The following is a 115,343-nucleotide window of genomic DNA, read 5'->3' as shown; positions in this document are numbered from 1 at the left end:
CCAGGTGGGGAATCTTGTCCCTCGACAGTGGCGGCGAGAACGGGAGACAGCAGTGACCTCACCTGTGGACGAGCGGCGGCCGGCGCAGCCGCTGCTGCTGCGCGGACAGAAGGCCCTGGTGACCGGTGCGAACTCGGGCATCGGGCGGGCCACCGCGATCGGCCTGGGCCGGGCGGGAGCCGACGTCGTCGTCAACTACGTCTTCGGCCGCGAGGCGGCGGAGGAGGTGGTGGAGGAGATCAGGTCCTTCGGGGTGAACGCCTACGCGCACGAGGCGGACGTCTCCGACGAGGGCCAGGTCACCGCGATGGTCGGGCGGATGGTCGAGGAGCTCGGCACGATCGACGTCATGGTGGCCAACGCCGGCCTCCAGCGCGACGCCGCGAGCACCGAGATGACCCTCGACCAGTGGAACAAGGTGCTGGAGGTCAACCTCACCGGACAGTTCCTGTGCGCCCGGGAGGCGGCCAAGGAGTTCGTCCGCCGGGGCGTCGTCGCCGAGGTGTCCCGCTCCGCCGGGAAGATCATCTGCATGAGCTCCGTCCACCAGATCATCCCCTGGGCGGGCCACGTGAACTACGCGGCCTCCAAGGGCGGGGTCCTGATGCTGATGCAGACCCTCGCCCAGGAGCTCGCCCCGCAGCACATCCGGGTCAACGCGGTGGCGCCGGGCGCGATCCGCACCCCCATCAACAAGTCGGCCTGGGACACCCCCGAGGCCGAGGCCGACCTGCTGCGGCTGATCCCCTACCGCCGGGTCGGCGACCCGGACGACATCGCCAACGCGGTGACCGTCCTGGCCTCCGACCTGATGGACTACGTGGTCGGCGCCACCCTCTACGTCGACGGCGGCATGACCCTCTTCCCCGGCTTCGCCACCGGAGGCTGACCCGACGGTGGACACCACGCTGCACGTCCTCGCGAGTACCCCGGCGCAGCTGCTCCCCGCCCGGGAGCTGATGGCGTTCACGCTCGCCTCCCACATCCTGCTGGTGCCGATGGGGGTGGCGCTGCCGTTCATCACCCTGGTGATGCACCACCGGGGGCTGCGCCGGGGGGACCCCGACGCGATGCTGCTCGCCCGCCGCTGGTCGGCCGTGATGGCCGTCCAGTTCGCCGTCGGGGTCGTCACCGGCACCGTGCTGTCGTTCGAGTTCGGCCTGCTGTGGCCGGGCATGATGGGCCGCTGGGGGGACGTGTTCGGCCTTGGCTTCGGGGTCGAGGCGTGGGCGTTCTTCCTGGAGGCGATCCTCATCGCGATCTACCTCTACGGCTGGCGCCGGCTGAAACCGTGGACCCACTTCTGGCTCGGTGTGCCGCTGCCGGCCGCGGCGCTCATGGGCGCGTTCGGCATCATCGCGGCCAACTCGTGGATGAACACCCCGCAGGGCTTCACCCTCGACTCCTCCGGCGCGCCGGTGAACGTCTCCGTCCGGCAGGCGATCTTCACGCCGATGTTCGGCCCGCAGTACTGGCACTTCGTGGTGGCGATGTTCCTGACGGCCGGCTACGTGGTGGCCGGCGTCTACGCGGTGGGGTGGCTGCGCGGCCGCCGGGACCGCTACCACCGGCTCGGCTTCACCGTGCCGTTCACGATCGCCGCGATCCTGACCCCCCTGCAGTTCTTCCTCGGCGACAACATCGCGCGCCAGATCTTCCACAAGCAGCCGATCAAGTTCGCCGCCGCCGAGCTGGTCTGGAACTCCGGGACGCACGTGCCGGAGTACCTGTTCGGACGCCTGCAGTCCGACGGGACGATCAAGGGGGGTCTCAAGATCCCCCAACTCGACTCCATCCTGGCCGGGTTCACCCCCGACACGGAGGTCCCCGGGCTCACCTCGGTGCCCGCCTCCGACCGGCCCACCGCCACCCAGGCCACCATCGTCCACTGGGCCTTCGACTTCATGGCGACCATCGGCAGCGTGCTGATCCTGCTCGCGCTCTGGTACGCGTGGTGCTGGCTGCGCCGCCGCGACCTGCCCCGGTCGCGCTGGTTCTTCCGGTGCGCCGCGGTCTCCGGCGTGGCCAGCCTGCTGACCGTCGAGGCCGGCTGGATCACCACCGAGGTGGGCCGCCAGCCCTGGATCGTGTACCAGAACATGCGGGTGTCCGATGCCGTCACCCCGACCGGCGCCGCCTCGCTCTGGACCATGTTCGGCGTCGTCGTGGTGGTCTACGTCCTCGTCTTCGGGAGCTTCCTCGCCGTGCTGCTGACGATGCGCACCCGCTGGCGGCGCGCCGACGCCGGCGCCGCGGCCGTACCCGGCGAGGGCCCGGAGACCGACACGCCGTACGGGCCGCGCCCGGAGCCCGCCGTCACCGGAGCGGGGCCACCCACGCCGCCGGCCGGTCCGGGGCCGGGAGAGCGACCGGGGCCGGGACGACCGCCGGGGAGCGCTGGATGATCGCCGATGTCGTCGCCTGGGTCCTGCTGCTGGCGATCGCCGCGTACGCCTGCGGCGGCGGCGTCGACTACGGCGCCGGGTTCTGGGACTTGGTGGCCGGCGGGGCCGACCGGGGCAAGCGGCCGCGCTGGCTGGTCGACCACGCCATGGCGCCGGTCTGGGAGGTCAACAACGTCTGGCTGATCTTCGTCCTGGTGCTCATGTGGACCGGATTCCCGGTCTTCTTCCAGACGGTGTTCAGCGCGCTCTGGCTCCCGCTGGCGCTCGCCGCCGTCGGCATGGTGCTGCGCGGCGCCGGGTTCGCGCTGCGCAAGCCCACCCGGCGGCTCGCCCAACGACGCCTCTACGGTGCGGTCTTCGCCGTGTCCTCGCTCCTCACCCCGTTCTTCCTGGGCGCGGCGATCGGCGGCGTCGCCTCCGGGCGGGTCGCCCCCGGTACCACCGCGTCGGCCGACGCCTGGGCCAACATCACCTCGGTGCTCGGCGGCCTGTTCGCCGTTGCCGCGGCCGCCTTCCTCGGCGCGGTGTTCCTCACCGTGGACGCCCGCCGCTTCGGGGCGGAGGACCTGGTCGGCTACTTCCGGCTGCGGTCCTGGGCCGGGGCCGGGGCGCTCGCCCTGCTCGGTGTGCTCGGCCTGTCGCTGACCGGCGACGACGCCTCGTACGTGCACCACGGGCTCACCCACGGCGCGGGCCTGGCGCTCGTCGTGACCGCCGCCGTCGCGGTGGCCGTGACCGGGTTCCTCGTCGCCGGCCCGGCCGCCGGGTACGCGCGCTACACCTCGGTGGCCGCCGTCGCCCTGTCGGTCGCCGCCTGGGGCGTCGCCCAGCGCCCGTACCTCGTCCCGACCTCGCTGACGGTCCAGCAGGCGGCGGGTGCCGCGGCGCCGCTCAAGTGGATGCTCCTCGTCGCCGCCGTGGCGCTCGTCCTGATCGGTCCGGCGCTCGTCGTGCTCTACCGCCTCGACACGCACGGCGTCCTGGAACCGCTGAGCGAGGAGGACGTCGAGAGGTGACCGCCGCGCGCCCGGCGGTCACCGGGCCCTGACCTCGTACCGGCCGGGCCGGCCGGTACCGGCGACCACCACGGGATCCCCGTACAGGAGACAGGCAGTGACGGCCGATCAAGTGTTGCTGGGCGTGGCGCTGATCCTGGTGCTGGCGGTCGGCTGCCAGCTCCTGGCGAGCCTGCTGCACCTGCCCGCGCTGCTCCTGCTGCTCCCGGCCGGGTTCACCGCCGGCGCCCTCACCGACGACGTCGACCCGCAGTTGCTGCTCGGGCCCGCGTTCTCGCCCATGGTCTCGCTGGCGGTGGCGGTGATCCTCTACGACGCGGGTCTCGAACTCGACCTGCGCCGCAGCCGTGGGCACGCCCGGCGCGTCGTGGTCCGGCTGATCTGCCTCGGCACCGTCCTCACCTGCCTGTCCGCCGCGCTGTTCGCCGTGCCGGTGCTGGACATGTCGCGGTCGGCGGCGATCATGCTGGGCGCCATCCTCGTGGTGTCGGGGCCGACGGTCGTCGGGCCGCTGCTCAACTTCGTCCGCCCGACGGAGCGGTTGCAGCGGATCCTGGTCTGGGAGGGCTCCCTGATCGACCCGGTCGGGGGCATCCTCGGCGCGGTCGTCTTCCACGCGGTCGTCGCCGCGGACCAGCACGACCCCGGCAGCCAGCTGGTGGCGTTCCTCGGCAGTACGGCCGTCGGCCTCGTGGGCGGTGTGCTGGGCGCCGGGCTGCTCTGGTTCCTGCTGCACCGCGTGCGGATGAGCGAAGTCCTCGCCACCACCTGCCAGCTCGCCGTCGTCGTCGGCGTGGCCGCGGTCTGCGACGCCTTCCGCGACGACACCGGTCTGATCGCCGCGGTGGTGACGGGGATGACGCTCGCCAACCTGCGCGGCCTCGACATGCCGGCCAGGCGGCCCTTCTTCGCGACCCTGGCCGCACTGATCATCGGCGTGCTCTTCGTCTCCATCTCGGCGACCGTCACCCCGGAGTCCCTGCGGCACGTGGTGCTGCCGGCGCTCGCCCTGGTCGGCCTGCTCGTCCTCGTGGTCAGGCCGGTGGTGGCCGCGCTGGCGACGGCCCGGACCGACCTGTCGCGCGGGGAGCGCGCGTTCATCGGCTGGATGGCACCGCGCGGGATCGTCGCCGCGGCGACGGCCTCGACGTTCTCCGCCACCCTCGTCGGCAAGGGGATCGGCGGCGCCGAGCGGATCCTGCCGGCCACCTTCGTGGTGATCGTCGCCACCGTCATGCTCTACGGCCTGAGCGCGTTCCCCGTCGCCGGGCGGCTCGGGGTGCTGCGGCCGGCCCGCTCGCGGCCGCTCCTGGTGGGCGGGGACCAGTGGGCGATCGACCTCGGGCGGGCGCTGCGCTCGGCCGGTCTCGACGTGCTGATGTGGGCGGGCGCCGAGGCCCAGCGCTCCCGCATCGAGGAGGCGGGCCTCGCCCTTGCACCCGGTGAGCTGCTGGCCGCGGCCACCGGCGCCGGCGCGGAGCTGGAAGGGATCACCGGGGTGCTGCTGCTCACCGAGGAGGACGACTTCAACGCCCTGGCGTCGATGACCCTCCAGGAGACCGTCGAGGGCGGCGTCCACCGTCTCGCGCCGTCGGTCGGCAGTCAGGGCGTGGTCGCGCCCTACGGCGGTGCCGACGCGCTCTTCGGCGCCGGGCTGACCCGGGTGGAACTGGCCCGGCGGTACGGCGAGGGCGCGCGGATCACCGTCCACCGGGTGGTGGGCGGGCTCCCGCCGGGGCACGAGCTGCTCTTCCTGGTGCGGCCGGACGGGCAGCTCGCACCGGTCACCGAGGCCGCGGTGCCCGAGCCGGGTGCCGGCGACCTCGCCGTGCTGCTCGGCCCCGTGCCGGGCGGCCGTGCGGAGGAGGCCGCCCGGTAGGCCGAGGGGTGTGCTGGGGGGTGGTCGGCGGGGTGGGGCGGGCCGGTGGGTGTCGTGGCCGGCCGGTGGCGGCTCAGCCCAGGCGCTCGGCGATGTGGTCACCGACCCGCAGGGCGTTGGCGATCGCCGTCAGCGACGGGTTCACCGCGCCGATGCTCGGGAAGAAGCTCGTGTCGACGACGTACAGGTTGTCCAGGTCGTGGGCCTTGCAGTGGACGTCGAGGGCCGAGGCCGCCGGGTCGGTGCCGAAGCGGACGGTCCCGGCCTGGTGGGCGGTGGCGCCGATCGGCATGCCCTTGTGCAGGTAGAGGCTGTGCGGGAGCAGGTGGTGCGGGTGCATGCCGAGGTGTCCCAGGAGACCCTGCAGCTTGTGCCGGAGGCGTTCGAGCCCCGCGATGTTGTTCTTCTCGTCCAGCGTCAGGTGGATGGCGCCGTCACCGTCGAGCGTGACGCGGTTCTCCGGTTGCGGGAGGTCCTCGCCGCAGAGCCAGAAGTCGACCGCGTGGTGGGCCAGAACCTCGAACGGCATGTCCGGCGAGGCCAGTCCGGCCCAGCGCGGCGCCTCGCCCTGGATCTGGTCGGCGTCGGACTTGCCGAGCATCTGGATGCCGCCGAGCGGGTACTCCCAGTCGTCGGAGCCGAGGTACCAGTCGTTCACCGCGAGGGTCTTCTGGAACTGGGTGTCGTTCGGCTCCTTCGAGACCGCCATCAGGGCCAGGTTGTTGTGCCGCATGTAGTGGCGCCCGACCGTGCCGGAGCTGTTGGCCAGGCCGTCGGGGTGCCGCTCGTTCGCCGAACGCAGGAGCAGCGCGGCCGAGTTGACGGCGCCGCAGGCCACCACGACGATGTCGCCGGTGAAACCGGCGGTCGAGCCGTCGTCGAGTTCGGCCACCACGCGGGTCACGCTGCGTCCGGTCGGATCGGTCTCCAGACTCCGCACGTCGGCGCCCGTCACCAGTTCGACGCCCGGGTACTCCAACGCCGGGTCGACGCAGATCACCTGGGCGTCCGCCTTGCCGCGGACGAGGCAGGGGAAGCCGTCGACCCGGTCGCAGCGGATGCAGACGCTGTCGTGGGTGGCCCGGCCGTGCTCGTCCTGGGTGAGGTTGACGCCGATCGGCAGGTGGAAGGGGTGCAGTCCGCGCTTCTCCAGGTCGTCGCTGAGCTGCTGGATCCTCGGCTCGTGCTCGACCGGGGGGTAGGCGTACTGGGCGCTGACCGGCCCTTCGCCGGGGTCCTCGCCGTGGCGTCCGTGCACGAGGTAGAGGTGCTCGGCCCGGGTGTAGTAGGGCTCCAGGTCGGCGTAGTCGATCGGCCAGGCGGGGGAGATGCCCCCGTGGTGGCGCAGTTCGCCGAAGTCCTCGGGGCGCAGCCGGAACAGCGCGGCGCCGTAGAACTTGGTGTTCCCGCCGACGTAGTAGTTGACCTCCGGGGGGAAGCTCTCGCCGTGTTTGTCGTACCAGAACTCCGGAGCGCGGTACTTGCCCCGGACGAAGACCGCCGTCGACTCCCAGTTGTCCCGCTCGCGTGGCAGGTAACCGCCGCGTTCCAGGAGCAGGATGCGCCGGCCCGTGGGTGCGAGGCGGTGGGCGAGCGTGCCGCCGCCCGCTCCGGTGCCGATGACGATGACGTCGTAGTGCGCGGTGTCGGCCATGAGCCGTGCCCTCTCCGGGAGTCGGGTGTCAGAGGATCGCGATGGGGTTGACGGGCGAGCCGGTGGCCGCGGGGAGCCGCAGCGGTGCGATCACGCAGAGGAAGGACCAGCGGTCCTCCTGCTCGCAGAGCGGCAGCACGCTCTCGAACTGGAGGTAGTCCAGGAGGTGGATCCCGAGGGCGTGGATCGCCAGCACGTGCACCGGGAAGTCGACCCCCTCGGCGAGGCTCGGGGCGGTGTCGCCGTTGCTGTCGCTGCCGAGCGCGGCCACCCGCCGCTCGGCCAGGAACGCCACCGCGGCGGGGTGCAGGCCGGCCCTTCGGCCGGCGGCGTCCCACGGGCCCGCCTCCAGGCGCCGGCGCCGGTGGCCGACCCGCAGCAGGAGGATGTCCCCGGGCCCGACCCGCACGTGCTGGGCGGTCTCGGCGGCGAGCAGGTCGTCGGTGGTGACGTGGTCGCCCGGTTCCAGCCAGGGCACCCCGCGCACCCGTGGGATGTCGAGCAGCACGCCCCGGCCGACGATCCCGTCGCGGGCCAGCTCGACCGGGAGGGCGGTGGCGCCGTCCGCGGTGACGGTGCCCGCCGGCACTCCGCCGTGCAGGGTGCCCTCGTAGACGACGTGGCACAGCGCGTCGAGGTGGCTGTCGGCGTCGCCGTGCACGTTCATGGCGAACCGGTCGGTGGCGAAGGCCAGGCCGGTGCTGCCCGCCGCAGCCCCGGGCGGGCTGGTCAGCCGGTGGCCGGCCGGGTGCGGGTTGTCCGGGCCCGGCCGGGTCTCGATCGGGGAGGCGAGGGTGACGGTGCGGCCCGAACGGACCTCGGCGGCGGCGGCGCGCACCGTCTCCGGCGTGATGGTGGCCAGGGCGCCCCGGCCGCCGGGATCGACGGCCCCGGCGCGCAGGCTCGCGTACAGGGCGCGGAACTCCTCCCGGCCGAGCGGCGCGGAGTACCCGGGGTCGGCGCCGGGGTCGGATGCGGAGGCGGGGTCGGCTCCTGGCCCGGTGGACATCAGGACTCCCGCTGCCCCGTCGCCGGGCTCACAGCGCCCGTCCGGTGTCCCGCTGCCGGTCCAGTGCCTCGTCCAGCGTGCTGGCGGCCATGATGAGCGACAGGTGTGTGAACGCCTGGGGGAAGTTGCCCAGTTGTTCGCCGCTGGGGCCCACCTCCTCGGCGAACAGCCCGACGTGGTTGGCGTAGGTGTGCATCTTCTCGAAGGTGTACCGGGCCTGGCGCAGCCGCCCGGCCCGGGCCAGCGCGTCGACGTAGAGGAAGGTGCAGAGGCTGAAGGTGCCCTCGGAGCCGCGCAGGCCGTCCGGCGAGGCGGCCGGGTCGTAGCGGTAGACCAGGCTGTCCGACACCAGGGTCCGGTCCATCGCGTCCAGGGTCGAGAGCCAGCTCGGGTCCCGCGCGGCCACGAAGCCCACCCGGGGCATCAGCAGGAGCGAGGCGTCCAGGACGGCACCACCGCCGTAGTGCTGGACGAACGCCCGGTCCTTCGTGCTCCAGCCCCGCTCCATCACCTGCTCCAGGATGGCGTCCCGCGCCTTCGTCCAGCGCTCGGTGTCGGCGGGCCGGCGGAAGTCCTCGGCCATCCGCAGCCCGCGGTCGAAGGCGGCCCAGCACATGATCCGGCTGTAGGTGAAGTCCTGGCGGCCGCCGCGGGTCTCCCAGATGCCCTCGTCGGGGCGGTCCCAGGTGTCGGCGAGCCAGTCCAGGGCGCGGGCGCAGGCCTTCCAGCCCTGGTAGTCGGCCTGCACGGCGATGTGCCGGGCCTGGGAGAGGCCGTAGAGCGCCTCGCCGTAGATGTCCAGCTGGAGTTGGTCGGCGGCCGCGTTGCCGACCCGCACCGGGTACGAGCCGCGGTACCCCTCGAAGTGTTCGAGGATCTCCTCCGTCAGGATCGGCTCCCCGTCGACCCGGTACATGATCTGGAGGGCCTCCTCCGCCCCGCGCTCCTGCTCGGCCAGCAGCCGGTTGCGGATCCAGTGGGTGAAGGCGGTCGCCTCCTCGGCGAATCCGAGGTCGAGCAGGGCGCGGACGGAGAGCGAGCCGTCGCGCACCCAGGTGTAGCGGTAGTCCCAGTTGCGTTCGCCGCCGACCTGCTCGGGCAGGCCCATGGTGGCCGCGGCGACCGGCGCGCCGGTGGGCGCGTAGGTGAGCAGCTTCAGGGTGATCGCGGACCGGTTGACCATGTCGGGCCAGCGGCCCCGGTAGCGGGACCTGTGCACCCAGCCCTGCCAGAAGTCGACGGCCTTCCAGAGCTCCTCCATCAGGGCGTCGGCGGTCGGCTGCGGCGGCGCCGGGCGGTCGGGGTCGCAGACGGTGAGGACGGCCGCCGCGAGGTCTCCCGCGTCGAGGGTGACGGTGCCGACGGCGTCCTGGCCGTCGCGCTCCAGGGGGAAGGTGGTCTGCAGGTGGGCGGTGGTGCCGGGGGCCCGGAAGACCGCCCCGTCGGCGGAGAGGTCCAGCTCGTGGCCGGCCCGGGCGTAGTCGAACCGCGGACGGCACTCCATGGTGAACCGCACCCGGCCGCGCACCGCGCGCACGCCCCGTACCAGGACGTGGCGGTCGGTGGCCGAGCCGGAGCGCTCCGGGATCATCCAGTCGAGCACCTCGCCGACGCCGTCGGGCGAGAGGAAGCGCGTCACCAGGACCGCCGTGTCCGGGTAGTACAGCTGCTTCCGGGAGCCCGCCGGGGTGTCGTCCGGCGAGAGGCGGAAGTAGCCGCCGTGGTCGTGGTCGAGCAGGGCGGCGAAGATGCTCGGCGAGTCGAACCGCGGGGCGGCGAACCAGTCGACTACCCCCTGGGCGGAGATCAGCGCGGCGGTCTGGAGGTCGCCCACGAGGCCGTGGTCGGCGATCGGCGGGTAGCGGTCCATGAGTGTCCAATCCCAGGAGATCCCCCCCTTCCACTATCCGACGCGCCGGGTGCGTGCGCCTCCCGTGCCCGGTCGGGGGCCTGCGGGACCGGGGTGTGCGGGATGTCCGGGGTGTCCGGCCCGACGGCGGTCGCCCGGGCCCGCCACGGTGGCCCGGATTGCCGGAGCCCGCGCGTCCGGCGCTACTGGAAGGGAGGCCCGCACGGCGCGCGCCCGGTCCTGCCCGCCGTGCTGCTGCGCGGTGCGGCGGTGCCGCGCCACGCCGGCGGTACGGAGCGGACGGCACGTCAGACCCCCTGGGAGTGCAGGATGGACATGATCCATGTCCGCGCGGTGAGCCCGCCGGACCTCACCGGCGCGGTCGTCGAGCTGCTCGCCGCCGACCCGTGCGTGCTCAACCTCGTCGTCCAGCCCGATGCGGCCCGCAACCCGGACGGGGACTCCATCGCCTGCGACGTCCTGACCGGCGACGCGAACGAACTGCTGCGGGCGCTGCGCGCGTTGCACGTCGACGGCCGGGGGTCGATCGTCGTGGAGTCGGTCGACATGGCCTTCTCGGCCCGGGCCGCGGCCCGCGGCGCCGCCGAGCTCGGCCCGCTCACGGGTGCGCCGGTGTGGGAGCAGGTGGAGGCGCGGATCCGGGCCGAGGGCAGGTACGCGCCGAGCTTCTACCTGTACCTGGTCGTCGCCGGGCTGATCGGCTCGGTCGGCATCGTCACCAACTCGCAGATCCTGATCGTCGCGGCAATGGTGGTCGGGCCCGAGTACGGGGCGATCGTCAGCATCGCGCTCGGCATCGACCGGCGGGACCGGCCCAGGATCCGGGCGGGCCTGGCGGCCCTCTCGGTCGGCTTCGCGCTGGCCATCACCGCCACGTTGCTCTTCAGTCTCCTGATCCGCGCCTTCGACCTGCAGTCGCGGGCGTTCGAGCTCGGGTTGCGACCCGTCTCCGACCTGATCGACAGCCCCGACTTCTTCTCGGTCGCGGTGGCCGTCCTGGCGGGCGTGGTCGGGATCGTCTCGCTCACCGAGGCGAGGACCAGCGCACTCCTGGGGGTGTTCATCTCGGTGACGACCATCCCCGCGGCGGCGGACGTCGGTGTCTCGGTCGCGTTCGGCAGTTGGAGCCAGGCCAGGGGATCGCTGATCCAGCTGCTGGTCAACATCGTCGTGCTGGTCGCGGTGGGCACGGCCGCGCTCCGCGGCCAGCGGGAGATCTGGCGCCGGGTGGCACTGCGCCGCGGGCGGGCCCGGCGGCGGTAGCCCCGGCCGTGCGGCGGGTGGGTGCCGGGCCGAGGTCGGGGGCCGAGGGGGCGGCGGGCCGGTGGATCGGTGAACTCCGGTTCCGTTGCAGCTTGGTAACGGCCGGTCAGTCGCCTGGTTGTGCCATTGCACATGTCACATCATGCATCTCATGAAAAGACTCATCGCCCTGCTCTCGGCAGCCGCGGCCGTCGCCGCGCTCGGCGGAGCGTCCACCGGCGCCGCGGCCGAGGCCGCTCCCCCCGAGGACACCGGGCAGGGGAAGCTCGTCTGGAGCTCCTGCGAGGACGCCACCACGCCCGCGCTCCAGTGCGCCCTGCTCGACGTGCCGGTGGACTACGCCGACCCGCACGGCCGCACGATCCGGATCAAGCTGAACCGGCTCCCCGCCACCGCGCCCAAGGAGAAGCAGCAGGGCCCGATCCTGCTCAACCCCGGGGGCCCGGGGGACTCCGGGCTCTGGATGCCCGCCTACATCTCCGGGCAGCTCCCGCAGGACGTCGCCGGCACCTACGACTGGATCGGCTTCGACCCGCGCGGGACCAACGGCAGCGAGCCCCATGTCGTCTGCGACGCGCACTACTTCGACGCCGAGCGGCCCGACTACCAGGTGAGCCGGGGGACGTCGAAGGCCTGGCTGGCGAAGGCGGCCGGGTACGCGGCCGACTGCGCCGCCGACTGGTCCTGGCTGCTGCCGCACATGACCACCGTCGACAACGCCCGCGACATGGACAGCATCCGGCGGGCGCTCGGCGCTCCGAAGATCAACTTCTACGGCGGCTCCTGGGGCACCTCACTGGGCTCCACGTACGGCCAGCTCTTCCCCTCGCGCGTCCGGCGGATGGTGCTGGACAGCATCGTCGGCCCGAGCATCAGCTGGTACGACCACAACATCCTCCAGGACAAGGAGCACCAGCGCCGCTTCGAGGCGTTCACGGTCTGGGCGGCCAAGGCCGACCCGGTCTACCACCTCGGCACCGACGCCGCCGCGGTGGAGAAGGCCTACTACCAGGTCGAGGCCGCGCTGCGGGCCGACCCGGTGGACGCCGCCCCGGCCCCCGGCCGGATCGGCCCGGCCGAGCTGGCCGACACCTTCTACGGCGGCGGGTACAACTTCCTGCGCTGGCCGCGGATGGCCACCGTGCTCTCGGCCTACCTCACCCAGCAGGACACCCGGCCGCTGAACATCGCCTACAACCGCTACGCGGCGCCCGGCGCCGACGACGGCGCCTTCCCGGCGTACAACGCGGCCCAGTGCACCGAGAACGCCTGGCCGCGGGACTGGGAGTTCTGGAAGAAGGACCAGGCCAAGGTCGACGCCGTCGCACCCTTCTACACCTATAACAACATGTGGTACAACGCCGCCTGCATGTTCTGGCCCTACCAGGGCAACCAGGCGGGCCGGACGAGGATCACGGGCAAGGGCCTGCCGCCCGTCCTGCTCTTCCAGGCCACCGAGGACGCCGCCACCCCGTACGAGGGCGGCCTCGCGATGCACGACGCACTGCCCGGCTCGAAGCTGGTCGTCCAGACCGGCGGCAGCTTCCACGAGATCCTCTTCCACGGGAACGCCTGCCTGGACGACACCTTCACCGCCTACCTCCGGGACGGCAGCCTGCCGAAGGGCAACGGCCGGATCGCCAGGACCTGCGCCCCCGAGCCGGACCCCGAGCCGGTCTACGTGACCCCGCCGCCGGCCGCCGCCGCCAAGACCGCCGCGGCCGCCACCCCGCTCGCGCCGACCGACCCCGAGGCCGTCCGCGGCGTCCTCCGGTAGCCGGCCGGCCCCGGCCCGACGGGACGCCGGCCCGCGGCCGGCCGCCGTCGGGCCGGGCGGCGCGGGGGCATCGCACACCGGCGGACCGCCGGCGCCGGCCGCCTGACAGCGCGCGGTGCGCGGTCTGCCAGCGGCGGGGCGGAGGCTGGGCCCGTCCAGGTCATCCACCGAACAGAGGACAGGCCCGTGCCCGATCAGTTGTCACCCCCTCGCATCTCTTCCCCGGCCCGTGCCGTGCGGACCCGCCGCCGGCGCGTGCTGCCCGCCGTGATCACGGCCTGCTGTCTGGCCACCGGGCCGGTCGCGGCCGCGGCACCGGCAGTCCGCCCCGCGGCGCCGGCCGCCCGGCCCGGACCGGAGGCCGGCACGGACGGCACGGACGGCACCGACGCGCAGCGGGCCCGGCTCACCCAGCTGGCGCGGGCCCTGGTGGCGGCCGGCGCACCCGGGGTGGTCGTCCGGGTGGACGACGGCCGCGGCCGGCCCGTCGAGATCGTCGAACAGGCCGCGTGGGCGGCGCGGGACCAGCGGCTCACCGCCGGTGACGAGTTCCGGATGGGCTCCAACACCAAGACCCTGATGGCCACGCTGGTGCTGCAACTGGCCGCCGAGGGCAGGCTCACCCTCGACGACCCGGTGGAGCGGTGGCTGCCCGGCCGGGTGCCGAACGGCGGGGCGATCACGCTGCGGATGCTGCTGAACCACACCAGCGGCCTGTTCGACTACACCCTGGACGGCGCGCTCCTGCCGTCCGTCCTCGGCCGGGAGCCGCGGCGGTGGACCGCACTGGACCTGCTCGCCGTCGGGGTGCGGCACGAGCCGCTGTTCGCCCCGGGCGCCCGCTGGTCGTACAGCAACACCGACTACGCCGCCGTCGGTGCCGTGCTCGAAGCCGTCACCGGGCAGAGCGCGGCCGACCTGGTCCGCGACCGGATCGCCCGCCCGCTGGGCCTGCGCCACACCTACCTCCCCACGGACGCGGCCTGGCGCGGCCGGCACGCCCTCGGCTACGAACCGGACGCCGCCCACATGCCGCCGGGCGTCCCGGCCGAGTACCGCGACGTCGCCGGACGCCGCCTCGACGGCCACGTCGACGTCTCCGGCAACGACCCGGGCTGGGGCGGGACCGCCGGGGCCGTGGTGTCCACCGCGCAGGACTGGGCCCGCTTCTACGCCGCGCTGCTGGGCGGCCGGCTGCTGCCCGCGACGCAGCTCGCCGAGCTGCGCACCACCGTCCCGATGGATCCGGAGCACCCGGTGGACGGGCCCGGCTCCGGGCTCGGCATCGAGACCGGGGCCACGCCCTGCGGCACGGTCTGGGCCCACGACGGGGGGATCACCGGCTACTCCAGCAGCAACATCACCGACGGCACCGGCAGCCGCACCGCCACCGTGCTCGTCCCGACGGAGCTGCGGTACGAGTTCGACGCCGACCCGGCGCTCGCCGAGGCGGACCGCGCCCTGCACCTCGCGGCGGTCTGCGCGATGTTCGGCAAGCCCGTCCCGGCGGCCGCACCCGCCGGGGCGGGCGGGGCTCAGGCCGGCTGACCTCCCCGGCCGGGCCCGGGCCCGGAGCCGGAGCCGGAGCCGGAGCCGGAGCCGGGCCCGGTGACGAGGGCGGCGACCAGGCTCCGGGCCCGGCCCCGCGGCATCGCCGCACCCTCGGCGTGCGCGGCGGCGAAACCGCTGCTGCCCAGCGCGGCGGTGGCCCGCCGGGTGGTCCCGTGCACGTCCTCGCCGCCGGGTTCCGCCGTGCCGCCGAGCGCGGCGGCCGCACCGAGCAGCCGGGCGGCGCCCTCCGGCCGGGCGCGGGCCAGCTCGATCTCGGCGGCCACCACCGCGAGCCCGGCCGCCACCGGGGTGTCCCAGCTCAGGACGAGGTGCACCGCCGGGTGGTCGAGCCGGCGCACCGCCTCCTCGGGGCGTCCGTCGGCCGCGTCCGCCCGGGCGAGCACCGCCCGCAGCAGGGCGGTCAGGTGCGCGGGGGGAGCAGGGGGAGCGGGGGACGCCGGGGGAGCGGGGGACGGTTGCTCGGCGGGTGGCCCGGCCAGACCGGCCCGTGCGTGCGCGCGGGCCGGTTCGGCCCGCCCGGCCTGCCACTCCAGGCGGGCCAGACCCAGGTGCACCAGCGCCCACAGCTCCGCCGACCCGGTCGGCTCCACCTGCTCGCGCAGGCGCTCCAACTGCCGCCGCCCACCCGTCACGTCCCCGGCCCGGGCATGGATCAGGGCGGCCTCCACGTCGTTCTCGACGCTGTACTCCCGCATGCCGAGCTCCTGGAAGTACCGGCCGGCCCGCTCGTTGAGCGCCAGTGCGGCGGCCGGGTCGCCGGCCCGCCGCCGGAGCGATCCGAGGGCGCTCAGCGTGCTCGCCAGGCCCCAACGCTCCCCGAGCTCCTCGAAGCCGGCCAGCGCGCGGGTGAGCAGGGCGGTCGCGCGGGGGGCGTCCCCCCTGTGCAGGGCGAGCCTGCCGCGGACCGTCAGCCCGAACGCCCGGCTCCAGGGGTCCCGTTGTCCGTCGTCCTCCGCGTCGGGATCGTCCTCGGCGTCGGGACGGTCCGGGCCGTCCGGGCCGTCCGGGCCGTTCGGAACGGTCGCCCGGTCCGGCGCTTCGGAGGCCGGTGCGGTGACGGCGGTGGCCAGCCGGGCCAGCTCCAGCAGGGGGTGGTGGCGCGGATCGACGCCCTGCGCCGCCCGCCCGATCCGGCCGAGCGCGGCCTCCGCCTCGTGCGGCGCACCGACCTCGGCGACGCCGAGCGCGTGGGCCACCCGCACCAGCGTGCGGGCCACCGGATCGGCCGGCCCGGGCACCTCCAGGATCCGGCCGAGCAGGTCCAGCGACTCCGGGGGGTTGCCGCGCAGGGACCAGAACCAGCCGAGCGCGGCACCGAACCGGACGGCGGTGCCGGCGTCCCCGGCCCCGATCGCCCGGCGGATCGCGGCGAGCAGGTTCTCCCGCTCGGCCGACAGCCGGGCCAGCCAGCGCAGTTGGTCGCGGGTGCGGAGCCGGGGCTCGGCGGCCTCGGCCAGGTCGAGGAGGAACGCGAGGTACCGGCCGCGGGCGGCGTCGGCCTCGGCGCGGCGGGCGAGCTGGTCCAGGCCGTACTCCCGGACGGTCTCCAGCATGCCGTAGCGCGGCTCACCCGGGTCGCCGGCCCGGACGGGGTGCAGCAGGGACTTCTCGGCCAGCGCCGCCAGCAGCTCCGGGACGTCGGCGGTCGGGTGGTCGTCGGCCCGGTCGTGGTGGGGCCGGTCGCGGTCCGTCCGCCGGCCGGGCCCGCGGAGGGCCTGCGCCGCGTCCTCCGTGAAGCTGCCGGGCACCACCGCGAGCCGCTCCAGGAGGGCCCGCTCGTCGGCGTCCAGCTGGTCCCAGCTCCAGGCCACCACGGCCCGCAGCGTCCGGTGGCGCGGCAGTGCCGTCCGGCTGCCCCCGGTGAGCAGCCGGAACCTGTCGTCCAGCCGGGCCGTCACCGCCTCGATCGGCAGGGTGCGCAGCCGGGCCGCGGCCAGTTCGATCGCGAGCGGCAGGCCGTCCAGGCGCCGGCAGATCTCCGTCACCGCGGCCACCGAGCGGGCGTCCACGGTGAATCCGGGCCGGACCGCCGCGGCCCGGTCCTCGAAGAGCCGGACGGCCGCGCAGGCGCGGGCCCGACCGGCCGGCGCACCCGGCGGGGGCAGTTCGAGGGGGAGGACGGGGTGCAGGGTCTCGCCGTCGATCCGCAGGGCCTCCCGGCCGGTGGCGAGGATCCGCAGCCGGGGGCAGCGGCCGAGCAGGGCGCCGGCCAGCTGCGCGGCGGCCTCCACCACGTGCTCGCAGTTGTCCAGGAGCAGTACCGTCTCGTCGTCCGCCAGCGCGTCGGCCAGGTGGTCCAGGACGTCGGCGGGCCGGGGGCCGCCGGCGGGGCCGCCGCTGGGATCGGGGTCGCGGGGCCGGGGCGGACGGTCCGTCGGGGCGGTCTGCCGGGGCGGACGGTCGGTGCGACCGCGCAGGACGTCGAGGACGGCCCGGGGCACGTCCTCGGCGACGACCGGGGCCAGCGCGACCAGCCAGACCCCGCCCGCGGGCGTGAGTTCCCGGCCGGCGGTGACGGCCAGCCGGGTCTTGCCGGAGCCGCCCGGCCCGACGAGGGTGACCAGCCGGGCCCGGTCGAGCAGTCCGACCACCCGGCGCACGTCCTCCTGGCGGCCGACGAAGCTGGTCAGCGGCGCGTCCAGGTTGCCGGGCAGCCGCGGGCGGTCGGGCCGTGGCCGGGCCGGCCCGCCGCGCAGTACGGCGAGATGGGCCGCCTGCACGTCCGGTCCGGGGTCGCTGCCGAAGGTCTCGGCCAGCCGGTCGCGGAGCTGCTGGTGGGCGGCCAGCGCCTCGGTGCCCCGGCCGGCCGCAGCCAGGGCGCGGATCAGGTGGGCGTGCAGCCGTTCGCGCAGCGGGTGGTCCGCCGTCAGGGACTCCAGCTCGGCAACGAGTTCGGGCCCGGCGCCCGGTGCGAGTCCGGGCCCGGCGCCCACGGCGAGGTCGGCCTCGATCCGGTCCTCCAGCGCGGCCAGCCGGGCCCGTTCGAGCCGTTCGGCCTCGGCGTCGGCGAACGGCGCCGCGCGCACGTCGGCCAGGGCGGGGCCCTGCCAGAGGCCCAGCGCCTCCCGCAGGGCGGCGGCGGCCTCGACGGGCCGGCTCCTGGCGAGCAACTGACGCCCTGATCTGGCGAGTTGCTCGAACCGGACGGTGTCCACCGCGTCCGGAGCGACGGCCAGCCGGTACCCGGCCGGGCCCGAGGTGAGCCGGGCCGGGTCGCCCAGGACGCGGCGCAGCCGGGAGACCAGTGACTGGAGAGCGTTCGCCGGGTCGGCCGGCGCCTCGGCCCAGAGCGCTTCGGCCAGGGCCTCCGGCCGGACGGCGCGCCCGGCGTCCAGCGCCAGCCGGGCCAGCAGCGCCCGCAGCCGGGGGCCGCCGACCGGGACCGGGCCGGCGCCGTTGTCCAGCACCAGAGGTCCGAGCAGGCCGACGCGCACCCGGCCACTATGGCAGGGCGGCCCGCTCGACCGTCAAGTCGGGTGCCTGGGGCCCGCGTCGGCCGCTTCGGGGCCGCCGGGGCCCGGCCCGGTCAGGGCGTGGCGATGACGAGGAGGGTGCGGGCCGGGGCGTCGCCGGAGAGCCGGCAGCGGTGCGGGACGTCGCCGCGGTGGTGGGCGCTCTGGCCGGCACGCAGGGTGAGCGGCTCCTCGCCGTCGATCTCCAGCACGACCTCGCCCTCCAGCACGTAGAGGAAGTCCTCGCCGGGGTGCTCGAACCGCCCCCGTTCGCCCTGGCCGGGCTCGAAGTGGTGCTCGTAGGCCTCCATCAGGCTGCTGCTGCCGCCCGGGATGAGCACCCGGGCGATCTGGCCGGCACCCTCGCTGACCCGGATCACCTGCGGGTCGCTCTCGTGGCTGACGGTGCCCGGCCGGGCGGGCGGGCGCAGGAAGGCACCGGGCGGGACGCCCAGGGCCTCGGCGATCCGGTAGATCGAGCTGAGGCTGGGCGTGCTGAGCCCGCGTTCGAGCTGGCTGAGGAAGGGCTGGGAGAGGCCGGAGCGGGCGGCGAGCTCGGCCATCGGCACACCGCGCTCCTTGCGGCGGCTGCGGACCAGCCGGCCGACGGCGAGCGCCTCGGGGGAGGGTTCGAGTCGGGACACGCTCGTGAACGTACCGCATCGTCGCGGGGCGGACGGGGGTGGAAGGAACGTTTCGCACGGCTGCAACACGCCGTTGATAAGTGTCGTCAATTATTGATGACACTTATATCGGCCCGGGTGGACGCCCGGCAGCCCCGAGGAGACGACCGCGTGCACCCCACCGAATCCCCGCCCCCCGCGGCCGTCCTGACCCGACTCCTGCCACCGCTCGCCGCCGCCGTGGCCGTCGTCGCCGGCTGGACCGCCCTCGCGGCCTCCGGCGCGGTGGCGCCCGGCCTGCTGCCCACCCCCGCCGCCACCTGGCGCGCCCTGGAGGAGAGCGTCCGCACCGGCACCCTCGGGGCCGACCTCGCCGCCAGCCTCGGCCGGGCCGGGCAGGGCTTCGCCCTCGGCGCCGCCCTGGGCTGCGGGCTCGGCTTCGCCACCGGCTACCTGCCCCGGCTGTCCGCCGCCGTCACCCCGCTGGTCTCCTTCCTCCGCCCGATCCCGGCCATCGCCCTGGTGCCGCTGGCCACGGCCTGGTTCGGCATCGGCGAGACGGCCAAGCGCCTGCTGATCGCCTACGCCGTCCTGCTCGCCGTCTGGCTCTACGTCCACGACGGCGTCTCCCGGGTGCCCGCGGCCCACCTGCGGGCGGCCCGCTCCCTCGGGGCGCCGCTGCACCGCCGGTTCGCCGAGGTGCTGCTGCCGGCGGCTGCGCCCGCCCTGCTGGCCGCGCTGCGGTACGGCGCCTCGGTGGCGCTGCTCGCCCTGGTCGCCGCCGAACTCGGCGGAGCACAGAACGGATTGGCCTACCGGCTCCAGGTGGACGGGCAGTTCCTGCGGACCGACCGGATGTTCGCCGGGCTGCTGGTGCTGGGGCTGCTCGGCGTGGCCGTCGACCTCGCCCTGGCCGCGCTCGGCCGCCGGATCGTCCACTGGAGCGCGTCATGAGCCAGGACATCCGGCTGGACGGCCTGGCCGTCGGCCACGGCCCGCGCCGCCGCAGCACCCCGGTCCTCGCCCCCACCGACCTCGACTTCACCGCCGGCTCCTTCACCGCGCTGCTCGGCCCGAGCGGCTGCGGCAAGTCGACCCTGCTCAACGCCGTCGCCGGCTTCGTCCGCCCCACCGCCGGCCGGGTGTTCGTCGGCGCCCGGCCGGTCACCGGCCCCGGGCCCGACCGGGGCATGGTCTTCCAGCACTACGCGCTCTTCCCCTGGCTCACCGCCCGGGGGAACGTCGAGTTCGCCCTCAAGCGGCTCGGCCTGCCGCGCGCGGAGCGCCGCCGGCGGGCGCTGGCCGCGCTCGCCGAGGTCGAGCTCGCCGACGGCGCCGAGAAGTACCCGGCCCAGCTCTCCGGCGGGATGCAGCAGCGCGTCGCGCTGGCCCGCGCGCTCGCCGCCGAGCCCGAAGTCCTGCTCATGGACGAGCCGTTCGGCGCCCTCGACGCGCTCACCAGGGCCCGGATGCAGGCCCTGCTCAGCCGGCTCCGGCAGGGCACCGGGGCCACCGTGCTCTTCGTCACCCACGACCTCGACGAGGCGCTCGCCCTCGCCGAGCGGGTCGTGGTGCTCGGCGGGAAGCCCGGCCGGGTGCTCGCCGACCACGCCGTCCCGGCCGGCCGGCCCGATCCGGCCCTGCGCGAACTGATCGCCCGTCGACTCGGCCACGGCTGAACCGGCCTGCCGTGGCCCGCCCTGCCACACGAACTGCTCCTCCACACGAACCGCTCTCCCACCACGAGGAACCCGCCCATGCCCAGACCCCGTGCAGCCGCCGTCCTGCTCCTGGCCGTCCTGCTCGCCGCCGCCACCGCCTGCTCCCGCCCCGGCTCCTCCGGTGGTTCCCCCGCCGCGGGGGACGGCCCGTCCGTCACCGTCGCCGGCAGCGACTACCTCGGCGGCGCGCCCGTCCACCTGGCGCAGGAGCGCGGGCTCTGGGCCGCCGAGCACGTCCGGGTGAAACCGGAAGCCTTCAGTACCGGCCGGGACGCGCTCAACGCCGTCCTCGGCGGCCAGGCGCAGCTCGGCGTCGTCGGCGACCTGCCCGCCGTCACCGCCGCCCTCACCGGCCGCGACCTGCGCATCGTCGCGGACCTCTCGCGGTTCTCCGACTGGCGGCTGCTCACCCGCGCCGACCACGGCATCACCGGCTTCGACCGGCTGCGCGGCCGCCGGATCGGCCTGCCCCAGGGCACCAACGTCGAGTACGCGGTGGCCCGGATGCTCGCCTCCGCCGGGCTCACCGCCGCCGACGTCCAGGTCGTCAACCTCGCACCCAACCAGATCCCCGCCGCCCTCGCCCGCGGTGACATCGACGCCGGTGCGACCTTCCCCAGCTTCTACGACGCCACCCGCACCGCGCTCGGCGACCGCTACGCCGAACTGCGCTTCACCGGCTACACCGCCCGGACCCTGTTGGTGGCCGGCCCGGCCGCGACCGACCCCGCCACCACCGCCGTCCTGCGCGCCCTGCTGCGGGCCCAGGCCGAGCTGACCGCCGACCCGGCGGCCGCCCGCCGCGCCGTGCTCGCGCAGTCCGACGGCGCGCTGCAGAGCGCCTACGTGGAGGCCTTCCAGCCCGCCTACGAGTACCGGCCGACGCTCTCCGCCGAGCTGCTCCAGCAGCTCCAGGACGAGGCCGGCTGGGCGAAGGCCGCCCAGGGCCTCCCCGGCCCGGCCGACCGGGCCGCGCTGCTGGCCCGGCTGCACCCCGGCCCGCTCGCCGCCGCCGACCCGGGCGCCGTCGCCGCCCTCTGAGCCCGCGGCCGGCCCTGCCGCTGCTGCACCGCCGCGCCGCCGTACCACCCCCACGAACCCACCCGCACGACACAGGAGTTCCCCGATCACCGTGACCGTCGACCAGAACACCCTCCGCCGGCGCGGCCTCGGCCTGCGCGCCCACGACCCCGCGCGCAGCTGGGGCGGCTACACCCTCTACACCCCGATCGCCGGCCCCGGTGACGTCCACCTGGTGGACATCGAGGGCCGCCCCGCCCACACCTGGCGGCTCCCGCACCCGCCCGGCCGGCACGCCCGGCTGCTCCCCGGCGGCAACCTCTTCTACCAGGGCAAGGACACCACGGGCCCGAGCCTCTTCCCGATCTGGGACGTCTACCACGGCGGCATCCTCCAGGAGATCGCCCCCGACGGCACGGTGCTGCGCGAGCTCCGCCACCCGTTCCACCACCACGACGCCTCGGTGCTGCGCAACGGCAACCTGCTGGTGCTCGGCGTCGAGCCGCTGACCGCCGCCGACGCCGCGCGGATCCGCGGCGGCATCCCCGGCTCCGAGGCCCCCGGCGGCGTCATCCACGGCGACGTCGTGTACGAGGTCACCTGGGACGGCGAGGTGGTGTGGCGCTGGGCCGCGATCGATCACCTGGACCCCGAACTGACCCCGCTCAACCCGCACTTCGCCCGCGAGCACTGGCCGATGGCCAACACCGTCAACGAACTGCGGGACGGCGGCGTCGTGGTGGGCTTCCGCAGCGCCTCGACCACCGTGGCCGTGAACCGGGCGGACGGCTCGATCCGCTGGCGGATCGGACCGGACGTCCTCGCCCAGCAGCACTACCCGCACGAACTCGCCGACGGGCACATCCTGGTGTTCGACAACGGCACCTACCGGGACACCACCTCGGTGCCGTACTCGCGGGTCGTCGAGATCGACCCGGCGGACGGCCGGACGGTCTGGACGTACGAGGACAACCCGCCGCAGAACTTCTACAGCCCCTACATGTCGAGCGCCCAGCGGCTGCCCAACGGGAACACCTTCGTCGCCGAGGGCTCGTTCGGCCGGCTCTTCGAGGTCACGCCCGAGGGCGACGTGGTGTGGGAGTTCGTCGTCCCCGAGTTCGGTGCGTTCGGCCGCGGGGTCGGCCTGGAATCCTCTCGGGGCGCCCAGAACGCCGTCTTCCGGGCCTACCGGTACGCCGCGGAGGAGATCCCCTGGCTCTGAGGGCGTCCGGCCGGGGCCGGACGGGCGCCCCGGCCCGGCCCGGCCGGGCATGCCGGGTACAGAGGCACCGGGTGCGGAGCTGCCTGGTACGGAGGCGTCCAGTGCAGCGGTGCTCGCTACGACGTCATATGACGTCGATCGACATATCTCGCAGGACGGCTTATGGTGTTGACGACGGACCGTCACCTGCGCCCGCTGCGGCGGGTGCAGTGATCTGACGAGTCGTCAGGCACGGGTGCGCGCAAGCGTGCAGGCCCGCGCCACGACCACCGAACCCCGTCCCGTGAGAGGACCGCTGTGCATCACCGCTCCCGCAGGCCCAGGGTGCTCGGCGCCGGCCTGGCCGCCGTGCTGAGCCTCGGCCTTGCCGCGCCGGTCGCCCTGGCCGCTCCGGCCGCCGAACCCGACCCCGTGCCCGGCCTGGTGGCCGGTCAGGACACCAGCGCCCCGCAACTGGTCACCGGCCTGGCCGAGCCGGCCCCCGGCAACCCCGCCGACGCCGCCCGGGCCCACCTCGCGGCCCACCAGGACCGGTACCGGATCGACCCCGGGCAGCTCACCGAACTCGCCGCCGAGCGCGGCGCCGACGGCCGGCACACCGTCAGGTTCCAGCAGCTTCACGGCGGCGTACCGGTGCTCGGCGCGCAGTACCTCGTCCACCTCACCGGCGACGGCCCCGGTCAGCGGGTGGAGTCGGCCGGCGGCAAGTACTTCACCGGCCTCACCGTGCCGACCACGCCCACCGTGCCCGCCGCCGTGCTGCGGGGCCTGGCGCTCGGCGAGATCGCGGACCAGCGGGCCCGGGCCGCGGCCACCGCCGAGGACCACGGCCCGGTGGTGCTGCCGGGCGGCGCCGGGCGGCTGGCCCAGCACTTCACCGTGCGCGCCGCCGACCCGGCGACGGGGGCCCCGCTGGTCCGCGAGGTCTACGTGGACGCGCTGGCCGGCGCCGTCGCCCTCGCCCTCGACGCCCGGGCGCCGTCCCCGGGCCCGGCCCGCACCCCGGCTGCCTCCCCGGCCCGCACCCCGGCGCCGGCCGGGGCGAGTGCCGCACCGGCTCCGGCTGCCCCCGGCGCGACCGTGGCCGCCGCGCCCGTCGGCGTGCCCGCCACCGGCACCGCCACCGACGCCCTCGGCCGCCCCGCCGTGGTCAACACCGCCCGCCTCGCGGACGGGACGTACCAGCTCACCGACCTCACCCGGGCCGCCACCGTCACCACCTACGACGCGGCCGGCCGGGACTCCTACGAGTTCGACGGCGGGATGCCCGCCGACATCGTGCCGGTCCGCTCCCCGGGCCCGGCCTTCCCGGCCACGACCGGCACCAGCGGCGCCACCGACGCGCACCTCAACGCCGGCATCGTGTACGACTTCTACCGCGACCGCCTCGGCCGGGAGGGGCTGGACGGCAAGGCCGGTCCGATCGTCTCCGTGGTCAACGTGACGGACGGCGGCCGGCCGTTCCCGAACGCGTTCTGGGACGGCAGCAAGATGGTCTACGGCGACAGCGGCCCCAAGTACCGGCCGTTCTCCGTCATGCTCGACGTGGCCGGGCACGAGATGACCCACGGTGTCGTCGCGAACACCGCCAAGCTGGTCTACCTCGACCAGTCCGGCGCGATGGACGAGGCGCTGGCCGACTACTTCGGCAACGCCATCGAGGTGACCGCCCGCGGGGTGGCGATGGACGACCCGCGAGCCGCGCTGCTGGGCGAGAGCAAGTGCCTCACCGGTACCCCGGAGGCCTGTGCCGACCGCCGGATGGACGATCACCGCACCACCGTGGACGACTACCTCGGCCTGGCGCACTCCTACGACAACGGCGGGGTGCACTACAACTCCACCATCTTCTCCGGCGCGCTCTGGGACCTCCGGCGCACCCTGGACCCGCTCACCGCCGACCGGCTGGTCTACCGCGCGCTCGCCGAGTACCTCACCCCGCTGGACGACTTCGTCGACGGCCGCAACGCCGTCCTCGCCGCCGGCCGCTCGATGAACCTCGGCCGGGCCGAACTCCGCGCGGTGGCCGCCGCGTTCGACGCCCACGGCATCCGCGCCGGCTGGCAGAACCGGATCGGGCTGGACAGCCGCCCGCTGCTGCGCGACGTCGCCGCCCCGCTCGCCCCGGTCGCCGCCGACGGGCACTGGGTGATGAGCAACACCGCCGGGTCCACCGCCAAGCCCGGGTCCGGGGCCAAGCCCGGGGCCGGCGGCACGGCCCTGTTCACCGGATCCACCGGCAGCGCCGGCACCCCGACCCGCCTCAGCCCGGAGGACGGGCGCCTGCACAGCTGGGCCGGCACCGACGGCCGGTCCGCCGCCTGGGTGGCCGTCGGCAACGACGCCCAGGGCGTGTGGGGGATGGAGGTGCTGACCCGCCCGCTCGCCGGCGGGCCGGTCCGCAGCGTGTACCGGACGTCGTCCGAGCAGATCGGCGAGGCCCACGTGACCGGCCAGGACGTCGTCTTCCGGGCGACGGCCTTCGCCACCGGCCGGACGACGATCCGGCTCTCCCACGACGGCGCCCCGCCCGTCGAGATCCCGCTGCCGGAGGGCCACAGCGCCACCGGCGTCACCGTCTCCGACGGCATGGTCGGCTGGTCCGAGGAGTGGCAGGCCGGGGGCGAGCGCGCCGGCGCCGCGACCGCCTACTCGATCGCCGCGGGCAAGGTCACCGCCCGGTACCCGGCCGGCGCCGTGGGCGCCACCGTCGAATCCGTCGTGCTCGCCGGCGGCCGGCTGATCTGGGTGGAGCAGCCCCGCGACGCCACGAGGGCCGCCTCGATCCGCGCGGGTGCACCGGACGGCTCCGGCGCGACCGACCTCGTGCCCGCCGGTTCGCCGTACGCGCCGCACGGCAGCACCGCCGTCACCGCCTCCGACCGGGCCGTCACCTACGAGGTCAACGGTCTCCGGCACGGTGGTGAGGTGTCCAATGCGAACCTGCCCAAGCTCTGGCAGCTGCCGATCACCGGCGGCACCCCCCAGCGGCTCTCCTGCAACCGCGGCGGCCAGTCCCAGGCCGCGGCCGACCGGGGCACCCGGGTGATCTGGCTCGACGCCAGCGCGGGCCGCACCGACCTGGTGATGCGGGACCGCCCGGCGGGCTCCTGCTGATCCACCGCGGGCCGGGTCCCGGGCGGCGCGTACGCGCCGCCCGGGACCCGGCCGTTCAGTGCTCCGACGACAGGTACCGGCGGCCCGCTATCTGCTCGAAGATCAGGTTGGTGCGGGTCTGCGCCACCGCGGGGTGGGTGGTGAGGTTGTCGACGACGAAATCGCGCAGCGCCTCGGGGCCGGCGACACCGACGTGCAGGAGGTAGTCGTCGGACCCGGCCATGTGGAAGACCGCCAGCACCCCGGGCAGGTCGGGCGCGGTGCTGCGGAAGCTCTCGTTCTGCTCGCGGGTGTGCGCCCTCAGCCGGACCGAGATCATCGCCTGGAGCGGGAGCCCGATCGCCGCCGGATCGACCTCCGCCCGGAACCCACGGATGACCCCGCGCTCCTGCAGCGCGCGGACCCGGGCCAGACAGGTCGAGGGGGCGATCCCGACCGCCTCGGCGAGGGCGTTGTTCGGGATCCGGGCGTTCTCCGCGAGCGCCCGGACGATCGCCCGGTCGACGGCGTCGATGGGCGTCCGGCGCGGCGGTGGATTGTTCGGCACGCGGCCCATGATCGCAGCCCGTTCCGATGAATCGCAAGATTCTACGGGCCCGGACCGAATTTCCTTCGAAGGGTCTTCCGTACGGCGGCAAGAAGTTCCAAGCTGACCGCGAGCGGCCAACGCCCTCCGCCGCTGTCCGGACGACCCACGGACCGGGCGACCAGCGAACCCGGAGTCCCGTGCCCATGAGCCCGACCGCCACGTTTGCCGCCGCGCCCGCCGTCGACCCGGGCCCGGAGCTGGACGGCCGCGAGTTCGCACTCCCCACGACCGGGCTGGACGACGCCGAACGCCTGCGCGCCCTGGACACCGTGGACGAGTACCTGACGCGCAAGCGCCGGCACCTCGTCGGCTACCAGGCCACCCAGGACATGCAGGGCTGCGCCCTGGACCTGGCCCGGTTCATGCCGAACAACATCAACAACCTCGGCGACCCGTTCCAGAGCGGCGGCTACAAGCCCAACACCAAGGTCGTCGAGCGTGCGGTGCTCGACTACTACGCGGCACTGTGGAACGCCGAGCGCCCGCACGACCCGGCCGACCCCGAGTCGTACTGGGGCTACATGCTCTCCATGGGCTCGACCGAGGGCAACATGTACGCACTGTGGAACGCCCGGGACTACCTGAGCGGCAAGGCCCTGATCCAGCCGCCCGCGGCCCCGTTCGACGCCCTGCGCTACGTGCAGGCCGCCCCCGACCGGAGCAACCCCAACGCCCACCGCCCGGTGGCCTTCTACTCCGAGGACACCCACTACTCCTTCGCCAAGGCCGTCCGCGTCCTGGGCGTCGAGACCTTCCACGCCGTCGGCCTGGAGAAGTACCCGGACGACTGCCCGATCGTCGACCCCGCCACCGGGCGCCGCGAGTGGCCCACCGAGGTGCCCTCCGCCCCCGGCCCCTCCGGCCGGTCCTGGGACGGCCCGGGCGAGATAGACGTCGACGCCCTCGTGGCGCTGGTCGAGTTCTTCGCCGCCAACGGCCACCCGGTCTTCGTCAACCTCAACCTCGGCAGCACCTTCAAGGGCGCCCACGACGACGTCCGGACGGTCTGCGAACGACTGCTGCCGGTCTTCGAGAAGTACGGCCTGATCCAGCGCGAGGTGGTCTACGGCACCGACCCGCAGTCCGGCGAGCCGCTGGTCGACCGGCGCCGCGGCTTCTGGATCCACGTGGACGGCGCGCTCGGCGCCGGCTACGCGCCGTTCCTGCGGATGGCCGCGCAGGACCCGGCGGCGTACGGCTGGACGCCGGAGGTGGCGCTGCCGGAGTACGACTTCGGCCTGCGCCTGCCCACGCGGGAGTACGGCGACCTCGACATGGTCTCCTCGATCGCGATGAGCGGGCACAAGTGGCCGGGCGCGCCGTGGCCGTGCGGCATCTACATGACGAAGGTCAAGTACCAGATCTCGCCGCCGTCCCAGCCCGACTACATCGGTGCACCGGACACCACCTTCGCGGGCTCCCGGAACGGCTTCTCCCCGCTCGTCCTCTGGGACCACCTCTCCCGGCACTCCTACCAGGACCAGGTCGACCGGATCCGCAGCGCCCAGGAGCTGGCCGGCTACCTGGAGCGGCGCCTGCGGGACATCGAGCAGGAGACCGGCGTCGAGCTGTGGCCGGCCCGCACCCCGGGCGCCGTCACCGTGCGGTTCCGCAAGCCCAGCGCCGACCTGGTGGCGAAGTGGTCGCTCTCCTCCCAGGACGTCCTGATGGTCCCGGGCGACGAAGCCACCCGCCGCAGCTACGTGCACGTCTTCGTGATGCCCTCGGTCGACCGGACCAAGCTGGACGCCCTGCTGGCGGAGCTCGCCCAGGACCCGGTGATCCTGGCGGGCGCGGCCCTGGCGGGGTGACGGTCCGGCGGCGTGACGGCGAAACCGGCGGCGGTGCGGGGAGATACCGGGTGCCGGGCAGGCGCCGGGCGGGTGCGAAATCCGCAGCCCGGAATACGAATTCCTGACGCGAGGTCATATCCCCGAAAGGGATCATGCCGACGGAATCCGTCGCCCCGCGCGGGCGGGGGCCGTTGACTGCTTTCCGCCGCCCCCACCGCTTCGGCGCGAGTTCCTCGCCCGTCGCTGACCGTCGGCCGCCCGTCGCGCGCCGTCGCCGTGCGGGCGCGGAGGCCGCCGGCCACCGCGTTCCCGCCGGTCGGCCACCGCCGCCCGGTCGCGGTACGAGCCGGTAGCGTCACCCCGGCCGCCGGGAAATAACAATTGCCCCCGGGGGCTGTCAGAAATTCCGGCCGGGGCCTAGGCTGCGGCGCGTGTCGATCCTCAGAAGGCTTCGCGCCTCCGGCCCGCGCCTGCTGCCGGAACTCGACGACGTCAAACTCGGTCGTGTGCGGCGACAATTGAATTCCCCCGGGATACCGGGCCAGGGCAGTATTCAGGCCGACCAGGTCGAACGGCTCCTCCAGGAGGCCGGGACGGACTGGGACCGCCGGTCGCACCGCCTCGGTGTGCTCGCCGAGGCGGCCGCGCCCTCCGGGCTCGCCCGCTCCTGGCGGCTGCGCCGCTCGGGCAGCGCCGACGCCCTCGTCTTCGAGGGCTGGGTCGAGCTGGTCCGCGGCCGGCACGCGGGGAAGATGGAGGACGCCCGGGCCGCCGCCGACCTCTGCTACGCCGCCGCCGACGCCCTCCCCGACGACCCCTCGCCCTGGGTGGTGCTGCTCGGCATCCTGCGCCTGATGCGCGCCGATTCGCGCGAACTGTTCGCCGTCTGGCACGAGATCACCGCGCGCGACCCCTGGCACCGCGAGGCCCATCTGCAGATGCTGCGCTACCTCTCCCCGGAGGAGTGCGGCTCGCGCAGCAGCCAGCTGGAGTTCGTGCACACCGTCCGGGCCGGGGTGCCGGCGACGGCCCCCGCCGTGGGTGTGGAACTGACCGCGCTGGTCGACGAGCACGCCCGCACCGTCGCCCGGGGCGGCGTCGAGGGGCTGCTCGCCCGCCGCCAGTGGGCGACCCACCGGGCCGCCGGGGCGCTGGACGCCGCGCTGGCCGGCTGGCCCCGCCCGGGCCACCTGCAGTACGCGGCCGCGCTGGCCGACCTCAACCTGCTCGGCTACGCCCTGGTCCAGGCCGGCCGGACGCGCGAGAGCACCGGCGTCTTCGAGTTGATCGGCGACACCGTCACGCCGTGGCCGTGGTCCCTCGAAGGTGACCCGCTCCGCCAGTTCGGGTACTGGCAGGCCAAGGCCCTGGGCTGACGGCCGGCGGGCCGCCGCCCGCCGGCCGTCGCTGCTGCTGCCGGCCGTCGCCCGCCCGCAGGCGGTTGCCGGGCGGCCCCCTCCCGGCGGGTTCGAGGGGGCGACGCCCCATCTGCTGAGTCGATCAGGCCGCGAGCAGTCCCATGCAGGCGCCCGGCCGGGGTTTCCCGGCCGGGCGCTTCTGCGTGCCCGGCCGCCGGGTTCGGCGGCCGGCGCCGTCGGGCCATCGGGGCGGCCGGGCCGGGCCGGTGCCCTCGCGAGAGCGGTGACGAAGCCGGAGCGTCCCCGGCCGCACCTCCGGCCGGGGTGCAGATCGGCCAGCCCGTGCGGCCCGTCCGCCCGCGGGGCCCGCGGCCGACCTCCCGGCCCGTGCCGCGACGGCTGCCGGGCGCCCGCCCGCCGGGGCTGTCCCGGCTGCCGTCGTCGCAGGTCAGCCGTGCAGAGGGGCGCCGTGAGTAACGAGGTGGCTGAAACTGCCATGACATATGACCTGTGACATTGTTCTCACCTTCATTCGGTGACAGGATCCACGCCACTCCCTCATCCGGCCTGACCCCACGTCAGGCCGCCCCCACTCGAAGAAGGACTCGGCGTGCACCTGCGCATACGACTCTCCACGCTCGCAGCCGGCGTCGTCGCCTGTTGCGCCACGGCCACCGCCGTGCTGCCGGCCCAGGCCTTCGCGGCACCCCCTGCCGCCACCGCCGGACCGGCCCCGACCGCGACCGCCCCGACCGCCGCCCCGACCGCCGCCGCCGCGAAGCCGGCGGGCCTGTCCGCCGCCGGTGCGACGACGCAGTCCGAGAACTTCGCTGCTCCCGCCGCCCCGCTGCCCCCGGCGCTGCTCAGCGAGACCCTGATGGGCGAGCCGGCCGCCACGGCCGTCGCGGCCGCCCCCGTCCGGCCCAACTCCCCGGCGGCACGGGCCCAGTCGGGCCCGGCCGCGGAAGCCGCCGCACAGAGCTGCACCCCGGCGGACTTCGCCGGCCACAGCGGTGCCGACCTGGTCGCGTTCCTCAAGAGCTCGACCACCGACTGCGTGAACGCGCTGTTCACCAGCGGCGGCGCCGACCCGGGTATCTTCAAGCAGTCGCGGATGCTGCCCGTCGCGGCCGCCTTCAAGGACCTGGCGGCCACGTACACCGGCGACAACTCGACCGGCATCCTGCAACTGGTGCTCTACCTGCGGGTGGGCTACTACATCCAGTCCTACTACCCCGACGCGGCCGGCCCGTACACCGGCGAGCTCACCACCGCCGTCAAGGCCGGCCTGGACGCGTTCTTCGCCGGCGCCCGCTGGCAGGACGTCTCCGAGGGCAACGGCAGCGTTCTCCTCGAAGTGCTGACGCTCACCGACAGCGCCAACATCCAGGGCAACTACCTGGGCGTCTACAAGCGGGTGCTGGACGACTACAACAACTCCTACAACGCCGTCCCGAAGATAGTCAGCGCGGTCAACTCCGTGCTGAGGTACCCGCTCTGGCGGGGCAATGGCAACCCGAACTTCGTCAACGCGGTCGCTGCCGACCCGGGCGTCGTCACCTCCCTCGCCAACTTCGCGATCAACCACAAGGACCTGCTCAGCGGGCCCAACGCCGTTCTCGACACCAACGCGGGCAACGACCTGGGCCGGATCGCCGGGAGCAGCCCCGCCGTCGAGGCCGCGGCCAAGCCGCTGGTCAAGCAGGTGCTGAACGCCGCTCCGCTCCTCACGGCCGACGCCTCGCTGTACGTGCACACGGCCTTCCAGGCCACCGTCTACGACAACAACCAGTGCTCGTACTACGACATATGCGACCTGCCCGCCAAGCTCACCGCGGTGGTCCTGCCGAACCAGCTGGTCTGCGACAACCGCACCATCCAGGCCCAGGCCCTGTCGGCCGCCGAACTGGCCGCCGTCTGCACCAGCCTGCGCAACGAGGACGCGTTCTTCCACAACGTGGTCAAGGACAACGGGCCGATCCCGAACCAGTACAACAAGACCGTCACCCAGGGGATCTTCGCCAACAAGACCGACTACACCACGTACTCGTGGGCGATCTTCGGCAACTCGACCGACAACGGCGGCCAGACCGTCATGGACCCGACCGACCCGAACAACCGCGCCGTGAACGTGATGTACCAGAAGTCCTGGAACAACACTGACCCCGCCCGGGTGTGGAACCTCAACCACGAGTACACCCACTACCTCGACGGCATCTACGACATGAAGGGCACCTTCACCGCCCAGACGTCCGTCCCGGACATCTGGTGGGTCGAGGGCCTCGCCGAGTACATGTCCTACAGCTACCGCGCCACCACCGACACCGACGCGATGGCCCAGGCCGCCCAGCACACCTACAAGCTCAGCACCATCTTCCAGAACACCTACGGCAATTCGGACTCGACCCGGGTCTACCCGTGGGGCTACCTGGCCGTCCGCTACATGCTGGAGAAGCACCCGGCCGACGTCCAGGCCATGCTGGCCCGCTTCCGGGCCGGCGACTACACCGGCGGCTACGCGGTCTACAACAACCTCGGCACCTCCTACGACGCCGACTTCGACGCCTGGCTGACCGCCTGCGCCGCCGGCGCCTGCTACGCCGCCGGCCCGACCGCCCTGTTCGACACGTCGGTGAACGGCGCGACCGTCAGCGTGACCGAGCGGTCCGTCCAGACCGGCCCCGGCCGGATCACTGCCTGGCACTGGACCTTCGGCGACGGCACCTCCTCGGACGAGCACAACCCGAGCCACACCTACGCGGCCGCCGGTTCGTACACCGTCGCCCTGACCACCACCGACAGCACCGGCAGGACCGCCACCACCCCGGCCTCGGTCACCGTGACCGCCGCGCCCGTCACCCTGCCGAACTGCACCGAGCCGCGCACCGACGCGATGGGCCGGAACTGCTCGCGGACCGGCCGCGCCGCGACCGCCGGCAACACCGACTTCCTGTACGTCTACCTGCCGGCCGGCACCACCACGCTGAAGGTCACCACTTCCGGCGGCACCGGCACCGCGAACCTGTACTACAACCCGGGCACCTGGGCCTCGCCGAGCGCCTTCACCGCCTCCTCCACCGGCACCGGCACCACCCAGTCCCTCACCGTCACCAACCCCACCGCCGGCTACCGCTACCTCAGCCTGTACGCCGTCACCGACTTCAGCGGCGTCACGGTCAGCACCCAGTTCTGACCCCCGACCGACCGGAGCACCCGCGGAGCCGTCACCGGCCCCGCGGGTGCGCGGCGTTGCAGCAGGGCCGCGCGCGCCCTCGCCCTCCTACAGCGGCACCGTCACGAACGTCCGACCGGACTCGTTCACCACCGACACGGAGGCGACGTCCTCCGGAGCGACCAGGGCGGAGCCGTCCAGCGTGGTGCCGGCCTCGGCACCGGCCGGCGAGACCAGCCAGCTGCCCGCGTCCGCCCTCGCCCCGTTCCTGCCGTTGACCACCAGGTGGCATCGCTGACCCGCCGGGATCCCGGTGACCGCCGCGCTCACCCGCACCCAGCCCGCCGCCGGGGTGACGGTCAGCGTCATCCGGGCACCGGTGGACGGCTCCGTCGCCGACAGTGTCCGCGTGCCGGCCGGCGGCGGCGCCACACTCGCCGCGGACGGCGCCGGGGCGACCGCGACCGGCGGCGGTGCCGACGCCGTGCTGCGGCCCAGCGAGACCCCCGCGGTCAGGACCGCCGCGGCCGCCACCGCCGCCGCGACGCCGATCCACGCCCGGCGCCGCCGGAGCTCGGTGCCCCGCTCGGCGCGGGCCTGTCGCAGCGACCGCTGCAACAGCAGGTCGCCGCCCTCGGGCGGCCCGTCCACCAGCAGCTCCGGCGGGACCTCGCCCAGGACGCGCTCCAGATCCCGCAACTCGGCCACCTCCTGGCGGCAGGGCGCGCAGCCGGTCAGGTGCCGCTCCACCGACTCCGCCTCCGCCGGCTCCAACACGCCCAGGACATGGGCGCCGAGCAGCCCCGCGCTCCGCTCGTGCTCCCCGTGCTCCCCGTGCAGCTCGTGCTGCCGGTCTTCCTCGTGCCGCTCGTGCTGCTCGGGTCGCTCGAACCGCTCCGTGCTCACACCGCCACCTCCTTCCACGTCCCCGCCCCGCCGGTGTACGACCGCTTCAGCGCCCGGAGCGCGTAGTGCGCCCGGGACTTGACCGTCCCCGCCGGCACGCCCAGCTGCACCGCGGCCTCGGCGACCGACAACCGCTGGAAGTAGATGGAGCGCAGCACCTCCCGGTGCTCGGGCGAGAGCTGGTCCAGCGCCTCCGTCATCGCCAGTGTCTCCACCACGCCGTCCGCGTGGTCGCGCTCCACCGGCACGGTGGCCATCTCCTCGGACACTTCGGCGACCTCCGCCGGGCGCGCGGCCCTGGCCCGGAACCGGTCGGTGATCAGGTTGCGTTCCACCGTCAGCAGCCAGGCGCGGACCGACCCCCGGGCCTCGGTCAGGGCCTCGGGGTTGCGCCAGGCGCGGATCAGGGTCTCCTGCACCACGTCCTCGGCCGCGGCCCGGTCGCCGGTGAGCCGCACGGCGTACGCGAGCAGCGCGCCGCCGTGCTGCTCGTAGAGCGTTCGGATCAGTGCCTCGTCGGCCGCGTCGCGCCGCGCGCCGGGTCGTGTCCTCGCCATCCGCCCATTCCTCCGTCGTCAGGTGCCAGGACCAGCACGTACGGGACGGCCGTCCGGTTCAACCGGATTCCCGACAGGTGCGGTCCTGGTTCAGACAGGCCACCACGGAGGCCATCTGTCCGTCGCTCATGAGGCCGACGAACACCCCGTGGTCGGTGAGCGGACTGTGCTGCTGCTCCGGGAACGCGTCCAGGGCGAAGGTCGTGCCCGGCGGTGGCCGGTAACCGACGGTCACCCGCAGCTGCGGGATCGGGAAGGTGTGCGGCGGGCAGACTCCCGAGGCGGTCGGGAACACCGTGTGGGCGCGGTGGTTGGGGCTGTCGGTGCGGCGCCCGTCCCAGCAGCTGGGGAAGTCGAGCGTCCGGGTGAGCAGGCTTCCGGCCGGGCAGAGCGGGTAGCGGGTGGTGGTCCGGCCGGGGAACCCGCTGCAGCCCCACCGCGCCCGGGCGTCCGCGCCGCCGTCGGTGGCCGCCGTCGGGTCACCCTCCAGCAGCCGCAGGAAGCGCGGCATCGGCACGACCTTGCTCCAGGGGTTTCCGCGGTACTCGACGGACACCGTCTCGGGGGTGAGGATCTCGCCGGTGTTACCGTGCCCGCCGTCCGCCGGTGCGTGCGGTCCGTGCGGTCCGGCCTCCGCGGTCCGGTCCGTGCGGCGCAGCACCGGCCAGTAGTAGCTGGAGCGGTCGCCGCCGGTGCAGGTCGTCCCGGCGGCGACCAGCGTCGCATCGGTGGACGAGGCGTCCGTGGACACGTTGCCGACGTAGTCGTGGACGTGGTGCGCGCCGCCGACGACCCCCGGCGAGATCACCACGTTGTCGGCGTTGCGGTGCCCCTCCCGGTTGCGTCCGCAGTCCTCGGCGTACGAGCCGGTGGAGGCATCCGGTCCGGCCGGCTCCGGTGCGGCCTCGGCGCTGACCGCGCTGATCGCGACGTAGTCGGCCGGGGGAGCGGGCGCCGGCCACAGGCGCACCGCCAGCAGCGACAGGCCCAGGGCAAGGCAGAGCAGGACGCCGACCGGGAGCGCGGCGCCCTCCAGCGGGTGGTGAGAGCGGCCCGGGTGCACCGCGACAGTCTCCCCGGTCGCCCGCGGCGCAGGCAAGGCGGCCCCGGCCGGTCACGCCTGCGCCGCCCTTCGGCCCGCGGTCAGTAGCCGCCCGAGTAGCCGCCGCTCGGCGACGCGCTCGCCGCCGGCGCCGTGCCGGGCGCCTGCCCGGCCGCCTGGGCCTTCCTGCCCTCGGGCGTGCTCGCGAACCAGGTGCCGCCGACGCCCTGCCCGTTGACCTGCCCCGCCGCACTGTCCCCGGCGAACCGGTACAGCGGCCAGCCGTTCAGCGTCAGCTGCTTGCTCCCGTCGGGCCTGGTCACGCTCCCGACCAGTGCGGAGCTGACGCCGGTGACGTCGACCTTGTCCTGCACGGTGACGGGCGGCCACTTCGCGGCACAGGCATCGGTGCAGGTGCTCGCGGACGGCTTGGCGGTGTCCTTGTCGAACCGGTACAGCGTCCGCCCGGAGGCGTCCGTCACGATCGCCCCGAGCGCCGCCGAGTCGGCCGCCACCAGCCGGACACCCGCCGCCGCCCCGGACGCCGGGGCCGCCGGGGTTGCCGGGGCCGCCGCCGAGGACCCCGACGCCGCGGGCGGAGCCGCGGCCGCCCCGGCCGGGCTGTCGTCACCGGGCCCGCAGGCCGTCACGGCGAGGGCGACGGCGGCGAGGCCGGCGACGGCGAGCAGACGACGGCTCCCGAAGTACTTGGACATGACGAACTCCTCCTGGTACCAGGTTGGTTGATGCTGACCGCGTCCCGTTGACGCTTGCACCCCCAACACGGATCCCGGCCCGGATCGGTTCAACGCCGGCGGAATTCTTTTTCGGCGGCCGCCCGGGGGCGCTCGCAGGAGTGCCCTCCGGCGCCGGTCGGGAAGGCCCGGGTCGGGTGGGGGCGAGCAGCACGTCCGCCCGGCAGCCCGGGGTGGGCTGCCGGGCGGACGCTGCCGGCTGGGGGCCGGGGTCGCCGGGTGTGTCAGACGCGGTCGGCGGCGATGAGGACGTACTGGAAGGAGCCGTCCTTGTAGGAGTTGATGAACGCCTCCTCGATGCCGGTGACGAGGGAGGAGGTGGCGCGCAGCTCCCAGTAGGGGAGCGTGTCGGGGGTGAGGTCGATGACGGCCTGGGGGACGAGGCGGTTGTCGGCCATGGCGCGCAGGTACTCGCGGCGGGAGTGGATGTTGCACTCGAAGTGCGCGTTGATCTGGGAGACCCACTTCGACGGCTGGCCGTAGGCCGGGTTCCAGCAGCCGGTGATGGTCACGTAGCGGCCACCCACGGAGAGGATCCGCGAGTGCTCGGCGAAGAGGTCGTGCAAGTCGACGTACATGCTGGACTCGTTGTTCCAGGAGCCCGCCACCTCGCCGGTGCCGAAGGGCATGTCGAGCATGTTGCAGACCTGGGCGCGGACGGAGCCGTCGATGCCCAGCTCGCGGGCGCGCCGGTTGCCGAACTCGGCCTGCTTGGCCGACAGGGTGACGCCCTCGACCCGGCAGCCGAAGCGCTGGTGGGCCATCACGCTGGAGCCGCCGCGGCCGCAGCCGGCGTCCACCAGGGTGGCGTCGCGCCGGATGTCACCCAGGTGGTCCAGGAGCACATCGGTCTGGGCGGACTCCAGGCGGTGCAGTTCGGTGATGATCTTCTTCTCGCGCTCGCTGTCACCGGGCTCGCCCAGCGCGGCGTGGTCGACGGCGCCGATGCCGTAGTGGTGGTGGTAGAGGCCGTCCACATCGCCGAGGCGCAGGTTGACGGGCCGGGCCTCGCCGTCCCAGTAGCGGGCGATGTCGTCCTGGTAGGGGGTTGCGGGCCCGGGGATCGGGGCGGTGGTGAGGGCGGTGGTGATGTCGGTCGTCGTCATTGGTCAGCTCCTTGGTTACCAGAAGTCGGGCAGGCTGTAGCGGTAGGTGTTGGTCCGGTGCCAGTGGTGGTTGCCGTCGACCCAGGCGGCCACGCCGCGCAGGAAGCGCAGCAGGGTGGGGGCGGGGAGTTCGGCGGCCAGCGTGGTGGCCTCGTCCTCGAAGGCGTGCATGAGGTCGTTGTGGACCTCGACCGCCTTGAGGTAGGCGTCGCGGTCGGCGAGGTCCTCGCGCTCGGCGATCACCACGGGCAGGTTCAGGTGCCGGCCGGGGCCGGCCAGCTCCTTGGTGTACGAGTACAGGTCGTTGACGATCGTCGTCGCGTTGGAGGCGAGCGCGATGACGCGCTGGACGGCGGGCAGCGCGTGCAGGTCGGCCGGCAGTTCGTAGCCGCCCACGGTGTCCGTGATGGTCGGGCAGGGGCGGAAGTTGTTGAACTGGCGCATCGCCAGGTACTCCCACACGTCCGGGACGTGGTCGGTCTCGGACCAGGAGGCCTCGGCGAGGTAGCCCAGGTGCAGGCGTGCCATGTCGTGGCGGAACCGGTCCACCTGGGACGGCGTGGCCGCGCGGACGAAGTAGTCCATGGCCGAGCGGTAGCCCCGCCGGGGGGCGTCCGCGTGCAGCGACTCGGCCCAGGCCGGGTGGTACTCCGGTGCGGTGTGCAGCGGGTCGAGCGCGGTGTGCGCCAGCAGCAGGCGCCCGCCGAGGCCGACGGGCGAGCCGCCGTGGTCCTCGCAGTAGCAGTCGTCGACCGCGTTCTCGGCCGTCATCAGCCGGGCGGCGATCATCAGGTGCTCGATGTCGGGGGCGTCGGGGTGGCAGGCGACCATGTAGCGGCCCACCGAGAAGCCGTCGAACTGGTCCTCCCACTCCGGCGGGTAGAGCTCGACCTCGTCCACCGCCCAGGCCTTGATCCGGTGGCCGACCTCCTCGGAGCGGACGGGGTCGGGTTCGGCGATCGGGTGGTGGTAGAGGCCGGGGATGGCGTCGCCGGGCTGTGGTGCCGTGTCGCTCCGGGCGGGCCGCAGGCCTGCCGTCCCCAGTCCGCTGGGGCCGCCGAGGATCCGCTCCAGGGTCCGGCGGCTCACGGCCGTGCCGCCGGGGTGTCCGTGCGGCGCTCCGTCGTGCGTGGTCCGGTCGTGCGTAGCTCCGTCGTGCCTGGTCCCGTTGTGCGTAGTCCCGTCGTGCGGTGCTCCGCTGTGGTGCCCACGGGCATGGGGAAGCCTCCCTCTGTGAAGGACCGGTAGTCATGACGGGCCGTCGCCTGGCCTGGCAGGGAGGGGAGTTCGGCGTCTGGCCCCCTTGTCGCCCGCTGATCAACGGTAGGCGGGGCGGTGCGACCGGGAGCGCTCCTGAGCGATCTCTGTACCCGATAGGGTGAACGTTCCGGGGAATCAGGTTTGAATCGCGGCAGGTGCGAAAACGCCCTGCCAGGGTGCCGTTCGGGTAGGAACGGCACTGTCCTGCAAGGGGGTTGAGGCAGGAACCCGGCTCCACGACGCGGCGGGAACGGCGGAAGACCGCTCGCCCGGAGGGGAACGGTCTTCCGCGGAGGGTGCGGGGGCGGGCCCCGCGGCGGTCAGGCCACCGAGGCGCCGGTCGGGACGACGACCCCGTACAGGTCGGCGATGGTGGCGAGCGCGGCGTGGTGGACCTGGGCGGCGGTCAGGTCGGCGCCCACCGATCGCAGCGGCCGGGTGGCGCAGGCGTCGGCGACCACGGTGGGCCGGTTGCCGCGCAGGAAGGCGCCCGCGGTGGTGAAGGTGACGCACATGTGCGTCATGAAGCCGGCGACGATGACGTCCTTGTGGCCGGCGGCGTCGACGTGCCGGTCGAGGTCGGTGTCGAGGAAGGCGTTCGGCGTCTGCTTGACGACCACCGGCTCGCCCTCCACCGGTGCCACCCGCGGGTGGATCCGGCCGATCTCGGCGCGGATGTCGTACGGGGTGCCCTCGCCGCCGTCGTTGACGACGTGGATGACCTTGCTGCCCGCGGTGCGGGCCCGGGCCAGGAGGGCGGCGGCGGAGTCGAGCGCGGTCTCCCAGCCCTCCAGCTCCATCACGCCGCCGACGTAGGTGTTCTGGTAGTCGATCAGGATCAGGGTCGCGTCGGCGAGTGACGCGGGCGTCTCGTCGAGACCGTTGAGCGCGCGCAGGGTCGTCGTAGCCATGGGGGTACCACCTTCGGTTCCGTGCTGGGGTTTCCGCGGTTTCGCCCGCGGTGGGCTGCCCTTGAAAGCTACGGCCGGCCGTGCGATGTCGGCAATGCCGTCTAACATGCAGATACCGACATCGGGGATGCGCCGACCGGGCCGGGCCGGGCCGGCTGGCTGGGTCGGGTCGGACTCAGATCGGGCCGAGACCCGGGGCCGGGCCCGGACTCGGGGCCGGAGAGAGTCAGGAGCTGCATGAGCACCGTCGAACGCTTCATCGTCGTCGTCCTCTTCGAGGGCGTCGACCTGCTCGACGTCACCGGGCCGCCGGAGGTGTTCTCGCTCGTCCAGCGCGAGACCGACGACGCGACGGGCTACCGCGTCGTCCTCGCCGCGGCCACGACGGACCCCGTCACCACCTCCGCGGGCGTGCGGATCCTCCCCGACCTCACCTTCGGCGAGGCGGCCGCGCGGCGCATCGACACCCTCCTGGTGCCGGGCGCGGTGGAGGTCGACAGCCGGCGCCGCGTGCACCCGCTGACCGACCCGGCCGTGGTCGCGTGGGTGCGGACGCTGGCCGGCAACGCCCGGAGGGTGGCCTCGGTCTGCGTCGGCGCGCACATCCTCGCCGCCGCCGGGCTGCTCGACGGCAGGCGCGCCACCACCCACTGGTCGACCGCGCAGCAACTCGCCGCCGACCACCCGGAGATCGAGGTCGACGCCGACCCGATCTTCATCCGCGAGGGCAACGTGTGGACGGGCGCGGGGATCAGCGCCTGCCTCGACCTGTCACTGGCCCTCGTCGCCGAGGACTTCGGCGAGACCGTCGCGCTGCGCGTCGCCCGCCAGCTCGTGATGTACCTGAAGCGGCCGAGCGGGCAGAGCCAGTTCAGCGTCCCGCTGGAGCCCGTCTCCACGACGCGGCGCATCGAGGAGCTGCGGCTCCACATCACGCGCAACCTGGCCGGTCCGCTCACCGTCGCGGACCTCGCTGCCCACGCCCACGTCGGGGAGCGGCAGCTCACGCGGATCTTCAAGGCGGAGCTCGGCATGACGCCGAGCGCCTACGTCGAGTCGGCCCGGGTCGAGCGGGCCCGCCACCAGCTGGAAGCCACCGACGCCACGCTCGACCGGATCGCGTCCGGCTGCGGGTTCGGCACGACGGACACCCTCGTCCGGGCGTTCCGCCGGACCCTCGACACAACGCCGACGGAGTACCGGCTCCGGTTCCGGACCGTCCCCGGCTGATGGCGCTGTCGGCCCGGCGCGACCCGGCCCGACCCGGGGCGTGGTCGTGGCGGGGGAGGGGCGGGTCAGGGCGGCAAGGGGCGGGGGAGGGGCGGGTCAGGCCGTCGGTCGGGGCGGGGCCGTGGTCTCGGGGAAGGCCTGGCCGAGCAGGGTGCGCAGGGTGGTGCGCTCGTCCCCGGTGAGCTGTCCGAGGGAGGTGAGGCCGGACATCAGCTCCGCCCGAATGCGTCCGACCGTCTCCTCGCCCTGTTCGGTGAGGACGATGTTCTTGATCCGGCGGTCGTCGGGGTCGGCTTCGCGCCGGACGAGCTCCTGGGTGGTCAGCCGGTCGACGATGCCGGTGACGTTGGAGGCGTCGCAGGCCAGCAGTTCGGCCAGGGCGCGCATGGGCCGCGGGCGGCCGAGCAGGCTGAGGGTCTTGCCCTGCATCAGGGTGAGGCCGTGCCCGGCGGCCACCGCGGCGAAGTGGCGGTAGTACGCCGCGGCGACCCGGGCGAGCTGGTCCATCAGCTCTTCGGGCGAGGGCGGCGGTACGGCCTGGGGTGTCTGCGGCATACATCCAGCATAGGGAGATTGCTTGACATCCTCAACCATTGAGGTCTACGGTCAAAATACTTGAAGACATAAACCATCTAGGTCATCAAGCCTCCGGAAGGACCGCGAGCCCCCTCATGACGCACACCCCGACCTCCGCCACCCCGGCCTCCGCCGCTCCCGCCCCGGCCACCGCCGTCGCGGACATCCCCGCGCTGGTCACCCGCCTGCGCACCGCCTTCGCCGGCGGCCGCACCAAGCCGCTCGACCGGCGGCTGGAGCAGCTGGCGGCCCTGCGCGCCCTGCTCACCGAGCAGGCCGAGGAGTTCCAGCGGGCGCTGGCCGCCGACCTCGGCAAGAGCGCGGCGGAGGCGTACCGCACCGAGATCGGGTTCACGCTCCACGAGCTCGACCACACCGTGGCGCACCTGGAGGAGTGGCTCCGGCCGAAGCCGGCCGCCGTGCCGGAGGTCTTCCGCCCGGCCGAGGCCCGGGTGGTCCGCGACCCGCTCGGCGTGGTGCTGATCATCGCGCCGTGGAACTACCCGCTGCAGCTCGCGCTGGCCCCGCTGGTCGGCGCCCTGGCGGCGGGCAACGTGGCGGTCGTCAAGCCGAGCGAGCTGGCCCCGGCGACCTCCGCGGCGATGGCCCGGCTGCTGCCGCGCTACCTCGACCCGGAGACGGTGACCGTGGTCGAGGGGGCCGTCCCCGAGACCACCGCCCTGCTGGAGCAGCGCTTCGACCACATCTTCTACACCGGCAACGGCACGGTCGGCCGGATCGTCATGGCGGCGGCCGCCCGGCACCTCACGCCGGTCACCCTGGAGCTCGGCGGCAAGAGCCCGGTCGTGGTCGAGCCCGGCGCCGACCTCGCGCTCACCGCCCGGCGGATCGCCCGCGGCAAGTTCCTCAACGCCGGCCAGACCTGCGTCGCCCCCGACTACGTCCTCGCCGTCGGTGGGACGGCCGCCGGGCTGGAGGAGCAGCTCGCCGCCGCCGTCCACGAGCTGTACGGCGACGACCCGGCCGCCAGCCCCGCCTACGGGCGGATCGTCAACGAGCGCCACTTCGACCGGCTCACCGCGCTGCTCGCGGACGGGCGGGTGGTCACCGGCGGCGGGCACGACCGCGCGGAGCGCTACCTCGCCCCGACCGTCCTCGCCGACGTCTCCCCGGACGCCCCGGTGATGACGGCGGAGATCTTCGGCCCCGTCCTGCCGATCGTCACCGTGCCCGACCTCGATGCGGCGATCGCCTTCATCAACGAGCGGGACAAGCCGCTCGCGCTGTACGCCTTCACCGAGTCGGAGGCGACCAAGCAGCGGCTGACCGAGGAGACCTCCTCCGGCGCGCTCACCTTCGGCCTGCCCGTCTCTCACCTGGCCATGCCCGAGCTGCCCTTCGGCGGCGTGGGGGAGAGCGGGATGGGCCGGTACCACGGCGAGTACTCCATCGACACGTTCAGCCATGCCAAGGCCGTGGTCGACAAGCCCCTCACCGACCGGCCGCTGGCATGACCGGTCCGGCACCGGCCGGGACCGCCCCCGCGCCGGCCGGGCCCCTGCCCGTCGACACCCTGCCCGTCGACACCCTGCCCGTCGACACCCTTTCCGACCCACCGATTCACCGCTCCGGGAGAAGGACGTCCGTGACCACCACCCTCGACCACGGCGGCGCCGTCGCCGCCGAGACCGCCCGCTTCGTCGCCGCCGTCCGGGATGCCGACCCGGCGACCGCCGTGCCCACCTGCCCGGGCTGGACGCTGACCGACCTGGTCCGCCACGCCGGCAGCGTGCAGCGCTGGTTCACCGTCCTGCTGCGGCAGCGGGTCCAGGAGCCGCCGCGCAGCCGTGAGGTCGACCTGCGGCTGCCGGACGGGCCGGACGGCTACCCCGACTGGCTGGCCGAGGCGGCGGCCGAGGCCGGTGCGGAGTTCGCCGCGGCCGACCTCGACGCGCCGATGTGGGCCTGGGGTGCGGATCAGCACGCGCGGTTCTGGGTGCGCCGGATGCTGTTCGAGACGCTGGTCCACCGGGTGGACGCGGAGCTCGCGCTCGGCCACCGCCCGGAGATCGACCCGGCCCTGGCGGCCGACGGGGTGGCCGAGTTCCTGGTCAACCTGCCCTTCGCCGCCCTCTTCGCCCCGAGGACCGCCGAGCTGCGGGCCGCGGGCCGGACCGTCCGGTTCACCCGCACCGACGGGGCCGGCGACTGGCTGGTCCGGCTCCGGCCGGACGGGTTCGGGCTCGTACCGCAGGGCGCCGACGCGGCCGCCGGGACCCCTGCCGACGCGACCGTCCGGGGCACCGCGGCGGACCTGTTGCTGCTCCTCTACGGCCGGCTGGACCGGTCCGACGACCGTTTCGACGTGCAGGGGGACGAGCAGCTGCTGGCCCACTGGTTCGCCCACTCGGCCTTCTGACGGTTTGCCAGGGCCCGGCGGTGCCGCCGTCGGGCCCTGGCCGTCCGTTCCGGGGGCACTCTTGAACCTCCTGTAGTTGAATGATAAATTAAAACCATGATCGGCGGGGCGAACCCCCGCGCTCACCCCGAGGAGGACCGATGGCCACCGATGTGACGGACAACCCGGAGAAGTCGCGGTACGACATCACCGACGACGGCAAGCCCGCCGGCTTCGCCGAGTACCACCGGTACGAGCGCGAGATCGCCTTCATCCACACCGAGATCGACCCGGAGTTCGCCGGCCGCGGCCTCGCCGGCACGCTCGCCCGCGCCGCCCTGGACGACGCCCGCGCGCAGGGCCTCGCCGTCCTCCCGTACTGCCCCTTCATCCGCGGCTGGCTGGGCAAGCACCCCGACTACGTCGACCTGGTGCCCGAGGCCCAGCGCGCCCGGTTCGGCCTGTGACCGCCGCCCCGGCGGAGCACCCGGCCGCCACGCCCGACGCCGCGTCCGCCACCGTCCCCGCCGCCTCGGCGCCCGCCGCCGACTTCGTCCGGTCCGCCGCCGCCGTCGCCACCAGCACGGGCGAGGACTACCGGATCGACATCCGCTCCGGCCGGCACCGGCTCGCCGCCGACGAACCCGAGTCGGCCGGCGGTGCCGACACCGCCACCACCCCGGTCGGCCTGCTCCTCTCCGCGCTCGGCTCGTGCACCGCGATCACCCTGCGGATGTACGCGCAGCGCAAGGGCTGGCCGCTGGAGACCGTCCGGGTCCACCTCGGCTACGAGAAGGGGCCGGAGAAGGCCGTCCGGATCACCCGGCGGATCGACCTGGTCGGCGACCTCGACGACGCCCAGCGCGCCCGGCTGCTGGACATCGCCGAGCGCACGCCCGTCACCCGCGCGGTCACCGCCGGAACGCCCGTCGTGCCCGCCCCCGCCCGCGCGGCCGGCACCCCCACCACCGCAGGAAGCACGGCACACCATGGCTGAGCCCGACCTCCGAGCCGTCACCCCCGACCTCCGCAGCGGCGCCCGACCCGGCGGCCCCGTCCACGAACTGCTGGCCCCGCGCGAGACCGCGCTCGGTGGCAGTACGGTGGTGCGGCGGTTGCTGCCGAATCTGGGGCGGCGGATGGTCGGGGCGTGGTGTTTCGTCGACCACTACGGTCCGGACGACATCGCGGGTGAGCCGGGGATGCAGGTGCCGCCGCACCCGCACATGGGCCTGCAGACGGTCAGCTGGCTGCACGAGGGCGAGGTGCTGCACCGCGACAGTCTGGGGAGCCTGCGGACGGTGCGCCCGCGCGAGCTGGGCCTGATGACCTCCGGCCGGGCGATCTCCCACTCCGAGGAGTCCCCCCGCGAGCACGCCCGCCTGCTGCACGGCGCCCAGCTCTGGGTCGCCCTCCCGGACGCCCACCGGCACACCGACCCGGCCTTCGAGCACCACGCCGAGCTGCCCGTCGTCACCGCCCCCGGCCTGCACGCCACCGTCATCCTGGGCACCCTCGACACCGCCACCTCGCCCGGCACCACCCACACCCCCCTGGTCGGCGCCGACCTCACCCTCACCCAGGGCGCCGACCTGCGCCTGCCCCTGGAACCCGGCTTCGAGTACGCCGTCCTCACCATGTCCGGGCGCACCGACGTCGACGGCGTCCCCCTCGACCCCGGCTCGATGCTCTACCTCGGCACCGACCGCCGCGAACTCCCCCTCCACGCCCGCACCGACAGCTCCCTGCTGCTGCTCGGCGGCGCCCCCTTCGAGGAACACCTCGTCATGTGGTGGAACTTCATCGGCCGATCCGGTGACGAGATCGTACAGGCACGAAATGACTGGGAGAAGGGGTTTCGCTTCGGTGAAGTGCACGGCTACGACGGGGCTCGTCTGCGGGCGCCAGAGCTTCCGGGCCTCCCCCTGAAGGCGCGCGGGCGAGTGCGCTGACCTCGTGAAATGTGTTTGTGAGGCACGCATCTGCGGTCCTCTCCAGTGGTGGATCCGGATCACGCGGTGTGCCGGCTTGAGGGGCTGTGGGGGCGCGCCGGTCGGGTGAAAGGACCCTGTGGGGGATGTCACGTCGAGTCGCATGTTTGGGACGGTGTGACAGCCTTTAATCGGATCGATGCTGACCTTTTGCTGACTTTTCTGATGATCCATCAGTTGACTCGGTGGGTTCTCCTGAGACCACGGCGCATGGAGCTGGTCGATCTGTTTACACCGTGCGCTCGCACAGCGGCGCCGTGCCGTGAGTTCGCAGTCGCTTCGCCGCTGCGGTCACCAGATCCGTCGCTGTGCGGGGCGGGCTCCGACGGCGCCGGTCAGTGCAGGAAGACGGCGACGGTGATGGTGAGGAGCAGCGTGGTCGGGTTGACCGGCCACATTGGGTCGGTTGACCTCATAGGGCGGAAGTCAGTGAAGCGCGTTGGACGGCGCGGCACAGCTGAGTTCTGCGTCGCATGAGCGGGGCTTCGGCGGACTGAACCGGAGGGCCCCGACAGAGCTGATCGGATCCGCGATCGGCTGCGCAGAGACGGCGGTCCCGGCACCCGGGACCGCCGCAGGGTGTCTCGCGAACTGGGGTGTCGGTCGCCTCGGATCGGCATAATCGGAGTTCGCGGCGCCTGCGTAGTGTGATCGGAACGGTTCAGTGGACGAGGGTGCCCGTGATCTTCTACACGTGGTATCCGGTGCCGGGGAACGTGATCCGCTCGCCGGTACGGACGGTGGTGGCGACCTGGCCGGTGGTCGTGTCCGTGGCGGTGTAGGAACCGTTGAAGATCGGGCTCCGGACGGCCAGTTGCTGGGACGCCCACGGCGTGATCGTGAACGTAGCGGACCCGTCCGTGGACCAGATCGCGCCGACACTGGCGTTACCGCGCGCCTTGAGGCCGCTGTAGGAGCCGGCGAGCCGGGCGTATTCGGTCACGGTTCTGAAGGGCCCGATGGTGGGGGCGGTGGCCCGGGGCGGGTCAGGACGTCAGGGCCGGCGGTGTAGGGGCGGTGCTCGGCCAGCATCGTGTTCAGCACGGGCATACCCGGGTCGTCGAGGAGCTGGAGGAAGTCCTTGTCCGCGCTCATCACGTCCACCGGCCGCTCGTCCTGGCGGGCGAAGGTGATCAGCGTGGCGACGACGTCGTCGGCCTCGCAGCCGTAATGCTCGATCCAGCGCACCTCGACGTGGTCCAGCGCGGTCTTGATGTGCTACAGCGACCCGATCAACCCGGCGTCCGGTTCCATCGCCCGATTGGCCTCGCAGTAGCGAGCTCAGGCTCTACTGGGCGCGGCGGCGCCGGACTGGCAGGATCGGCCGCATGAGGATCCTTGTATTGGGCGGAGGCTGGTTCCTGGGCCCGGCAGTCGTGAGTGATGCCCTGACGCGAGGCTGGGAGGTGACGACGTTCACGCGCGGGCGGTCTGGAAATCCCGTGCCCGGCGCGAGCGCTGTGCACGGCGATCGGGAGCGACCCGAAGACCTCGCCCGACTGGCAGCGCACGGCCCGTGGGACGCGGTGATCGATACCTCCGCCTCTGCGCTTCACCCGGGAGCCGTACTTGCCGGCGCCCGCGCCCTGGAACCGGTCGCCGGCCGGTACGTGTACGTGTCCACGGTGGCGGTGTACGAGGGCTGGCCAACCGAGCCTCTGACCACCGACTCGCCGGTGTGGGAGGCTCCGGCTGACGCCGGCCCGGAATACGGCCAGCCGCCGGAGGGAGCATCCGGGGTCAATCCCTACTACGGGCAGCGGAAGGCCGGCACCGAGCGTGCGGTGACCGAGACGTTCGGCCTCAGCCGCACGAGCCTTCTGCGACCCAGCGTGATCCTCGGACCGGGGGAGTACGTGGGGCGGCTGCCGTGGTGGTTGCGACGGGCCGAACACGGCGGACGAATCCTCGCGCCCGGGGATCCCGCGAGGAGCATTCAGCCGGTGGATGTCCGGGACGTCGCGGCGTTCGCGCTCGACCAGGCCCTGCGCGTCGGTCACCAGGTCCACAACATCGCCGCGCCGACCGGCCAGGAGACGATGGGCGGCTTCCTCTGGGCGTGCTTGGACGTGACCGGCAGCTCCGGAGAGCTGGTGTGGGTCGAGGACGGGGTCCTGCTTCGCAGCGGCCTGCGCCAGTGGACTGAACTCCCGCTGTGGTGGACCCACCCAGGGGTCTCGGTCATCGACTCGTCAATGGCGGTCGCGGCTGGGGGTCAAGGGGGCGCAGGTTCAAATCCTGTCGTCCCGACCAGCGTTTTTGCAGGTCGGAAGCCACTTCTATCGAAATGATAGGAGTGGCTTTTTCCTTTGGTGGTCGCAAGGTGATCGTGAACGCTCGTTCACGCGGCCTTGCTGGGCGCGTTTCCGCAGGCCTGGCCCCTGTGATCCGGCCGTGACGGGGTATTTGTTCACCTATCCGGAATCCGCGTGCGGCCGATCGCGGACCGGTCGCCTCGGCGGCGCTGAAATGGGCCGGGATTCGCGGGAAATGGGCATGCCGGTGGAACCTGCGGCGTCGTCTGTTGCGACGGGCCGCACGTTTATCGGGTGTCAGTTATGAGCCGGGAGTCCCGCGTGCTTTCGGCCCCGGAGGCCGGGGTGGCTCGGAACGCTGAGCCGACCTCAGGGGTGCGTTGGTCAGGCCGCGTGGCTGAACAGTGGGTTCGGCGGGCCGACGTCGTGGGCAGGGGCGTCCGGGTCGTGCCGGATGCGGGTTTCGACGAGGTGGAGCCTTGCTTCGATGGTGTTCACGGCGGCTCTGGCGACGTCCCGGGTCAGGTGGCTGTAGATGTTGGCGGTGGTCGAGAGTGTCGAGTGCCGCAGGGTCTTGGAGATGACGGCCATGGAGACGTTGCCCTCCAGGGCGAGGGTGGCGGCGAGGTGGCGCAGGTCGTGGATGGTGACGTGGGGCAGTGCGGCCTGTTCGCGCAGTTCGTGGAAGCGCCGGCGGACGGCGGCCGGGTGGAGGGGCTTGCCGTCGGGGCCCTGGAAGACGTGGCCGTTGATGGTGGCCGTGCTGCGGGTCATGGCGCGCTGGAGGGCGGCGGCGACGCGCTCCGACAGGGGCACCCAGTTGCGGCTCTTCCTGGTCTTCGGTGCGGTCAGGACGAGTTCGTGGTTGTCGATCGCGGACAGGGTGTGGCGGATGTACATGACGCGGTCGTCGAGCCGCACGCACGGGCGCTGGAGGCCGAGTGCCTCGCCCTTGCGCAGGCCGGTGCCGATGATGACCTCGAAGAGGTCGGCGAAGGCGGGGTCGACGCCTCGGCAGTGCCCCAGGAAGGCGACGGCCTGCTCCGCGGTCCAGGGGACGCGTTCGTCGGGGCGGGGCCTGCGCATGGGCAGGGGCTGGGCGGCGTTGAAGGGCAGGCGGTGGGTGCGGACGGCTGTGCCGAGGGCGCTGGAGAGGGTTGCGAGGCAGTGGTAGACGGCCTGGCGTCCGCGGCCGGCTTCGAGCTGTTCGTGGGCGTAGGTGGCGATGTGGTCGTGGGCGAGCTCCTCCAGGCGCAGCTTGCCGAAGACGGGTATCAACTCGCAGAGCACGTAGGTGCGGTAGCGGGCGTAGGTGGTGGGTTTGAGCAGGAACTCCATGCCCTTGAGCCACTTGGTGAGGTAGGCGGCGACCGTCTCGTGGGGGTCGGCGTCGAAGCCGAGTTTGCGCCCTTCGAGGAAGCGCCGCAGCGCCGTCTCGGCGGCGAAGGCGTCCTCGAAGCCGCCACGGCGTACGGTGCGCCTGCGGCCGGTGAGGGAGGGGATGTCGACGGCGAACGTCCACGTACCGTGCCCCTCCTCGGCCAGGTGCGGACACGCCGCCCCGAGCTGGCGCCGGGCTGCGTCCCGGCATCCGCAACGGCGGTAGACCCGGCCTGGCCGTGCTGACTTGCGCACTTCGTGTTCCTCCAGCGGTCGTTGGTTCGTGATCGGCTCGCGGAGGTTAGCGGTGCGACCGGCCGGAGGGTCGTCTGCGACCACCATGCGATCACCAACGCCGGATCAGGCCTCTGACCTGCGACTCGCGGTGAGGACCCGCTGGGCATGCGGATGTGCGGACGACTCCCTCGATACCCGGGTCGGCACTGCGGATGCCCGGAATTTCGTTACTGTACGTAACTGCCTGAGGGTCTGGGGATGGAGGTCATGCCCCTCGATGCGGCTACGTCGTGTCACTGAACAGCGGGCCAGGTCAGCCGGCCTGGGGTCGGACGGGACTGCGGGGAATCCGTGGGCGGGTGGGCACGGCGGGCGGTCAGACGAGTCGGTCGCGGTGGGCGGCCGCGGCTTCGCGAACGAGCTGGGCGAAGCGGCTGCGGCTGCGACTGCGGTTGTGCGGCTGTCCGGCGTGCTCGGCGCCGTCCCGGTCCTCGTCGTCGAGGTCGTCCTCGTCGTCGAGTTCGTCGTATTCCTCGTGGAGGAGCCAGCAGCCGTGGATGCCGGTGAGGAGGTCTTCGAGGAGGTCGCGGGCGGGGCGCTTGGGGTCGAGGGGGGTGAGGTGCAGGCCGGTGTCCTCGGGGTCGGTGTCCGGGCCTGTGTGTTCGGTGAGGTCGTCGTGGAGGTCTTCGAGTTGTTCGCGCAGGCCGGCGGGGTCGGGGAGGTGGCCGTCGGCGACGTGGAGGGCGTGGCGTACGAGGCCGGTGACCGCGTCGTAGGGGGAGACGCCTGCTTCGAGGAGTTCGAGGACGAGGGTGGGGGTTTCGTGGGGGAGAGCTTCGATGCCGTCGGCTTCGAGGAGCACGGTGGTGGGGGAGTGGCCGGTGGCTTCGGCGGTGACCTCGGCGGCGGCCGCCAGCCAGTGTGCGGCGGCGACGGCGGCGGCGGTGGGGTCGATCTCGGTGAGGAGCACGGCGGGGCCGAAGGGGTTCTGTTCGAGGAGGCGGTCGGCGGCGGCGACCTGGACGGGGGAGGCGCCTTCGCGACTGAGGAGGACGGCCTGGCGGGCGCGGCCGGTGAGGTCACCGAGCTCGGCGTTCTCGACGGCGACGAGCTCGACGGCGGCTTCGGCGAGGACGGCGTCGGTGAGCAGCTGGTCGTCGAGGGCGTGCAGGGCGCGGCCGGCGCGGTGGGCGGATTCGACCAGGGGGCTGTATTCGACGTCGAGCATGCCGTCCCGGGGGAGGTTGGGCCGGGTGATGGCATCGGGGACCTCGTCGAAGGACTTGCGTTCCTCCTCGCGGCGCCAGCCCTCGGAGTTGGGCTCGACGGAGGAGGCGGCACTGGCGGGGTGGGTGTAGGTGCGCCAGGCGGCGTCGGACAGGTGGCTGAGCGCGCTGGCCAGGCGCAGCAGAACGGAGGTCTCGGCCCCGGCCGGGAGGGAGACTACCCGGGTGGCGAGGTCGCCTTCGCCGGTTCCCCAGGTGGCGATCAGCTCGTGCCGGTCGGGGTCGACGCTGTATCGCGTCATGGGTTGCACCTCCGGGTTCGGTCCTGATGCCTTCTGGCACTCGGCCATTCTGACGTGCCGACAGATCTCCGGTGGTACGGCTGCCGGTGGTGATCGGCCGTCGCGAGGACCGGGCCGGTGAGCGTCGTCATTGCGTGAGTGGCGAGTCGGTCGTCGGGGTTCTGTGCGGCCGCACCTGGGTGAGCGACTTTCTCCGGGCGGTCGTCGCTCGCTTCTGAACCGGCCTTTGGTGGCCGGCGTGGTTACACCTCGATGTGTGAGCCCATGATGATCGTGCGGTCGCGGGGGAGGCCGAAGTATTCGGCGGCGTCGGCGGTGATGTAGGAGGTGGCGATGAACAGCCGCTTGCGCCAGGGTGCCATGGTGGGTGTCTTCCCGCGTCGGAGCTCGATCTTCGACAGGAAGTAGGACGCCTGGTCGAGTTGCAGCTGTCCCTCGGTCTCGGCCGGGGTGAGCATGGCCAGTGTGCCGGGCACGTCCGGGGTCTCCATGTAGCCGAACCGGGCGGTGACGTGGATGATCCCGTCCTCGGCGTAGCCGAGGTCGTCGACGAGGATGCGCCGGTCGGCCGGGACGCGGGGCACTGTCTCGGTCTCGATGGAGAGGATCACGACCTGGTCGTGGCGGACGTGGTTGTGCTCGACGTTGGCGCGCATGGCCAGGGGGGCGGTCTGCTTGCCGCGGTTGAGGAAGACGGCCGTGCCGGGGACCCGCAGCGCCTGCACCTGCCCGCTGTGGAGGTGGTCGACGAACTCGCGCAGCGGGCCTTCGTGTCGTGCGCGCTCCGCGGTGACGATTTCGCGGCCGCGCTGCCAGGTGGTCATGACGGAGAAGGCGGTGAGGCCGATCAGCAGTGGCAGCCACGCGCCGTGGAGGAGTTTGGTGGCGTTGGCCGCCACGAACAGCAGGTCCACCGACAGCAGCGCGGTCGCGCCGACGGCGACCAGCCACTTCGGCGTGCCCCACCTCGCGCGGGCCACGTAGAAGAACAGCAGGGTGGTGATGGTGATGGTGCCGGTGACCGCCATGCCGAAGGCGAAGGCCAGCGCCGTCGAGCTGCGGAAGGCGAAGACCAGGGTGAGCACCGAGACCATCAGCAGCCAGTTGATCCAGGGCACGTAGATCTGACCCATGGTGGACTCGGACGTGTACGCGATCCGCAGCCTCGGCAGGTAGCCGAGCTGGGCGGCCTGGGAGGCGACCGAGTACGCGCCGGTGATCACGGCCTGGGAGGCGATCACCGTCGCCGCCGTGGCCAGGACGACCATCGCGATCTGTCCCCAGCCGGGGACGAGCAGGAAGAACGGGCTGCTGATGTTGCCCGGATCGTCGAGGATCAGCGCGCCCTGGCCGAGGTAGCTCAGCACGCACGCGGGGAAGACGAGGAACAGCCAGCCGCGGGTGATGGACCGGCGGCCGAAGTGCCCCATGTCGGCGTAGAGCGCCTCGGCGCCGGTGACGGCGAGCACGACTGCGGCCAGCGCGAAGAACGCGGTGCCGAAATGGCCGGCCAGGAATCCCAGGGCGTAGCCGGGCGACAGGGCCCTGAGGATCTGCGGGTGGTCCGCGATGCCCCTCACGCCGCACGCGGCGATGGCCACGAACCAGACGATCATCACGGGCCCGAACAGCCGGCCCACCGCCGCGGACCCCTTGCGCTGCACCAGGAACAGCACCACGATGATCGCCGCGGTGCCGGGCACGACCGCGTTCTCCAACGACGCGTCGACGACCTTGAGCCCCTCCATGGCGGACAGCACCGAGATCGCCGGAGTGATCATGCTGTCGCCGAAGAACAGCGACGCGCCGAAGATCCCGAGCGCGGCGAGGACAGCGGTGGTGCGACGGCCCTGTGCGGAGCCCGACCGCCGAAGCAGGGTGATCAGCGCCATGATGCCGCCCTCGCCCTCGTTGTCGGCGCGCATCGCCAGCAGCACGTAGGTGACCAGGACGATGATCACCACCGACCAGAACACCGGCGACACCACCCCGTACACGTTCGCCACCGTGACCGGCACGGGGTGCGGGTCGCTCGGGTTGAACACGGTCTGGAGGGTGTAGATGGGGCTGGTCCCGATGTCACCGAAGACCACGCCGAGCGCACCGACCACCAGCGCGAGGCGCGCCGTGTCCTGGGTGCTCGGCCGGCGAGCCGCCGGTGGCCGGGGTACGGAACCGCGATCGGCCATGGTGGTCCTCCTCCGTGCGGGCTGCTGGGCCGCAGGCATGGTGCCTCGGGGCGGACGATACCGATCCCGTGGCGCAACCGCCGGTAGGCGTGCGCGTCGCCGAGCAGGGCGGGAACAGGTTGGACGTCGCTCGGCCGCAGGTCGCCGGACTCCGCGGCGTGGTCCGGAGTTCCGCTTCCGGGGGCGGTGTGGGCACCCCAGCACACCCGGTAGGTTGGCTGGCTGTCGGCGGCGGTGTGTGCGGAGGGTGGTGGCCGGGATGGTTGCGCGGGCGGTTGTGGACTGTGCACTGTACGAGGACGGGCGGCGGCTGCCGGGCGAGGTGGACCTGTCGAAGGTGCTGCGGCGGATAGGCGAGCGGGAGGGCCGGTTCGTGTGGATCGGTCTGTATCAGCCGACGGCTGAGCAGTTCGCGGAGATCGCGGCGGCGTTCGAGCTGCACCCGTTGGCGGTGGAGGACGCGGTTCGTGCGCATCAGCGGCCGAAGTTGGAGCGGTACGGGGACACGCTGTTCCTGGTGCTGAAGACGATCGTCTACGTGGAGCACGACAAGGTGACGGCGACCAGTGAGATCGTCGACACCGGGGAGATCATGGTGTTCGCCGGGCCGGGGTTCGCGATCGTGGTGCGGCACGGGAGTGCGCCGGGCCTGACCGGGGTGCGGCGTGACATGGAGGCCGCCCCGGAGCTGTTGGCGCTCGGCCCCGCGGCGGTGCTGCACGCGGTGGCCGACCACGTCGTCGACCGGTATCTGGAGGTGGCGGACGCCTTCGAGCGGGACGTGGAGGAGCTGGAGAGCGAGGTCTTCTCTCCGGAGCGCGGTGACCATTCCGGGCGGACCTACCAGCTCAAGCGTGAACTGTTGGAGTTCAAGCGGGCCGTGGTGCCACTCGGTCTGCCGCTCCAGCGGCTGGCGGACGGGTCGCTGTCGGAGGTGCCGGCGGGGATCGCCGCCTATCTGCGGGATGTCGCCGACCATCACGCGCAGGCGAAGGAGCGGATCGTCGGGTTCGACGAGTTGGTCTCCAGCATCCTTGACGTGAGCGTTGCGCGGTTGTCGTTGCAGCAGAACACCGACATGCGCAAGATCAGCGCCGGGGCGGCCCTGGTGGCGGTGCCGACGATGGTGGTGGGTGTGTACGGCATGAACTTCGACTACATGCCGGAGCTGCGGTGGACGTTCGGCTACCCGGCGGTGCTGCTGGTGACCGTCGCCGTCTGTGTGTTCGTCTTCCGCGCGTTTCGCCGTAACGGCTGGCTCTGACAGGGCGGCCCAGCGCGGCTGGCGCGTGGGCAGGGCGTCGCGTCGGTGCGTTCCAGGTGGTGTCCTCACAGCCAGTCGCGGCGTTTGAAGATCACGTACAGGCCGACGCAGACCGCGGCCATCAGGGCGATGGCGAACGGGTAGCCGAACAGCCAGTTGAGTTCGGGCATGTGGACGAAGTTCATGCCGTAGACGGTGCCGATGAGGGTCGGGGCGAAGAGGATGGCGGCCCAGGAGGAGATCTTCTTGATCTCGTCGTTCTGGGCGTGGCCGGCTTCGGCGAGCTGTTTCATCTCCTCGTTCTGGGCCTGGGAGACGAGGGTGGCGTTGACGGTGAGGATGTTCTGGAGCATCTGGCGGAAGCCGTCGACGCGCTCGGCGGCGTAGGTGGCGTGGTCGGCGACGTCGCGCAGGTAGCGCTGGAGTTCCTGATCGGTGCCGTACTTGTCGAAGCCGGCCTCCAGACTGCCCATGATGTCGAGGAGCGGGCGGGTGGCCCGCTGGAGGTCGATGACCTCGCGGGAGAGTTCGTAGATGCGCCGGGACACCTTGGGGTCGCCGCCGAAGACCTCGGTCTCGATCTCGTCGATGTCGTGCTGCAGGCCCGCGATGACCGGTGCGTATCCGTCCACGACCGCGTCGAGGATTGCGTACAGCACGGCTTCGGGGCCGAGGGCGAGCAGGTCGGGGTCGGCCTCCAGCCGCCGGCGGACCGCCGACAGGTCGGGGGACTGGGAGTGGCGGACGGTGAGCACGAAGTCGGGGCCGACGAAGAGGTGGATCTCGCCGAAGTCGACCTCTTCGACGTCGTCCAGGTAGCGGGCGGCGCGCAGGACGACGAAGAGGGTGTCGCCGTAGCGTTCAAGCTTGGGGCGCTGGTGGGCGACGATGGCATCCTCGACGGCCAGCTCGTGCAGGCCGAAGCGCTCGGCGGCCTCCAGCAGCTGGGCCTCGGCAGGGCGGTACAGTCCGATCCAGGCCATGGCGCCGGGTTCACCGGGGAGTTGGCGGTAGATGTCGGTGAGGCCGGTGGGGACGTCGATCCGGCAGCCGTCGCGGTACACGGCGGCGTCGACCAGCGACTGTTCCAGTGGCACCTGCTCGCCCGCGGGCTCGGACCTCGGGTCCATCGACTGCTCCGGAGCCGGGTGCGGGGCAGGTCCGCCCGCCGGCTCGGCGGGCCGGTAGAGCGGCTTCCGGCCGTCACGTGCCGCACGCGCACGCCAATCGGACATCGCAGCAACCTCCACCCGCCAGTGTCCGCCGTGCCGGACCGTGCTGCATGTCGCTGGGGCTCGATCATGAGTCGAACGGTCGGGACGGCTCTGTGCGACCACCGTCGATCTGCCGTATTTCCGCACTTCACGGACGTTGCTCGTGTTCCCGCCCGCGGTCGCTTCTCGCGGGCTCGCATGTCCCGGTCTCCAGGTGTCCGACCGCAGGGTGGAGCTTCAGTGGGCGTGGGCGCCCGTGTAGTGGACGGGGCCGTGGGTGCGTCCGCGCTCAGGACTGGGTTACTGGTCCATGCGGATCCAGATGACGAGGAAGGTGATCCAGGCGAGCATCGCGCAGATGACGATCGCCGGTGCGTAGCGGCGCATTCGAGATTTCCTTTCGGAGGCCGGTCGCGCGGTGCCAGGTCGGTGCCGGCGTGGCGGACCACGGATGTCGGGTGTGGCGGTGTCTGGTCGCCGGGAGCGTCGCCTTGCGACGGGCATGGCCCGTAGCGCGTACGGCCGGTTACCATACTTGCATGGGGACGCAAATAGTGTCGTGGGATTCGGCTGATGCCGAGCGGGCGGTCGCTGTCTTGAAGGCGGTGGCCGACGCCTCGCGCTACCGGCTGCTGTGGGCGCTGACGCGGCGGGAGCTGCCGGTGAGTGCGCTTGCGGAGCTGCTCGGTGCGCATGTCGCCGCGACCTCGCAGCATCTGGCGCGGCTGCGGGCGGCGGGTCTGGTGGAGTCGCGGCGGGAGGGGACGCGCATCTACTACCGGGCGGCCGAGCACGTCAGCGGGCTCCTGGAGGAGACGCAGCTGGTGGCCAGGGCCACCGCGGAGCGGGCCACCGGTGAGGCCGCCGTGCCGTCCGGGGCCGCGGCTGCCCGGGAGCAGCCTGCCCGGGCCGCCCGGCGGGTGCACGCCGCCCGGCCAGTCACCGGACACGGGTGAGAGGTGGCCTGACGCGTCTCTCTCGTCCTCCGCACCGCGTTCGGCCCGTCCGGGCCCGCTGTGCTTGCTTCCGCCGGCGGAGGGGTGTCCGGATCGGGGCACCGTCTCCGCCGGCGTGGGCAGCGGCGTCGGGTTGTTCAGGACCGGGCCGTCGGCCGGGGCTGGTCGTTCTCGAGGCGGTATTCCTGGGGGTCGGCGTCGTAGGCGTAGAGCTCGGCGTAGCGGCCCCAGTCGGTGGCGGTTTCCAGCTGCTGGGTGACCTGCTCGCTGGTGTAGTGGTGGGCGAGGACGTCGCGGAAGAAGCCGGCGCGCAGGGTGCCGCCGGCGTTCTGGTGCAGGCTGGTGGTGATGAGCTTGACCAGGGGGGCGTGCATCGCGGCCTCGGCGAAGATCGTCTTGGATTCCTGGACGTCGGCGCCGGCGTAGGCGGTACCGCGGTCGGTGAGGAGGAGGTCGTCGCCGCTGATGCCGGCGAAGCCGAGGAGTTCCAGGGCGTCGACGAGGGGGAGGATGTCGTCGACCTCGAGGCCGAGGTCGTCGGCGAGGTCGGCGAGGTCGCAGCGGCCGTCGTGGTGGGCGATCATCTCGGCGAGGCCGGAGAGGCCGTCGACGCTGGCGCCGGGCAGCGGGGTGTTCGCGGGGGTGCGCCGGTCGGTGTCGATGCCGTCGGGACGGCCCGGGATGCGGGATTCCTTGGTGCGGCCGGTCATGACGCGGTAGACGCGGTCGATGAGGTCCTGGAAGGCGGGGGAGTTGCGGTCGCGCGGCCCGTCGAGGTCGACGTGGAAGGTCTCCTTGACGGTGCCGGGCCGGGAGCCGAGGACGACGATGCGGTCGGCCATCAGGACGGCTTCCTCGATGTTGTGGGTGACCAGCACGATGGCGCGGGTGGGGAACTGGCCGGAGGCCCACAGTTCCATCAGCTCGCCGCGCAGGTTCTCGGCGGTCAGGACGTCGAGGGCGGAGAACGGTTCGTCCATCATGAGGACGTCCGGTTCGACGACCAGGGCGCGGGCGAAGCCGACGCGCTGGCGCATGCCGCCGGAGAGCTCCTTGGGGAAGGCGGACTCGAAGCCGTCCAGGCCGATCAGGTCGATGGCGGCGCGGGCGGCCTCGGCGCGCTGGTCGGGGGCTGTGCCGCGGGCTTCCAGACCGAGTTCGACGTTCTGCTGGACGGTGAGCCAGGGCAGCAGGGCGAAGGTCTGGAAGACCATGGCGGTGCCGGGGTTGGCGCCCTTGAGCGGCTGGTCCCGGTAGGCAACGGTGCCGGAGCTGGGCGGGATGAGGCCGGCCAGGCAGCGCAGCAGGGTGGATTTGCCGGACCCGGAGCGGCCGAGCAGGGCGACGACCTCACCGGCCCGGATCTGCAGGTCGATACCGGCGAGGACGGGCAGTTCGCCGTCGGCGCCGGCGTAGGTCTTGGTGAGCGCGGTGGTCTCGAGCAGGATCTCGCCGTCGACGGCGCGCGCCGGCTTGGCGGTGGCAGAGCTGGAGGAGGGGGCGGGGATGGTCGCGGTGGGCGTGCGCAGGTTGCGAAGGGTGCTCAGCACCATGGCGGGCTCCAGGGGGTGGGTAGCAGCGGGAGGAAGATCAGAGGGCGAAGCGGGTGTCCGCCAGGCGGTAGAGGCGGCGCCAGAACAGGCGGTTGAGGCCGACGACGTAGAGGCTCATCACCGCGATGCCGGCGAGCAGGTGCGGGAAGTCGCCGGCCGCGGTGGCCTTCGCGATGTACGCGCCGAGGCCGGTGGCGGTCAGGGTGGTGCCGCCGAAGGTGACCACCTCCGCGACGATGGAGGCGTTCCAGGCGCCGCCGGAGGCGGTGATGCCGCCGGTGACGTAGGAGGGGAAGATGCCGGGCAGGATGAGCCGCTTCCAGCGCTGCCAGCCGTGCACGCCGAGGTCGTCCATGGCCTCGCGCAGGTCGCTGGGGATGGCCATGGCGCCGGCGATGGTGTTGAAGAGGATGTACCACTGGGCGCCGAGCGACATCAGCAGGATGCCGCCGATGTTGATCGACAGACCGGTCTTGAGGAAGAACCACATGGCCAGCGGGAAGAGGAAGTTGGCGGGGAAGCTCGCGAGGACCTGGACGACCGGTTGGGCGATGCGGGTCAGCTTCGGCGAGAAGCCGATCTTCACGCCGATCGGCACCCAGATCACGGTGGCGACGGCGACCAGCAGGATGACCCGTCCGAAGGTGACCAGGCCGAGCAGCAGTGGTTCGCCGAAGACCCCGAGGCCGGTCTGGTCGTTGAGGTAGCGGGCGAGGTCGTAGAGGCCCCAGAGGATCACGGCGCCGGCGACGACGGTGAAGGCGATGTCGCCGGTGCGCTTGCGCGCCGGGTCGACGGTCAGCGGCCGGTCGTCGGTGCCCAGGATGCGGCCGGCGCGGCTCAGTCCCCGCCCGACGGGGCGCAGCAGGTTGCCGAGGATCTGGGGCCAGTTGGAGCGTCGCAGGAGGTTGAGGACGGCGGAGGTCTGGACCTCGGTGGCCTCGGACTGCTCGTTCTTGAACTTCTCGGCCCAGGCCGTGAGCGGCCGCCAGAACAGCAGGTTCACGCCGATGACCATGGCGGCCATGGTGAGGATGGCCCAGCCGACCTTGCCGAGGTCGCCGTCGGCGATCGCGGCGCCCGCGTAGGAGCCGACGCCCGGCAGCACGTAGTTGGTGTCCTTGACGCTGATTGCCTCGGAGGCGACGAGGAAGAACCAGCCTCCGCCGAAGCTCATCATGCCGTTCCAGACCAGGCTGATCATCCCGGAGGGCACTTCCACCTTCCAGAATCGCATCCACCTGGTGAAGCGGAACGAGCGTGACAGCTCGTCGAGTTCACGCGGCAGCGAGGTGAGGGTGTAGTAGAAGCCGAAGGTCATGTTCCAGGCCTGCGAGGTGAAGATCGCGAAGACCGACGCGCATTCCAGGGCCAGCATGGAACCGGGGTGCAGGGCGATGAACCCCGCGACGGCGACGCTCAGGAAGCCCAGCACCGGCACCGACTGCAGGATGTCCAGCGCCGGGATCAGTACCCGCTCCAGCCGCTTGCTCTTGGCCGCCGCGTAGGCGTATATGAGCGTGAAGACGGTGGAGGCGGCGAGCGCGGCGAACATCCGCAGCAGCGATCTCGCCGCGTCGTACGGCAGCCGGCTCGGGTCGGTGTCGACCTTGGCGGACTGGTCGGTGGCGAAACGCACGGTGGTGCCCTGGCCGACCCGCAGCGCGAGGTAGAGCAGGACGAGTACGGCGGCGGCGACCGCCAGGTCGATCCAGGTCATACGGGCCAGGCGGCCCGCCGCCCGGGAGGGGAGCGAGGCCCGCGAGATGGGGCTGCTCGTCCGGAACGACATCACAGGAAACCTCCGACCACACAAGGGGCATGACGGGACACCAGGACGCACGACGGCGCGTCCGGGCAGCACGGGGCCCGGCGTGGAGAGAACAGGAAAAGGGATGGGATCACCGCCGGGCGCCGGACTCACGGCGCCGTGCGATGGCAACGCCCCGTCGTGGCCAGGACAGCCAGCAGGGGGACGCGCAAGAGAAGTGGGTCAGAGACCGTCGATGAGGCAGTGCGTACTGGGAGGGTCTTCGCCCACGGCTGCCCCCATTCGCTGACGTGCTTCGGTCGGTAGGAACGGCAGCGCCCAGCCGTGTGAGGCGGCGGGCAGCGTGCCGCGTGAAGTCTGCCGCTTATTGCGCGCATACGCAAATAGCAGCGAGGTGACACCGGACCAATGGTGCGCATATCGGTGCGGCTCGGTGTCGACGGTGACCGACGGCCAGGTGAGGTGGCCCGACGGGGCGCCGTCGAGTGGTGCGGTACTCAGCAGCACCGGCCGGGCGGCCCGTGCCGTGGTGATGGCGGTGGCGGTCAAGATGTGCCTCCCTGCCCCGCGGTGGGGGAGGTCGGGGCGCGCAACAACGAATCCCCTGGGAGTGCGCTCCACAGCGACCCGCGAGCGGCATCAGGCCGTGCGGAGGCAAGGGCGCGTCGGGCGCGTAGGGGGTGGTTACCGCGTACCGCTGGAGTGCGAGGACATGCGGGTGGGGGGCGGGCGGCGCGCAGGACGCCCTGTGAGGGCCCGGCCGGTCAGCCAACGACGGCGGTTTGGGAAGCTCGGCCTCCCCCAGTCTTCGGCCGGGGGACCCCCACGCAGCACGTCGCCGTAGAAGGCACGCAGCAGCGGCTCACTCCTGGGCGGTGCGGCGAGTTGTACGTGGTCAAGGGCCGTGATCACTGACGGCCTCCTCTCGATTTCGACGGACAGGTCTGCGTGGGGCGGTGACTGGCGACTCTCGATTCAGCCGGCGGGAGGGCGGACTCATCCCGGCGACTGCGGCGGAGACGCCGCAGGGGCGCCACCGTGGCCCTGGTGGCGAGCGGCGTCGACCAGCAGGTGGGTGGCCTCGGACGGCAGGTCGAGGTGGTGGGTGATCCAGGCCGCGTCGTGGCCGTGGGTGGCGAGGATCCATGCGGTGTGCAGCCGGTCGAGGCCGACCGCGTCGGGCCCCAGCAGCAGCGGCCGGACGGCGTCCGTCGGGAAGCCCTCCAGTGCGCTCGCCGTGAACGTCGGCTCGTCTCCCGCTTCGGTCGACCGTGCGGCAGGCGCGCGGTGGCGTCTCCGCAGCCTGTGCCACAGCAGGCCGGCCACGCCGAGAACCGCGGCACTGGCGCCGAACAGCGCACCGCCGACCGCGGGCCGGTCCTCGACCGGGAGTACGACCAGCGTGATCATCTCCAGTCCGAGGAGGGTGAGCACGCTCAGCACCACCGCGCCCTCGCCCGTCCGGGGACGGGGTACCGCTTTCATCCGGATCACCTGTTCCTCCCCTCCCATCATCTTCTCGGCCGGCCCGACGGCAGTGTCGAGCCGATCCGTCCCTGACGAACTTCCTACGGTCAGGCCAGCACCTGGTGCTTCGCGTCGTCCTCCTCCAGGTGCCAGTGCAGGTCACTGACGCCCGGCTCCAGCGAGAGGCGGGAGACGACCTGCTCCAGTGCAGGGGCGACGTCCCCGTTCACGGCGACGGTGGCCCGCAGGCTGGTGGTGTCACCACGCTCGTCGCGGCGCGCCCGCAACCCGGTGGGGCTGAGACCGGAGCCGTTCAGGGCCTGCAGCAGCAGTGCCCGGATGTGCGTCTCCGCGCCGCGCTCGCACTCCAGGTGGACGGTGGCGCGCACTGTGGAGTCGGGGTCCGTTCCCGCGGCCGGTGCCCGGTCGAGCAGCCGGCCGGCCGGGCGCAGGACCACGTGCACGGCCAGGACCGTGAGCGTGCCCAGCAGGGCGAGGTCGAGCTTGCCGGAGGCGGCCAGGACGCCGACGGCGGCCGAGCACCACAGTGTGGCGGCCGTGTTCAGCCCGCGGACCCCGCCTCCGTCGCGCAGGATCACGCCACCGCCCAGGAAGCCGATCCCGGAGACGACGTAGGAGGCGACCCTCGTCGGGCTGCCGGCGTCGCCGACGGCCTCGCTGTAGAGCACGAACAGCGTCGCGCCCGCCGCCACCAGGGCGTTCGTGCGCAGGCCCGCCATCCGGGCCCGCCACTGGCGCTCGACGCCGATCAGCGCCCCGCAGCCGACGCCGACGGCGAGGCGGATCACGAAGTCGAAGGTGGTCAGGGTGTGCACGGGGCACCTCCTCGTTGATGGGTGGTACGTCGAGTCAACCCCGGGTGGGTGAAGCCCAGGCTGCTTCGGCGAAGCGCGGGTCGTACTTGTAGCCGATCTGGCGGACAGTGGCGATCACGGCCCGATGGGCGGGGCCGAGCTCGCTCCGCAGCCTGGTGATGTGGGTGGAGACGGTCCGGGTGTCGCCGTTGTCGGGCCGGCCCCAGACGGTCTCCATCAGGGTGCTCCGGGAGTGGACGCGCAGGGGGTGGGCCACCAGATGGGCAAGGAGCTCGAACTCCATTTAGGTGAGGCCGAGTTCGCGGCCGGCGACGGTCGCGGTCCGCAGTGCGGGGTCGACCACCAGGTTCCCGGGGGTGGCGCGAGCCGGTTCGGGAAGCCCGGGCGACCCGGCCTGCGGCGCCGCACTCCTGGTACGGATGGCCGAGGTCACGATGGTGCGGTCGGAGAAGATCACGTTCAGGCGTGGGTAGCGCACGACCATGTCAGGCTCCTTCTGCGGTCAGTGGTCGGGGTGCCAGGTGGCTTCGAGGCGGGTCGTGCCGTCGGTGGTGGTGACGGCCTTCCAGTGGGCCCTCATCCGGACCGGAGGGCCGGCGGGCGCCTGGGCGGCAATCGCGTCCAGCACCGGGCTGTCGAGCGGACTGGCGGCGAGCCGGCGGAGGATCCCGCTGACGGTGGTGCGCAGGCGTCCGGGAGCGGCCGGGGCGTGGAAGGCGGCGAGGGTGGCCATGGGTAACTCACCTTCGTGAGGGGGCGATGGGCATGCGAGGGCATGGCGCGGCCGAGTGGCTGGTGAAGCGGGGCGTGTCTGGCGGTTCGTCAGCAGTCGGACGTGCGTGCGGCGGCGCGGGTGAGGCGGTGTGCGGCGGCGGGCGGCAGGTTCGCGAATCGGGCGAGCCAGTCCGGGCGGTGGCCCTGGCTGGCCAGCAGGTAGGCGAGGTGGACGCGCGGTTCGTACGCCGAGGCGACGGTGTTGGGCGTGCCGGAGTACGGGCAGGTCCCGGGGTCGTCGAGGCGGTAGGAGCGTTCGATTCCGTCGTCCAGGGCCAGGGAGACGCGCGGACAGACATGCGGCGGCGCGAAGGACCGTGATGCGTCGTGCACGGCTGTGCCCGTCCTTCCACGGGGCAGGGCGCGGGTCAGGTTCCGAGCGGCGGAGTGGCGGACCGGTGAGGCAGTCATGACGTGGCTCCCTACCCCCTCGGCAGCGGGGGCGGTCGGGGCGCGCAGCAACGAATCCCCTGCGAACGCGCGCCACAGCGACCCCGCGAGCGGCATCGGGCCGTGCGGGGGCGAAGGCGAAGAGCGAAAGGGGTTACCGCGTGCCGGTGGAGTGCGAGGGCATGCTGGTGGGGGGCCGTTCGTGGCCCGGACTACTACTGCTCGAATCCATGTCTCTCGCCTCCCTCCGGCCGGCGGCGCACATCGTGTGCGCCGCACCGACGCGGCAAGGAGTACACCGGCGCGGCATGAGCCGGTACACCCCAACTCGTCAGAGCTTTGGCACTCCACGGCGTGATCCCCTGTGAGGGGGAAGCCACTTGGGATCAACCCTTAGGTCGGGAAGATCTGTCCTGAACCTGGGCGTCTCTCGACGTCGTCGGGTCAGTGGCCTGTGTCCGTGAAGACGCCTCACCGAACGAGGTGCCTTTCAAAACCTCGACAAGCGTAGACCCTGCCCGGCCATGCGGCTGCCACATTTGCTGAATCTTAACGCCTCGGTCACGCCCCGTGACGGACAGCGTCCCTCGGCCGGGCCGACGACTCGGCCGCCCTTCGGTTGCCCTCTTGGGTGACCTGCTCGACACGGCCGCCACCGACCAGGGACACGGGTGTGCGACCACCGGCACCCACCGACGGCCGGAGTCCCAACCACGGACAGACGGAAGAGCGGCTCCGTGGCCGACGTGTCCAGGCTGCCGCCGCCGCAGAGCTGAGGGCTGTCGCCCGCCCCACGGCCCACCGGAGGATCACCCCGCCGCCCACATCCCGCCGGCTACGAGGTGAACCCGGGAGCCGACCGCGCCGACCAGGCCGGAGTGTCCATCATCGACCACCACTTCGCCACCAAGCAGTTCGTGCGGCACGAGGAACGCGAGCACAAGAGCGGCCGCGGCTGCCCGGCCGACTGGTCCGCCATCGTGCCCGCGACCAGCGGCTCGACTCCCCCGTCTGGCAGCGCCGCTACGAGCCGACCAGGATGCTGCCCAACTTCTCGCCCCATCCCGCGCCTTGGCCCGCCTGCGCCGCCGAGGACTGAGTCGGTGACGCTCGGCCGGTTCGTGGAGCCGGCCGGGGCGGTGCTCAACCTCTGCGGCAGCGGCGTCTACGCGCTGCGAACGCTGCGCGGATCGTTACGGCCGAACCTCGTCACCTGGCTGCTGTAAGCCCTCACACCGGGCGTGGCGTTCGCGGCCCAAGCCGCTCGCCACGTCAGCCTGCCCGCCCTCACCACTCTCAGCATGGGCCTCGGCCCGTTGCTGGTGTTCCTGTGCGCCTCCGGCCGACCCAAGCGCGCCCGCAAGAAGAAGGCCCGTCGCAAGAAGAAGGCGAACCACGGCCGCAAGCCCGGACAGTGACCCCGTAGACCCACCCGGTGCCGCGTGCCACCGGCACCGGGTGCACCTTTTCGGCCCCGAGTCCGTAGTCCGGCTGTGCGGCGGATTCCGGTCCGCATCGCCCGCCGAGGAATCGAGTCCTTCACCCGCCTCGGCGGCCGCCGTTGACCATCGGGCGCACCGTCGCCTGGCTCGGCGGCTTCTGGCGGCGGCTCCATCACCGCTACGAGAGAAAGGTCGGCCATTTCGCCGCCGCACCCATCTGTTGTCGGCGCCGTTCGCAGCACGTGTGACGTACCCCGTCGGCCGCTACGGGACGTTCCAGGCGGCGATGACCGGCTGCCCCTGTTCCGTGTTCAGGAAGCCGAGAGTGCCCGGACGCGGGTGGCCGAGCAGTCGGCCGGCGGACGGGGCGAGGCCGAGCCAGCGTACGGCGAGTACGCGCGCGAGATGCCCGTGCGCGACGACGGCGACGTCGCCGTCACCCAGGAGCTGCCGGATCCGGTCGAGTACTGCGTCGGTGCGAGCGGCCACCTGCTGGAGTCGCTCGCCAGGATGCGCGGCGTCGCCGGGGACGACGCCGTCCCGCCACAGGTCCCACCCCGGCCTCGCTTCCTGGATCTGCTCCGTGGTCAGGCCCTCATAGCCGCCGTAGTCCCACTCCACCAGGTCAGGATCGGGCTTGACGTCGGTCAGGCCCGCCAGTTCGGCCGTCCGCACGGCGCGGCTCAGGGGACTGCTGAAGACGGCGACCGGACGGTGCTGAGCCAGCCTCGGGGCGAGTGCCCTGGCGGCGGCCTCACCTGCGGCCGTCAGCGGAACGTCGGTCCGGCCCGCATGCCGGCCCGACAGGCTCCATTCCGTCTGGCCGTGCCTGATCACAATCAGCTCACCCATGGCCCTGGACGATGCCTGACGGCTCGTCTGCCCGCTGGACGGGCGTGTGCGGTCAGCCACGAGTGCCGGCGACCTGGCGTACGGCCTTGGCGACCGCCGCGAAGTCCTTCTTGAGGATCATGTCGTGGTTGCTCGCGACCTTCGCGCTGATCTCGATGTTCGAGTTCCGCTCGGTGACGGCCTGGAGGCTGGCGCGGATCCGCTCCTGTTCGTCGCCCTTGCTGCCGAGTGAGGACCCAGAGGCGACCACGTACCGTGCCGGGACGGCAATGGCGTCCAGAACCGGGCCCATCAAGCTCGCGCGGGCGACCTTGCCGAGTTCGATGTTGCACTCGGCCATCTGCGCGGCGGTCAGCCGGGGCGTCAGGCCGGTCGGGCGAGCCAGGGCCACCAGGGGAGCGAGGCGGCGGAAGAGCTTGCGGATCCGCTGCTCCATCGCGTCGTCCAGCCAGTCGTACGGCTGCGCGCCCTCGACCATCACCGCGCCCAGCGCCCGGTCCGGGTTGCGGCTGGCCCAGTGCGCCGCGACGAACGCCCCGTAGGACCAGCCCACCACCACCGCACGGTCCACGCCCCGGGCGGTGAGCACCGCATCGACGTCCGTGACCATGGTCGCGAAGGAGTAGTCCGCCGAGCGCCCCGACTTCCGGCCGCGGCCCCGCATGTCGTAGGTGATGTGCCGCCAGCGCGGCCCCAGCTCGGCAATGGTGTGCCGCCAGTAGCCCTGGGTGGCGAACTGGCCGTTGACGTAGATCACGGGGGTGCCGGAACCGCCGGTGTCGGTGGCGGCCAGGGCCGTGTCGTCCACCGGCACCATGCCGGTCCACTGTGTGTTCGTCATGACGTCCTCCTGGTCGGGGTGGCCCACGTGCCGTCAGGCGGCGTCGAGGGCGCCGGTGATCTTGCGGATGATGTCGGCCAGGACCGGGCCGGGCTCACCCTTGAGGCCGCGGGTGGCCGCGCCGATGGCGACCAGGACGGTGCTGCGGAAGTTCTCGGCCTCGGCCTGGTCCTGCCGTTTGAGCAGGCCCATCGCCGCCGTCAGAGCCGGCAGCACCTGGTCCGCGACGGCGGCCACGGATGTGCTGTCGAGCTTCGCGCCCTCGGACTTCTCGGCGAGCACGTGCCCGACCAGGCCGGTCGCGGCCGACAGGGCGATGGAGCCCTCGGTGGCGATCTTGTGGGGCTTGTTGGTGGCACTGGCGGCGGTCAGCAGCGCGACGGCGCCGTGGGCGGCGGTGCGGAGGGTCAGCTTGTCCTGCTCGGAGAGGGTGACGGACATGGTGGGGCGCTCCTTCGGCGGGGCGGTGTCGAGTGTTCGGTGATTGCTGAACATCTACGACGGTACATTGCGTTCAGTGATCACGCAACGCTCGAAAGCCTGGAAATCCCTTATATCCAACGGCTTTTATGCCAGCTATTGCAATGATTGTGGCGCTAAACGCAAGGAGCGATCGGGGCCGCATTGCAATGACTGTCGCGTGCCCGGATACTGTGCGGCAGGGCGCGGGACCGCCGCGCAGAAGCTGGGAGACGAACATCGATGCCCGGAGGCAGGCTCACCGACGAGGACCGCCGGCGGATCGCTACCGGGCTGGCCGAAGGGCTCGGATACACGGAGATCGGCCGCCGCCTGGACCGGCCCGCCTCCACGATCATGCGTGAGGTCACCCGCAACGGCGGACCGGACGACTACCAGGCGGACCGGGCCCAGGAGGCCACCCGGCAGCGCGCGCGTCGGCCCATGCAGGACGCACCCCAGGCGCCGCCGCCGCTCGCCGATGGCCGGGGTCGCGACCCGCGAGTGGTCCGGGATGTCGCGGAGTCCATCGCCAAGCTCATCGAGCAGCAGGGCATGCCCGCGATGACGGCCAAGGTGCTGGTCTGCCTGCTCGTCACCGACGAGGGCACCCTCACTGCCGCCGACCTGGTCCAGCAGCTCCAGGTCAGCCCGGCCTCCGTCTCGCACGCCGTGGCCTTCCTCGAACAGCAGGGCCTGCTCCGGCGGGAACGGGTCCCCGGCCAGCGGCGCGAGCGCTACGCGATCGACGGCGAGATCTGGCTCCGGTCCACCCTGGCCGCGGTGCAGATGCACCGGGCCCTGGTGACCGAACTCCGCAGCGCCGCCGAGGCCCTCGGACCAGCCACCCCCGTCGGAGCCCGCTTCGGGGACTCCGCCGAGTTCCTGACCCTCATGAGCGAGACCCTCCAGCAGGTCGTCGACCAATGGCGGCAGGGCCGGGCGGACCGCGACGCGGCAGACGGTGCACCCTGATCCACGATGCCTCGTAGTGCAGGCTCTGCCCCGGCCTTGGCCGGTGGCGACAAAGCTGTGTCAAGACGGCTGCCGACCGCGTCAAGGATGCGTCAGGGCGGATGGGCGAATGTTCGAGCGCACCTAGCGTGAGCTGCGAGGAAACGGTTCTCCGTCCGGGCGTGGGGCCTGGCGGAGAACCGTTTGCCGACACCGCCCCGGAGATTCCTCCGGGGAAGGTTCGGCGGCCAGTGAAAAGCAGGTGAGGGGGCGCGCGGCGATGCCGACGGGTACGTCGGGCGGTACGGCTGTCATGGGGAAAACGGTCGCGTCGGAGACGGCGCGCCAGGAGACAGCCGCACCGCCTCCGGCGTCGCGCGCCCCCGGTCACTGGTACAGCCGTACCGTCTCCGGCGTCGCGCGCCCCCGGTCACTGGTTCGGCCGCTCCTGGCGCAGCCGGGCCTGGTGGAACACTCCGCGCCTGGTGCGTGGCCTGACCGGGCTCTGTCTGGTGGCGCTGCTCGGCACCGGCATGGCGACCGCCACCGTTCTGACCAACACGGAAGGAAGCAGAAGGAATCGTGAGCAACCACGTCGTCGTGGCCGAGATCGGCCTGACCAAGAACCGCTTCGGCGCCGAGATCAGGACCTCCGAGCCGATGTCCCTGGAGGAGGCGCGAGCGTTCGCACTGGAGGCCGCCCGCGGCCAACACCCCGACTTCGCGCCGACGGCGAAGGAGGCCCAGCTGCTACGGGCGGGGGCGGATCAGTACCTGATGGTCGAGGGCCACCGGTTGAACCCCGACAGCCTGAACCGGTTCACCGTCACCCAGGTCGTCGACCCCGGCTGACCGCCCTCGCGCGAGCGTGACATCGCGGTTCGTCTCCCCAGCCGGTGGGCCGGGGAGACGAACGATTCGGGCTGGGCCGGCAAGAGCTCGGAACTGGCCAAGCCCGCCCTCCAGCGCGGCAACGACCAGCTCGGCGCCGCTGCGACCGAGGCCGGTCTCCGATGGGCGGCAGGGGCCGCTGCCGTCGTGGTCGGCCTCGGCGCCGGCCTGTTCGGCTGGCACTACCACCTCGATCAGGGCGTGCAGCGCCCGCCGGCCGTGGACCTCTCCCACGGCGAGTGCCGGGGAACCCTCGGCGACCCGCGCTTCGCCGCGTCCCTGGGGTCCACCCGACAGGTCCGGATCGACACCACGTTCATTCCGGGCGGGTCCACCTTGCCGGACCTCCTGGCCTGCTTCGTGGACGGCGAACACCGGCGGGACCTGAGCGTCAGGGTGAGCGGCGCGGGCGGCGCGCCCTGGCCGGAAAGATCGTGGTCAATCGTCTTCGCGGGACTTGCGGCGGTGCAGGAACCGGCCATGGGCGGCTTCGGCATGGGTGACGACGTACACGTCGATGTCGTCTCCGGAGCCCTCGATGATGGTCTCGCCGGTGCCACGGCCGAACAGGCCCTTGAGACGGCTGCGGCGGGTGGCGCCGATGACGATCTGGGTGGCGTTGACCTGCCGGGCGAACGCCAGGACCGCCTGCGCCGGGTCGCCGCCGGTCACCGCGTGCCACTTTCCGCCCAGGCTCTCGACGAGCGCGCGCTGGCGGGCCAGCAGCTGTGGGGGTGCGCCGGTCAGGCCGTCGTCGCGGGCGACGTGGACGGCCAGGAACTCACCGCCCGCGCCCCGGGAAGCGGTGCGCTTGGCCCGCCGGATGAGGGTGTCGCCCTCGGGGCCGCCGGACAGGGCGACCAGGACGCGTTCCCGGGTGCTCCAGGGCTGCTGGATGCCGTGATCGTGGCGGTAGCGCAGCAGGGCCTCCTCGACCCGGTCGGCGGCCCAGAGCAGGGCGAGTTCGCGCAGGGCGGTCAGGTTGCCGGCGCGGAAGAAGTTCGCGAGCGCCGCGTCGATCTTCTCGGGAGGGTAGACGTTGCCGTGCGCCATCCGCCTGCGCAGGGCTTCGGCGGACATGTCGACCAGTTCGATCTGGTCGGCGCGCCGCACCACGTCGTCCGGGATCGTCTCGCGCTGGCGGACACCGGTGATCTGTTCCACGACGTCGTTCAGCGATTCCAGGTGCTGGATGTTGACCGTGGAGATGACGTCGATCCCGGCTTCCAGCAGTTCCTCGACGTCCTGCCAGCGCTTCTCGTGCCGGCAGCCCGGGACGTTGGTGTGCGCGAGCTCGTCGACGAGGGCGACCCGGGGGCGGCGGGCGAGGACCGCGTCCAGGTCCATCTCGGTGAAGGAGCAGCCCCGGTACGACATGGTCCGGCGGGGCACACTCTCCAGGCCCTCGGCCATCCGGCGGGTGAGAGGACGGCCGTAGTCCTCGACGAAGGCGATCACCACGTCGGTGCCGCGTGCGGCACGGCGCTGGCCCTCGGCGAGCATGTCGTACGTCTTGCCGACCCCGGGAGCGGCTCCGAGGTAGACCCGCAGCTGACCGCGAGGCATCACCGCCGTCCTTCCCAGCCGCCCGGCGTGACCCGGTACGGTTCGACAGCCTTCCTGTCCATCGTCGTCCTCATCCGTACGGATGCTCGCCGGGATGTGGGCCGTGGTGCTCGCGCCCTGTGCGTGCCGACCGTGCCCCCGGCGACGTGCGGATAGGCCCTGACACTCCCCGCTAATGTCCCGATAAGATGACCACAGGTGTGCCGGGAAGTCTGGTCGGCTCGGGGGACGACTACGGCGATCGGGCGGCAGTGACCCCGCTCGTCGTGATGAGGTCTTCACCCCGACGCACGTAGTGGGGATCGTTCTCGTCCTGGTGGTTCTGGCCACGACCGTGGCCACCTTCGCCCGGCGCCTACGGGTGCCCGCGCACTCGCTGCTCGTCATCGCGGTCATCTGCACGGTCTCCCAGACCGTCGTCGCGCCGATCGGATGCCCGAGGCGGACCAGTTCGCCCTGGATCCGGTAGCCCCAGCGCGGATTCTCCTTGGTGTCCTTGGCCGCATCCCCGCGCAGCAGCATCGCCGGAACCGAAAGCAGATTCCGCGCCTCCCGATACACCAGTGAGACGATCATCCGGACAGGGGTCCGGTAGGTCGTGACGGCGCGTCAGACTCACACCGAGCAGCATCGATGAGTTTCCGAACGGCACGGGGTACGTCTGCCGGGCCAGGCCGATGTCGGCAGCAGTGGCATCGGTGCGTGACCACCGAAGCCACGGCGGCATCCGGCGAACTCCGCCCGCGCCCACACCGTCGGGCGATGGCAAAGACCGGTCAAGGATTCGAGAACCGCCCACTGAGAAGGGTGTTGGGCGCCCGCCGTACGGCGGGCGCCCAACACCGTGACTCCGGCCGGTGCGAGGAGAGGATGTCCTCGGCCTCATGCGCGGGAGGGTGCTGCTGAGGGATGCCGATCAGAGGAGCTGGAAGGACCACTCCTGCTTCCAGCCGCCCTCGCAGCTCCACACGCCGAGCTGCTTGAAGTCGGAGTCGTGGGTGAGGCAGTCGTCGTCGGAGATCCGGATCTGGTACTTGCCGTTGCCGAGGTTGACGAACTCCCACTTCTGGTTGGCGGTGTTGCCCCAGGCCTGCTGTTCGGCGACATAGGTGTCGGGGTTCTCGGTGAGGTTGAACCCGAGGTCGTTGACGATCCGGTAGCGATCCCCGCCGAGCGGTTTGATCGTCCAGCGGGACCCCTTGTACCCCAGGATCCCGCCCACGATGGGCGAGCCCCAGCTCGCGGTCTCGGTGGGTGCCGAGGCGCCCAGCCCGTTGGAGAGCTTCAGGAACAGCGGCCGCTCGGTCGGGATGCCGGCACCGCCGCCGCCCGTCGGGGGCTTCGGGTCCTTCGGGTCGGTCGGCGTGCCCGGTTCGGCCGGGGTGATCACGCCGCCGGACGTGGACTCCAGGACCCACTCCTGCTGCCAGCCCTGCTTGCACGTCCACACGCCGAGCTGCTTGAAGTCGGCGTCGTGGGCGAGGCAGTCGTCGTCGGAGATCCGGATCTGGTACTTGCCGTTGCCGACTCCGAAGAGCTCCCACTTCTGCTTGGAGGAGTTGCTCCACGGCTGGAGTTCGGCCATGTAGTTGCTGTTCTCGGTGAGGTCCAGCCCGTAGGAGCTGGTGATCCGGTAGCGACCGCCGCCCACCGAGGCGACCTTCCACTTGGATTCGTTGCCACCCCGGATCCCGGGGACGACCGCCGCGCCGGCGGAACCGCTGAGCGGGACGGCGCCCAGCCCGTTGGAGAGCTTCAGGTACACATCGGCGCCGTTGGCGGGCGTGGTCGGGGTGGTGGTCGGCGGGGTGCCGCCCCAGGCCCAGTTCTGGTTGGGCGCGTCCCGGTTGCTCTCGGAGCCGCAGGCCCAGGCCGCCACGGTGCTGCCGTTGGCGGTCCGGCCGCTGAAGTCGTCGATGCAGACGTCCTTGGACCGGTCGTCCTGGTCCGTCATGTGCCGAAAACCGCCGCTGGCCGACATGTTCCAGCGCTGACCGGGGATCTCCAGGCAGTCCCAGATCTGGAGCTTGGCCCCGTTCGCCGCGTTGTTGCCCGCCAGGTCCAGGCACTTGCCGTTGGCCGCCCGGAGCTTGTACCCGTTGTAGGTCCACTTCTGCGCGTCGCCGCCGTTGCACTCCCACATCTGCACGGGGGTGCCGTTCGCGGTGCCGTTCCCGCTGACGTCCAGGCAGGCGTGGTAGCCGGGGGCGCTGACGTCGGGGGTCAGGCTGCCCGTCCGGCTGCCGTAGCCGGAGCGTGCGGGGAAGTGGATGGTGCGCACGTCGCCGTCGCACTTGTAGGGCCGCGCGGTGCCCATCCGGCAGGTCCACGGCTCCTTCTTGACGCTGTCGCCGTCGTTGCCGACGAACGCCCAGTTCATGTAGCCGCCGTCGCCCCGGTTGCGGAAGGTCGAGTCGCCCTGGAAGACCCAGATCCGGAATTTGTCGTAGCCGGAGGGCTCCTTCTTCTCCTTGTCCAGGAAATGGTTGAGCTTGTAGGTGGTGTCGAGCAGCACCCCCTTCATGTCGGCCTTGTGCTCGTTCGTGAACCACTCGGTGTCGTAGAGGTCGGTGCCGACCGTCTTGAACACCATGACGTTGAACCCGGGAAACTTCTCGCTCAACTTCGCCGCGGTGTTCTGGGTGAACTCCGCGTTGTCGAGCTTGTTGAGGTTGGCGGCGTTGTGCATGAGCTTGATCACGTCGAAGGTGGCGCTGATCAGCGAGGACATGCAGTTGCCACCGCCGGGCACGGCCGGGGTGCCGCAGGTCTTGTCCACGGGGGCGTTCGGCGCAGCCTGGGCCTGCACGGTCAGGCCGGAGACCAAGGCGAAGGCGGCGACCCCGCAGGCAAGGGCACGTTTCAGGCGGGACAGGGGTTTCATGTCGGAATCGTCTTTCTGCTGGGCTCGAAACATCTTTCGTCTCGACGAAGATGGACGATAGGCCCCGGAAACCTCCGTCCCGCGACTCCTTACGGCATCCATACGACAAGGTTGGGAGGGTCTGCCTTTTCGGGCACTCGCCCGGCCGGGTGAGCTTTGCGGACCAGCCTCAATACCAGTGGCTGAAGGATTGCTGCTGACCGAGATCGCGCGGAGGCCCCTGGAGGGGCACCGCTCCAGAACAGCGGACTGGGTCCCGGCTCATGGACTGCTGTGGTGCCCGTCCCGTCCCGGCGGCCGGTCTCCTGACACGGCGTTGACGTCCTTCGCCGACCGCCGACGATCTGGCCCGGTTCGCGTGGAGGTGACCGGTCGAAACCGGCTGCCGGTAGCGGGGCTGCAGCGCCGCTACCGGCAGCCGTGCGCCGTACGGGGGACGACGTATCAAGGGCGCGTCGAAACCGCCCCCGATCGTGTAGCCCGCGCGTCAAGGACCGGTGTCATCGGCGCGGATCGGGTCTCCACTGGTGACGGGGCAGAGTCCGCCCGGCGGATTCCTGGAAGGCCGGACAGCCCCGCCCGCACGGCGCGGCCCTGCGGGACCGCGCTCGGAAGGAAGCGACCATGAGCATCACCACGCACGACACGGTCGAGATCGATCACCCTCGCGACAGCCTCCGGGCAGCCGCCCCCGGGTATCGCGTGACACCCCTGCGCGATCTCCTGCCGATGCCCGCGATCGACCAGACCGATCCCGCCGACACCGACAACCTGATGGAGCACGGCGAGGACGGTCGCCGGGCCATCGGGGCTCGCTGCCGGATCTCCATGGGCTACCTGGACTGACGTTTCCGTCGGTGTGACCTCAATTCCCTCCGGCACGAGGAGCGCAACCCCATGAGCGTCACCGTCGCCCGACCGCTCGCCGGTCGTTCCCCTTCAGCTGAGGTCCCCTCTCAGGACGGCCGCGCGGTGGGCAGTCCGTGGCCCGCGTCGGCCCGTGACCTGCTGGCCGTCCCCGTCGCCGGCGCCTACCAACTGTCCATGGCCTCCAGCTACAACCTCGTCGGCCGCCCCGCCGTGGTCGCCGTCCGCGACGGCCGGGCCCGCCAGCTGATCCGCCGCGAGACGGTCGAGGACTTCCTCAGCCGCGAGGTGGGGCGCCAGCCGGGGTCCCGCGCAAGGGTTGCGTCAAGAGCCGCCCGCCCCGGATGCGCGAAGCCCCCGCTCTGGTACACCGGAACGTAGGAGGTGCACGATGCGCCGGTATCTCACCAGAGGCCCCGCCTCGGCCATCGCGGCGGTGGCGGCCCCGCTCGCTCTCAGCGCCGTCCTGCTGCCCTTCCGCAGCCATCTGGCCAACACCAACGTAGCCCTGCTGCTGGTCGCGGTCGTGGTGGCCGTGGCGGCGCTGGGCAGGCGGTCGGCCGGAGCGGTCGCGGCGGTGACCGCCGCCCTCTGCTTCGACTTCTTCTACACCCGCCCCTACGAGCGGTTCGCGATCAGCAAGTCCTCCGACCTCGCCACGGCCGGCCTGCTGCTCCTCGTCGGCCTCGCCGTCTCCCAACTGGCAGCCCGCGCCCGCCGGCTGGAGGTGATCGCCATCACCGACGCCGACCACCTGGCCCGCATCCACGACACCGCCGTCCTCACCCGCTCCGCCGGATCGGCGCTGACCGCGGTCGACCACGTACGGGCCCAGCTGATCGACCTGCTCCAGCTGCGCGGCTGCCGCTTCGAGTACGGAAACCTCATGGGCCACCCGGCGCGCCTGGAACCCGACGGCTCCGTCGTCATCGGGCGCAGGCAGTGGGACGCCGACCGGCTCGGACTGCCCGACGAGGACGTGGAGCTGCGCCTTTTCGGCAGCGGCAGGTACATCGGCCGCTTCATGCTCGAACCCACCCTCGGCGCCGTGCCCTCCCGGCAGGCGCGGCTCGTCGCCGTGACCCTGGCCGACCAGGCCGGTGCCGCACTGGACACCCTGCGCCAACCGGCGAATGCGCGCTGAACGGCCAGGACGCCGGCCACCCGGGCCGGTACTGCGGAGCGGCCGATCACGAGGCCGGCCTGTCGAGGTGGCAGGTCGCGGGCCGCCGAGCGCCGACGTGGGCAGGACGACCAGGCCACGGCGAACGCGGCGCGCGGCGCGGTTGCCGGAGTCGGTCGACACGGTGAAGGCCGAGCTCGACCGAAGGCCGGACCGGTACCGGTGTGAGAGGGGAGTCCACGACGACGCTGGTCTTGTTCGTCGTCCTGCTGGCGACCCCCAACGGTCCAGCTGTTGATGTCTTCGATGGCGATGCGGTACATGCTGCCGGCGTGGGGCAGCGCGAAGTCGCCCCTGCAGGATTCTCGCCCGGTGGAGGTGGAGGTGGGTGGGCCGTGCGGGCGGGGCGTCCGCAGGCCGGGCGAAGAGGGCGGCGAACGGCTTGAGGTGCTCCGAGGCATGGAGGCGGGACGACCTTCGTGTTCGGTCTCCGCCAGGCCGGGGCGGGCACCCCCGGTTAGCGCACGTGCGCTGCCGCGGCGAGCGGCAGGGGCGCGCCGTTGCGGGCGGCGAACTCCAGGCTGTGCAGCAGGTCGGAGGGCGAGACGACGACCACGCGGCAGGCGGCGTGCGCGCGGCAGTGGCGTGAGGTCGAGCCGTGCAGGGCGTGCCGCAGCCGACCGTGCCCGGCGGCGCCGAGCACGATGAGGTCGCCCTGGGTCGCCACGGCCGAGACCAGGGCGGGGCCCGCCTCGCCGCGGACCACCGCGGGGTGGACGACCAGGTCGGCGGGGTAACCGCCGAATGCCTGCTCGAAGGCGGTGTCGATGCGCCGGCGGGCGGCGTGCTCCAGCTCGGACAGCGGGCGCAGGCCGTCGTCCGGGGAAGGCGTCCAGGCGGTCAGAGGGACGAGCGTCGCCTCGCGGGAGGCCGCCTCCTGCACCGCGCGGTAGAGGGCGGCGAGGCTGCTCAGCGACCCGTCGAGTCCGACGATCACTCGCGTGGTGCCGATCACGGCCGCTCAACTCCTTCTCGGTTCAGGGGCGGCTGTCCGCCCCCGGTATCCAGTGAAGCCACCCCCGAGCGGGGTGGGCCGCCGCTGACGCAACCTTGACGCCCGGGGGTTCGGACTTGGCGGGTCCTTGACGGGGCCCGCTGTCGCTCTCAGCCCAGGCCCGGGACGAACTGGATCAGCAGGTCGATGGCCTTGATGCCGAGGAACGGGAGGACCAGGCCGCCGAGCCCGTAGACCCGCAGGTTGCGGCGGAGCAGGTCGGTGGCGTCGGCGGGCTGGTAGCGGACGCCGCGCAGGGCGAGCGGGATCAGGGCGACGATGATCAGGGCGTTGAAGATGATCGCGGAGGCGATGGCCGAGGTCGGGCTGTGCAGTCCCATGATGTTGAGGCTCTGCAGTCCCGGGTAGGAGGTGGAGAACATCGCGGGGATGATCGCGAAGAACTTGGCGACGTCGTTGGTGATCGAGAAGGTGGTCAACGCTCCCCGGGTGATGAGGAGTTGCTTGCCGACCCGGATGATCTCGATCAGTTTGGTGGGGTTGGAGTCCAGGTCGACCATGTTCCCGGCCTCCTTGGCGGCCGGGGTGCCGGTGTTCATCGCGACGCCGACGTCGGCCTGGGCGAGGGCGGGGGCGTCGTTGGTGCCGTCGCCGGTCATCGCGACCATGTTGCCCGCGGCCTGCTCCTTCTTGAGGTAGGCGAGTTTGTCCTCGGGGGTGGCCTCGGCGAGGTAGTCGTCGACCCCGGCCTCGGCGGCGATCGCCTTGGCGGTGAGCGGGTTGTCGCCGGTGATCATGACGGTGCGGATGCCCATCCGGCGCAGCTCGGCGAACCGCTCCGCGATGCCGTCCTTCACCACGTCCTTGAGATCGACGACGCCGAGCGCGCGGGCGCCGTGCCGGTCGTGCACGGCCACCAGCAGGGGGGTACCGCCCTCGGCGGAGATGCCGTCGACGACGGGCTTCGCCTCGATGGGCAGCCGGCCGCCGGAGCGGACGATCCACTGGGCGACCGCACTCGCCGCGCCCTTGCGGATCAGGCAGGTGGTGCCGTCGGGCCAGCTGAGGTCGACGCCGCTCATCCGGCTCTGCGCGGTGAACGGGACGAACCGCGGTGTGCCGAGTTCGCCCTCGGCGCGCGGCGGCACCCAGTGCTGGCGGTTGGTCAGCTCGATGATCGAGCGGCCTTCGGGGGTCTCGTCGGCGAGGGAGGCGAGTTGGGCGGCCTCGGCGAGCTGTTCGACGGTGGCGCCGGTGAACGGCCGCAGGGCCACGGCCTGCCGGTTGCCGTGGGTGATCGTGCCGGTCTTGTCGAGCAGCAGGACGTCGACGTCGCCGGCGGCCTCGACCGCGCGGCCGGAGAGGGCGACCACGTTGCGCTGGACCAGCCGGTCCATGCCCGCGATGCCGATCGCCGAGAGCAGCGCGCCGATCGTGGTCGGGATGAGGGCGACCATGAGTGCCACCAACACGATCGTGGTCTGCGGGGCGCCGGCGTAGATCGCCATCGGCTGGAGTGAGACCACGGAGAGGACGAAGACGATGGTCAGGGAGGCGAGCAGGATGTTGAGCGCGATCTCGTTCGGGGTCTTCTGGCGGTTCGCGCCCTCGACCAGGGAGATCATGCGGTCGATGAAGCTCTGGCCCGGGCGGGAGGTGATCCGGACCACGAGCTGGTCGGAGATCACCTTGGTGCCGCCGGTGACGCCGGTGCGGTCACCGCCGGACTCGCGGATGACGGGCGCGGACTCGCCGGTGATCGCCGACTCGTCCACGGCCGCGACGCCGTCGACCACCTCGCCGTCGCCCGGGATCATCTCGCCGGCCCGAACCAGCACGATGTCGTGCAGGAGCAGTTCCTCGGCGGGGAGCGTCTCGTGCCGGTGGTCGGGGATGCCGACCCTCCAGTGCAGCAGCCGGCGGGCCGTCATCCCGGTCTGCGCCTGGCGCAGCGAGTCGGCCTGGGCCTTGCCCCGGCTCTCGGCGACGGCCTCGGCGAGGTTGGCGAACAGCACGGTCAGCCAGAGCCAGAAGCTGATCATCCAGGCGAACACGCTCGGGTGAATGACGGCGGTGAGCGTGGTGAGGGCGGAACCGGTCTCGACCACCAGCATGACGGGGTTCTTCGCCATGGTGCGGGGGTGGAGCTTGCGCAGCGCGGCGGGCAGCGCCTCGCGCAGCTGCCGGGCGGTGATCAGTCTGCGGCGGCCGGGCCGGGGCGACGAAGGGCGGTGGCCCGGGTGCGGCGGCGCCGGCCGGGCGCCGCCGCCGGGCTTCGGGCGCCGGAACCAGTCCGGTGGGGTCGCGGCCTGAGTGGTGGTGTCCGGTGGGGTGAGGGCCGAACGGCGCATCGGTTCTGGACCTTCCGGGCCGGCCCGGGGGACGGGGCGGCGCTGGGGCGGGAACGGGGGACGGCGGACAGCGAACCACCGGATCTCCACACGGCACGCGCGTCTTGACGCCCGTTTGGCGCGGCACGGGGAGTCCTTGACGCGACCCTGACGCGAGCACCTGACGCCTCGTCGGCCGACCGGGTCACCGGGCCGCGGCCGGGCCCGCCCAGTACACGACTTCGCGCCGGATCGCTCGGAAGCCCGCGGCCTCGGCGAGGGCCCGGCTGGCGAGGTTGCTCTCCGGGGCGGACCAGGTCGGGGTGAGGCCGTGCGCGTGGGCGGCGGCGGTGGCCGCGTGGACGCAGGCCAGGGCGAGGTCGAGGTGCCGGAAGGCGGGGTCGGTCGCGACGGCGATCTCCAGGTGGTCCCGGCCGACGAGGTACCCGCAGGCGAGCGAAGCCAGATACGGGCCGAGGAACGCGCCCCAGGCGAATCCGCTCGCCGCGAGTTCGCGGTGGCCGCCCCACGTCCCGGCCGTCCAGTGCGGCTCGCCGCTGTGTGCGGCGCCGCCGCGTAGCGCGAAGCGGTCGAGCCGGCTCCCGTCGCCGGGGCCGAGCGGTCGGACCCAGCCTGCGGTGTGCGGCGACACCGGACGTGGGCGTTCCCGGTGGACGTACACCACGCGCACCCACGGGGTGAGGTGGGTGAAGGTACGGCCCAGCAGGGGGAGGAAGCGGTCCGGGGCGTGGAACTGGCCCCGGCCGAGGCCGGCGAGGACGGCGGGGTCGAGCCGGGCCGGGTCGCCGCGCAGCAGCCGTTCCGGCCCGCAGTGCACCAGCAGCGTGTGCACCGCGCCGGGATCGTCCGCCCACCATCCGCCGTGGCCGCTGCGCTGGAGGTGGGCGGGCAGGGTGGTGGCCCCGGGCAGTTCCGGGGTGAACCACTCGGTGGAGGGGAGCGCTGTGGCGGGGGTGGTGACGGAAGCGGGCACCCTTCCAGTACCGCGCACCGGACGGCCCCGGTGGCCTGCCCTTGACGGAAGCCTGGCGGTGACCGGCACGGCGCTGACGCAACCTTGGCGCGGTCCGGGACGCGGCCGCGCGCTACACGGCGTCAAGGCCGCGTTGGGAACGAGGTCGGCCGCGTCAGAATCCCGTCAAGAGCACGCGGACCGGCCCCCGCCCGGGGCTTGGCTGGAGGCGGCCGGCGGCAGCCGACCACCGGACGCGTGAACAGCGGAAGTGTGAGGACGGGACATGAACGGCAGCCACCGCAACGACGAGCGGCCACAGGGCCGGGTGGTGGTGGGAGTCAGCGGCTCCCTGGGCAGCCTGGCCGCCCTTCACCGCGCGGTCGCCGAGGCCCGCCGCACCGGCGCCGAGGTTCTTCCCGTGCTGGCCTGGGAACCGCCGGGCGGCGAGCTCGGCTACCGCCGCTCCCCGTGCCCGCCCCTGCTCGCGGCCGTGCGGGACGCCGCCGAGCAGCGCCTGCGTGACGCCCTGGACACGGCCTTCCCCGGCAGCGGACCGGGCGTGCCGATGCACCCGCTGGTGGTCCGTGGCGAGACCGGCCCCGCGCTGGTGCAGACCGCCGACCGCCCCGAAGACCTCCTCGTGGTGGGCCGGAGCGGCGGCCTGCTGCGCCGCCGACTGCGGCGCTCCGTGACCGCCTACTGCACGCGGAAGGCCGGCTGCGCCGTCCTCGCCGTCCCGAGGCCGGAGCTCCAGCATGACCTGGAGGCACTGTACCGGCGCAACCACTGGCACCTCCCGGTCGGCCCCGCGCCCGAGTCCGCGCGCGCGAAGGGATAGTCCGTCGTGCGGATGTACTCGGCCCGCCCCGGCGGCCACCGCTACCGCCCGGTGCTCGGCCGGCTTCCCGTCGCGATGTCGGGCACGGTGACTCTGGTCGCCGGCGCCGCCCTGGCGCTCGGCCTGGGCATGCTCGGCGAGCTGCGTCCCGGCTGGTTCGCGTATGCCGCCTACATCGGGCTGAGCGGGCTGCTCGGCGCCTTCTCCCGGCTCTCGGCGGCACCGGCCATCGGCCTGGCCACCTGGCTGTGCTGCAACGCCTTCGTCGAGCACCGACACGCCGAGCTCGGCTGGTCCGGCCCCGGCACGGAGGGCGGTCACTTCGCACTGTTCACCGCGGCCGCCCTGTTGCTCGCGCTGCCCACGGCCCTGCCGCGCCGGAAGGTCCGGGTGGACCGCCTCCCGATCGCCTGACCGGCACCCGTGCGAACGGGCCGCTGAAGTCCGGCGGTCAACGGTCCTGACGGTCCGGGGCTCTCCCCTGGTCGCGGCCGAGCAGGATGTCGAATGGCGGGTGCGCGGGCGGGAGGTGCTGCTCTGACGCTCCGGTGGCAGGTCGTCCACGGAGGTGCTGCCCGGCTGTGTGCGAACGGCGGTGTCCGTGCTGAGCCCGGCCTACGACGCCGCGGCCGCAACCTCGGCCGACCGGCCAGAACGCCAGCTAGTGCGGCGGGAGGATGACGAGAGCGACGACCGCCGCGACGACAATGACGACGACGGCGCCGATCACGACGGGGGTCAGTCGGTCCCGGAACTGCTTCTGAGGCTGGACCCGTCCGGCCGGGTCTGTGCTCAGCTCCCACCAGTTGACGACCCGCTGGAACTGCTCGTCGAAGTCGTCGGCGGGGTGCAGCGCGCTGTGGTAGAGCCCGGGCAGCGAACGGCGCCGTCCGCCTTCCAGGAACATCCGGACCGCGTAGGCCGACCCGTCCTGGGACTGGGTCTTGCGCTTGTCGATCCACCGGATCGCGTGCCAGGGGTAGGTGCGACCGCGTCCGAGGCCCCAGCAGATGGTTATTCCGTCGGCCCCGATCCTGCTCCAGCCCCGGGATCCGACGAGGGCAAGGGGTGTGAGGAGCACGATCGTCCCGCCCAGGATCCACGAAGCGCCGACCATGCCGAACTGGCTGACGGCGGCGGCCCCTTCGACGAGCACGGCGACCAGCGCCAGCGCGAAGCGCCACTTTGCCGGACGACGTCGGTCTTTCCAATCAGCTCGTTCACGGCGGGCACACTACGCCTGCGGCCCCGGGTTGTGAAACGACGGGGGCCGGACTGTCACTGACAGCCAGTCGGAGACGGTGGACGGATGCGTAGCGGACTTCAGGCGCAGGATTCCGGATGTACCGCTCGCCGAGGCAGGTCGGGCCGATGGCGAGCCGCCCCGCCGTGCGGCGCGGGTGCATGGAGAAGGCCGGCTGTCAAAGGATCGTCAGGGATCCACCCAGGCCGGTGAACGGGCTTGCCCGGGGGTGTGGGAGGGGGATTGGATGGGGGCATGAACCGCTCGACACGGCACCACGACCGCCCGCCGCATACGCGGCCGCGGGTGGTGGCCGTTGCGGTCGTCACCGCCGACCGGTAGGACCGGGGCGCCTTCACGCGCCGCCCGCCGGTGGTAGCTGCGGGCTCGCCGGCGCCGTTCCGCCGGGCCCGTGCCGCTCATCGCCGTCCGCCGCCTCGTACCGCTGACCACAGTGGTACGAGGCCGGACGCGCCATTCATCGCACCAATCTCCCGCGCCGGCGGCCCCGGTCGCGTGTGCCCGCACGCGCTGCCGCACCCCGCCGGTGCCCGTTCACCCTTGGATGGGTCATGTCCGACGCTGTTCTGTCCGCCCGCACCGCTCTCGTCACCGGGGCCTCCTCCGGCATCGGCTGGGAGACCGCCCGGCTGCTGGCCGAGTTCGGTGCCACCGTCCTGGTGCACGCCCGCACCACCGCCGAGGCCGAGGACGCCGTCGAGCGACTGGTGGCCGCGGGCGCCCGTCGCGACCAACTCGTCGAGCTCGCTGCCGACTTCACCCGGCTCTCGGAGGTCGCGGTGCTGGCCGGCACCGTGGTGAAGCACTACCCGGCACTGGACCTGCTGGTCAACAACGCCGCCGTGATGGCCCCCGAGCGCTGCACCCTGACCGACGACGGCAACGAGGCCTCGCTCCAGGTCAACTTCCTCGCCGCGCACCTGCTCGCCAAGCTCCTGCGCGCCCCGCTCTCGGCGGCCGGCGACGCCCGGATCGTCAACGTGTCCTCCTCGCTGCACCGCACCGCCTCGATGAACTGGACGGACCCGCACCGGACGAAGAAGTACTCGCGGGTCGCGGCGTACGCGCAGTCGCAGCTCGCCCTGACCATGGCCACCGCCGACATGGCGCCCGCGGGTTCGGGCATCACCGCCGTCAGCCTCAACCCGGGCCTGTGCGACACCGCGCTGCTCCCGCTGTACGGCCGGGTGGGCGCGCCGGCGGCCGAGGGCGCGGCCGCCGTGGTCCGGCTCTGCCTGCCCGAGGTTTCGCTGCTCAACGGCGAGTACTACGACGGCGGCGAGCTCGCCCCGACGGCCGCGGCCGCACAGGAGGAGCGCTCGCAGAAGCGCCTCGCCAAACTGGCCGACCAGCTCGTCGGCCAGGCCTGACTCGTCCCCATCACCACGTCGAGAAAGAACGAGATGTCCAAGCGCGCCCGCAAGAAGAAGGCCCGTCGCAAGAAGAAGGCCAACCACGGCCGCAAGCCGGGCCAGTAACCCCATGAACCACCCGGTGCCGCGTGCCATCGGCACCGGGTGAACGATCGGCCCCCGGTGGCCCCTGTCCGGACTGTGGCGGACGGGCGGCTCCGGGGGCCGTTGCATGCCCGCGGCCGTCAAGATGCCGTCAAGGCTGCTGGTGTCCGCGTCAAGGGAACGCAATAAGCGGCGGCCCGGCTTCCGGACAGCCCCACGATCGTGGAACACACGATCGATGGAGAAGTGGATGTCGGACATCACCACCCCGGTTGCCACCGCCGAGCCCGAGCCCCCGGATGCCGGCGCCGTTCGGGAGGACCGCCATCGGCTTTCCGTGCTGGGCGGGTTGGCGGCGTTGTCGTTGGACGCGATGGCGTCGGTGGCGTACGGGCCGGAGTCGATCGTGCTGGTGCTGGCGGCGGCCGGGGCGTACGGGCTGGGGTTCACGGTGCCGGTGACGGTGGCGATCGCGGTGCTGCTGGCGGTGCTGGTGGCCTCGTACCGGCAGGTGATCGCGGCGTTCCCGGACGGCGGGGGCTCGTACGCGGTGGCGAAGGCGCACCTGGGGCGGCGGACGGCGCTGACCGCGGCCGCCTCGCTGGTGATCGATTACGTGCTGAACGTGGCGGTGTCGGTGACGGCCGGGGTGGCGGCGCTGACCTCGGCGGTGCCGGGCCTGTACGGCGACCGGGTCTGGCTCTGCCTGGGCGTGCTGGCGCTGGTCACGGCGGTGAACCTGCGGGGGATCGCGGAGTCGGCGCGCTGGTTCATGGCGCCCACCGCCGTCTTCGTGCTGTCGATCCTGACGATCGTCGTGGTCGGGCTGTTCCGGGACGCGCCGGTGAGCACGGCGGCGGCCGAGGGGCATGCGTCCGTCCTGGCCGGGAACGCCACCGCGGTCGGCGCGTTGCTGCTGCTCAAGGCCTTCGCGGCCGGCTGCTCGGCGCTGACCGGCGTGGAGGCGGTGGCGAACGCCGTCCCGTCCTTCCGCACGCCCGGCGTGAAGCGCGCGCAGGACACCGAGGTCGCGCTCGGCGCGCTGCTGGGCGTGATGCTGATCGGACTGGCCGTGCTGATCGGCCGCTTCCACCTCCAGCCGGTCGAGGGCGTCACCGTCCTGGCCCAGCTCGCCGACGCCTCGCTCGGCCACGGCGCCGGCTTCTACCTGGTGCAGTTCGCCACCGTGGTGCTGCTCGGGCTGGCCGCCAACACCTCCTTCGGCGGCCTGCCCGTCCTGCTCCACCTGCTGGCCCGCGACAACCACCTCCCGCACGTCTTCGCGCTGCGCGCCGACCGCCAGGTCCACCGCCACGGCGTGCTGTTCCTCGCCGGCGTCTCGGCGGTGCTGCTGGTCGGTTCGGGCGGGGACGTCAACAGCCTGGTGCCGCTCTTCGCGATCGGCGTGTTCGTCGGCTTCACGATCTGCCAGGTCGGCATGGTCCGGCACTGGTTCCTGGAGAGGCCGGCGCGCTGGCGGGCCAGGGCCGCCCTGAACGGCTTCGGCGCCCTGCTCACCGGGGTGGCCGCCGTCGTCGTCACCGGCACCAAGTTCACCGAGGGCGCCTGGGGCATCTGCCTGGCCCTGCCGCTGCTGGTGCTGCTCTTCGAGGCGATCCACCGCGGCTACGCCCGGATCGGCGAGCGGCTGGAGCTCGGCCGCATCCCCGGCGCCGTCACCCGCAGCCGCAGCCTGGTCGTCGTCCCGGTCACCGCGATCACCCGCCTCACCCGCGACGCCCTGTCCGCCGCGTTGTCGCTCGGCGACGAGGTCATGGCCGTCACCGTGGTCCACGAGCCCGCCGAGGCCGAGGCCCTGCGCCGGGACTGGGAGCTCTGGCAGCCGGGCGTGCCACTGGTGGAGATCCCGGACGGTCACCGCCGGCTCGGCCCGCCGATCGCCGCCTTCGTCAACGAGCTCGCCGCCGAGCGCGCCTACGACCGGCTCACCGTGCTGATCCCCGAGGTCGAGCCGGCCCGCCCCTGGCAGCGGGCGCTGCAGAACCGGCGCGGCGCCGTCATCGACCGGGCCCTGCGCCGTCACACCGACGCGGTGGTCTGCCGACTCCGGATGCGGATGTAGCAGGACGAGGAAAGGACTGGCCACGGGGCCCCCGGACAGCGCCGCTGTCCGGGGCCCGAAACGTTTAGGACAACCCGTGGTCTCGGGTGAATGACGCAGATATCAAGGCTGCGTCAATGTTTCCGAATCACCCGTATGGACGGCATCAGGGAACCGCTGCGCGCCCTCACCGGCTGGTTGGCTGCTCCAGCCGGTCTTCCCCCGGCGCTGCGGCCGATCCCTCCGGGGCCGGCCGCGGCATCCTCGTAGCCGCTCTGGTGGAGCCCATGTCCGATCTCATCTACGTCGCCGTCACGCTAGCCGTGTTCGGCGTCATCGCCCTGATCGCGCGGGGGGTGGAGAAGCTGTGACCGCGGAGAACATCGCAGGTCTCATCGTGGCCGTCGCCCTCGTCGGCTACCTCGTCGTGGCGCTGATCTACCCGGAGAAGTTCTGACATGAGCTCCACTCTCGCGGGCTGGCTGCAGGTCCTCGCGCTCATCGGCGCCCTGGCCCTGTGCTACCGCCCCCTGGGCGACTACATCGCCCGTATCCTCACCACCTCCAAGCACCTCAGAGCCGAGAAGGCGCTCTACAAGGTGATCGGCGTGGACGCCGACGCCGACCAGCGCTGGCCGGTCTACCTGCGCTCGGTGCTGGCCTTTTCGGCCGTCTCGGTCCTCTTCCTGTACGGCCTGATCCGGGTGCAGCAGTGGCTGCCGCTGGGCCTCGGCGTCGAGCAGATGGCGGGCCACCAGGCCTGGAACACCGCGATCTCCTTCGTCACGAACACCAACTGGCAGTCCTACAGCGGCGAGGCGGCGATGGGCCACCTCGCCCAGATGGCCGGCCTGGCGGTGCAGAACTTCGTCTCCGCGGCCGTCGGCATCGCCGTCGTCGCCACCCTGATCCGCGGCTTCACCCGCAACCGGACCGATCGGGTCGGCAACTTCTGGGTCGACCTGACCCGGATCTGCCTGCGGCTGCTGCTGCCGCTCGCGGTCGTCTTCGCGCTGGTTCTGGTCGCCACCGGTGTGGTGCAGAACTTCCACGGCTTCCACGAGGTGGCCGGTCTGGTGGGCGATCCGCAGTCGATCCCGGGCGGGCCGGTGGCCTCGCAGGAGGTCATCAAGGAGCTGGGCACCAACGGCGGCGGTTTCTACAACGCCAACTCGGCGCACCCCTTCGAGAACCCCACCGGTCTCAGCAACTTCCTGGAGATCTTCCTCATCCTGCTGATCCCGTTCGCGCTGCCGCGCGCCTTCGGCAAGATGGTCGGGGACAACCGCCAGGGCTACGCGATCGTCGCGGTGATGGGCCTGTTCTGGGTGTCCTCGGTCGCGTTGATCACCTTCTTCGAGTCGCAGCACGCGGGCACCGCGATGCAGGCGGCCGGCGGGGCGATGGAGGGCAAGGAGCAGCGGTTCGGCATCGCGGCGTCCGGCTTGTTCGCCGCCTCGACGACGCTGACGTCGACGGGTGCGGTGAACTCCTTCCACGATTCGTACTCCGCGTTCGGCGGCGGTCTGACGACGTTCAACATGATGCTGGGCGAGATCGCGCCCGGTGGTGTGGGCTCGGGCCTGTACGGGATGCTGGTGCTGGCGATCGTCGCGGTCTTCGTGGCCGGTCTGATGGTCGGCCGCACGCCGGAGTACCTGGGCAAGAAGCTCGGCGGGCGGGAGATGAAGTTCGCCTCCCTGTACATCCTGACCACGCCGATCCTGGTGCTGGTCGGCACCGGGGTGGCGATGGCGCTGCCGGGTGAGCGGGCCGGGATGCTCAACTCCGGTGCGCACGGTTTCTCCGAGGTGCTGTACGCGTTCACCTCCGCGAGCAACAACAACGGTTCGGCGTTCGCGGGCATCACGGTGAACACGGACTGGTACGACACCGCGCTGGGCCTGTGCATGGTGTTCGGGCGATTCGTGCCGATGGTGTTCGTCCTGGCGCTGGCCGGTGCGCTCGCGCAGCAGCAGCCGGTCCCGGCCACCCCGGGCACCCTGCCCACCCACAAGCCGCTGTTCGTGGGCCTGCTGTCGGGCGTCGTCCTGATCGTCGTCGGCCTCACCTACTTCCCGGCCCTGGCCCTCGGGCCGATCGCGGAAGGTCTCTCCTCCTGATGTCCACGCCAACGCTCACTCCCGCTCCGGCCGACAAGGCCGAGAGCACAGTGCCGCACAGAGTCTCCGGCGGCCTGCTGGACCCGAAGCTGATCGTGAAGTCCCTGCCGGACGCGGTGAAGAAGCTCGACCCCCGGGTGATGGTGAAGAACCCGGTGATGTTCGTGGTCGAGGTCGGCTCGGTGGTCACCACCGTCGCCGCGGTCGCCGACCCGTCGGTGTTCGCGTGGTCGATCACGGTCTGGCTCTGGCTGACCACGGTCTTCGCCAACCTGGCGGAGGCCGTGGCCGAGGGCCGCGGCAAGGCGCAGGCGGACACCCTGCGCAAGACCAAGACCGACACGATGGCCCGCCGGCTGCTCGACTGGCCGAAGGGCCGGGCCGAGGAGGAGGTGCCGGGGACGGCACTGCGGCTCGGCGACCACGTGGTGGTCGAGGCCGGGCAGATCATCCCGGGCGACGGGGACGTCGTCGAGGGCGTCGCCTCCGTCGACGAGTCGGCGATCACGGGCGAGTCGGCCCCCGTCATCCGCGAGTCGGGCGGTGACCGCAGCGCGGTGACCGGCGGGACGAAGGTGCTCTCGGACCGGATCGTGGTGAAGATCGCCTCGGAGCCCGGAAAGTCGTTCATCGACCGGATGATCGCCCTGGTCGAGGGCGCGGCCCGGCAGAAGACGCCGAACGAGATCGCGCTCAACATCCTGCTGGCCTCACTGACCATCGTCTTCCTGATCGCGGTCGTCACGCTCCAGCCGATGGCGACGTTCGCGGGCGCCCCGCAGTCGATGATCGTGCTGGTCGCCCTGATCGTGGCGCTCATCCCGACCACCATCGGCGCGCTGCTCTCCGCGATCGGCATCGCCGGCATGGACCGCCTCGTCCAGCGCAACGTGCTGGCGATGTCCGGCCGCGCCGTCGAGGCCGCGGGCGACGTCAACACCCTGCTGCTCGACAAGACCGGCACCATCACCCTCGGCAACCGCCAGGCCGCCGAGTTCCTACCCGCTCCGGGTGTGGAGCAGGACGACCTGGCCAGCGCCGCTCAGCTGTCCTCCCTCGCGGACGAGACCCCGGAGGGCCGCTCGATCGTCGTCCTCGCCAAGACGGAGTACGGCCTGCGGGCCCGCGCCCAGGGCGAGCTGACGCACGCCACCTGGGTGCCGTTCACCGCGCAGACCCGGATGTCGGGTGTCGACCTGGACGAGGCCGACGGGGTGCACCAGGTCCGCAAGGGCGCGGCCAACGCGGTCACCAACTGGGTGAACGAGCAGGGCGGTTCGGTCGGCCCAGAGGTGTCGGCGCTCGTCGACGGCATCTCCGGCGCGGGCGGCACGCCACTGGTCGTCGCCACCAGGATCGGCTCCAAGCCCGCCCGGGTCCTGGGGGTCATCCACCTCAAGGACGTGGTGAAGGAGGGCATGCGGGAGCGGTTCGACGAGCTGCGCCGGATGGGCATCAAGACCATCATGATCACCGGCGACAACCCGCTGACCGCCAGGGCGATCGCGGAGGAGGCGGGCGTGGACGACTTCCTCGCCGAGGCCACCCCCGAGGACAAGATGGCCCTGATCAAGAAGGAGCAGGAGGGGGGCAAGCTGGTCGCGATGACCGGTGACGGCACCAACGACGCCCCCGCGCTCGCCCAGGCCGACGTCGGTGTCGCGATGAACACCGGGACCATGGCGGCCAAGGAGGCCGGCAACATGGTCGACCTGGACTCCAACCCGACCAAGCTGATCGAGATCGTCGAGATCGGCAAGCAGCTCCTGATCACCCGCGGCGCGCTGACCACCTTCTCGATCGCCAACGACGTCGCGAAGTACTTCGCGATCATCCCGGCGATGTTCGCCGCGGTCTACCCGGGCCTGGACAAGCTCAACATCATGGGCCTGCACAGCCCCCAGTCCGCGATCACCTCGGCCATCATCTTCAACGCCCTGGTCATCGTCGGCCTCATCCCGCTCGCCCTGCGCGGCGTCAAGTACCGCCCCTCCGACGCCAGTTCACTGCTGCGCCGGAACATCGGGGTCTACGGTTTCGGCGGTCTGGTCGTCCCGTTCATCGGCATCAAGCTGATCGACCTGGTCGTCCAGTTCATCCCCGGCCTCAACTAGCAAGAGAGGAGAACGCATCATGTCCAAGCCCCTGCCCACCGCCGTGCGCACCTACTTCACCGCGTTGCGGGCCCTGCTGGTCCTGACGGTGCTCCTCGGCATCGCCTACCCGCTGCTGGTCACCGGCGTCGCCCAGGCCGTCTTCACCGACCAGGCCAACGGCTCGATCGTGAAGGCCGACGGCAAGGAGATCGGGTCCAGCCTGCTGGGCCAGAGCTACGACCTGCCGAAGAAGAACCCCGACGACGCCGACGAGGCCGCGGTCCCGGACCCGCAGTGGTTCCAGCCCCGGCCCTCCGCCAACGGCTACGACCCGAAGGTCTCCGGCGCCTCCAACCTGGGCCCGAACAGCGAGGACCTCACCACGACGATCGAGGACCGCCGCAAGGCCGTCGCCGCGTTCGACGGCGTCGACCCGGCGAGCGTCCCGGTGGACGCGGTCACCGCCTCCGGCTCCAGCCTCGACCCGCACATCTCCGTGGCCTACGCCAAGGAGCAGGTCGACCGGATCGCCAAGACCCGCGGCAACGTCTCGCCCGAGCAGCTGAACAAGCTCGTCGAGAAGTACACCGACGGCCCGTCGCTCGGCTTCCTCGGACAGGAGGGCGTCAACGTCGTCCTGCTCAACAAGGCGCTGAGCGAGCAGAAGTGACCTCGCGCCGTACAGCCGACTGACCGGACCGACCCGGACACGGGAGAGCACCTCCTGTGTCCGGGTCGGTCCGCCCATATCCGTGTGCCTCCGATGTGCCCCCTCAGACGAAAGAGCAGCGCCCATGGCCCGCGACCTCACCCCCGGCACCGTGCACCGCCGTGGCCGGCTGAGGGTGTACCTCGGTTCCGCCCCCGGTGTCGGCAAGACCTACCGGATGCTGGACGAGGCCCACCGCAGACAGGAGCGGGGCGCGGAGGTGGTGGTCGGATACATCGAATGTCACGGGCGGAGGTTCACCGAAGGGCTGGTGGACGGTCTTGAGGTGGTGCCGCGGGTCTCCCGCTCCTACCGGGACGCCGACTTCGAGGAGATGGACCTCGACGGGGTGCTCGAACGCCGCCCCTCGGTCGTCCTGGTGGACGAGCTGGCGCACACCAACATCCCCGGCGGGCGCAACGGCAAGCGCTGGCAGGACGTCGAGGAGCTGCTGGACGCCGGGATCGACGTCATCACCACCGTCAACATCCAGCACCTCGAATCGCTGAACGACGTCGTCCAGAAGATCACCGGCATTCCCCAGCGCGAGACCGTCCCGGACGAGGTGGTCCGCCGGGCCGACCAGATCGAACTCGTCGACATGGCCCCCCAGGCGCTGCGGCGCCGGATGGCCCACGGCAACGTCTACAAGGCGGAGAAGGTGGACGCCGCGCTCTCCAACTACTTCCGGGTCGGCAACCTCACCGCCCTGCGCGAAGTCGCCCTGCTCTGGGTCGCCGGCCGCGTCGACGAGGGCCTGCGCGACTACCGCGCCGCCCACAGCATCGACCGGGTCTGGGAGACCCGCGAACGCGTCGTGGTCGCCCTCACCGGCGGCCCCGAGGGCGAGACCCTGATCCGCCGCGCCGCCCGTATCGCCGACCGCACCGCCGGCGGCGACCTGCTCGCCGTCCACGTCACCCGCAGCGACGGCCTGGCCGGCGCCTCCTCCGGCGAACTCGCCCAGCAGCGGCAACTGGTCGAGTCCCTCGGCGGCAGCTACCACGTGGTCGTCGGCGACGACATCCCGACCGCGCTGCTCGCCTTCGCCCGCGCCCACGACGCCACCCAGCTGGTCCTCGGCACCAGCCGCCGGGGTCGGCTGAACCGCTTCCTCACCGGCCCGGGCAACGGGCAGATCACCGTGGACGCCTCCGAGGACATCGACGTCCACATGGTCACCCACGAGTTCACCGGCCGCGGCCGGCTGCCCGCCCTCGGCCGTCGGCACTCCAAGCGCCGGACCATCGCCGGCTATGTCGCCGGATTCGTCCTGCCCTGGCTGATCACCGTGGTCCTCTCGCAGTTCCACGACACCGTCAACCTGACCACCGACGCGCTGATCTTCCAGCTCGGTGTCGTAGCAGTCGCGTTGCTCGGTGGGGCGGTGTCCGCCCTGGTGGCATCCGTCATAGCGTCACTCCTACTGAACTACTTCTTCATCCAACCGGTCCACGCGTTCACCATCGGCGAGACCAACAACCTGATCGCCCTGGCGGTCTTCGCCGTCGTCGCGCTCACTGTCTCCACCGTGGTCGACCACGCCGGCCGGCTCACCACCCGGGCCGCCCGGGCCACCGCCGAGGCCGAGACCCTCTCCACCCTGGCCGGCAGCGTGCTGCGCGGCGCCGACGCGCTGCCCGCCCTGCTGGAGAAGTCCCGCACCGCCTTCGGCATGCGGGCCGTCGCCCTGCTGGAGCGCACCGGCGGTGAGGTGCTGGCCGCCTCCGACGAGGGCGGCGAGCCCGAACCGGGACAGCCCGAGGAGACCACCGAGATCCCGGTCGGCGCCGACGCCGTCCTCGTCCTCACCGGCCGCCGGCTGCCCGCCGCCGACCAGCGCGTCCTCACCGCCTTCGCCGCGCACGTCGCGGCCGCGCTGGAACGCGACCGGCTCGCCGTGGTCGCCGCCGAGGTCGAGCCGATCAAGGCCGCCGACCGGATGCGCACCGCCCTGCTCGCCGCCGTCAGCCACGACCTGCGCACCCCCCTTGCGGCCGCGCTCGCCTCGGTCGGCTCGCTGCGCAGCCCCGACGTCGAGTTCTCCGAGGAGGACCAGGCCGAACTGCTGGCGACGGCGGACGAGTCCCTGGTCAAGCTCACCCGGCTGGTGGACAACCTGCTCGACATGAGCCGCCTCCAGGCCGGCGCGCTCACCCTCCACCTGGCGCCCACGCACCTGGACGAGATCCTGCCGCGCGCGGTGGACACCCTCCCCGACCCGTACGCCCCCGTCCAGCCGCTCGACCTCGACACCGTCCCGGCGGTCCTCGTGGACCCGCCGCTGCTGGAGCGCGTCCTCGCCAACGTGATCGCCAACGCGCTGCGGCACAACGCGCCCGGCGCGCCCGTGCTGGTCGCCGCCAGTCACCACGCCGAGCGGGTGGAGGTCCGGGTGATCGATCGTGGCCCCGGCATCGCCCCCGAGGACCGTGACCGGGTCTTCCTGCCGTTCCAGCGCCTCGGCGACACCGACAACACCACCGGCGTCGGCCTGGGCCTCGCTCTCTCCCGCGGCCTCGCCGAGGCCATGGGCGGCAGCCTGGAGGTCGAGGACACCCCCGGCGGCGGCACCACCATGCTGCTCACCCTGCCCGCCGCACCGGAGGAACCGGCGTCGGGGAGTGACAGCGCGACGCTTCCGGCGTCCGAGTCCGGTGCGGACCACCTGGAGAGGAACGCAGGCCGATGAGCCACATCCTCGTCGTCGACGACGAGCCGGCGCTGCTGCGCGCGCTGCAGATCAGCCTCAAAGCACGCCACTACTCGGTCCTGACGGCGAACACCGGCCAGGAAGCGCTCGACTCGGCCGGCCGGACGCCACCCGAGGCGGTGGTGCTGGACCTCGGGCTGCCCGACTTCGACGGGGTGGACGTCATCCGGGGCGTCCGCTCCACGCTGGACGTGCCGATCATCGTCCTGTCCGGACGAGCCGAGACCGAGGAGAAGATCCGGGCGCTCGACGCGGGGGCGGACGACTACGTCACCAAGCCGTTCGTCATGGACGAGCTCTTCGCCCGGCTGAGGGCCGTCCTGCGTCGGCCGGTGACCACTGTCCCCGGACCGCCGCCGCGGATCGGCGCGTACGAGATCGATCTCGCCGCGACCACGGTGACCGGGCCGGAAGGAGCGGTGCGGCTCACCCCCACGGAATGGAAGATCCTCGCCCTGCTGATGGCCAATCCGGGCCGATTGGTGCCCGGGCGGCAGATCCTGGCCGAAGTCTGGGGACCGGAGGCGGAGAACAACGGCAACTACCTGCGGGTCTACCTGGCCACCATGCGCCGCAAGCTCGAAACCGACCCGGCGCGCCCGCGCCACCTGATCACCGAGCCCGGAATCGGCTACCGCTACCAGCCCTGACCTGCGGCGCCAAGGCTTCGTCAAGATCGCCGGGCGAGCCGTCAAGGAGGCGTCAGGGTGGTCCGATCACGGCATCGGCGGGGCATAGCGTCAGCGGTGAGGAAACGGTTCGCCACCGGAGTCAACGACTGGCGGCGCGCCGTGCCGAATCCCAGCCCCGGCGGTTCCTCCGGGGCCGTTTCGGCGGCCAGTGAAAAACAGGGGAGGGGGGCGCGCGGCGATGCCAACGGGTACGTCGGGCAGATCGATCGTCGTGGGGACGGGCTCGCCGGGGGTGGCGGGCGCAGATCCGTTCGATCCGACACCCACGCCGCGCGCCCCCCGTCACTGGAAACCTCGAACTGCGGCGTCCCGCGGCTGGCTCCGCCGGTCGTGGTGGAACACGCCGCGCCTGGTGCGCGGCCTCACCGGGCTCTGCCTGGCGGTCCTGCTGACCGCCGCAGCGGCCACCGCCACCGTTCTGACCGGAGCCCGCGAGGGCACCGACGCCATCGGCCACCACGCCGCACCCCAGGTGGTGCGCTCCGCGGACCTGTACTTCGCGCTCAACGACATGGACGCCCAGGCCGCCAACCTGCTGCTCTTCGGCGCCGATCCGGACTTCACGGCCCTGCGCAGGCAGACCCTGGACACGTACGAGCAGCGCCGCGCCCAGGCCGACACCGACCTTCAGCGCGTCGCCGAGGCGGTGGCCGGCGATCCGGCCGGACAGCGGGCCGTGCAGACCGTCCTCGGCGAACTCGGCCGCTACGAAGGCCGGGTGGCCCGGGCCCAGTTGCTGGAGGAGCAGGCCCACGCGCCCGCCGGCAAGCCGTCGGCGGAAGCGCTCGCGGCCTACCGGGAGGCGACCGACCTGCTCCGTCAGCGGCTGCTGCCCGCCGTGGACGAGGTCACCGCGGCCAACTCCGCGACGGTGGAGCGGATCTACGCGGCCCAGCGGGGCGACCTCGGCACCGGCTGGTGGTGGATCCTGGCCACCGGTCTGCTCGCGCTCGCCGCCCTCGGCGCCCTTCAACGCGTCCTGACGGTGCGCTTCCACCGGTTGGTGAACGTGCCGCTCGCCCTCACCACCCTGCTGGCCCTGGTCGGACTGATCGTCGGGCTGGCCCTCGCCTCCCGGGCAGAACACCAGTTGGTCGTCGCCAAGAGCAACTCCTACGACTCGGTGATCGCCCTCGGCCGGGCCCGCGCGGTGGCGTACGACCTGAACGCCGACGAGAGCCGCTACCTGACCGACCCGGCCCGCGCCGCCGCGTACGAGCAGAGCTTCTTCGACAAGACCCAGTCCTTCGCCCGGGTCGACGGCGCGACCATCTCCGGCTACAACGCGAAGCTCGCCGCCTTGGCGGACACCCACCGGGCCGACCACGCCACCGTCGGCTTCGGCGGATTCCTCGGCGACGAGCTGCGGAACATCACCTTCGCCGGCGAGCAGGACGCGGCCGAGCGGGTGCTGGCGGCGTTCCAGGCCTACCAGCGGGACGACCGCAGGATCCGCGAACTGAACGCCCAGGGGCGCCTCAAGGAGGCCGTCACCTTCAACACCGGCCTCGCCGCCGGCCAGTCCAACGCGGACTTCGGCGTGCTGAGCGCGGCGATCGACGACGTTCAGGCGATCAACCAGCGCGCGCTCGACAGCGCGGTCGCGGCCACCGACGACGACCTCGACGCGGTCACCGCCACCACCGGCGGATCGGTGCTCGCCGCGGTTCTGGCGCTCACCCTGCTGGGGGTCCGACCCCGGCTGCGGGAGTTCGCCTGAAGCGGCCTTCGGTGGGGGGACGGGGGACGTGTGACCACCGAGGGGCGGCCGGTGTCGGCCGACACGGGTCCACTCGGGGCCGCGTCGAGGGCGCTGATCCTTCGCGCGGGAGAATTCCATGCGCTCGCTCGTTCGGCACCGCGATCGGCAACAACGGCTGGATCGTGATCGCCTGGTGCGTCGCCCTGACCGTACTCGGGTACCGCTGGTCGACGGCGCAGTTCGACCGCGACCCGAAATGAGTGCGCGGGCTGCCTCCCACAGCCCGTACCGCTCCAGGGCGGCGTACTCCGACACCGCGTCGGCGTACGCCGCCCGGTCGGCGTCCTCGGCCTGCCAGACCGCGGCCGTGGGGCCCTGGCGAGCTGTTCGCACCGGCGGCGAGGCCCGTCGGCGTCAGGGTGCGGCAGGGATGGCTCGTGCCGCCTTCCGATCGGGGACGAGGCGAACTCAGCCGCCGAGCGCCATCAGGAGGAGTGCGGCGAGCGCCATGGCGCCGCCCAGCCCCAGGAAGGCGTACTCCATGCGGTAGCGCTCCCGCCCGTCGACGAGGATCTGGCCTGGGTCCGCCGGGTCGTACCGGATCCGCCGCTCGCGACCCTCCCAGTATTGCCGTCGGCGACGGGGCTCGACGTTGTCCTCGCGTCAAGGTTCCGGCTTCACCGCCCGGCGGTGGGCGGCGCGGAGCGTTCACCGTCCGCCGAGGCCGGTCTCCTCCAGGTCGAGGTCGCGCTGGAGCTGTCGGAGGGTGGTGTCGCTGATCCTGTGGTCGTCGTAGAGGCGGTGCAGCTCGTCGCTCTGTACGGCGATGACCTCGCGGCGGACGTCCCGGTAGGCGGCCAGGACGTCGGTGCCCGCCGTGTCGTCCGGCTCGTCGGCGTGCCGCAGGCGGGCCTCCAGGCCCCGGCGGACCCGGTCCAGGACGTGGTCCGGGATCGACTCCAGATCGGTGAGCTGGTCCAGGTGGGACAGCCCGGCGCGGGCGATGGCCGCGCGCGCGTCCGCCTCCTCGCGTGCGGTGTGCTCGGGTGCCAGGGCGAGGCCGGAGCGGGTGACCAGCGGGGCGAGGCTCAGCCCCTGGACGACCAGGGTGAAGACGACCACGGCCGTGGTCAGCACCAGTACCAGCGGGCGCCCGTCGAGTCGCTGCCCGTCATCGGTGGCCAGCGGGATGGACAAGGCGGCCGCCAGGGGCATCACCCCCCGGGTACCGGCCCAGGCGACGACGCTCGCGACCCGCCAGGACGGTCGGCCGCCGGTCGGCCTCACCGCAGCGGACAGCGGCAGCATCCAGATCACCCGTAGCCCGATCAGCACCGCGGCCAGGGCGAGCGCCTGGAGCGGCCAGAGCCCGCTGCCGCTGGGCAGCTCCTTGACCAGCATGGGCAGTTCGAGCCCGATGATGCTGAACACCACGCTCTCCAGCAGGAAGACCACCACCGCGTACACGGCGTGCAGCTGGAGCCTGATCCGGGCGTCGCTCAGCCGGTGCCCGGAGCGCCCGAGCAGCACCCCGGCAACCACGACCGCAGTGACGCCGGAGGTGTGCGCGGACTCGGCGAGCACGTACGCGCCGTATGGGGTGACCAGGGCGATCACCGTCTCCAGCACCGGGTCCGTGGTGCGGCGACGGATCAGGGCGACGGCGCCGGCCACGGCCGCGCCGATCGCGCAGCCACCGCCGGCGAGCAGCAGGAACTGGCCGCCGGCCGCTTGCCAGCCCACCGCCCCCGAGGCCACGGCGATCGTCACCGCGACCCGGAAGAGGACCAGCGAGGTCGCGTCGTTGAACAGGCTCTCCGCCTGGACCAGGACCTGCACCCGCCCCGGCAGGGCGAGGCGGCGGCCGAGCGCGCTGACCGCGACCGGGTCGGTGCTGGCCAGTACCGCGCCGAGTACCAGCGCCATGGACCCGGGCAGCGGTGTCAGGGCTGCGGAGAGCAGGCCGACGGTGGCGGCGGAGGCCAGGACCAGTCCGAAGGCGAGCACCGTCACCGGCCGCCACACCGCCCGCAGGTCGCGCAGCGACAGCTCCTCGGCGGAGGCGTAGAGCAGCGGCGGCAGGACGACCAGACCGATCGTCTCCGGCGCGATGTGCAGGGCCGGCGCCCCGGGTATCAGCGCGACCGCGAGCCCGGCCAGGACGAGCAGGGACGGCGCGGGCACCCGCCATCGCCGGGCACCGGTGGCCACCGCCGTCGCCAGTACCACCAGAAGGAGAACCGTGCCCACCGCGCGCATCTGCGGAAACCTCGGACTTCGCTCACGGGGGCGCCGCGGCCGACTGCCGCGGTCCGTCCCCCGGCCGACCAGGCTTCCCGGCACACCGTGGTCGTATTTTATCAATCCCTTACGGGTGGTGTTAGGAAGGTGTCAGGAGAGGGGAGGTGGCTGTTGGCGAGCCGTTAACAGTTCTTTTTGCGAACGAAGTTGATCGGGCCTGGCGACGGGGGAGGGAATGGCTGGCGACGCCCGTGAGTGGGTCAGTTGCAGCAGTCGCAGCCGGGGCGGCAGCCGCATGCGTCGGATTCGCTGTCGGCGGTGGCTGTGGATGTGACGGGTGCGGCGCAGCAGCCCTTGCCCTGCCAGGCGTCGCGGCCTTCCTTGACGGCGATGGCGGCGATGATCAGGGCGGCGATGGGGTCGGCCCAGGGGGTCGGCCCAGGACCAGCCGAGGGTGGCGTTGAGGAGCAGGCCGACGAGGAGGACGGTGGAGAGGTAGGTGCAGAGCAGGGTCTGCTTGGAGTCGGCGACGGCGCCGGCGGAGCCGAGTTCGCGGCCGGCCTTGCGCTGGGCGGCGGACAGGAACGGCAGGACCGCGAGGGACAGGGCGGCGAGCGCGAGGGCGGGGATGGAGTGCTCGGCCTCGCCGGTGCCGGTCGGAGCGCGCGCGGGGTCGACGGCGACGGCCGTCTCGATCACGTTGCAGGCGATGGTGGCGGCCACCAGCAGCTGTATTCGGCGAGCCGCCACCGGTACGGGACGTGCCGGAGCCCGAGAAACTCTGATCGCGCAGGACGAGGCAGCGGCTCCGGCGGACGATTGCTGTTCACGGGCAGTGTGATCCCGAAGTGAGCGAGGGACTTCGGACTCGGTGTGGATTGCGACACCTGCACCGGCTCCCGGAAGGCGATGGCGTCCCGCCGAGTGGTGTAGCAGGGATCTTGGTGTAGCCCCTGGTCATGAAGGAGCCATCGCGCAACTCTCCGAGCCTGCCTCCCCGGGCCCGGGCCGGACCGGTTTCAGGCGGCAGCGAGGGCGGGGCGGCGGTCGCTGCCCGCCGCGCCGGTGTCCACCGAGGCGGTCGGCGGGACCGCCACCACGGTGCAGGCGGCGTGCGCCAGGCAGTAGCGGCTCACCGAGCCGCGTTGGAGGAGCGTCCGCAGCGGGCTGCGTCGGCCGGTGCCCACCACGAGCAGGTCGCCCGGTCGGTCGGCGACCCGGGTCAGCACCGGACCGGTCTCGCCGCGCATCACCACCGGCTCGATGCGGATGTCCGCGGGGTGGCCGCCGAAGGCCCGGGCGACGGCGGCGTCGAGCCGGTCCCGGGCGTCCTGCACCCAGATCCGTGCCAGCTCCGGACACGGCGCGGCGCGGTAGGCGGCCTCGCCGCCGACCGGGGTCCAGGCGATCACCGGGACGAGCACGGCGTTCCGCAGGCGGGTCTCCTGCACCGCGCGGTGCAGGGCGGCCAGGTTGCCGGTCGATCCGCTGACTCCGACGACGATCCTGGTGTCCTCGGCCATGGTGTCGCTTCCCTCGGTTGATTGCTTGCAGTTCCTGGGAATCCTTGGAGATGGGGCGGACAGTTAGATGAATCTGCTGCGGGATCTCCAGGTTTTCCTGGGATCCATAAGACGCCGTGCGTGGCGGCAGCGCGATCCCCTTGACGACTTCCCTACGCGCAGCACCGTCGGGTTAACGCGCTCTTGACTACAGGGGATCGCCGGGCAGGCCGAGGTAGTCGTCGCGCAGCGCGGCGATCACCGGGTGGCGCTCCGGAAACGTGAACCCGTCCACGGCCGCGACCGCCCGGACGCCGATCGCGGCGTTGGTGGCGAAGGCCGCCTCGAAGCCGCCGAGGGCCGCCGACGGCAGCCGTTCCACGCGGTGCGGCCGGGCCCGGCGCAGCAGCTCCATCGTCGTGCCGGCCAGGCAGTCGGCATCGGGCCAGACCACCTGGGAGCCGCGGACGAGGCCGATGTTCCAGGTGCCGCCCTCGGAGACGTGGCCTTCCCGGTCGACGAAGAGCGCGTCGTCGAAGCCGGCCCGCCGGGCCTCGCTGCGGTGGTACAGCGCGCCGAACAGGCCGACGCTCTTGACCGCGGGAAGGTCACGGACGTACGGGACGGAGCGGACCCGCAGGGGCGGGAATTCGGGGGCGCCCGCGGGGCGGGTGGTCACCAGCACCCGGGGCTCGGCGTCCGCGCCGAGGCTCCCGACGTCCAGGGCCGGGTCGAACACCGTCACCCGGACCATGGCGACCGCGCCGCCGGGTGCGGCCCGCCGCGCGTACGCCCGCACGCGCTCGGGGTCGAGTGCGGCACCGAAGACCGTCCGGCAGTCCCGGACCAGGCGTGCCAGGTGCAGCGCGAGCCCGCGGACCCGGCCCGCCTCGACCCGCATCGTGGTGAAGTGCCCGAAGTTGGTGAGTGCCAGTGCCTGGAGCTCCTCCGTGCGCACCGGGACGCCGTTCAGTTCCGCCATGGCCCCAGCATGGCACCCGCGGGCCCGCCCGAGTGACGGCGAAGTCTCGAAAATTCCTTAGCTTCTTTCTGCTTCGCTGACTGTGCCGAGAACGGCCTGCCGCGGTGAGGTCTGCGACCGCTCGACGGGCTCATCCATCGTGGCGAGAAGAGGAACGATGTCCAAGCGTGCCCTGATCACCGGAATCACCGGTCAGGACGGATCGTATCTGGCCGAGCACCTGATCTCCCTCGGGTACCAGGTCTGGGGCCTGACCAGGGGGCAGGCGAACCCGCGGAAGGACCGGGTCAGCCGGCTGATCCCCGATCTCCGTTTCGTGGACGGCGACTTGATGGACCAGGGCAGCCTGGTGTCCGCAGTGGACGCCGTCCAGCCGGACGAGGTCTACAACCTGGGGGCGATCTCCTTCGTCCCGATGTCCTGGCAGCAGCCGGAGCTGGTCACCGAGGTCAACGGGACCGGGGTGCTCCGGACGCTGGAGGCGATCCGGATGGTGAGCGGGCTCAACAAGCCGGCGGCACGCGCCGGGGCGACCGGGCAGATCCGGTTCTACCAGGCCTCCTCGTCCGAGATGTTCGGCAAGGTGGCGCAGACACCGCAGACCGAGACGACCTCCTTCCACCCGCGCAGCCCGTACGGCGTGGTCAAGACGTACGGGCACTACATCACCCGGAACTACCGCGAGTCCTACGGCATGTACGGCGTCTCCGGGATCCTGTTCAACCACGAGTCGCCGCGCCGCGGCGCGGAGTTCGTGACCCGGAAGATCTCGCTGGCGGTCGCGCAGATCAAGCTCGGGCTCCAGGAGAAGCTGAGCCTGGGCAACCTCGACGCTGAGCGCGACTGGGGCTTCGCCGGCGACTACGTCCGCGCCATGCACCTGATGCTCCAGCAGGACGAGCCGCGGGACTACGTGGTGGGCACCGGGCGGATGCACACGGTGCGCGACGTGGCCAGGGTGGCGTTCGAGTGCGTGGGCCTGAACTGGGAGGACCACGTGGTCATCGATCCGGGGCTGGTCCGGCCCGCGGAGGTGGAGACGCTCTGCGCCGACTCCGGCAGCGCGCGCAAGGAGCTCGGCTGGGCGCCGGAGGTGGACTTCACGGGACTGATCCAGATGATGGTCGAGTCCGACCTCGGTCAGGCGCAGCTGGTGCACGAGTACGGCTCGGTGCTCTCCGGAGTCCGGTGGTGACCGAGGTGCGCCGGTAGGCGTCCGCCGGCGGTGCGCGGGCCCGCCGGCGGCCGGCGCGTCACTGCGGCCGGACAACCCCTAGCGGGCCGGCGGGCGGGACAGCGCGAGGATCGCCAAGGCGATCTCGGCGCCCGGCTGCCCGAGGCGGCTCGTGTACTGGCGCAGCATCGCGTTCTCCTGGCCGAGGGTGCTGGCCGGGAGGCTCGCGGCACGCCGGCTCAGCTGGTGCGCCCGGGCGCACCGGGTACGCCGCAGCAGCTGCGAGACGATCTGCTCGTCGAGCTCCTCCAGCTCGGCCAGATCGGCGAGTTCGGCCAGTGCGGAACGCTCGGCAGCGCCTTCCGGGGTGCTTTCGCCAAGAGGGGCCGAGGGCCTCGGCGGGTCGCCGTGCAGAACGGGTTCGGGCATGGGGGACATCCTCGTCGAAGTCGGCGGCCGGGCACGGTCCCGGGGCCCGATGGCTCGCGTGCAGCGATCGTCCTGCCGGATCGCCCGGCAAATCCCTAGTCTCGGGGCCGCTCCGCCCGGCCCGACGGCCGTCCGGACCGAAAAGTCTCGGGTCTCACCTAGCGCGGCCCGCTCCATAGTTGCCCCTCGACGTGCGGATGCGTACCGCGCGGCGCCGCCCGGCAGACGCCGGCGGTGCGGACGACCTGGAGGGTGATGTGAGAACGACCATCAGAGCGCTGATCGAGGACGCGGTGCGGACCCTCGCCGACACCGGGACGGTGATCGCCCCACGGCCGGACGCCGAGGCGCTGGCCGCCCACCTGTTCGGCGCGGGCCTGGCCGAGTTGGAGCCGGACGGCGAGCCGGGCGACCGGGAGACCGCGCGCTACCAGGAGCTGGTGGCCGGGCGGGCCGCCGGGGTCCCGCTCGGCCACCTGACCGGGGTGGCCGAGCTCGCGGGTGTCGAAGTGGCGGTCGGACCGGGCGTGTTCGTGCCACGGGTGCAGAGCGAGTCGATGCTCGCGAACGGCCTGGGCGCGATCGAGGGCACCGACCGGCCCCTCGTGGTCGACCTCTGCACCGGCTCCGGGGCGGTCGCGCTCGCGGTGGCGCACCACCGGCCGGACGCCACGGTGCACGCGGCGGACTGCGACCCGGTGGCGCTGGAGTTCGCCCGCCGCAACAGCGCGCGGCGGGCCGCGCTCGGTGACACGCCGATCGAGCTGCACCACGCCGACGTCACCGAGCCCGGTCTGCTGGCCGGTCTGGACGGCACGGTGGACCTGGTGCTGGCCAATCCCCCCTTCATGCCGGACGACGCGGAGGTACCCGCCGAGTTCGGGGTGTACCAGCCCCGCCTGGCGGTCTTCGGCGGCCCGGACGGTCTGCACGTCATCCGGCACGTGGTGGAGGCGGCGGCGCGACTGCTGCGGCCGGGCGGCACGCTGGTCGTCGAGCACGGCCACCTGCACGCGGCGGCGGTTGCCGGGCTGTGCTTGGCCGACCCGCGCTTCACCGAGGTGTCCAGCCACCTGGACCAGTACGGGTGGCCGCTGTACGCCGCCGCCCGGTTCGGCGGGACCAAGCCCCTCACGGCCCCCTGACGGCCCTCTGACGCACCCCGCGCGTTCGAAGGCCCGGCCGGACGACACTAGGGGTTTTCCTGGCCGGGCCGACCCGAGACTGATCGCTGGTGTGCAGGAATGCGAGCGCTGCACGTGCGGTCCACGCCGGCTGTCCACATCGAATCGCCTGCTGTCCGCCGGTCTTCCAGATGGGTTGAGTTGATATGGACAAGGAACAGAAGCTCCGGGACTACCTCAAGCGGGCGGGCGCGGACCTCCAGCGCTCGCGGCAGCGGGTGAGCGAACTGGAGGCGGCGGCGAACGAGCCGATCGCCATCGTCGGGATGAGCTGCCGCTACCCGGGTGGCGTGGCCAACCCGGAGGACCTCTGGACCATGCTGGTCAACGGTGAGGACGGCATCTCGGGCTTCCCGGCCGACCGCGGTTGGGAGTTCGCCGCGGGGGACGGGCAGGTCGAGGTCCGCGGCGGGTTCCTGCACGGCGCACCCGAGTTCGACCCCGACTTCTTCGGCATCTCGCCGCGCGAGGCGCTGTCCATGGACCCGCAGCAGCGCGTCCTGCTGGAGTCCTCCTGGGAGGCCTTCGAGCGGGCGGGCATCGACCCCACCTCGCTCCGGGGCACCCGGACCGGTGTATTCGTCGGCGCGATGCCCCAGGACTACCGGGTGGGCCCGGACGACGACGTGCAGGGCTTCGTCCTTACCGGCAACGCCACCAGCATCATCTCCGGCCGGCTCTCCTACTTCTTCGGGGCGGTGGGCCCGGCTGTCACCGTGGACACCGCCTGCTCCTCCTCGCTGGTGGCGCTGCACCTGGCCGCGCAGTCGCTGCGCTCGGGGGAGAGCACGCTGGCGCTCGCCGCCGGCGTCACCGTCATGTCCAGCCCCACCACCTTCGTCGAGTTCGCCCGCCAGGGCGGGCTGGCCGCCGACGGGTACTGCCGCTCGTTCGCCGACTCGGCGAACGGCACCGGCTGGGCCGAGGGCGTCGGCGTGCTGGTGCTGGAGCGGCTCTCCGAGGCGCGACGCAACGGGCACCAGGTGCTGGCCGTGGTGCGCGGCACCGCCGTCAACCAGGACGGCGCCTCCAACGGCCTGACCGCGCCGAACGGCCCCTCGCAGCAGCGGGTGATCGAACAGGCGCTGGTCAACGCCCGGCTCTCGGCCGACCAGGTCGACGTGGTGGAGGCGCACGGCACCGGGACCACGCTCGGCGACCCGGTCGAGGCGCAGGCGCTGCTGGCCACCTACGGGCAGGGCCGCGACCCCGAACGCCCGCTGCTCCTCGGGTCGGTCAAGTCGAACATCAGCCACACCCAGGCCGCGGCCGGTGTCGCGGGTGTGATCAAGATGGTGCTGGCGATGCGGCACGGGGTCCTGCCGAAGACCCTGCACGTCGACGCGCCGTCCTCGCACGTCGACTGGACGGCGGGGGCGGTGCGGCTGCTCACCGAGCGGACCGAGTGGCCGCAGCGGTCCGAGCCGCGCCGGGCCGGCGTCTCCTCCTTCGGGCTCAGCGGCACCAACGCGCACGCGATCATCGAGCAGGCCCCCGCGCCCGAGACCGACGAAGCGCCGGAGGAACCCACCGGTGCGCGGGAACTGCCCTGGCTGGTGTCCGGCCGGACCCCCGACGCGCTGCGTGCCCAGGCCGAGCGGCTGGTGGCCTTCCTCGACTCCGGCGCGGCCCCCGGCGACACCGACACCGCCTTCTCCCTGGCCACCACCCGGTCCGGGCTGGAGCACCGTGCGGCCGTGGTCGCCGCCGACCGCTCGCAGGCGCTGGCCGCGCTGCGGGGCCTGGCCGACGGCGAACCGGCGCCGGCCGGTCTGCTGCGGGGCAGCCCCCAGGGCCGCGGCAGGCTCGCCTTCCTGTTCGCCGGCCAGGGCTCGCAGCGGCTCGGGACGGGGCGTGAACTGTACGCCCGCTTCCCGGTGTTCGCGCAGGCGCTGGACGAGGTGCTGGCGCAGCTGGACGCCGGGCCGGCGCGGCCGCTGCGCGAGGTGCTGTTCGCGGCCGAGGGCACGCCCGAGGCGGACCTGTTGGACCGCACGGAGTACGCGCAGCCCGCACTCTTCGCGATCGAGGTGGCGCTCCACCGGCTGGTCGAGTCCTGGGGCGTCAGGCCGGACTACCTCGCCGGGCACTCGATCGGCGAGATCGCCGCCGCGCACGTGGCCGGGGTGTTCTCGCTCGCCGACGCCGCGACCCTGGTGCTGGCCCGCGGCCGGCTGATGCAGGCGCTGCCCGCCGGCGGGGTGATGATCGCGCTCCAGGCGAGCGAGGACGAGGTCGCACCGCTGGTCGCCGCCCGGTGCGAGCAGGTCTCGATCGCCGCCGTCAACGGCCCCGCCGCCGTGGTCGTCTCCGGCACGGCCGAGGCGGCCGCCGCCGTCGCCGAGCACTTCACCGCGCTGGGCCGCCGGGTGCGGCCGCTGCGCGTCTCGCACGCGTTCCACTCGCCGCTGATGGACCCGATGCTGGAGGAGTTCCGCGCGGTGGTCGGGGGCCTGTCGCCGCAGGCACCCGTGCTGCCCGTGGTCTCGACGCTGACCGGCGTCCCGGCCACGGTCGCGCAGCTGACCTCCGTCGAGTACTGGGTCGACCACGCCCGCCGGGCCGTCCGGTTCGCCGACGCCGTCTCCTGGCTGAGCGGTCACGGCACGCGGACCTTCCTGGAGCTCGGCCCCGACGGCGTGCTCAGCACGCTGACCCGGGCCTGCCTGGACGAGGGCGGCGACAGCGGCCCGGTGGCACTGCCCGCGCTGCGGGCGGGCCGCCCGGAGACCGAAACGCTCACCGAGGCGGTGGCCGGCCTGCACGTCCGCGGGATCCCGGTCCGCTGGCAGCCGTACTTCGCCGGCACCGGCGCCCGCCCGGCCGACCTGCCGACCTACGCGTTCCAGCACCGCCGGTTCTGGCCCAGGACCGTGCTGAGCCGCGCCGGCGACGTGCGCGCCGCCGGACTCGGCGCCGCGCACCATCCGCTGCTGGCCGCCGCCGTGTCGCTGGCGAACTCGGAGGGCCTGCTGCTGACCGGGCGGCTCTCCGTACAGGCCCACCCCTGGCTGGCCGACCACGCCGTCCGCGGCGTCGTGCTGGTGCCCGGCACCGCCTTCCTGGAACTGGCCGTGCACGCCGGTGACGAGGTCGGGTGCGAGCTGGTCGAGGACCTCACGCTGATCGCCCCACTGACCCTGCCCGAGCAGGGCGGGGTGCAGGTGCAGGTGTGGGTCGGAAGCCCCGACGAGTCGGGCCGGCGCACACTTGGCATCCACTCCCGCCCCGATGGGGCCGAGGACCGGCCGTGGACGCAGCACGCCGCGGGCATCCTGGCGGCCGGCGAGGAGCGGGCCGGGTACGAGCAGGTCACCACCGGGGCCTGGCCGCCGGCCGACGCCGAGCCGCTGGCCCTGGACGGGCTGTACGAGCGGCTCGCCGACAGCGGCTTCGGGTACGGGCCCGTCTTCCAGGGCCTGCGCGCAGCGTGGCGCCGGGGCGAGGAGGTGTTCGCCGAGGTGGCGCTGCCCGAGCGCGCCGGCGCCGAGGCCGCGGCCTTCGGCCTGCACCCCGCGCTGCTCGACGCCGCGCTGCACGCCTGCGCCTTCCTGGAGCTCGGCGAGCACGTGCGCGGCGCGCTGCCGTTCGCCTGGCAGGACGTCACCCTGCACGCCAGTGGCGCCTCCGCCCTGCGGGTGCGGCTCGGCTGGGCCGCGGACGACGCGGTGTCGATCACGGTGGACGACACCGAGGGCAGGCCGGTCGCCTCGATCGGGTCGCTGGTGCTGCGCGCGCTGCCCGACGAGCGGACGGGCGCGACCGGCGCCCTGCTGCGCGAGGCGATGTTCGAGCTGGGCTGGCCCCGGCTGCGCGGTGGCCCGGCGAGCGCGCCCGAGTCGGTCGCGGTGCTCGGAGAGGACCCGTTCGGACTCGGCTTCGAACCGGCCGACGGCACGGCACCGCTGCCCGCGGTCGTTCTGGCACCGGTGGTGGGCGACCCCGGTGACGGCCCGGTCGGGTCGGCGCACGCCCTGACGGGGCGGGTACTGGAACAGATGCAGTCCTGGCTGCGGGACGACGCGTGCGCCGACTCGCGCCTGGTCTTCGTGACCCGCGGCGCGGTGGCCGTGGCCGGCGAGGGGGTGAGCGACCCGGCGGCGGCCGCCGTCTGGGGCCTGGTGCGGTCCGCACAGGCCGAGCACCCCGGCCGCTTCGGGCTGCTGGACCTCGATCCGACCACCGCCGCCGTCCCCGCCCGGGCGCTCGCCACCGACGAGCCGCAGCTGGCCGTCCGGGACGGTGCCGTGCTGGTCGCCCGGCTGGCCCGGACCGGCCCTGCCGACGGGGCCGGTGGCGGTACCGACTGGAACCCCGAGGGCACAGTGCTGGTCACCGGCGGGACGGGTGGGCTGGGCCAGGTGCTGGCCCGACACCTGGTCACCGGGCGCGGCGTGCGGCACGTGCTGCTGGCGAGCCGGCGCGGCGGGGCGGCCGAGGGGGCCGCGGCCCTGGCCGCCGAGCTGCGCGACCTGGGTGCGCACGTCACCGTCGCGGCCTGCGACCTGACCGACCGCGCGGCGCTCCGGCGGCTGCTGGCCGGCATACCCGCCGCACACCCGCTCACCGCGGTGGTGCACACCGCCGGCGTGCTGGACGACGGCGTGATCGACTCGCTGACGCCGGAGCGGATCAGCGCGGTGCTGCGGCCCAAGGCCGACGCGCTCTGGCACCTGCACCGGGAGACCCGCGGGCTCGACCTCGCCGCCTTCGTCGTCTTCTCCTCCCTCTCCGGCACCGTCGGGGCGGCGGGGCAGGGCAACTACGCCGCCGCCAACGCCTTCGCCGACGCCCTCGTCCGGCTGCGCCGCGCCGAGGGCCTGCCGGGCGTCTCGCTGGGCTGGGGCCCGTGGGCGCCGTCGGGCGGCATGACCGGCGGCCTGACCGAGGCCGAGCAGGAACGGCTGGCCCGGCTGGGCACACCCGCGCTCACCGAACGGGACGGCGTGGCGCTCTTCGACGCCGCGCTCGCCCTGAACACCCCCGCGCTGCTGCCGGTACGCCTGGACCTCGCGGCGCTGCGCGCCCGGGGTGAGGTGCCGCCGCTGCTGCGCGGGCTGATCCGCACTCCCGTCCGGCGCTCGGTGGTGGCCGGCTCGGAGGCGGCCGCGAGCCTCGTGCAGCGGCTCTCCCGGCTGGACGCGGCGGGCCGCACCGAGGCGGTCGTGGAGCTGGTCCGGGCCCAGGTGGCCGCGGTGCTCCGGCACACGGGCACGGCGGACGTCGACCCGCTGCGCCGGTTCCAGGACCTCGGGTTCGACTCGCTCACCGCCGTGGAACTGCGCAACCGGCTCAGTACCGCCACCGGCCTGCGGACCTCGGCCACCGTGGTCTTCGACTACCCGACGGTGACGGCGCTGGCCGGGCACGTGCTGGAGCAGCTGACGGACGCCGGCGACGACCGGCCGGTCGACGCCCCGTCCGTCGCCGCCGACGGCGACCCGATCGTGATCGTCGGCATGGGCTGCCGCTACCCGGGCGGGGTCGCCTCGCCCGAGGACCTGTGGCGTCTGGTCAGCGAGGGCACCGACGCGATCTCCGGGCTGCCCACCGACCGCGGCTGGAACCTCGACGCGCTCTACGACCCGGACCCGGACCACCTCGGTACGGCCTACACCCGGTTCGGTGGGTTCCTGCACGAGGCCGCCGAGTTCGACCCCGCGTTCTTCGGGATGAGCCCGCGCGAGGCGCTGGCCACCGACGCGCAGCAGCGGCTGCTGCTGGAGGCCTCCTGGGAGGCGATCGAACGCGCCGGGATCGACCCGCTCTCGCTGCGCGGCAGCCGGACGGGCGTCTTCGCCGGCGTGATGTACAACGACTACGCGGCCCACCTGACCGGCGGCCAGTACGAGGGGTACCAGGGCAGCGGCACCTCACCGAGCATTGCCTCCGGGCGGGTCTCCTACACCCTCGGGCTGGAGGGCCCGGCCGTCACCGTCGACACCGCGTGCTCCTCCTCGCTGGTCGCCATGCACTGGGCGATGCAGGCCCTGCGGGCCGGCGAGTGCTCGCTGGCCCTGGCCGGCGGCGTCACGGTGATGTCCACCCCGACCTCGCTGATCGAGTTCTCCCGCCAGCGCGGGCTCTCCCCGGACGGCCGCTGCAAGGCCTACTCGGACAGTGCCGACGGGGTCGGCTGGTCCGAGGGCGTCGGCGTGCTCGTCCTGGAGCGGCTCTCCGACGCGCGGCGCAACGGACACCGGGTGCTGGCCGTGGTCCGGGGCAGCGCCGTCAACCAGGACGGCGCCTCCAACGGGCTGACCGCGCCGAACGGTCCCTCGCAGCAGCGGGTGATCCGCCAGGCGCTGGCCGCCGCGGGGCTGCGCGCCGCCGACGTGGACGTGGTCGAGGGCCACGGCACCGGCACCACCCTCGGTGACCCGATCGAGGCGCAGGCGCTGCTCGCCACCTACGGTCAGGACCGCGAACTCCCGCTCCACCTCGGCTCGATCAAGTCGAACATCGGCCACACCCAGGCGGCCGCGGGCGTCGCCGGCGTGATCAAGATGGTCATGGCGATGCGCCACGGCGTCATCCCGGGCACGCTGCACGCCGAGCGGCCCTCCTCCCACGTGGACTGGGAGGCCGGGGCGGTGGAGCCCGTCACCGAGCAGTTGCCCTGGCCGCGGACGGGCCGGCCGCGCCGGGCCGGCATCTCCTCGTTCGGCTTCAGCGGCACCAACGCGCACCTGATCGTCGAGCAGGCGCCGCAGCAGCCCGAGGTGTCGCAGGCGGCCGCGATCACGCCGGGCGTGGCCGCCTGGCCGCTCGCCGGCCGCAACCGGGCAGCGCTGCGTGACCAGGCGGCCCGGATGCGCGCCTTCGTGACGGAACGTCCGGAGCTGCGGCCGGCCGACATCGGCCTGTCCCTCGCGACCACCCGGTCCGGCTTCGAGCAGCGCGCGGTCGTCACCGGCGGCCGGGAGGAGCTGCTGCACGCGCTCGCCGCACTGGCCGAGGGGGCGCCCGCCGCAGGGCTGATCGAGGGCGAGACCGGCGGTGCGGGCCGCCCGGCCTTCCTGTTCACCGGCCAGGGCTCGCAGCGGCTCGGGATGGGCCGTGAACTGCACGCCCGCTTCCCGGTGTTCGCACAGGCGCTGGACGAGGTGCTGGCACAGCTGGACACCCGGCTGGAGCGGCCGCTGCACGAGGTGCTGTTCGCCGCGGGGGACACCCCCGAGGCCGCCCTGCTGGAGCGGACCGGCTACGCGCAGCCCGCGCTCTTCGCGATCGAGGTCGCGCTCCACCGGCTCGTCGAGTCCTGGGGCGTCCGCCCCGCCGCGCTGCTCGGCCACTCGGTCGGCGAGATCGCCGCCGCGCACGTCGCGGGCGTGCTCTCGCTGCCGGACGCGGCCACGCTGGTCTGCGCCCGCGCCCGGCTGATGCAGGCGCTGCCGGCCGGCGGCGCGATGATCTCCGTCCAGGCCACCGAGGAGGAGGTGCAACCGCTGCTCACGGCGGGCGTGTCGGTGGCGGCGGTCAACGGCCCGCGGGCCGTGGTGATCGCCGGGGACGAGGACGAAGCCGTCCGGATCGCCGGGCAGTTCGCCGACCAGGGGCGCAAGACCAGGCGGCTGCGCGTCTCGCACGCGTTCCACTCGCCGCTGATGGACCCGATGCTGGCGGAGTTCCGGCAGGTGGTCGGCACGCTCGCGTTCCGCGAGCCGCTCATCGCCCTGGTGTCGAGCGTGACCGGCCGGCCCGCGACCGGGGAGCAGCTGGCCTCGCCCGACTACTGGACCGAGCAGGTGCGTCGCACGGTCCGCTTCGCCGACGGCGTGCGCACCCTGCGCGCCTCGGGCACCACCACCTTCCTGGAGCTCGGCCCCGACGGCGTGCTCTGCGCGCTCGCCCAGGACACCCTGGGCGACGAGGAAGGCCTGGACCTGGTGCCGCTGCTGCGCGCCGACCGCGCCGAGGAGCAGGCCGCCGCCACGGCACTGGCCCGGCTGCACGTGCGCGGGATCCCGGTGGACTGGGAGCAGTTCTACGCCGGGACCGGAGCGAACCGCGTCGACCTGCCGACCTACGCCTTCCAGCACGAGCGGTACTGGCCCGAGCTCACGGCCGCCCCCGGCACCGGGACCGCCGCCGACCCCGCCGACACGGCGCTGTGGGGAGCGGTCGACCGCGGCGACGCCGCCGAGCTGGCCGTCCTGCTCGGCCTGCGCGACGAGCAGCACGCCAACCTGTACGCCCTGCTGCCCGCCCTGTCGAACTGGCGCCGCCACCGGCAGGAACAGACCCTGCTGGACGCCGCCCGCTACCGGGTGGAGTGGAAGCCGGTGCGCGCGAGCGCGGCGCCGGTGCTGGACGGCTGCTGGCTGGTGGTCACCGCCGACGGGGCCGAGGACACCGGGCTGCTGGACGCACTGCGCGGCCACGGAGCGCGGTTCGAGCGGCTGGTGCTCTCCGAGGACTGCCTCGACCGGGCCGAACTGGCCTCCCGGATCGGCGCGTTCGACGAACTCTCCGGCGTCCTGTCGCTGCTCCCGCTGGCCGACCGGCCGGAGCTCACCACGGCCGGGCTGCCGCTCGGCTTCGCCCTGAGTGCGGTGCTCGCCCAGGCCCTGGGCGACACCGACTCGACCGCCCCGCTCTGGACGGTGACCCGGGGCGCGGTCTCGGTCGGCGCCGGTGACCCGCTGGGCAACCCCGTCCAGGCCGCGGTCTGGGGCCTGGGGCGGGCGGCCGCGCTGGAGCGCCCGCAGCAGTGGAGCGGGCTCGTCGACCTCCCTCCCGTGCTCGACACGCCGACCGTGCAACGACTGGTCAGCGTGCTGGCGGCGCGCGGCGGGGAGGGCACCGAGGACCAGCTCGCGCTGCGCGCGGGCACCGCCCACGGCCGGCGCCTGGTCCGCCACCCCGGCGCCGAACTGCCGCAGGCCGCCGACTTCACCGCCACCGGGACGGTGCTGATCACCGGCGGTACCGGCGCTCTCGGCGCCGAGACCGCCCGCTGGCTCGCCCTCAGCGGCGCACAGCACCTGGTGCTGACCGGCCGGCGCGGCCCGGACGCCCCCGGCACCCGGGAGCTCGTCGCCGAGCTGGAAGAGTCGGGCGCCCGGGTGACCGTCGCGGCCTGCGACGTCGCCGACCCGGAGCAACTGGCCACCCTGCTGGCCACCATCGAGGCCGACCACCCGCTGACCGGCGTGGTGCACGCGGCGGGAGTCGGTCAGGCCGCGCCGCTCGCCGCGACACCGCTGGCCGACATCGCCGGGCTGACCTCGGCGAAGCTGCGCGGCGCGGCCAACCTCGACGCCCTGCTCGGCGACCGCGAACTGGACTTCTTCGTCCTGGTCTCCTCCGTCGCGGGAGTCTGGGGCAGCGCCGGGCAGAGCGCCTACGGCGCCGCGAACGCCTACCTCGACGCGCTCGCCGAGCACCGGCGGGCCCGCGGTCTGGCCGCCACCTCGGTGGCCTGGGGCCCGTGGGCCGGGGCCGGCATGGCCGCCCACGAGGCTGTCGCGGAGAGCCTGGGCCGGCAGGGGCTGCGGTTCCTGGCCCCCGAATCGGCGATCGCCGAGCTGCGCCGCGCGGTGCTCCAGCGCGAAGTGACCGTGACGGTCGCCGACGTCGACTGGGAGCGGTACGCGCCGGTCTTCACCGCCGCCCGGCCGAGCGCGCTGCTCGCCGAACTACCGGAGGCCCGAGCGGTCCTGACGGCGGTGCAGGAGGTCGACGGAGTCGCGTCGGACTTCGCCCGCCGGCTGGCCGGCCTGGGCGAGGCCGAGCAGCAGCGGACGCTGGTCGACCTGGTCCGCCGCGAGGCGGCCGTCGTCCTCGGGCACTCCTCCGCCGAAGGAGTGGCGGAGAAGCGCGCCTTCCGCGACGCGGGCTTCGACTCGCTGACCGCCGTGGAGCTGCGCAAGCGGCTGGCCACGCTGACCGGCCTCGCGCTGCCGAGCACGATGGCCTTCGACTACCCGACCCCGCTGGCTCTGGCCGGCTTCCTGCGCGGCCGGATCCTCGGCCTCGCCGAGGCCGGGGCAGCCACCGCGGCCGCCGCCACCGGGCGGTTCGACGAGCCGATCGCGATCGTCGGCATGGGCTGCCGGCTGCCCGGTGGGGTCCGCTCGCCGGAGCAGTTCTGGGAGCTGGTCTCCCAGGGCACCGACGCCATCTCCGAGTTCCCGGTCAACCGGGGCTGGGACACCACCGACCTGTACGACGCGGACCCGGACGCACCGGGCAAGGCCTACACCGTGCAGGGCGGCTTCCTGCACGACGCCGGCGAGTTCGACCCCGGCTTCTTCGGCATCTCGCCGCGCGAGGCACTGTCGATGGACCCGCAGCAGCGCCTGCTGCTGGAGACCACCTGGGAGGCCTTCGAGTCCGCCGGCATCGACCCGGGCACCGTTCACGGCAGCCCCACCGGTACCTTCATCGGCTCGACCTACCAGGAGTACGGGCTCGGCATGGCGGACGGCTCCGCCGGCCACGCCGTGACCGGGAGCAGCCCGAGCGTGTTGTCCGGGCGGCTCGCCTACCTGTTCGGGCTGGAGGGCCCGGCCGTCACCGTGGACACCGCGTGCTCCTCCTCGCTGGTCGCGCTGCACCTGGCCTGCCAGTCGCTGCGCAACGGCGAGAGCTCGCTGGCCCTGGCCGGCGGCGCGACGGTGATGACCAACCCGGCCTCCTTCATCGCCTTCAGCCGGCAGCGGGCGCTCGCCGCCGACGGCCGGTGCAAGTCCTTCGCCGAGGACGCCGACGGCATGACCCTCGCCGAGGGCGTCGGCGTGCTCGTCCTGGAACGGCTCGGTGACGCCGAGCGCAACGGCCACCGGATCCTCGCCGTGGTGCGGGGGTCGGCCATCAACCAGGACGGCGCCAGCAACGGCCTCACCGCGCCCAACGGCCCCGCCCAGCAGCGGGTGATCCGGCAGGCGCTGAGCAACGCCGGGCTCGACGCGGGCGACATCGACGCCGTCGAGGCGCACGGCACCGGCACCTCGCTCGGCGACCCGATCGAGGCGCAGGCCCTCCAGGCCACCTACGGCCGTGACCGCGATCCGCAGCGCCCGCTGCTGCTGGGCTCGGTCAAGTCCAACATCGGCCACACCCAGTCGGCGGCGGGCGTCGCCGGCATCATCAAGATGGTGCTGGCGATGCGTCACGGGACGCTGCCGCGCACCCTGCACGCGGACCGGCCGTCCTCGCACATCGACTGGACCCCGGGCACGGTGTCCCTGCTCAACGACTCCGTCGAGTGGCCGGAGGGCGAGCGGACCAGGCGCTGCGCGGTGTCGTCCTTCGGGATCAGCGGCACCAACGCGCACGCCGTCCTGGAGGAGGCTCCGCGGCCTCCCGTGGTCGAGGAGGACCGGGCGGTCCACCCGGCCGGGAAGGTCGTCCCCTGGGTGCTGTCCGCCCGGACGCCGGGCGCGCTGCGGGCCCAGGCCGCCAACCTCGCCGCCCACGACCCGGAGCTGCGCCCCGTCGACGTCGGTCACTCGCTGGTCGGCTCGCGCGCACTGTTCGACCACCGCGCGGTGGTCCTCGGCACCGACTCCGCGACCCTGCGGGAGGGGCTGGCTGCCCTGGGCACGGGCCGGTCCTCGGCGAGCGTGGTGCACGGCGTCGCGGCGGCCGGGGGCCGGACCGTCTTCGTCTTCCCCGGCCAGGGCTCCCAGTGGGCGGGCATGGGCGCGCGGCTGCTGGACGAGTCGCCGGTCTTCGCCGAGCGCCTGCACGAGTGCGCCGCCGCGCTGTCGGCCTTCGTCGACTGGTCGCTGGTCGACGTGCTGCGCCAGGCCGACGGCGCGCCGTCGCTGGTGGGGGCACCCCCGGCCGGAGGCTGGGGGAGGGTCGACGTCGTCCAGCCCGCGTCGTTCGCGGTCATGGTGTCGCTGGCCCACCTGTGGCAGTCGTACGGCGTCGTGCCCGACGCCGTCCTCGGGCACTCGCAGGGCGAGATCGCCGCCGCCGCCGTGGCCGGGGCCCTGTCGCTGGAGGACGCGGCCCGGGTGGTCGCGCTGCGCAGCCGGGCCATCGCCCGGGTGCTGGCCGGTTCCGGCGGCATGGTGTCCGTCCCACTGGCGGCGGCCGAGACCGAGGAGCTCCTGCGGGCCCGCGGCGGGGACGTCTGCGTCGCCGCTGTCAACGGACCGCGCACCGTGGTCGTCGCCGGCCCGCCGGAGCAGCTGGACGCGCTGATCGCCGACCTGGCCGCCGAGGGCGTCCGGGCCCGGCGGATCGCCGTGGACTACGCCTCGCACTCCACCCAGGTGGAGCTGGTGCGGGAGGAGCTGCTGACGGTGCTGGCGCCGGTGCGCCCGCGGGCCGCCCGGCTGCCGTTCTTCTCCACCGTGACCGGCGACTGGCTGGACACCACCGGGCTGGACGCCGGGTACTGGTACCGCAACCTGCGGCAGACCGTGGCCTTCGACCCCGCCGTGCGGGAACTGCTCGCCCAGGAACACTCGGTGTTCGTCGAGGTCAGCTCGCACCCGGTGCTCACCATGACCGTCCAGGCGACCGCCGAGGACGCCGGCGCGCGGGCGAGCGCCATCGGCACGCTGCGCCGCGACAAGGGCGGCATGGACCGCTTCCTGGCCTCGCTCGCCGAGGCCCACGTCCAGGGCGTGCGGGTGGACTGGGCCCCGGTCTTCGCGGGCACCGGCGCCCGCCGGGTCGACCTGCCGACGTACGCCTTCCAGCGGGAGCACCTGTGGGCCGTCCCGGCCCCGGCGCCGGCCGCGGGCGCGGCGGATCCGGCGGACGCCGCGTTCTGGACCGCCGTCGAACAGGAGGACGTGGACACGCTCGCCGCGAGCCTGCGGCTCGACCGCACCTCGCTGGCCCCGGTGCTGCCCGCGCTGTCCGACTGGCGCCGTCGCCGGCGCGACCGCGCCACGGTCGACTCCTGGCGCTACCGCGCCGTGTGGGAGCCGCTCGGCGGGCTGGGTCCGGCCACCCTCCCGGGCAGCTGGCTGCTCGTCACGGGCGCGTCC

The 115,343-nt window shown here is 72.9% G+C and carries 87 protein-coding genes, 6 pseudogenes and 1 riboswitch (1 of these 94 running past the window's edge); of the genes and pseudogenes, 49 read left to right on the top strand and 44 right to left on the bottom strand.

What is annotated here, in order from left to right; all coding sequences use genetic code 11:
- Positions 1–52: 52 nt before the first annotated feature.
- From OH807_RS06510 to OH807_RS06495, 4 genes are all read left to right on the top strand, one after another.
- Complete coding sequence (locus OH807_RS06510) at positions 53–889, top strand: SDR family oxidoreductase (RefSeq protein WP_406195010.1); 837 nt, start codon at positions 53–55, stop codon at positions 887–889.
- A 70-nt stretch (positions 890–959) separates the two neighbouring features.
- Entirely contained in the window at positions 960–2,405 is a 1,446-nt protein-coding gene (locus tag OH807_RS06505; RefSeq protein WP_406210745.1) for a cytochrome ubiquinol oxidase subunit I, read from the top strand.
- Positions 2,402–3,421, top strand: a complete 1,020-nt coding sequence (locus OH807_RS06500; RefSeq protein ID WP_406195008.1) for a cytochrome d ubiquinol oxidase subunit II — start codon at positions 2,402–2,404, stop codon at positions 3,419–3,421. The genes OH807_RS06505 and OH807_RS06500 overlap by 4 nt, the downstream gene beginning before the upstream one ends.
- Positions 3,422–3,518: 97 nt before the next feature.
- A complete protein-coding gene (locus tag OH807_RS06495) occupies positions 3,519–5,300 on the top strand; it encodes a cation:proton antiporter (protein WP_406195005.1) in 1,782 nt (593 codons plus the stop codon).
- 73 nt (positions 5,301–5,373) lie between these two features.
- On the opposite strand, the gene OH807_RS06490 is transcribed toward OH807_RS06495, so the two are convergent.
- Genes OH807_RS06490 through OH807_RS06480 form a run of 3 tightly spaced genes read right to left on the bottom strand, consistent with a single transcriptional unit; the run spans position 5,374 to position 9,833 of the window.
- Positions 5,374–6,954, bottom strand: a complete 1,581-nt coding sequence (locus OH807_RS06490; RefSeq protein ID WP_406195002.1) for a GMC oxidoreductase — start codon at positions 6,952–6,954, stop codon at positions 5,374–5,376.
- A gap of 28 nt (positions 6,955–6,982) precedes the next feature.
- Positions 6,983–7,963, bottom strand: coding sequence for a cyclase family protein (locus OH807_RS06485; RefSeq protein WP_406195000.1), 981 nt, complete (start codon positions 7,961–7,963; stop codon positions 6,983–6,985).
- Between the two features lie 28 nt (positions 7,964–7,991).
- A complete protein-coding gene (locus tag OH807_RS06480; protein WP_406194997.1) occupies positions 7,992–9,833 on the bottom strand; it encodes a glycoside hydrolase family 15 protein in 1,842 nt (613 codons plus the stop codon).
- Positions 9,834–10,142: 309 nt separating this feature from the next.
- On the opposite strand from OH807_RS06480, the gene OH807_RS06475 reads away from it, so the two are divergent.
- The 3 genes from OH807_RS06475 to OH807_RS06465 all read left to right on the top strand — a co-directional run bounded on the left by OH807_RS06475 (position 10,143) and on the right by OH807_RS06465 (position 14,421).
- On the top strand, positions 10,143–11,096 hold the full coding sequence (locus OH807_RS06475; RefSeq protein ID WP_406194995.1) for a DUF389 domain-containing protein: 954 nt from the start codon (positions 10,143–10,145) through the stop codon (positions 11,094–11,096).
- 151 nt (positions 11,097–11,247) lie between these two features.
- Positions 11,248–12,873 (top strand): alpha/beta hydrolase, encoded by a 1,626-nt coding sequence (locus tag OH807_RS06470; protein ID WP_406194993.1) that lies wholly within the window; start codon positions 11,248–11,250, stop codon positions 12,871–12,873.
- A 255-nt stretch (positions 12,874–13,128) separates the two neighbouring features.
- Positions 13,129–14,421, top strand: coding sequence for a serine hydrolase domain-containing protein (locus tag OH807_RS06465; RefSeq protein ID WP_406194991.1), 1,293 nt, complete (start codon positions 13,129–13,131; stop codon positions 14,419–14,421).
- Here OH807_RS06465 and OH807_RS06460 read toward each other — a convergent pair.
- Together OH807_RS06460 and OH807_RS06455 are read right to left on the bottom strand one after the other, a co-directional pair.
- Positions 14,409–17,879, bottom strand: a complete 3,471-nt coding sequence (locus tag OH807_RS06460; protein WP_406194988.1) for an ATP-binding protein — start codon at positions 17,877–17,879, stop codon at positions 14,409–14,411. The genes OH807_RS06465 and OH807_RS06460 overlap by 13 nt on opposite strands.
- Positions 17,880–17,971: 92 nt before the next feature.
- On the bottom strand, positions 17,972–18,541 hold the full coding sequence (locus tag OH807_RS06455) for a helix-turn-helix domain-containing protein (protein WP_406194986.1): 570 nt from the start codon (positions 18,539–18,541) through the stop codon (positions 17,972–17,974).
- A 150-nt stretch (positions 18,542–18,691) separates the two neighbouring features.
- Between OH807_RS06455 and OH807_RS06450 the strand changes: the two genes are divergently transcribed.
- The 5 genes from OH807_RS06450 to OH807_RS06430 all read left to right on the top strand — a co-directional run bounded on the left by OH807_RS06450 (position 18,692) and on the right by OH807_RS06430 (position 25,600).
- Positions 18,692–19,474 carry an ABC transporter permease gene (locus tag OH807_RS06450; protein WP_406194983.1) on the top strand — a complete coding sequence of 261 codons (783 nt, stop codon included), beginning with the start codon at positions 18,692–18,694 and terminating at the stop codon, positions 19,472–19,474.
- Positions 19,471–20,199 (top strand): ABC transporter ATP-binding protein, encoded by a 729-nt coding sequence (locus tag OH807_RS06445; protein WP_406194980.1) that lies wholly within the window; start codon positions 19,471–19,473, stop codon positions 20,197–20,199. The genes OH807_RS06450 and OH807_RS06445 overlap by 4 nt, the downstream gene beginning before the upstream one ends.
- 78 nt (positions 20,200–20,277) lie before the next feature.
- A complete protein-coding gene (locus OH807_RS06440; protein WP_406194978.1) occupies positions 20,278–21,282 on the top strand; it encodes an ABC transporter substrate-binding protein in 1,005 nt (334 codons plus the stop codon).
- 91 nt (positions 21,283–21,373) lie between these two features.
- Positions 21,374–22,483, top strand: coding sequence for an aryl-sulfate sulfotransferase (locus tag OH807_RS06435; RefSeq protein WP_406194975.1), 1,110 nt, complete (start codon positions 21,374–21,376; stop codon positions 22,481–22,483).
- A 297-nt stretch (positions 22,484–22,780) separates the two neighbouring features.
- Positions 22,781–25,600 (top strand): M4 family metallopeptidase, encoded by a 2,820-nt coding sequence (locus OH807_RS06430; RefSeq protein ID WP_406194973.1) that lies wholly within the window; start codon positions 22,781–22,783, stop codon positions 25,598–25,600.
- Between the two features lie 55 nt (positions 25,601–25,655).
- On the opposite strand, the gene OH807_RS06425 is transcribed toward OH807_RS06430, so the two are convergent.
- Positions 25,656–26,156, bottom strand: coding sequence for an Lrp/AsnC family transcriptional regulator (locus OH807_RS06425; protein WP_406194971.1), 501 nt, complete (start codon positions 26,154–26,156; stop codon positions 25,656–25,658).
- A gap of 176 nt (positions 26,157–26,332) precedes the next feature.
- Between OH807_RS06425 and OH807_RS06420 the strand changes: the two genes are divergently transcribed.
- The 3 genes from OH807_RS06420 to OH807_RS06410 all read left to right on the top strand — a co-directional run bounded on the left by OH807_RS06420 (position 26,333) and on the right by OH807_RS06410 (position 32,533).
- On the top strand, positions 26,333–28,000 hold the full coding sequence (locus OH807_RS06420) for a histidine decarboxylase (protein ID WP_406194969.1): 1,668 nt from the start codon (positions 26,333–26,335) through the stop codon (positions 27,998–28,000).
- Positions 28,001–28,413: 413 nt separating this feature from the next.
- A complete protein-coding gene (locus tag OH807_RS06415; protein ID WP_406194967.1) occupies positions 28,414–29,358 on the top strand; it encodes a hypothetical protein in 945 nt (314 codons plus the stop codon).
- Positions 29,359–29,950: 592 nt separating this feature from the next.
- Positions 29,951–32,533 (top strand): collagenase, encoded by a 2,583-nt coding sequence (locus OH807_RS06410; protein ID WP_406194964.1) that lies wholly within the window; start codon positions 29,951–29,953, stop codon positions 32,531–32,533.
- Positions 32,534–32,620: 87 nt separating this feature from the next.
- Here OH807_RS06410 and OH807_RS06405 read toward each other — a convergent pair whose 3' ends face one another.
- From OH807_RS06405 to OH807_RS06375, 7 genes and pseudogenes are all read right to left on the bottom strand, one after another.
- On the bottom strand, positions 32,621–33,418 hold the full coding sequence (locus OH807_RS06405) for a zf-HC2 domain-containing protein (RefSeq protein ID WP_406194961.1): 798 nt from the start codon (positions 33,416–33,418) through the stop codon (positions 32,621–32,623).
- Complete coding sequence (locus tag OH807_RS06400; protein WP_406194959.1) at positions 33,415–33,975, bottom strand: sigma-70 family RNA polymerase sigma factor; 561 nt, start codon at positions 33,973–33,975, stop codon at positions 33,415–33,417. Before OH807_RS06400 ends, OH807_RS06405 begins: the two co-directional genes overlap by 4 nt.
- 58 nt (positions 33,976–34,033) lie before the next feature.
- Positions 34,034–35,038, bottom strand: a complete 1,005-nt coding sequence (locus OH807_RS06395; RefSeq protein WP_406194956.1) for a DUF1996 domain-containing protein — start codon at positions 35,036–35,038, stop codon at positions 34,034–34,036.
- A gap of 80 nt (positions 35,039–35,118) precedes the next feature.
- Positions 35,119–35,733 (bottom strand): hypothetical protein, encoded by a 615-nt coding sequence (locus OH807_RS06390; RefSeq protein ID WP_406194954.1) that lies wholly within the window; start codon positions 35,731–35,733, stop codon positions 35,119–35,121.
- 263 nt (positions 35,734–35,996) lie between these two features.
- Positions 35,997–36,878, bottom strand: a complete 882-nt coding sequence (locus OH807_RS06385) for a geranyl diphosphate 2-C-methyltransferase (RefSeq protein WP_406194952.1) — start codon at positions 36,876–36,878, stop codon at positions 35,997–35,999.
- Between the two features lie 15 nt (positions 36,879–36,893).
- Positions 36,894–37,952: pseudogene (locus tag OH807_RS06380) on the bottom strand (family 2 encapsulin nanocompartment cargo protein terpene cyclase); the annotation flags it as partial.
- Positions 37,953–38,458: 506 nt separating this feature from the next.
- A complete protein-coding gene (locus OH807_RS06375; protein ID WP_406194950.1) occupies positions 38,459–39,049 on the bottom strand; it encodes an isochorismatase family protein in 591 nt (196 codons plus the stop codon).
- A gap of 237 nt (positions 39,050–39,286) precedes the next feature.
- Here OH807_RS06375 and OH807_RS06370 point away from each other — a divergent pair, with 237 nt between their 5' ends.
- On the top strand, positions 39,287–40,279 hold the full coding sequence (locus tag OH807_RS06370) for a GlxA family transcriptional regulator (RefSeq protein ID WP_406194947.1): 993 nt from the start codon (positions 39,287–39,289) through the stop codon (positions 40,277–40,279).
- Positions 40,280–40,375: 96 nt separating this feature from the next.
- Here the strand turns inward: OH807_RS06370 and OH807_RS06365 are convergent, their stop codons facing one another.
- Positions 40,376–40,834, bottom strand: coding sequence for a MarR family winged helix-turn-helix transcriptional regulator (locus OH807_RS06365; RefSeq protein ID WP_406194944.1), 459 nt, complete (start codon positions 40,832–40,834; stop codon positions 40,376–40,378).
- A 116-nt stretch (positions 40,835–40,950) separates the two neighbouring features.
- On the opposite strand from OH807_RS06365, the gene OH807_RS06360 reads away from it, so the two are divergent.
- From OH807_RS06360 to OH807_RS06340, 5 genes are all read left to right on the top strand, one after another.
- Positions 40,951–42,330, top strand: a complete 1,380-nt coding sequence (locus OH807_RS06360) for an aldehyde dehydrogenase family protein (protein WP_406194942.1) — start codon at positions 40,951–40,953, stop codon at positions 42,328–42,330.
- A gap of 131 nt (positions 42,331–42,461) precedes the next feature.
- Positions 42,462–43,235, top strand: coding sequence for a maleylpyruvate isomerase family mycothiol-dependent enzyme (locus tag OH807_RS06355; protein ID WP_406194941.1), 774 nt, complete (start codon positions 42,462–42,464; stop codon positions 43,233–43,235).
- A 140-nt stretch (positions 43,236–43,375) separates the two neighbouring features.
- Entirely contained in the window at positions 43,376–43,681 is a 306-nt protein-coding gene (locus OH807_RS06350; RefSeq protein WP_406194939.1) for a GNAT family N-acetyltransferase, read from the top strand.
- The gene (locus OH807_RS06345) at positions 43,678–44,211 is read left to right on the top strand and encodes an OsmC family protein (RefSeq protein WP_406194936.1); all 534 of its coding nucleotides are present in this window, start codon (positions 43,678–43,680) and stop codon (positions 44,209–44,211) included. Before OH807_RS06350 ends, OH807_RS06345 begins: the two co-directional genes overlap by 4 nt.
- Positions 44,204–45,166 carry a pirin family protein gene (locus OH807_RS06340; RefSeq protein ID WP_406194933.1) on the top strand — a complete coding sequence of 321 codons (963 nt, stop codon included), beginning with the start codon at positions 44,204–44,206 and terminating at the stop codon, positions 45,164–45,166. The genes OH807_RS06345 and OH807_RS06340 overlap by 8 nt, the downstream gene beginning before the upstream one ends.
- Before the next feature lie 727 nt (positions 45,167–45,893).
- Here OH807_RS06340 and OH807_RS06335 read toward each other — a convergent pair.
- Both OH807_RS06335 and OH807_RS06330 read right to left on the bottom strand, forming a co-directional pair.
- The gene (locus tag OH807_RS06335; protein WP_406194931.1) at positions 45,894–46,148 is read right to left on the bottom strand and encodes a glycoside hydrolase family 95-like protein; all 255 of its coding nucleotides are present in this window, start codon (positions 46,146–46,148) and stop codon (positions 45,894–45,896) included.
- Complete coding sequence (locus OH807_RS06330) at positions 46,145–46,408, bottom strand: hypothetical protein (protein ID WP_406210742.1); 264 nt, start codon at positions 46,406–46,408, stop codon at positions 46,145–46,147. The genes OH807_RS06335 and OH807_RS06330 overlap by 4 nt, the downstream gene beginning before the upstream one ends.
- 125 nt (positions 46,409–46,533) lie before the next feature.
- On the opposite strand from OH807_RS06330, the gene OH807_RS06325 reads away from it, so the two are divergent.
- Positions 46,534–47,496, top strand: a complete 963-nt coding sequence (locus OH807_RS06325; protein ID WP_406194929.1) for an NAD-dependent epimerase/dehydratase family protein — start codon at positions 46,534–46,536, stop codon at positions 47,494–47,496.
- A 348-nt stretch (positions 47,497–47,844) separates the two neighbouring features.
- On the opposite strand, the gene OH807_RS06320 is transcribed toward OH807_RS06325, so the two are convergent.
- The 3 genes from OH807_RS06320 to OH807_RS06310 all read right to left on the bottom strand — a co-directional run bounded on the left by OH807_RS06320 (position 47,845) and on the right by OH807_RS06310 (position 52,794).
- Positions 47,845–49,095: a tyrosine-type recombinase/integrase gene (locus OH807_RS06320; RefSeq protein ID WP_406194927.1), complete on the bottom strand. Its 1,251-nt coding sequence runs from the start codon at positions 49,093–49,095 to the stop codon at positions 47,845–47,847.
- 358 nt (positions 49,096–49,453) lie between these two features.
- Positions 49,454–50,605, bottom strand: a complete 1,152-nt coding sequence (locus OH807_RS06315) for a hypothetical protein (RefSeq protein WP_406194924.1) — start codon at positions 50,603–50,605, stop codon at positions 49,454–49,456.
- Between the two features lie 242 nt (positions 50,606–50,847).
- Entirely contained in the window at positions 50,848–52,794 is a 1,947-nt protein-coding gene (locus OH807_RS06310) for a potassium transporter Kup (protein ID WP_406194921.1), read from the bottom strand.
- 259 nt (positions 52,795–53,053) lie between these two features.
- Here OH807_RS06310 and OH807_RS06305 point away from each other — a divergent pair, with 259 nt between their 5' ends.
- Complete coding sequence (locus OH807_RS06305; RefSeq protein ID WP_406194919.1) at positions 53,054–54,058, top strand: magnesium and cobalt transport protein CorA; 1,005 nt, start codon at positions 53,054–53,056, stop codon at positions 54,056–54,058.
- Positions 54,059–54,123: 65 nt separating this feature from the next.
- Here the strand turns inward: OH807_RS06305 and OH807_RS06300 are convergent, their stop codons facing one another.
- Positions 54,124–55,293, bottom strand: coding sequence for a magnesium and cobalt transport protein CorA (locus tag OH807_RS06300; protein ID WP_406194917.1), 1,170 nt, complete (start codon positions 55,291–55,293; stop codon positions 54,124–54,126).
- 518 nt (positions 55,294–55,811) lie between these two features.
- Between OH807_RS06300 and OH807_RS06295 the strand changes: the two genes are divergently transcribed.
- The gene (locus tag OH807_RS06295; protein WP_406194915.1) at positions 55,812–56,228 is read left to right on the top strand and encodes an ArsR/SmtB family transcription factor; all 417 of its coding nucleotides are present in this window, start codon (positions 55,812–55,814) and stop codon (positions 56,226–56,228) included.
- Between the two features lie 137 nt (positions 56,229–56,365).
- Here OH807_RS06295 and OH807_RS06290 read toward each other — a convergent pair whose 3' ends face one another.
- The 9 genes from OH807_RS06290 to OH807_RS06250 form a co-directional block, all read right to left on the bottom strand.
- The gene (locus tag OH807_RS06290) at positions 56,366–57,781 is read right to left on the bottom strand and encodes a nitrate/sulfonate/bicarbonate ABC transporter ATP-binding protein (protein WP_406194913.1); all 1,416 of its coding nucleotides are present in this window, start codon (positions 57,779–57,781) and stop codon (positions 56,366–56,368) included.
- A 37-nt stretch (positions 57,782–57,818) separates the two neighbouring features.
- Positions 57,819–59,501, bottom strand: coding sequence for an ABC transporter permease (locus OH807_RS06285; RefSeq protein ID WP_406194909.1), 1,683 nt, complete (start codon positions 59,499–59,501; stop codon positions 57,819–57,821).
- A 273-nt stretch (positions 59,502–59,774) separates the two neighbouring features.
- Positions 59,775–60,101, bottom strand: a complete 327-nt coding sequence (locus OH807_RS06280; RefSeq protein WP_406211461.1) for a hypothetical protein — start codon at positions 60,099–60,101, stop codon at positions 59,775–59,777.
- Positions 60,102–60,548: 447 nt separating this feature from the next.
- Positions 60,549–61,037, bottom strand: a complete 489-nt coding sequence (locus OH807_RS06275; RefSeq protein ID WP_406194906.1) for a hypothetical protein — start codon at positions 61,035–61,037, stop codon at positions 60,549–60,551.
- Between the two features lie 89 nt (positions 61,038–61,126).
- Positions 61,127–61,855: an MgtC/SapB family protein gene (locus OH807_RS06270; RefSeq protein ID WP_406194904.1), complete on the bottom strand. Its 729-nt coding sequence runs from the start codon at positions 61,853–61,855 to the stop codon at positions 61,127–61,129.
- A gap of 34 nt (positions 61,856–61,889) precedes the next feature.
- Positions 61,890–62,138, bottom strand: coding sequence for a winged helix-turn-helix domain-containing protein (locus OH807_RS06265; RefSeq protein ID WP_406194901.1), 249 nt, complete (start codon positions 62,136–62,138; stop codon positions 61,890–61,892).
- Positions 62,139–62,339 carry a hypothetical protein gene (locus OH807_RS06260; RefSeq protein ID WP_406194898.1) on the bottom strand — a complete coding sequence of 67 codons (201 nt, stop codon included), beginning with the start codon at positions 62,337–62,339 and terminating at the stop codon, positions 62,139–62,141.
- Positions 62,340–62,357: 18 nt separating this feature from the next.
- Complete coding sequence (locus OH807_RS06255; RefSeq protein WP_406194896.1) at positions 62,358–62,588, bottom strand: hypothetical protein; 231 nt, start codon at positions 62,586–62,588, stop codon at positions 62,358–62,360.
- An 89-nt stretch (positions 62,589–62,677) separates the two neighbouring features.
- Positions 62,678–62,962 carry a hypothetical protein gene (locus OH807_RS06250; RefSeq protein ID WP_406194893.1) on the bottom strand — a complete coding sequence of 95 codons (285 nt, stop codon included), beginning with the start codon at positions 62,960–62,962 and terminating at the stop codon, positions 62,678–62,680.
- Positions 62,963–63,334: 372 nt separating this feature from the next.
- A riboswitch (M-box (ykoK) riboswitch) is annotated at positions 63,335–63,509 on the bottom strand.
- Positions 63,510–63,861: 352 nt separating this feature from the next.
- Between OH807_RS06250 and OH807_RS06245 the strand changes: the two are divergent.
- The 3 genes and pseudogenes from OH807_RS06245 to OH807_RS06235 all read left to right on the top strand — a co-directional run.
- Positions 63,862–64,014: pseudogene (locus tag OH807_RS06245) on the top strand (nitric oxide synthase oxygenase); the annotation flags it as partial.
- A gap of 108 nt (positions 64,015–64,122) precedes the next feature.
- A complete protein-coding gene (locus OH807_RS06240) occupies positions 64,123–64,245 on the top strand; it encodes a hypothetical protein (protein WP_406211459.1) in 123 nt (40 codons plus the stop codon).
- 15 nt (positions 64,246–64,260) lie between these two features.
- Complete coding sequence (locus OH807_RS06235) at positions 64,261–64,437, top strand: hypothetical protein (protein WP_406194890.1); 177 nt, start codon at positions 64,261–64,263, stop codon at positions 64,435–64,437.
- 288 nt (positions 64,438–64,725) lie between these two features.
- Here the strand turns inward: OH807_RS06235 and OH807_RS06230 are convergent, their stop codons facing one another.
- The 3 genes from OH807_RS06230 to OH807_RS06220 are packed head-to-tail and all read right to left on the bottom strand — an operon-like array spanning position 64,726 to position 66,595.
- Entirely contained in the window at positions 64,726–65,313 is a 588-nt protein-coding gene (locus tag OH807_RS06230; protein ID WP_406194888.1) for a histidine phosphatase family protein, read from the bottom strand.
- Positions 65,314–65,365: 52 nt separating this feature from the next.
- On the bottom strand, positions 65,366–66,154 hold the full coding sequence (locus tag OH807_RS06225) for an alpha/beta fold hydrolase (RefSeq protein WP_406194885.1): 789 nt from the start codon (positions 66,152–66,154) through the stop codon (positions 65,366–65,368).
- A 33-nt stretch (positions 66,155–66,187) separates the two neighbouring features.
- Positions 66,188–66,595, bottom strand: coding sequence for a hypothetical protein (locus OH807_RS06220; RefSeq protein ID WP_406194883.1), 408 nt, complete (start codon positions 66,593–66,595; stop codon positions 66,188–66,190).
- Between the two features lie 261 nt (positions 66,596–66,856).
- On the opposite strand from OH807_RS06220, the gene OH807_RS06215 reads away from it, so the two are divergent.
- Both OH807_RS06215 and OH807_RS06210 read left to right on the top strand, forming a co-directional pair.
- Positions 66,857–67,588 carry a helix-turn-helix domain-containing protein gene (locus tag OH807_RS06215; protein ID WP_406194881.1) on the top strand — a complete coding sequence of 244 codons (732 nt, stop codon included), beginning with the start codon at positions 66,857–66,859 and terminating at the stop codon, positions 67,586–67,588.
- 561 nt (positions 67,589–68,149) lie between these two features.
- Positions 68,150–68,419, top strand: coding sequence for a hypothetical protein (locus OH807_RS06210; protein ID WP_406194879.1), 270 nt, complete (start codon positions 68,150–68,152; stop codon positions 68,417–68,419).
- A gap of 477 nt (positions 68,420–68,896) precedes the next feature.
- Here the strand turns inward: OH807_RS06210 and OH807_RS06205 are convergent, their stop codons facing one another.
- Positions 68,897–70,024 carry a universal stress protein gene (locus OH807_RS06205; RefSeq protein ID WP_406194876.1) on the bottom strand — a complete coding sequence of 376 codons (1,128 nt, stop codon included), beginning with the start codon at positions 70,022–70,024 and terminating at the stop codon, positions 68,897–68,899.
- 316 nt (positions 70,025–70,340) lie between these two features.
- Here OH807_RS06205 and OH807_RS06200 point away from each other — a divergent pair, with 316 nt between their 5' ends.
- Positions 70,341–70,493 (top strand): hypothetical protein, encoded by a 153-nt coding sequence (locus tag OH807_RS06200; protein ID WP_406194874.1) that lies wholly within the window; start codon positions 70,341–70,343, stop codon positions 70,491–70,493.
- A 447-nt stretch (positions 70,494–70,940) separates the two neighbouring features.
- Here OH807_RS06200 and OH807_RS06195 read toward each other — a convergent pair whose 3' ends face one another.
- Complete coding sequence (locus tag OH807_RS06195; RefSeq protein ID WP_406194872.1) at positions 70,941–72,908, bottom strand: ricin-type beta-trefoil lectin domain protein; 1,968 nt, start codon at positions 72,906–72,908, stop codon at positions 70,941–70,943.
- 624 nt (positions 72,909–73,532) lie between these two features.
- Here OH807_RS06195 and OH807_RS06190 point away from each other — a divergent pair.
- The 3 genes and pseudogenes from OH807_RS06190 to OH807_RS06180 all read left to right on the top strand — a co-directional run bounded on the left by OH807_RS06190 (position 73,533) and on the right by OH807_RS06180 (position 74,919).
- Positions 73,533–73,754, top strand: coding sequence for a hypothetical protein (locus OH807_RS06190; protein ID WP_406194869.1), 222 nt, complete (start codon positions 73,533–73,535; stop codon positions 73,752–73,754).
- 141 nt (positions 73,755–73,895) lie between these two features.
- Positions 73,896–74,069, top strand: a pseudogene (locus OH807_RS06185) (diaminopimelate decarboxylase); the annotation flags it as partial.
- A gap of 97 nt (positions 74,070–74,166) precedes the next feature.
- A complete protein-coding gene (locus OH807_RS06180) occupies positions 74,167–74,919 on the top strand; it encodes a DUF4118 domain-containing protein (protein WP_406194867.1) in 753 nt (250 codons plus the stop codon).
- 496 nt (positions 74,920–75,415) lie between these two features.
- Here OH807_RS06180 and OH807_RS06175 read toward each other — a convergent pair whose 3' ends face one another.
- From OH807_RS06175 to OH807_RS06165, 3 genes are all read right to left on the bottom strand, one after another.
- Entirely contained in the window at positions 75,416–75,913 is a 498-nt protein-coding gene (locus OH807_RS06175; protein WP_406194864.1) for a universal stress protein, read from the bottom strand.
- A gap of 149 nt (positions 75,914–76,062) precedes the next feature.
- Entirely contained in the window at positions 76,063–78,264 is a 2,202-nt protein-coding gene (kdpB, locus tag OH807_RS06170; protein ID WP_406194862.1) for a potassium-transporting ATPase subunit KdpB, read from the bottom strand.
- Positions 78,265–78,448: 184 nt separating this feature from the next.
- Entirely contained in the window at positions 78,449–79,237 is a 789-nt protein-coding gene (locus OH807_RS06165; RefSeq protein ID WP_406194860.1) for a GNAT family N-acetyltransferase, read from the bottom strand.
- Positions 79,238–79,502: 265 nt separating this feature from the next.
- On the opposite strand from OH807_RS06165, the gene OH807_RS06160 reads away from it, so the two are divergent.
- Both OH807_RS06160 and OH807_RS06155 read left to right on the top strand, forming a co-directional pair.
- The gene (locus OH807_RS06160) at positions 79,503–80,057 is read left to right on the top strand and encodes a universal stress protein (RefSeq protein WP_406194858.1); all 555 of its coding nucleotides are present in this window, start codon (positions 79,503–79,505) and stop codon (positions 80,055–80,057) included.
- A gap of 6 nt (positions 80,058–80,063) precedes the next feature.
- On the top strand, positions 80,064–80,471 hold the full coding sequence (locus OH807_RS06155; RefSeq protein ID WP_406194855.1) for a hypothetical protein: 408 nt from the start codon (positions 80,064–80,066) through the stop codon (positions 80,469–80,471).
- Positions 80,472–80,718: 247 nt separating this feature from the next.
- Here OH807_RS06155 and OH807_RS06150 read toward each other — a convergent pair whose 3' ends face one another.
- Positions 80,719–81,213, bottom strand: a complete 495-nt coding sequence (locus OH807_RS06150; RefSeq protein WP_406194853.1) for a hypothetical protein — start codon at positions 81,211–81,213, stop codon at positions 80,719–80,721.
- A gap of 659 nt (positions 81,214–81,872) precedes the next feature.
- Between OH807_RS06150 and OH807_RS06145 the strand changes: the two genes are divergently transcribed.
- The 11 genes and pseudogenes from OH807_RS06145 to OH807_RS06095 form a co-directional block, all read left to right on the top strand.
- Entirely contained in the window at positions 81,873–82,691 is an 819-nt protein-coding gene (locus OH807_RS06145; RefSeq protein ID WP_406194851.1) for an SDR family NAD(P)-dependent oxidoreductase, read from the top strand.
- A 33-nt stretch (positions 82,692–82,724) separates the two neighbouring features.
- Positions 82,725–82,799: a 50S ribosomal protein bL37 gene (locus tag OH807_RS06140; protein ID WP_380419867.1), complete on the top strand. Its 75-nt coding sequence runs from the start codon at positions 82,725–82,727 to the stop codon at positions 82,797–82,799.
- Positions 82,800–83,028: 229 nt separating this feature from the next.
- Positions 83,029–84,861: an APC family permease gene (locus tag OH807_RS06135; RefSeq protein ID WP_406194848.1), complete on the top strand. Its 1,833-nt coding sequence runs from the start codon at positions 83,029–83,031 to the stop codon at positions 84,859–84,861.
- A gap of 346 nt (positions 84,862–85,207) precedes the next feature.
- Positions 85,208–85,297 (top strand): K(+)-transporting ATPase subunit F, encoded by a 90-nt coding sequence (gene kdpF, locus OH807_RS06130; protein ID WP_045305809.1) that lies wholly within the window; start codon positions 85,208–85,210, stop codon positions 85,295–85,297.
- Between the two features lies 1 nt (position 85,298).
- Positions 85,299–86,963 (top strand): potassium-transporting ATPase subunit KdpA, encoded by a 1,665-nt coding sequence (kdpA, locus tag OH807_RS06125; RefSeq protein ID WP_406194844.1) that lies wholly within the window; start codon positions 85,299–85,301, stop codon positions 86,961–86,963.
- The gene (gene kdpB / locus OH807_RS06120) at positions 86,963–89,077 is read left to right on the top strand and encodes a potassium-transporting ATPase subunit KdpB (RefSeq protein WP_406194842.1); all 2,115 of its coding nucleotides are present in this window, start codon (positions 86,963–86,965) and stop codon (positions 89,075–89,077) included. The genes kdpA and kdpB (OH807_RS06120) overlap by 1 nt, the downstream gene beginning before the upstream one ends.
- 19 nt (positions 89,078–89,096) lie before the next feature.
- The gene (gene kdpC, locus OH807_RS06115) at positions 89,097–89,729 is read left to right on the top strand and encodes a K(+)-transporting ATPase subunit C (RefSeq protein WP_406194841.1); all 633 of its coding nucleotides are present in this window, start codon (positions 89,097–89,099) and stop codon (positions 89,727–89,729) included.
- Positions 89,730–89,853: 124 nt separating this feature from the next.
- Positions 89,854–92,460: an ATP-binding protein gene (locus tag OH807_RS06110; protein WP_406194838.1), complete on the top strand. Its 2,607-nt coding sequence runs from the start codon at positions 89,854–89,856 to the stop codon at positions 92,458–92,460.
- Positions 92,457–93,131, top strand: a complete 675-nt coding sequence (locus OH807_RS06105) for a response regulator (RefSeq protein ID WP_406194835.1) — start codon at positions 92,457–92,459, stop codon at positions 93,129–93,131. The genes OH807_RS06110 and OH807_RS06105 overlap by 4 nt, the downstream gene beginning before the upstream one ends.
- 394 nt (positions 93,132–93,525) lie before the next feature.
- Complete coding sequence (locus OH807_RS06100; RefSeq protein WP_406194832.1) at positions 93,526–94,893, top strand: hypothetical protein; 1,368 nt, start codon at positions 93,526–93,528, stop codon at positions 94,891–94,893.
- 134 nt (positions 94,894–95,027) lie between these two features.
- Positions 95,028–95,135 (top strand): annotated as a pseudogene (locus OH807_RS06095) (ABC transporter permease); the annotation flags it as partial.
- Between the two features lie 208 nt (positions 95,136–95,343).
- Here the strand turns inward: OH807_RS06095 and OH807_RS06090 are convergent.
- The 5 genes and pseudogenes from OH807_RS06090 to OH807_RS06070 all read right to left on the bottom strand — a co-directional run.
- Positions 95,344–95,508, bottom strand: a pseudogene (locus tag OH807_RS06090) (DUF3592 domain-containing protein); the annotation flags it as partial.
- A gap of 75 nt (positions 95,509–95,583) precedes the next feature.
- Positions 95,584–97,134, bottom strand: a complete 1,551-nt coding sequence (locus OH807_RS06085) for a Na+/H+ antiporter (RefSeq protein ID WP_406194830.1) — start codon at positions 97,132–97,134, stop codon at positions 95,584–95,586.
- A 242-nt stretch (positions 97,135–97,376) separates the two neighbouring features.
- Positions 97,377–97,902 (bottom strand): annotated as a pseudogene (locus tag OH807_RS06080) (cation transporter).
- Between the two features lie 233 nt (positions 97,903–98,135).
- Positions 98,136–98,639, bottom strand: coding sequence for a universal stress protein (locus tag OH807_RS06075; protein WP_406194828.1), 504 nt, complete (start codon positions 98,637–98,639; stop codon positions 98,136–98,138).
- A 187-nt stretch (positions 98,640–98,826) separates the two neighbouring features.
- A complete protein-coding gene (locus tag OH807_RS06070; protein ID WP_406194826.1) occupies positions 98,827–99,600 on the bottom strand; it encodes an aminotransferase class IV in 774 nt (257 codons plus the stop codon).
- A gap of 157 nt (positions 99,601–99,757) precedes the next feature.
- Between OH807_RS06070 and OH807_RS06065 the strand changes: the two genes are divergently transcribed.
- The gene (locus OH807_RS06065) at positions 99,758–100,795 is read left to right on the top strand and encodes a GDP-mannose 4,6-dehydratase (protein ID WP_406194823.1); all 1,038 of its coding nucleotides are present in this window, start codon (positions 99,758–99,760) and stop codon (positions 100,793–100,795) included.
- 78 nt (positions 100,796–100,873) lie between these two features.
- On the opposite strand, the gene OH807_RS06060 is transcribed toward OH807_RS06065, so the two are convergent.
- Positions 100,874–101,203: a hypothetical protein gene (locus OH807_RS06060; protein WP_406194820.1), complete on the bottom strand. Its 330-nt coding sequence runs from the start codon at positions 101,201–101,203 to the stop codon at positions 100,874–100,876.
- Positions 101,204–101,460: 257 nt separating this feature from the next.
- Here OH807_RS06060 and OH807_RS06055 point away from each other — a divergent pair, with 257 nt between their 5' ends.
- Both OH807_RS06055 and OH807_RS06050 read left to right on the top strand, forming a co-directional pair.
- Positions 101,461–102,348 carry a N5-glutamine methyltransferase family protein gene (locus OH807_RS06055; RefSeq protein ID WP_406194817.1) on the top strand — a complete coding sequence of 296 codons (888 nt, stop codon included), beginning with the start codon at positions 101,461–101,463 and terminating at the stop codon, positions 102,346–102,348.
- Between the two features lie 185 nt (positions 102,349–102,533).
- Positions 102,534–115,343, top strand: partial view of a type I polyketide synthase gene (locus OH807_RS06050; RefSeq protein WP_406194814.1) — the beginning only. Its footprint extends 15,486 nt past the window's final position; only the first 12,810 of its 28,296 coding nucleotides appear in the window; the start codon lies at positions 102,534–102,536; the stop codon falls past the right edge of the window.

Source organism: Kitasatospora sp. NBC_01560 (assembly GCF_045208415.1).
Taxonomy (GTDB): Bacteria; Actinomycetota; Actinomycetes; order Streptomycetales; family Streptomycetaceae; genus Kitasatospora.
This window is presented reverse-complemented; position numbering and strand designations above follow the sequence as displayed.

Excerpts from the sequence above, each read along its gene's own strand:
- OH807_RS06375 (WP_406194950.1), bottom strand. The coding sequence starts at position 39,049 with ATGGCTACGACGACCCTGCGCGCGCTCAACGGTCTCGACGAGACGCCC.
- OH807_RS06160 (WP_406194858.1), top strand. The coding sequence starts at position 79,503 with ATGAACGGCAGCCACCGCAACGACGAGCGGCCACAGGGCCGGGTGGTG.
- OH807_RS06290 (WP_406194913.1), bottom strand. The coding sequence starts at position 57,781 with ATGGTGCTGAGCACCCTTCGCAACCTGCGCACGCCCACCGCGACCATC.
- OH807_RS06220 (WP_406194883.1), bottom strand. The coding sequence starts at position 66,595 with ATGTCCGTCACCCTCTCCGAGCAGGACAAGCTGACCCTCCGCACCGCC.
- OH807_RS06105 (WP_406194835.1), top strand. The coding sequence starts at position 92,457 with ATGAGCCACATCCTCGTCGTCGACGACGAGCCGGCGCTGCTGCGCGCG.
- OH807_RS06505 (WP_406210745.1), top strand. The coding sequence starts at position 960 with ATGGCGTTCACGCTCGCCTCCCACATCCTGCTGGTGCCGATGGGGGTG.
- OH807_RS06110 (WP_406194838.1), top strand. The coding sequence starts at position 89,854 with ATGGCCCGCGACCTCACCCCCGGCACCGTGCACCGCCGTGGCCGGCTG.
- OH807_RS06205 (WP_406194876.1), bottom strand. The coding sequence starts at position 70,024 with ATGCCTCGCGGTCAGCTGCGGGTCTACCTCGGAGCCGCTCCCGGGGTC.
- OH807_RS06070 (WP_406194826.1), bottom strand. The coding sequence starts at position 99,600 with ATGGCGGAACTGAACGGCGTCCCGGTGCGCACGGAGGAGCTCCAGGCA.
- OH807_RS06490 (WP_406195002.1), bottom strand. The coding sequence starts at position 6,954 with ATGGCCGACACCGCGCACTACGACGTCATCGTCATCGGCACCGGAGCG.
- OH807_RS06360 (WP_406194942.1), top strand. The coding sequence starts at position 40,951 with ATGACGCACACCCCGACCTCCGCCACCCCGGCCTCCGCCGCTCCCGCC.
- OH807_RS06500 (WP_406195008.1), top strand. The coding sequence starts at position 2,402 with ATGATCGCCGATGTCGTCGCCTGGGTCCTGCTGCTGGCGATCGCCGCG.
- kdpC (WP_406194841.1), top strand. The coding sequence starts at position 89,097 with ATGTCCAAGCCCCTGCCCACCGCCGTGCGCACCTACTTCACCGCGTTG.
- OH807_RS06230 (WP_406194888.1), bottom strand. The coding sequence starts at position 65,313 with ATGGGTGAGCTGATTGTGATCAGGCACGGCCAGACGGAATGGAGCCTG.
- OH807_RS06305 (WP_406194919.1), top strand. The coding sequence starts at position 53,054 with ATGGTTGCGCGGGCGGTTGTGGACTGTGCACTGTACGAGGACGGGCGG.
- OH807_RS06390 (WP_406194954.1), bottom strand. The coding sequence starts at position 35,733 with ATGTCCAAGTACTTCGGGAGCCGTCGTCTGCTCGCCGTCGCCGGCCTC.
- OH807_RS06470 (WP_406194993.1), top strand. The coding sequence starts at position 11,248 with ATGAAAAGACTCATCGCCCTGCTCTCGGCAGCCGCGGCCGTCGCCGCG.
- OH807_RS06295 (WP_406194915.1), top strand. The coding sequence starts at position 55,812 with ATGGGGACGCAAATAGTGTCGTGGGATTCGGCTGATGCCGAGCGGGCG.
- OH807_RS06440 (WP_406194978.1), top strand. The coding sequence starts at position 20,278 with ATGCCCAGACCCCGTGCAGCCGCCGTCCTGCTCCTGGCCGTCCTGCTC.
- OH807_RS06275 (WP_406194906.1), bottom strand. The coding sequence starts at position 61,037 with ATGAAAGCGGTACCCCGTCCCCGGACGGGCGAGGGCGCGGTGGTGCTG.
- OH807_RS06480 (WP_406194997.1), bottom strand. The coding sequence starts at position 9,833 with ATGGACCGCTACCCGCCGATCGCCGACCACGGCCTCGTGGGCGACCTC.
- OH807_RS06060 (WP_406194820.1), bottom strand. The coding sequence starts at position 101,203 with ATGCCCGAACCCGTTCTGCACGGCGACCCGCCGAGGCCCTCGGCCCCT.
- OH807_RS06370 (WP_406194947.1), top strand. The coding sequence starts at position 39,287 with ATGAGCACCGTCGAACGCTTCATCGTCGTCGTCCTCTTCGAGGGCGTC.
- OH807_RS06300 (WP_406194917.1), bottom strand. The coding sequence starts at position 55,293 with ATGTCCGATTGGCGTGCGCGTGCGGCACGTGACGGCCGGAAGCCGCTC.
- OH807_RS06385 (WP_406194952.1), bottom strand. The coding sequence starts at position 36,878 with ATGACGACGACCGACATCACCACCGCCCTCACCACCGCCCCGATCCCC.
- OH807_RS06195 (WP_406194872.1), bottom strand. The coding sequence starts at position 72,908 with ATGAAACCCCTGTCCCGCCTGAAACGTGCCCTTGCCTGCGGGGTCGCC.
- OH807_RS06325 (WP_406194929.1), top strand. The coding sequence starts at position 46,534 with ATGAGGATCCTTGTATTGGGCGGAGGCTGGTTCCTGGGCCCGGCAGTC.
- OH807_RS06085 (WP_406194830.1), bottom strand. The coding sequence starts at position 97,134 with ATGCGCGCGGTGGGCACGGTTCTCCTTCTGGTGGTACTGGCGACGGCG.
- OH807_RS06340 (WP_406194933.1), top strand. The coding sequence starts at position 44,204 with ATGGCTGAGCCCGACCTCCGAGCCGTCACCCCCGACCTCCGCAGCGGC.
- OH807_RS06485 (WP_406195000.1), bottom strand. The coding sequence starts at position 7,963 with ATGTCCACCGGGCCAGGAGCCGACCCCGCCTCCGCATCCGACCCCGGC.
- OH807_RS06350 (WP_406194939.1), top strand. The coding sequence starts at position 43,376 with ATGGCCACCGATGTGACGGACAACCCGGAGAAGTCGCGGTACGACATC.
- OH807_RS06225 (WP_406194885.1), bottom strand. The coding sequence starts at position 66,154 with ATGACGAACACACAGTGGACCGGCATGGTGCCGGTGGACGACACGGCC.
- OH807_RS06075 (WP_406194828.1), bottom strand. The coding sequence starts at position 98,639 with ATGGCCGAGGACACCAGGATCGTCGTCGGAGTCAGCGGATCGACCGGC.
- OH807_RS06135 (WP_406194848.1), top strand. The coding sequence starts at position 83,029 with ATGTCGGACATCACCACCCCGGTTGCCACCGCCGAGCCCGAGCCCCCG.
- OH807_RS06400 (WP_406194959.1), bottom strand. The coding sequence starts at position 33,975 with ATGGCGAGGACACGACCCGGCGCGCGGCGCGACGCGGCCGACGAGGCA.
- OH807_RS06365 (WP_406194944.1), bottom strand. The coding sequence starts at position 40,834 with ATGCCGCAGACACCCCAGGCCGTACCGCCGCCCTCGCCCGAAGAGCTG.
- OH807_RS06445 (WP_406194980.1), top strand. The coding sequence starts at position 19,471 with ATGAGCCAGGACATCCGGCTGGACGGCCTGGCCGTCGGCCACGGCCCG.
- OH807_RS06215 (WP_406194881.1), top strand. The coding sequence starts at position 66,857 with ATGCCCGGAGGCAGGCTCACCGACGAGGACCGCCGGCGGATCGCTACC.
- OH807_RS06255 (WP_406194896.1), bottom strand. The coding sequence starts at position 62,588 with ATGGCCACCCTCGCCGCCTTCCACGCCCCGGCCGCTCCCGGACGCCTG.
- kdpA (WP_406194844.1), top strand. The coding sequence starts at position 85,299 with ATGAGCTCCACTCTCGCGGGCTGGCTGCAGGTCCTCGCGCTCATCGGC.
- OH807_RS06190 (WP_406194869.1), top strand. The coding sequence starts at position 73,533 with ATGAGCATCACCACGCACGACACGGTCGAGATCGATCACCCTCGCGAC.
- OH807_RS06425 (WP_406194971.1), bottom strand. The coding sequence starts at position 26,156 with ATGGGCCGCGTGCCGAACAATCCACCGCCGCGCCGGACGCCCATCGAC.
- OH807_RS06065 (WP_406194823.1), top strand. The coding sequence starts at position 99,758 with ATGTCCAAGCGTGCCCTGATCACCGGAATCACCGGTCAGGACGGATCG.
- kdpB (WP_406194842.1), top strand. The coding sequence starts at position 86,963 with ATGTCCACGCCAACGCTCACTCCCGCTCCGGCCGACAAGGCCGAGAGC.
- OH807_RS06145 (WP_406194851.1), top strand. The coding sequence starts at position 81,873 with ATGTCCGACGCTGTTCTGTCCGCCCGCACCGCTCTCGTCACCGGGGCC.
- OH807_RS06265 (WP_406194901.1), bottom strand. The coding sequence starts at position 62,138 with ATGGAGTTCGAGCTCCTTGCCCATCTGGTGGCCCACCCCCTGCGCGTC.
- OH807_RS06315 (WP_406194924.1), bottom strand. The coding sequence starts at position 50,605 with ATGACGCGATACAGCGTCGACCCCGACCGGCACGAGCTGATCGCCACC.
- kdpB (WP_406194862.1), bottom strand. The coding sequence starts at position 78,264 with ATGCGCCGTTCGGCCCTCACCCCACCGGACACCACCACTCAGGCCGCG.
- OH807_RS06260 (WP_406194898.1), bottom strand. The coding sequence starts at position 62,339 with ATGGTCGTGCGCTACCCACGCCTGAACGTGATCTTCTCCGACCGCACC.
- OH807_RS06285 (WP_406194909.1), bottom strand. The coding sequence starts at position 59,501 with ATGACCTGGATCGACCTGGCGGTCGCCGCCGCCGTACTCGTCCTGCTC.
- OH807_RS06180 (WP_406194867.1), top strand. The coding sequence starts at position 74,167 with ATGCGCCGGTATCTCACCAGAGGCCCCGCCTCGGCCATCGCGGCGGTG.
- OH807_RS06310 (WP_406194921.1), bottom strand. The coding sequence starts at position 52,794 with ATGGCCGATCGCGGTTCCGTACCCCGGCCACCGGCGGCTCGCCGGCCG.
- OH807_RS06475 (WP_406194995.1), top strand. The coding sequence starts at position 10,143 with ATGGACATGATCCATGTCCGCGCGGTGAGCCCGCCGGACCTCACCGGC.
- OH807_RS06420 (WP_406194969.1), top strand. The coding sequence starts at position 26,333 with ATGAGCCCGACCGCCACGTTTGCCGCCGCGCCCGCCGTCGACCCGGGC.